We start from the raw sequence: 95849 nt of genomic DNA, 5'->3' as shown, positions 1-95849 counted from the left end.
GTCACGAAGACCAGGTCATGGTTCAGGCGTTCAGCCACGACGTGATCATCCCGCGTGACCCGCAATCCGGTCAGCCAACCGGTCAGCGCGTTCACAAGCCAGTTGTGATCACCAAGGTCTACGACAAGGCTTCGCCTCTGCTGCAAGCCGCTCTGACTTCCGGCGAGCGCATGAGCGAAATCGTTATCCAGTGGTTCCGTACTTCGGCTCAAGGTACCCAAGAGCACTACTACACCACCAAACTGGAAGACGCGATCATCGTCGCCATCAACAACAAAATGCACAACTGCCAGGATCCAGGCAACTCGCACTTCACCCACCTGGAAGAAGTGCAGTTCACCTACCGCAAAATCACCTGGACTCACGAAGTATCCGGTACTTCGGGTTCCGATGACTGGCGTGCTCCAGTCGTTTAATCGCGGCTGATGGTTTTACCGTCTCGGCCGGTTTCGCCGGTCGAGGCACACTCACTACTTAAAGAATTTTTCGCCAATAGCCCGCCAACCGGCTGTTGCGCGTCGCAGCATTGCGCGAGGAACAAGGGATGTTCTCACCGGCCAACCAGCCTCATTTCAACCTGACCGTCGATGGCGTGGAAACCGATTTCCAGGTCTTGTCGTTTACCGGCCGGGAGGCACTCAACACCCCCTTCGAATTCGAGTTGGAACTGGTCAGCGAAAAGGCTGCGATCAACCTCGAAAGCGTGCTGCACAAACTGGCGTTTCTTCAGTTGTCGCCGACCGGCACCGGCATTCACGGGCTGGTCTATAGCATCGCCCAGGGTGAGTCTGGCAAGCGCCTGACGCGCTACAAAATCTCCCTGCGCCCGCAACTGGCGTACCTCGCGCATCGGGTCAATCAGCGCATCTTCCAGCAGATGACCGTGCAGCAGATCATCAGCCAGGTGCTGGAAGAACACGGCATTCTCGCCAGCGATTATCACTTCCAGCTCAGCGCGATCTACCCCGAGCGCATCTACTGCGTGCAGTACGACGAATCGGATCTCGATTTCATCCAGCGCCTGTGCGAGGAAGAAGGTATTCACTACCACTTTCAGCACACCGCCAGCGGCCACAAACTGACCTTCGGCGATGACCAGACCGTGTTCCCGAAACTCGCGCCCGTGGCCTATCAGCAGGACTCCGGACTGGTCGCTGACAAACCGGTGGTCAAGCGTTTCGGCCTGCGTCTGGCCACGCGCACCAGCCGTACCACGCGGCGCGATTACGACTTCGTCAAACCGAAAATCGAGCTGGAAAGCGATGCCAAAAGCAGCGCCCAACCGGATCTGGAAGATTACGACTACCCGGGCCGGTTCGTTGATCGCGAGCGCGGTAAACATCTGGCTAATCGCGCGCTGGAACGCCATCGCAGCGACTATCGTCTTGCCGAAGGCAACAGCGACCAACCAATCCTCGTCACCGGGCATTTCCTCGCCCTGACCGAACACGCCAACCCGACGTGGAACGACCTGTGGCTGCTCACTGAAATCTTCCACGAAGGCAAGCAGCCGCAAGTGCTGGAAGAGTCGGTGACCAGCGACACCACGGACAACAAGGACGATTTCCACCAGGGCTACCGCAACCGCTTCAGCGCGATCCCGTGGGACGTGCCTTACCGTCCGCCGCTCGATCACCCGAAACCGAAAGTCCTCGGCACCCAGAGTGCCGTGGTCTGCGGCCCGGAAGGCGAAGAGATCTACTGCGACCAGTATGGCCGGGTCAAGGTGCAGTTCTTCTGGGATCGCGAAGGCAAGCATGACGACATGACCAGTTGCTGGATGCGCGTCGCGTCGAGCTGGGCCGCCGAAACCTTCGGCTCGATCAACATTCCGCGCGTCGGAATGGAAGTCTTGATCACCTTCCTTGAGGGCGATCCCGACCAGCCGCTGATCACCGGTTGTCTGTACCACGGCGCCAATCTGCCCCCGTACAAACTGCCGGACTTCAAGACCCTGGCCACGGTCAAGAGCAAGGAATACAAGGGCAGCCGCGCCAACGAACTGCGCATCGACGACACCACCAGCGAGATCAGCATCGCGCTGCGCAGTGACCACGGCGCCAGTGCGATCAACCTCGGCTACCTGACGCATCCACGCCCAAGCGGTGGTCAGCCGCGTGGCGAAGGGTTCGAATTGCGCACCGACCGCCACGGCGCAGTGCGTGCCGGGGCCGGTCTGCTGATCACCACCGAGCCACGTCCGAACGAGTCGAAACATCACAAGGATCTGCCGGAAACCGCCGAACGCCTCGCCACCGCGAGCGATCAGCAGGACGGTTTTGCCGTGCAGGCCAAAGAGCTACAAGCGCAGGAAGCAGGCGATCAGGACGACGTGGCCAAAGCGCTGCATGCTCAGCATCAAGGCGTGCTCGGCTCGGGCCCTGCGAACATGACCGCCAACGAATTCCCGGAATTCACCGAACCGCATCTGGTCCTCGCCAGCCCGGCCGGCATTGCGTTAACGACGCCACGCTCCAGCCACATCGCCACCGGCGAACACCTGGCGTTGAGCAGCACCGGCCACACCAGCCTGTCAATCGGCAAACGTCTGCTGGCCAGCGCCAGTCGCGGCATGCGCCTGTTCGTGCAAAGCATGGGCTGGCGTCTGGTGGCGGCGTCCGGCGACATCGATGTGCGTGCGCTGAAGGACAGCATCAACCTGCTGGCCAAACTCAACATCACCGCCAACGCCGACCGCATCACCATCACCGCGAAAACCGAACTGGTGATTCAGGGCGGCGGCAGCGCCACCACCTACAACGCTGGCGGCATCACCCACGCCACCAGCGGCCCGTACACCGCGCACGCGGCGAACTTCGCCTACACCGGCGCGAAAAGTCTCGCCGGAGTGTTCCCGGAACCACCAAAACCCGGCAAGGGCAACCTCGAATTGTTCAACCAATACGCCGGGCGCCAAGGCATCAAGGACGGCGATTACGAAGTCATTGATGCCTTGGGCAAAAGCATCAAAGGCAAGCTCGACGCCAAGGGTTTCGCCAGCGTCTCTGGCGCCGCACCGGGACCAGCGCGGGTGTTGTTCGGCAAGGATCCGGCAGACACCTGGAGCGATGGCAGCTACATCGGCAAGCCGGAATGGCCGTTGAATCCGCCGGGCGCGGAAGACGTGCCGAGTCAGGTGCAAGCAATGGTCGCTCAAGTGTTGCCGAGCAAGAACTGGGACATGCTAGAGAAGGGTAAGGACATGGCACAAACAGGGATGAGTGCGGTGCAGACCGCGCAGGGCGCAATGCAAACGGCGCAGCAGGTCAAAGGCGCTGTGCAGGGCGGAGTGGCTGGATTGCCGAAACTGGCGAGTGCCGCCATGCCGAGTGCGTCGAGCATCCTCGGCGCCGCGAGCAAGGGCGGACAGCTACCGACGCTTCCCGCGCCAACGCTTCCAAAACCTTCCTTGAAAACCCCGGGCCTGTTGGCGGGTGAGATGCTGTCATGACCACTGAAATCGTAAAACGTGAACCTCAGGTTGCCATCGTTCCACTGAACGCCATCGACATCCAGGACGTTGCCAGCAGCGCAGCGACCTTCGATGCCTGGTTGCAATCAGCCACGGATGGCGTGGTCACCCTTGATCGGATCAAGAACGTCGCCGGCGCCTTACCCGTGGTGGGCAACATTATGGCGCTGATCGATGCGTTGGGTGACATCGTTACCCTGTCCGACGCGCAGAAACGCGACCTGCTGGCGTGGGCCAGTCTGGGCATCAATCTGATCGGTGTTTTGCCGTTGCCACCGGCGATGGCAGCTGCGCGCATGACCCTGCGCCCGACTCTGTTTCTCGTACGTCAGGAGATGAAGGCCAGCAGCAAGATGCTGCTCAGTTCATCGGTCATCGAAGTCCTCATCGGACACTTGAACGAATCCATCATCGGTACCCTCGACGATTTCGTTGAACAAGCGAAAGGCAAGCTGCCGGGCATTCTGGCGGACGCTGGCAAGCTGGGCGAGGACGTCATCAACGAGATAGCCAAAGGCCTTGAGACGGTGGCTAATGGCAAGCTTGATGCCAAGGGCGATCTAAACGCGGCCAGCGCACAAGCTAGTGCGGCGATCGATCAATTCAAGAATGATCCCCTTGCATCGTTCGGCAACATCTTCGGCGCTGCGGCCAGCGCCTATAAAGCCGCAGGCAAAGGTCTGGCCAACAGTGCGGCTGATCACCTGCTACCCGATGAAGTGAAAAAACGGGTTGCCACGGAAACCGCAAAACTGCGTGCGATGGGCCCGGAGCTGCGCACCCAGTTGAGCAAGCTGGACGACGAGTCAGTTCAGAACTCCATCGGCTGGTTGCTGTTGATCCTGTCCAGTGCCGTCACCCTTTGGCGCAAGCGCAATGCCCATGGTCAAGGGGCCGGTGTCAAACCGGATCAGACCAGCCAGGCCAAGCGCACGGCCTCGGAAGGTGCGTTGGGAGCGACGGGCCGACAGGCTCCGGCGACTCACGCCCCTAACCCGAAAAGAAACTGTGCCTGCTCCAGCACCCGTCACAGCATTAACTTTGCTCTGGGTTCGGAAAGCCTCAGCCATACCGATTTCAGCTTGCCTGGCCCCTTTCCGATCGAATGGACGCGCACGTACAACTCCCGCCTCGATGCCTACGATCAGAGCGAAGTCGGCGCTCGCTGGATCAACGAATTCACCACGCGTTTTGACTGCGTGGACGATGGGCTGACGTTCTACGGCGCTGACGGCCGCGACCACAGCTACCCACTGCCAAAGGTCGGCTTGTTCCACTACGACGCTATCGAAAACATCACCCTGGTCCGCAACAGCGAAGATCAACTTCTGCTGTGCCGTGGTTTCGAACGCAAAGAAACCTACGTCCGCCATGGCCAGCGCTTCGTGCTGACCAATATTTCTCTGCGCAACGGCGCCGGGATCATGCTGCATTACGAGCATCGCCATGGCGAACAATCGGTGCTCTCCGACCTGATCACCTATCAGGAAAACGACATCAACAAGGTGCACCTGCACCTCGGCACGATGATCGACGACCACGGCCGACTGATAGGCCTTTGGCAAATCGTTGACGGTGCCCCACTGCGACAACTCTGTGCTTACCAGTACGACGCCTATGGCGACCTGATTCGGGCGCAGGATGAGAACGGCGCAGTCTGGTTGTATCAATACCAGCATCACCTGATTACGCGTTATACCGACCGCACCGGTCGCGGCATGAATCTGGAGTGGGACGGCCAAGGCGCCAAGGCCAAAGCCGTGCGCGAATGGGCCGACGACGGCAGCTTCGACACACGTCTGGAGTGGGACGAAAACATTCGTCTGACCTACGTCACCGACGCGCTCGGTAACGAGACCTGGCACTACTACGACATCCTTGGCTACACCTACCGAATTCGCTACGCCGACGAGCGTTCGGAATGGTTCTTCCGCGACGAGGCCAAGAACATCGTGCGCCGCGTCAATGCCGACGGCAGCACCGATCGCTATAGCTACGATGAACGCAGCAACCTGCTCGAGCACATCCGCGCCGATCACACGGTGATGCATTACGCCTACGACGATCAAGACATGCTGATCAAGATCAGTGATGCCGAGGGTGGTCAGTGGCAGCGCGCCTATGACGATCAAGGCAATCTGGTTGAAGCGCTGGATCCGCTGGGCAACAAAACCGAATATGCCTACAACAAATCCGGCCAGCCCACCGCGATCAAGGACGCCAACGGCAACGAAAAGACGTTGGACTACAACGACGCCGGGCAACTGGTCGAATACGTCGATTGCTCGGGCAAAACAAGCGCTTGGGAATACAACGAACTGGGGCAGATGATCTGCTTCACCGACGCGGCCGGGAATGCCACCGAATACGAATACAAGGCCGGCCAACTGGTGCTGATCAAGCACCCGGACAAGACCGAAGAGCGCTTTGATCGTGACGCCGAAGGTCGATTGTTGGCGCATGTCGATGGACTTGATCGTTGCACCACGTGGAGCTACAGCGCGGCTGGCTTGATCGCCGAACGTGTCGATGCCGCCGAGCAGACCCTGCGCTATCGATGGGACCGTCTCGGACGGCTAACGGCCCTGGAAAACGAAAACGAACAGCGTGCGCACTTCCACTACGACCCGGTCGGACGCCTGCTGGAAGAAAGAGGCTTCGACGGCCACACCACGCTCTATCAATACGATGCTCAAACGGGGCGGCTTGCTCAATCGATCAATGGCAAACGCATCATCTCGGTGAGCTTCGACCCGATGGGCCGATTGACCGAGCGTCGCGCCACCCTGGGCGAGCAGTCGCAAAGCGAAACCTTTGCCTATGACGGCAACGGCAACATGGTGCTGGCCGACAACGCCGACAGCCGCCTGCAATGGTTCCACGACCCGGCCGGCAATCTGCTTCGCGAGCACCAACATTACCTCGGACTGGAAAAGCCCACCGTCGCGATCTGGCAGCACGAGTACGACGTGCTCAACCAGCGTGTTGCCACCGTTCGTCCGGACGGCCACCGTGTCAGTTGGCTCACTTACGGCAGCGGCCACCTGCTGGGCATGCGTCTGGATGAGCATGAACTGATCGGCTACGAGCGCGACGACCTGCACCGCGAAATCGCCCGCCACCAAGGCAATCACCTGCTGCAAACTCAAAGCTGGGACCCGGCCGGACGCTTGCAGGAGCAACTGCTGGGACGCAGCGATGACAAAAGCATTCTGCTCAAGCGCGAATACAAATATGACGCTGCCGGCCAACTGACCGACATCAACGACAGTCGTCGCGGCCCGCTCGCCTATCGTTACGATCCCGTCGGCCGACTGCTCAGCGCCGTGACGCGTCAAGGCGTTGAAACGTTCGCCTTCGACCCGGCCGGTAACCTGCTGGATGACAAGACTGCCGAAATCCGTCGTCCACTGGATATGACGCCACCGCGCAGCAAACTGGTCGACAACCTGCTGCGCGAATACGCCGGCACTCACTACGACTACGACGAACGCGGTAATCAGATCCAGCGCTGGCACAACGGCCAACGCAGTGATCTGCGTTGGGATTTGTTTGATCGACTGGTGCATTTCGAAGATCCGCGTCTGAGCGTGGATTTCGCCTACGACGCACTGGGACGCCGCCTGCACAAAAACTCCCGCGCCCACTACAAACAGCGCCCGGAAGCCGGCTCCCTCTGGAACAGAAACGAGCACGCCCGCAAACAGCGTGAACTGGGCTGCGGTTTTACGCTTTACGGATGGGATGGCGACAACCTCGCTTGGGAAAGCAGTCTGGCGCAGGGCGATGGCGAACCGGGTCGCACGGTGCATTACATCTTTGAACCGGGAACCTTTGTTCCAGTGGCTCAAGCTGTGCGCCAGGCGCCGATCAAGCTCATGGGGCAGCCTGATTACAGCGGTGAGTACAGCCTTGATGAGGATCCCCTGTGGAATCACAAAGCCACAGCATTACCGTTTGATGCGTTGGCCTGGTATCAGTGTGATCACCTGGGAACACCGCAGGAACTGACGGATTCACAAGGCAACATGGCCTGGACCGCGCAGTTTAAGGCGTGGGGGCAGGTGACGGAGCAGCGTTCAGAATGGGCTCGGCAGCATGGTGTGACGAATCCGATACGGTTCCAGGGGCAATATCACGATCATGAGACTGGGCTGCACTACAATCGATATAGATACTATGATCCGAGGGTTGGGCGGTTTATTTCGCAGGATCCTATTGGCTTCGCGGGCGGCATTAACGTCTACCAGTATGCGCCAAACGCCAATGGCTGGATTGATCCGCTTGGATTGGTTAAAGGTACAAATGAAAAAGGCCAGGTCACGAGTCGTGGAGGATGGAGAAAGGCATCTGTAAGGGACGCATGGAATAGTGCCCTTCCCGGACCGAACGGAGGCAAAATCTGTCCTGTGTGCGAAACAGAAGTAGAAGTTGCTCCAGGAACAGGTCCGCGAGATTGGGATATGGATCACCATCCCGATCCGTGGAGCAAAAGAGATTTCCCAGACGGCGTAAGTCGAAAAGAGGTTCTCGACAATTACCAGACGGGCGTTATTCTAAAATGCCCATCCTGCAACCGTAGAGAAGGAAATCGAAAATGAGCATTATTGAACATATAGAGAAGCACTTTGGGAAAATTTACCAAGGGTGGGACTTTTCTGAAGGTTCACATTCTTATCAAGTAGTTGAGTGTCGGGATGGTAGTGTGGAAGGTGTTGTCACATTTTGTACGCTAGGCCTTTCACATGTAGGACTTAAGTCTTCGGTGTCTGCACAAGTAATACACCACGAATTGTTATTGTCTATTGATCAGAATGAGATTCCCAAGAATGCAGTCGCAATCGTAAAGCAACTTGCAGATGATGCTATTGGATCCAGTTGCGCCTTGTTGAATAATCAGTTAATACAGAGGGAGGGAGTTGTTTTTGATGATTGCTCGCTCTCTGCTGTATGGATCAAGCCTCCGGTTTTTTTTGGAGATGAATCATTTTCTTATACTGGGCCTGATACGCATGGCCTTACATTCGTTTTTGCGTGGATTGTTCCAGTGTTTGACTCGGAGCTTAAATATATTGAACAAAAAGGTGCGGATGCTTTTGAAGTGTTGCTTGAAGAAACATCGATTGATTTGTTTTCCCTAAGTAGGGATAGCTTGGTCGCTTGAATTTATAGTGCAAGCTTTCTTTGCTCCGTTTTCTGCAACGAGCTTAATTGAGTTTAGTGGGGCGTTGTGGAAAACGGATATCTGAAGGCGGGGTGATGATATGAAAGATGCTATTCGCCTAGGCGATTCCACTTCACATGGTGGTAAGGTTCTAGAAGCTTTCTCCCAAACTAATCTGAATGGAAAGCCAATTTCTGGGCTCGGTCATAAGGTCAGCTGTCCATTGTGCAAGGGCGTTTTTACGATTGCTGAGGGCAGCAGGACCTATACTGTCGATGGCACGCCTATCGCGCTGGACGGGATGAAGACCGCCTGTGGCGCAGCCCTTATCGCTAGTGGCCCGAAAGGTGCTGTGATCAGCTAATTTTCTGAATTTCGTCTACTTTATAACTCCCGTGTTCGGCTTATCCGTTGTTCTGCTGGATAATAAATTGGACCATTAGAACTTTGGATATCCGCTTCTGTCCGTTAGCAAACTTTTGCATAGTGCAGCGTAATCTTGGCCGACCGGATACGCGCAGTGACAGACAGAGCCGCGCCTTCCTACGGCGGCGTATGAATTCAAAGTTCGGAGTGCAGGGTGTTTCAAAGTCTCGGAGGCATATGTGCTTTATCAAGGCGTCGATGAATCAGAGAGACGATTGTAAGCAAATACTCCGCATCTTCTTTGGTCATAGTCCAGTGTATTCGAGCCTCATGGGCCGCAGGGTTTCGAAACATCCCAAATGTGCCCCGAACGAAGTTCGCAAGTAACCGCTCCATGAACTACACATTCAAAGCACTTCCCTGACGCCGGATGCTGTGCTCCCGTTTTTCTCCGGAGCCAGCCCCGCCATGATGCGACCCGACGCCAAAGTCGAAAAAGTGTACCTCTACCCCAAACCCGTGGACTTGCGAAAATCCATCGATGGCCTCGCCGCTCTGGTCGAACTGGACCTCAAGGTCGCGGTGTTTGACCCGGTGCTTTTTGTCTTCCTCAACAAATCCCGCAACCGGGTGAAGATTTTGTATTGGGAGCGCAACGGCTTTTGCCTTTGGCTCAAGCGCCTCGAATCCGAGCGCTTTAAAACATCGCCCGATGTAACCGACGAGGCCATTGTGTTGAGCGTCCAGGAACTGAACTGGCTGCTCGACGGTTTCGACCTCTGGCGCAACCGCCCTCATCAGGTTTTGACGCCGCGCTACGTGGCGTGACCCGGTATAATCCGGGCCATGATTTCTCTGCCCGATGACCTTCCTGATGATCCTGTTTTGCTCAAGCAACTGCTGCTTGAGGCACTCAGTCGCCAAGAGGAATCGGCCCAGGCTTATCAGACCCACATCGTTGACCTGAAAGAACAGATCAAGCTGTTGCGCGACCGTCTGTTCGGGCGTAAGTCCGAGCAAACCATCGAGCCCAACACCCCGCAATTGGCCTTGTTCAACGAGCCCGAAAGCGAACCCATGCCGTTGGTTGGCGACGCTGATGAAGAAGTTGTTGCCGCGACACCGCGCCGAGGCAAACGCAAGCCACTGTCGGCTGATCTGCCGCGTATCGAAGTCATCCACGAACTACCCGAACACGGTGGGGTTTATGGAGTGCTTACTCAGTTTTGAGGTGTGTTTGAGGTAGCGAAACAGCAAGCGCTCAACGGCGCCGGCGAGACGTGCGTAGCGTTTGCGCGAGCAGTGCCAGGCAATTTGGCGGAACAGTCTTTTTTGCCACACGCGCAGCCAGTAAAGGGCCGGGTGGTAGAGGGAAAGTGGTTTCATCCGTGAGGCAACGGCGCTGGCCGTCTCTTCCTTGAAGCTTAAATGGGCGCGCAGTTTAGCCTGTCACCCACGCGAACCCGGAAATTAAGCTTCGCCTAAGGTTGCCTCGCTACCGTTGCGGCTCATGAAATCACTGTTGCCCATGAACCGCGGATGAGTCCTTCAGATATGAAAGCCATTGATTTACCAGCCCAGCCACCGGCGAACTTCAGCCTTGTCTTGGTAAATTACAAAACCCCGGACATCACCAGGATGTGCCTTGAGCTTTTGCGTGAGCACGTCAAAGAGCAACGTATTGCGGTGTGGGTGGTGGACAACGATTCGGCGGATGCAAGCTTGGATTACTTGCGTTCTTTGGACTGGATCAATCTGATCGAACGGCCTTCGCCTTGCAAAGAGGCCGGGCATATTGCGCATGGCAAGGCGCTGGATATGGCGCTGGAAAAAGTCGACAGCGATTATTTGTTTCTGCTGCACACCGATACCTTTGTCTACGACAAGGAAGTGTTTGCCATGATGATGCGCGAATGTACAAAGACGCCGGATATCGCCGCCGTCGGTTGTGTCGAGCAAATCAATCGTGGCGTGGTGAGAGATACCTGGCGTTTAACTTCGCGTTTCTGCAAGCACCATGTTCGACGCGCAAAGAAACACTTCGGCCTGTGTTCAAAAGAACCGAAGCCCTATAAAGAAACTCACCTCAAGAGTTTTTGTACGCTGTGGAATGTCCGCTTGATGAAGTCTCTGGGGCTGCACTTTTGCATGGATGACCGAGTGCCCGGTTATACGCTGCAGGACCGAATAGCAGGCTTGGGCTATGGCATCAAGTTCCTGTCGCCGCGCAAGATTTTCAGCTATCTGGATCACATTCAGGCAGGAACCGTCGCTGCGGCAGGCACCTACGGGAAAGATCACCGGCGCACGAAAATGTATCAGGCGACGCTCAAACGCTTTCAAGGGCAACACGGTAAATCCGGGATGCAAACGCCGGCCTGATTCGAGGGAACAAAAAGGGGCGACTTCAAAGTCGCCCCTTTTTTATGTGAAATTGTATACAACTGCTCCTGCAAGGTGTTCGCCCAGTGTAATGGCCTGGCAATCCATGCACCGGTAAAGAGCCCTGACACTGGGCGAACGGGGAGGATTTTAATGGAAGTTGGCGTATATGTCGCCATGGATGATGATGAAATTTATGTACTGGAAAGTTAAGAACTGTATGTTGCCGATATTTACCGAGAAAGTTTCAACGCATACTTTTATATGATTGCGCTCCTATCTGAACCTGTACAAGAACACTTAGCCTGTAGAGCTAATACTCAACTTTCATGCTGACGGGTCACTTTTAATACATCCGTCGCTCTGCCCGATTGTCAGTTCTTCAGGAAGCTCAGTAACCCGTCATTTCCAGATAGCCTTGCCCACCCTGGTTACCGCTGATGCGCACCGGGCCTTCCCAGTAAGGAATGCGCAAGTTCATCCACGCGTTGGGGTTGAGTGCATCGAGGCGGATGTCGAGATGTTTGTCAGGGATGCTGATCGACCATTTCACCGGCATCAAGCGGCCTGCCACGTCGGCGGTGTCTTGCGCAGTGAGTTTGATCTGTTCGGCTCGCAGGGTTTGCGTCTGACCGTCGGCGGCGATCCAGGTGCCGGTCAGGTAAGGCGCACCGTCCTTCTGACGCATGCGATAGAGCATCAGGTGTTCGCCGTTGTCCAGATGCAGCGAGAACCAGTCCCAACCCGTCTGGTTGGCCGTCAGTGGCTGGCTGCTCCACTCGCGGTCTAGCCACGCCGGGCCGCTGACGGTGTAGGTTTGGCCGTCGATCTGCAAAGTGCCGCTGGCCTGAAAAAATGGCTGGCTATAGTAGTACGAGGCTTGGCCCTGTTCGGACTTTTGGCTGAAGCCCTTGTCACCTTGCAGCACCAACGGACGACTCGAAGTGAGGTGCAGTTGATAGGCGAATGACGTGTCGCGAGCACTCAGTTGCATATCGCTTAGAGGATCCGGCGCCTGACTGGCAAAGCGCCAATCGTCGATCCACGCTTCGAACGGAACCAACTGCACGCCTGCCTGCCCCACACCGCCCCGCGCATAGCGCTCGGCCGCATGATGAACAGAACCGGAAGTCACCGCGGCATGCCCCAGCCAGATGGTTTGGTTGCCCCACCCCGCTTGCTCCGGCACAGGTTTCAACGCACTGCGAAATAACGTCCATTGCACACCGAAATCATTGCCCTGCTGATCCTTGAGATTGGCCGTCACGTACCACCATTCGATGCGAAAGCCATCGTGCGCGCCATGATCGGCCGGAAAGGTGAACGCTCGGCCCGGCACCACCGGCTTAAACGACTGAGCCTGATTGCCCATTCCGGCAAAACCTTTCTGTTCGGGCACGGACTGATCACAACCGCCCAGCAGCAGTGCGACACATAGCACAAACCGCTTAATCCTCATGTGCAAACGTCCTCAGCAGATCCGCCGGTTGCGTGCGGTAAAGCGAATAGAGCGGCCAGGCCGAGGCCAGCAATGTCGCCAGCAACGCCAACCCCATCAGTTGCAGCAGTTGCCAAGGGAAGACCCGCAACGGCAGGCGCCAGCCGAAAGCCTGGACGTTGATCACCGCATCCAGACACCACGCCAGCGCGATACCCAACGGCAACGCCAAGACCAGCGTCAGCACCGCCAGCAGCCATGTTTGGCCGAGGTTGAGCAGCATCAATTGCCGTCGTGTCACGCCTAATGCCCACAGCGGTGCGAGTTGGCCGAGACGGCTTTGGCTCTGGGTCAACAGGCTGATGAACAGCGCAACGCCAGCGACCGCAAGGGTCAGGCTGTTCAACGCCGCCGTCGCCGCAAAGGTGCGTTCGAACACCTGAACCGACCAGCCCTTGAGCTGTGTCTGATCGACGATCCGACTGTCATCGAGTTGGAAGCGCGCCTGCAATGCGCTGAGCAACGGCGCAATATTCTGCGGGTCAATGCGCAGGTTGAAACGGTTCGGCATCAGTTGCGGCCAGTTGCGCAGCAGATGATTGACGTTGACCAGCAGGTGCCCTTTTGGATTGCCGTAATCGGCATAAATACCCACGATGCGCGGTGCCCATGGCCCGTTGGGTGTTGGGATCGTCAGGTGATCGCCGGGGTGGACCTTCAAGCGTCGGGCCATTTGTTCGCTGAGCATCACCGCATCATCCGTCGCCAGATGCGCCCACGGTTCACCGCCAACCGATTCGAGCAACGGCCAGTGCTGACGGTAATAGACGTCGTCGATCACCCCGAACACCTCTGCCGGCCAGCCTTGCAGCGTCACCGACACCTGCCAGTTGGGCAGTATCGCCGTGATCTGTGGCTGCTGTTTAAGCCAGTTGTGCATCTCGCGGGCCTGTGCCGGATCCGCCGGATTGATGTACAACTGCGCACTCAGACGTTGTTCGAGCCAGTCGTTGAAGGTCTGGCGAAAACCGGAGGTCATGCTACCGGCGCCGATGTTGGCGGCCAGCGCCAAAAGCAACGCCATCAGCGCCAGGCTCAGTGCCGGCAGTTGCTGTCGGCAGTCGGCGAGAAACCATTGGCCAAGCACTGAGCGACGGCGCCCGAGCAACTGATTCAATAGCGCACTGAGCAACACCGGCAAGGCCAGCGCGGCGCCGATCAGCAGCCCAACCATCAGCACAAAACCGCTGGCCAGGCTGTCGCCCCAAAGCAATGCCAGCAGCGCGATCACGCCCAACACAAAAGCCAGCCAACCCTGGCGCTGCAACCAGCGCGCATATTGTTGATGCCAGGCTTGCGGATCGGCCACCGCCAACAGCGGCAAACGCGCCGCCCGTATCAGGCTGTTGGTCCCGGCCAGCAAGGCGCCGAGCAGGCTTAAGCCGATCCCGCTGAACCACCACCAAAGGCTCAGTTGCAACTGCCCTGCCACCTGCGCGCCATACAAACCGCGCAGGCTGGCGGCGACATCCGGCAGCAGCACACTGGCCAGCCAGTAACCGCTGATGACGCCAAACACGCCACCGATCAGCGCCAGCACACCGAGTTCGACGATCAGGCAGCCGATCAACATCCGCGCACTGACCCCACAGGCTCGCAAGGTACGCAGCAGGCCACGCCGTTGTTCCAGCGCAAGCCCAATGGCGGCGTGAACGATGAACAAACCAACGACGAACGAGAGAAAGCCCAAGGCATCGAGATTGAGGTGAAAACTCTCGGTCAGTCGCGCCAGATTGTTTTCCTCGCCACGGCTCATGAGTTGCAACTGTCCCTTGAACGTGGCCGGCAACTCGCCGTGAAAATCTTTGGGCAGCAACAAGCGTGACAGTTGCCCGGGTTGTTCGAGCAGGGTTTGCGCAATGCCGATGTCCACCAGCAAGACGCCCGGCGCCATGTCTTTTTGCGCCAGCAAGGGTGGCAATTTCTGGCCCCCCAGGGTTTGCGGCGTGGCGCCTTCTTGCAGGTTCAACGCCTGCAAGGTTTCCGGGGAAATCCAGGTGCTGCCCGGCGGCGTGAGAAACTCGACGACCCGCTCGATCGGCATCGCCTGCCCGGCCACTGCCGAATCCGCCGGCAGCGACACCGGTTCGATCCCCATCAACTGAAGACGTTGGTTGTCGTGATCTTTGAGGCTCAAGCGGCCCTGCAACAACGGCGACACCGGCCAGCCCTGACGGCGCAGATCGATGAACCATTGCTGAGGGAATGTTGCGCCGCTCGGTGTGCTCAGACTGGCTTGCGGCTCGCCGCCAATCAACTGGCTGGCGCGCGCGTAACTGTCGCGCGCCTGACTGTTCAGCGCCTCGACGCCGGTCAGCAGGCTGGTCGCCAGCCACAACCCGGTCAGCACACTGAAAAACTGCACCGGATGCCGCCGCCAGTGACTGAGCAGCGCGCGCAGGGTTAGTTTGAAGACAATCACAGCAGACGCCCGTTGGACAACACCACACGCTGCGCCAACCGTTGCGCCACACGCGTGCTGTGGGTGACCATCAACAACGTCGTCGGCGTGTCGTCAAGCAGTTCGAGCAACAGTCGCAGCACTTCATCACTGGTGGCTTCGTCGAGGCTGCCCGTGGGTTCGTCGGCCAACAGCAATTTCGGCTGCGAGGCCAGCGCTCGGCCCAGTGCAACCCGTTGCTGCTGACCACCGGAAAGTTGCTCGGGATAACGCTTGAGCAAATCGCCCAGCCCCAGGCGTTGCACCAGATGCGCCAGCCAACGCGGTTCATGACGCCCGGCCAAACGCGCCTGAAACGCCAGATTGTCCTCGACGCGCAAACTGCCGATCAGGTTGAACTGCTGGAACACCAGACCGATTTCCGTTCGGCGCCAGTTCGCCAGTTGCGCTTCGTTCATCGCTTCAAGTCGATGCTCACCGCAGCGAATGCTGCCGCTGTCGACCTTGTCGAGGCCGGCCACCAGGTGCAGCAGGGTGCTTTTGCCACTGCCGGACTCGCCCATCAGCGCCAAGCTACTACCAGGTTCCAGCGTCAGGTCGACGCCTTGCAGCACCGGTAATGGGCCTTGGGGGGTGAGGTAACTTTTAAAGACATCCAGAACCTGAAGCATGCCGTCATCCAAAGTTTGCAAGTGGCTCTAGGATAGCGGCCGCGAGTGTTTTTTGTGTGCCGGTACCTGTCAACTCTGACAGTAGCGGAGCAAAAGGCACGGGTATCTAATAAACAGGCCGTCGAACAGAGGCAGTTGAATCCAAAAGGCCACTCCGCCATGAAGACAACAATCATGTATGAAACGCTCACTGCTCCGATCAAATGCACCTCCCAGGTCATCGAGGTCATCACCGTGGGGCGTGAACCCGGAGCCATCGCCCTGCACCCGAAACTGCCGGTTGCGTACGTGTGCAATACCGAAGGCCGCAGCCTGTCGATCATCGACCTGCACTTGCACAGGGTGAGCGCGGTGATACCGCTACCAATCCGGCCCATGGCAATCGTTATCGAAAACAGTGGTGTGACCGCATACATCACCGGCCTCGATCAACCGCTGATACTGGCCATCGATACCCGCCGCCAACGTATCCGTCAGACCATCAGCGCTGCCCAGGGACATTCGTTGGTGCTCAGCGCTGACGGCGCGCGGTTGTTTGTGCACAGCAACAGTCATGTGAACGGGCACATCCATGAAATCGATACGGCGAACGCCAAGGTCGTAGCCTGCGTCGATACCGGGCCGTTCACCAGTGGCGCGGCATTGAGTGCCGACGGTCGGTTGTACTACTGCGACTACATCCATCATGAACTGCGGTTCCTGAACACCCGCAATACCGAGACGCAGAGTGTTTTGACCCTCCCCAACTCCTTTGAGGAAGTGACGCTAAGCCCCGACAATCAGTTGGCCTACGTACCCTATCGCAACGCCGATAGCAGCACGGCGGTCATTGATCTGGGCGTAGGCAAACTGATTGACTTGATCCCGACCGCTCAGTTGCCTCACGGGTTTGTCGTCAGCGCGGACGGCCGCCTCGCCTGCTGCTGCAGTGCCGGCGAACGAACCGTCTCAATCATCGATACCGTATCGCGGCGCAGCATTCACACGTTTACGGCTGGCGAATATCCGCAAAGCCCTGTGTTCAGTCGCGACCGCCAGAAGCTGTATGTCTGTGACTCGTCAGCCGATGCGATCTGGGTGTTTGCCTTGCAAGCCGACTGAGCGTTTGCCTCGAAATCTACTGACCCGCCGCCACACTGGTCGGTGCCTGCGACGGCGTGACAATGCTACCCAGATCAATATGTTTCCACTCAGGCTTGGCCCCCAGACGCGCGTTGAAGCGGTAGTTGAAGGTGAATTCATCCGCCGTTGGCACTGTCAACGGCTTGCCATACACCGCCTCGATCCCCGCCAGGTCGTAACCCATCAACTGCAACAGCGTCGGGAAGATGTTGTAGTGACTGGAGCGATCCTTGTTGGCTGCCAGTTGCGCCGACCAATCCAGCGTCTTCAAATCGCGGCCCTGAATCACCACCAGCGGCACCAGGCCCTCCTCCTCCACCGGATCGCCACCGCAATGCGTATTGAGCCCAGGGTTGCCACGTTCATGAAGATCCTGACCGTGATCCGAGGTATAGATCACCAGCGCATTGTTCAGATTGGCCTGGGCAAACACCCGCGCAAAAAACTCGCCGACGTTCCATAAAACCGTGTTCTTGTAGGCATTGCGATACAGCACCCAGTCATCTGGTTGACCATTGAAGCCATCGCGTTTACCGGTGTCAGCGACTTCGGTGAACTGTCCGCGCGGCAAGGTCGGACGGTAAGCCATGAACGCATCCGGGTATTTGTCGTGCACCGGAAAATGCGCGCCGACCTTGTTGATCAGGATCAGTTCGGGCTTGTCGTCGTTGAGCAAACCGATCAACTTCGCGGCGGCCGCCATGTCGCGATCACGCACGCTGGTCTGGTCGAACTGCACAAACTCGTCGATGTCCTTTTTCTCGGCGTCGGTCATCAGGTTCTGCAAGTGGCCGCCGGTGCGCTGGGCGTCAATGTAGACCGTGCGCATCCCGGCCTTTTTTGCGTACTGCCAGATCGACGGCAGCGTACTGTTGATGCGCATGTAGTCGGCGCGGGTGCCGCCGTAGCGCAAGGTGACGTTGGTGTCGGCGCTGCAATTGGCGATGGACGCGGCGTAACCGTAATTGAAGATGTCGACGCGCGCGTGCGGTTGTTTGAGGTTGCTGTGCACACCGAATGGCGCGTTGATGTCCAGGTAATTGCCGGAGATGCTTTCATCGATGATCAGCACGATGTCATGCCCGACGGTTTGGCCGTTACGCACCAGTGTCACCGGTTCACGCGGACCGACAGTGTTGTGCAGCGCCTCATAGGCGAACAGGTTCAGATAGGCCAACGGCGTGTACATGATCGGCAATCCCCGGGCACCCTCTCCGGCTCGCAGAAACAACACCGCGCTGAGCACGATTACGCCACAGATCGGCGCCGCCACGCGCAATGCGTTGGGCACGACAAGCGAATGCCGCGGTTTGAGACCGATGCCCACCAACAACAGCAAGCCACTGAGCGCACCGTGGATGATCGCGTCGCGATACTGGTAAGCCGCTTCCTGAATGAAACCGCCGGAATACACCAGCGAGACGAAGCTGCTGTAGCTCAGGTAATCGGCCGTAACCCGGGTGTAGACATCAAAAAACACCGCCGAAACAAACATCGTTATCGCGAATAAATGCCGAATGAGCGCCTGACGAATATAAGCCGTTAGATATAACGCTAAAGTAAGCGCCAAAAACATCGCGCCAAAAAGGAGTACAGCAAAACCAACACCGATAGCATTTAACCGCTCAATGTAATATTCGGAATAAAGCAGCAGGTAAATAACTAAAAGCAGTTCTTTAAAATATCGAAACATGGCAATCCCGGTCGTACAAAACGGTACTGGGTCAATAGTTTGTCGGTCAAAATCTGACACTAGCACTCGGCCATCAAACCGCAAGAAAAGACTGACTTTTCTCTGAAGCGTCAAAAAAACGTTGACTCATTCCTGACACACTCCAGAAGCTACAAGCCTTTAATTTTAGGGCTTTCGACCGTTTATCGCTTTCTTCTCAACAGGGAAAAAGCGTCAAGGGCGCGACAACCCCAGCAATAGCAAGCACTTGATGGCCAATAGCCTGAAAAAAGCCGGGTGTTATACACGCGCAACATGTCATTTTGCTGACACGCTTTGCGCACGCTGCGCTATACCCATTTTGACAGTTCAATTCTTAAGTTCTCATTTTGTTTTTGAGAGGTGCGCATTATGGACGTGAGTGTATTTGGCACGGGCTACGTTGGTTTGATTCAAGCCGCCGCACTTGCCGATGTCGGACATCGCGTTTTATGCGTTGATATTGATCCGAACAAGATTAAACAACTGCAACAAGCGGTGCCGCCCATTAGCGAACCGGGGTTGTCGAGCACACTTGAAGAAAATATCAAGGCTGGCCGCCTGCTGTTCAGCACCCAGGCCAGCGACGCCGTCGCGCATGCCGAGTTGATCTTCATCGCCGTCGGCACGCCAGCCGATGAGGACGGCTCCGCGGACCTCACCCACGTGCTCAACGTCGCCCGGCAGATTGCGTCGCACATGGAGGCCGATCGCACCCTGATCATCAAATCCACCGTACCGGTCGGCACAGCGGATGAAGTGCTGGCCGCCGCCAACAGCGAACTGCTGCGTCGTGGCAAAAGCACCTTGACCGTACGCGTGGTCTCAAACCCCGAATTCCTCAAAGAAGGCAGCGCGCTCGCTGACTGCATGCGCCCGGACCGGATAATCATCGGCACCCACGACGAAGAGGCCCGCGAGCAGATGAGCGAACTCTATGCGCCGTTCTGCCGCAACCACGAAAAACTGATGTTCATGGACAACCGCAGCGCCGAGCTGACCAAGTACGCGGCCAATGCGATGCTCGCCACCCGCATCAGCTTCATGAACGAGTTGGCCAACCTCACCGAACTGCTCGGCGCCGACATCGAAGCGGTGCGCAAAGGCATCGGCTCCGATCCGCGCATCGGCTACCACTTTATTTATCCGGGCTGCGGCTTCGGTGGCTCGTGCTTTCCCAAGGATCTGCGTGCCCTGCTGCACACCGCCGAACACAACGGCATGCCGTTGAAACTGCTGCGCAGCGTCACCGACGTTAACGACACTCAGCGGCACATTCTGTTCAGCAAACTCAAAGCGCAATTCCCACAAGGTCTGGCCGGCAAGTCCATTGCCATCTGGGGCCTGGCGTTCAAACCGAACACCGATGACATGCGCGAAGCCCCCAGCCGTTATCTGATGGACGCACTGTGGGCCGAAGGCGCCAGCGTGCAGGCCTACGATCCGGAAGCCATGTCCGAATGCCGGCGCCTTTACGGTTATCGCAACGACCTGCATCTGTGCGCCACCCGCGACGACACACTGGAAGATGCTGACGCCCTGGTGATTTGCACCGAGTGGAAAAACTTCCGCGTGGTCGATTTCGAGCTGCTGGCCAGCAAACTGCGCTCGCGGGTCGTGGTCGACGGCCGCAACCTCTATAACCCGCAACACCTGGCGGCGGCCGGCCTGCACTACAGCGGCATCGGCCTGCGCCATGTCGCCCCTGAAGGTCTGCGGCCATGAAGATTCTGGTCACCGGTGCGGCCGGGTTCATTGGTGCCCATTGCGTGTTGCGGCTGATGCGCGACGGGCATTCGGTGGTCGGCCTGGATAATTTCAACGCTTACTACGACCCGCAACTCAAGCACGACCGCGTGCAATGGGTGCGCGAGCAGGTCGGCGATTTCCAGCTCGCCACGGTTGACCTGGCCGATGCGTTGGCCATCGAAGCGCTGTTTGTCCGCGAACGTCCGCAAGGGGTGGTCCACCTCGCGGCGCAGGCCGGGGTACGTTATTCGCTGGACAATCCGCGGGCGTATCTGGACAGCAACCTCAACGGTTTCCTGAATATTCTGGAGAGCTGCCGCCACCACCCCGTCGAGCACTTGATCTACGCCTCGTCGAGTTCGGTGTACGGCGCCAACCAGCACACGCCTTACTCGGTGAAGGATGGTGTCAATCATCCGCTGTCGCTGTACGCCGCGACCAAGAAAGCCAATGAATTGATGGCCCACAGTTACAGCTACCTGTTCGGCATTCCCTGCACCGGGCTGCGCTTCTTTACCGTGTACGGCCCTTGGGGCCGCCCGGACATGTCGCCGATCCAGTTTGCCCGCGCGATCACCGAAGGCACGCCGCTGAAGCTGTTCAATTACGGCGAACATCAGCGCGACTTCACCTACATCGACGACATCGTCGAAAGCATTGCCCGCCTCACCGACCAACCACCGCTGGCCCGCCCTGAATGGGATCGCGAGCTACCCGACCCGGCCAGCAGCATGGCGCCGTGGCGGCTGTTCAACATTGGCGGGCAACACCCGGTGGAGCTGAAAACCTACCTGGCCCTGATGGAAAAACACCTCGGCCAGAAAGCCATTGTCGAGCTGCTGCCGCTACAACCGGGCGATGTGCTCAACACCTGCGCCGAGGCCAGCGACTTGGCCCAGGCCACCGGATTCCAGCCCAGGATAGAACTGGATGAAGGACTGGGGCGTTTCATCGCCTGGTTTCGCGACTACTACCCCACTGCCTGTCGCCCACGCGCCGCTCGCGGCTGAATTTATGCGGAGGACTCCATGACTGGACATGAAAAAGGTGTGCCGATCCAAGAGATGCGGCGTGACAAGCGCGTCGACCCCGAGCACCGAATGCGCCTCGATGCGGCGATCCACCGCCAAGGCCGCGGGTGGTTCACGGGGCGCGACGGCGGTCGTCCATGGCAACTGTCGCGCACCAATCGGGTGGTCGCCTGTTTCGGCGCGCTGCTGATTCTGCTGCTGATCTCCCCCGTGCTGCTGGGCCTGGCCCTGGCCATCAAGTTCACCAGCCCAGGGCCAATGATGTTCGTGCAGCAACGCACCGGCTATCGCGGCCGCAAGTTCGGCATGTACAAATTTCGCACCATGGTCGCCAACGCCGAAGAGCTGAAAGAGTCGCTGCGCCATCTCAACAAGCACGGAGCCGAAGCCATCGACTTCAAGATCGACAAGGACCCCCGCATCACCGGCATAGGCGGTTTCCTGCGGCGCACCAGCCTTGACGAGTTGCCCAACCTGATCAACGTGGTGACCGGTGACATGCGCCTGGTCGGCCCTCGTCCGACTTCGTTCAACGCCTATCGCTACAAGGACAACCACCTCGCACGTCTGGCGATCTACCCCGGCATGACCGGTCTGTGGCAGATCTCCGGACGCAGCAACATCGACTTCGACCAGCGCGTTGAGTTGGACCTCAGCTATATCGCCGAGCAAAGCCTTTTGCTTGATCTGAAGATCCTGTTGAAAACCCCCTTCAAAGTATTCAGCGGCCACGGAGCAAGCTAATGGACGTTTCAACCAACAAAAGCCTGAGCATCGCCAATCCCAGCGAATCGAACCTGACCTCGACCGTGCTGGATCTGGATCTGCGGATCCTGTTCCTGACCGCCGCCAACCCCGGTGCCGGCACCACCACCAGCGCGCTGGCGCTGGCCAGTCAATTGGCACAAATGAGCAGCGGCCAAGTGCTGCTGGTCGATGCCAGCCAGTCGGCGAGCAACCTCACCCAGCAGTTGAACCTGGGCAAGGAGCGCGGCCTGCGTGACTTGTTGTTCAACCCGGACAACCCGCCACTGTTGCAGGACTGTGTGGTGCAGGTCTCAAGCCTGCCCTTCCATGTGCTGCCCAACGGCCGGCCGATTCGCACCCTGGAACACCTGACCGCCGAGCGCCTGAGCCCGTTGCTGGACCAGTTGGGCAGCCAGTACCGCTTTGTGGTGATCGATGGCGACGCGGTGTACTCCGCCGCCGACACGCTGGTCATCAGTACTCAGGTCGATGGCGTGGTGTTCGTCGTACGCGCCGAAGACACCCGCTGGGAAGTCGCCCAAGCCGCCGTACAACGCCTGACCCAGGCCGGGGCGAAAGTGGTCGGCAGCGTGTTTAACCGGCGCAAGTACTACATGCCCAAATGGCTTTACAAAAACCTCTAAGCCAACGCGAAGGATGACGCCATGAACGCCAGAATGCTTGTCCTGCTGTTGCTGCCGCTTGCAGGTTGCTCCAGCACTTCCGAAGTCCAGACCATGCCGGTGAATATTCTCACCGCCACCCCGGCCAACGCCCAGGCCACCGACATGCCGAAGATCGAGCAGACCCTGCGCCCGCAGGATGTGCTGGACGTGATCTTCCACATCAGCACCAGCGGCTCGGACGCCTACCGCGTGCAGTCAGGTGACCAGATCGGCCTGAACTTCACCGCTGCCAGTCAGCTCAACGGCAATCAACTGGTGCTGCCCGACGGCACCATCGAACTGCCGGGCGCCAACACCTCGGTGAAAATCGCCGGGCTGACCAGTGATGAGGCCCGTCAGGAAATCCAGCGGGCCTATCAGCGCAAACAACTGTTCCAGCCCAACCGCAATCAACTGACGGTGCAGATCATCAGCCCGTTGACTAACGAGCAGAACCTGAAAAGTGCGTTGAACCACCCGGCCACCGGCATGAGCCGCGAGATCACGGTGGGCACTGACGGTTACGCGAGTTTCCCGGAGATCGGCGCCGTGCCGCTGCAAGGCATGACCGTCAATCAACTGGAAACGTTCCTTAACCAGAAATACGCACAACTGCCGGGGCGGATGACCGTGGATGTGCTGCTCAAATCCACCGCCGGCAACGAGATTTACGTGCTGGGTGAAGTCGGCCAACCGGGTTCCTACCCGATCCGTCGGCCGGTGTCGGTGCTTGAAGCGCTGACCCTGGCGCGCGGCACCAACGTCAAGGCGCGCCTGGATTCGGTGGTGATCATGCGCCGCAACGGCAATCAGGTGCAGGCCGTGCATTACGACGTGGAAAAAGCCCTGGCCGGCGACGCCTCGCAGATCGCGTATCTGCAACCGGACGACATGCTTTTCGTACCGAAAACCAAACTGGCCAGCGCCGGCGAACTCGCCCGGCAATTGGCCGACGTGGTGTTGTTCCAGGGCGTCGGGTTCAGCTTCGGCTACCGCGTCGACAATAAAAGCAGCAGCAGTAACTGACTCCCAGGTGAACGATCATGAATCCAAAGGAAAACTACCTGCATGAGTTCTTCAGGATCTTCTTCGCCAACAAGCAACTGGTGAAACGGGTCTTCCTGATCTTTGCAGTCATCGCCCTGCTGCTGCCATTGGTGCTCAAACAGAGCTTTGATATCACCGCACAGGTGATCGTGCAGTCGAAAAAACTCTCCCAGGGTGACGCCACCACATCACTGACGGTCGATAACGCCACGTTCATTCCGCCGTCGCTGGCGGACATGGAAACCGAGAGCAACATCCTCCGTTCGCCGGCGCTGATCCGTCAGACCATCAGCGAACTGCGCGACAAAGGCGAATACACGCCCTCGCCCGGCATGTTCAGCAAACTGGTGAGCGAGCCATTCAAGCGCTACGTCACCTCGCCACTGCGTCAATACGTGATCAACCCGACGCGCAACATGCTCGGGCTGGAAACCGATCCGGTGCGTGACACAGCCCTTGATGCGCTGACCCAACAAGCCATCGACAGCCTGAAAATCGAGACCCTGCCCGGCTCCAACGTGATCTCGATCATCTACAGCTTCCCGGACCCGCACCAAGGCACGACCTTTGTCACGGCCCTGCTGCAAAACTATCTGGTGAGCCGTCAGGCGCTGCAATCGATCGACCTGCCGCAGTCCTTCTACGAATCGAAAAAGCACTTGTATCAAGTGCGGCTCGACGGCCTGGAAGGCAACCGTCAGGCACTGCTGGAAAGTGTCGGTGCGGCGGATCCCAAGGAAGAAATCACCTTCCGCCTGAACGCGATCAACACCGAAGAACAGGCACTGAACCTGTATCGCGATCGCCTGCTGCAAAGCCAGCGCTGGCTCGAATACCTGAAAACCGCGCTGGCCGCCGCCAGCAACAACAAGCTCAACGACTACACCTTCCCCTTCACCTTCACCACGACCGTCGACAATGTGGCGTTCGAGGATCGGGAAATAAAACAACTGGGCGAGCAACTGACCACTCAGGTCAGCCGCTACATGAACGACCTTGCGGTGTTCCAGCCTGGCAGTGAACCCATGCTGCTGACCCGCGAGCAAATCGGGCGCACCCGTCAGCAGTTCCTCAAGGTGGTGAGCAACCGGATTCAGGAGCGCACCAACGATCTTTCGGTGGTCAAGCAGGTGATCGATCAGAAAACCGCACGCATCGCCGAATTCAAGAACCGCATCCGTGACCTGCAGCAAACCCAAAGCAAGCTGCGGCAGATGGACACCGAAATCGACGCCATGCATGCCGCATTCTCGACCTACGCCCAGCGTTTCGCCGAAAGCAGCACCACCGGCGCGCTGAACGACGATCTGTCCAACGCCCGGGTGCTCAGCCCGCCGTTCGAACCGACCGAAGCAGCGTTCCCGAAACCGATGCTGATCATTCCATTCGGACTGTTCACCGGTCTGCTGCTGGCCATTGCCCTGGTCTATGTGCGTGAGTTCTTCGACCATCGCTTCAAACACCCGGCGCAAATCAGCCACGAGCTTGGTCTGCCGGTGTTGCTGGTGATCAACGACGAGAACGTGCTGCAGAGCAATCCGCACAAAAACTGGACGGTGCCGAGCTTCCTGCACTGGGTGCGCAATTGAACACCGTGTCCACCCCGAAGACCGCGCTGCCGATCATTCATTTGCTCAGTAGCGGCGGTTTCTATGGGGCCGAGCGGATGTTGCTGGATCATTGTCTGGCGACGCCGGGGCAGCATCAGGTGCTGTTTCTCGACGCGCCGTCAGAATTGATCGAGCGCTTTCGTGAAGCCGGGGTGGATGGCCGTGGCTGCGGCGGGTTTGGGGAGTTGCTGCGGCACCTGCGTCAGCGTCGCAGCGAAAAGCCGCTGATCAACACGCACAACTTCAAAGGCCTCCTGTTTGGCTGGATGGGCGCGACGCTGTTGCGCCTGCCGCTGGTCATCACCCAACACGGCTTCACGCCGCGCAGTCGCAAGCAGAAGTTCTACACCTGGCTCAGCTTGCAACTGTGCCGCACCGCATCGGTGGATCGGGTGGTCTGCGTGGCAGAAAGCATCGCGGTGCTGCACCGTGAAGCCAGCGTACAGGCCGAGAAGTTGCAGGTGATCCCCAATGGTTTGCCGGCCGCTGCGGCGATGGTTCCCGACGCGGGTCGGCAACGCTGGCTGGCCGGTTACGTTGGCCGTTTGAGCAGCGAGAAAGGCCCGGATATGTTTCTCGACGCCCTGATCCCGCTGTGTCATCAACATCCGCAACTGGACGCGGTGATGCTCGGCGACGGGCCGGAATTCGAGGCGTTACAGGCACGCATCGACAACGCCGGTTTGCAGCAACGGATTCGTTTACCGGGTTATCAGACGGCCATGCAACCGTGGTGGCAGCAGTTCGATGCGCTGGTGATCAGCTCGCGCACCGAAGGCACACCGATGATTTTGCTGGAGGCAATGCAGGCCGGTGTGCCGGTGGTGGCGTTTGGTGTCGGCGGGATTCCCGACGTGCTGGAACATCGGCACAACGGCTTGCTCGCCGCTCCGACCGACAGCGCCGCCCTCGCCCATCAGCTCGAAACGTTGTTGAGCGAGCCCAAACTGGCGCGACAACTGCGCGACAACGCCAAACGCACGCAACAGGATCGCTACGACCTCAAGGCCCTGGCCGAACGCTGGTCGCAGCTCTACATCCGCACGGCACGGGAGGCACGCGCATGATTTTCCCGCTCTCGATCGTCAGTCTGCTCGGTCTGGTCTGCATCGCTTTGCTGGCCAGCCCCTATCCGTATCTGGCGCCGGGAGCGGTGCTGGGCCTGGTGGGTTTCACGGTGTTGTACCGCAAGCCAACCTGGGGCCTGCTCGGTATCGCCGCACTGGTGCCATTCGAAGGTTTCTTCAAGGACAGTTCGCTGTCCGGCAGCAAACTGCTCGGTGCCTCGCTGGCGGTGATTCTGATGCTGCAACTGGCGCTGCATCAGATTCCCTCCGAACGCCTGCGCAGCAATATCTGGCGTTACCTGATCGGGTTCATGGTTCTGTACTTCCTCAGCCTGCTGAACACCGATGACATGGGCATGTCGCTGGGACACCTGCGCGAGCTCAGCGTCGGGCTGATCCTGTTTGTCATCACCCTGTTGATCGGCCGCGAGCTGAACCTCGACCTGTTCGCTCGACTGGTTACCCTTGCCGTCAGCACCACCTGCGCGATGGCGATGTTCTCGACCAAATTCCAGGATCAGGGCCGCGCTGCCGGCCTGCTCGAAGACCCCAACGCCTTCGCGATGCTGATCGCCTTCGCCATCCCGCTGGGGCTGCTGCTGGTGATTCGCGGCCCTAACCTGCTGCATCGGTTGTTCTGGGGCGCGTGCTGCCTGCTGTTGCTCGGCGGCATGACCAAGACCGAATCGCGCTCGGGGCTGGTGGTCGTGGCCTTGAGTCTGTTGATCGGCGGCTGGCATTACCGCGCGCAAATGACACGAATTCGCCCACGGCACCTGGGCTTCGCCATGCTCGGCGCGGCCATCGTGATTCCGCTGGCGATCTATGCGATGCCCGCCGGTTACCTGGCGCGCATTCAATCCTTGAGCGTATTAAGTGCCGGCGCCAAGGGCCATAACGACGAATCCCTCGGCCGCCGTGCTTCCTACATCGTTGTCGGTACGCAGATGATTCGCGAGAACCCGCTGCTGGGCTCCGGCCCCGGCACCTTCGCGCTGCACTACGCGACCACCGGCTACGCCAAGGCGTTTTCGGCCAACCGCAAGATCGGTGACCTCTATCGCCGCGCTCACAACACTTACCTGGAAATCTTCAGCGAACTGGGGATTCCCGCCGGCCTGATGTTCGTCGGCATGCTCGGGCTCGGCTTGTACAACCTGATCCGCGCACGCGCCGTGTGGATGCGGCGACGCGACTGGCAACAGGCGGACCTGATGACCCACCTGAGCGTGAGTTTCCTGTCGCTGACGTTGTTCCTGATGTTCCTCAGTGCGCCCAACCAGAAATACGTGTGGATCATGCTTGCCATGACCTGGGTCCTGCGCCTGAAAGCCGAACAAGAACCGATCACGGAGGCCGTCGCATGAGCCGAATCAGCATCATCATCCCGATGTACAACGAAGCCCGGCATATTGGCCGCACCTTGCTGTCGGCAGAAAAAGCCGCCCACGCCGCCGGCGTCGAGTGCGAACTGATCGTGGTCGACAACGGTTCGAGCGATGACGGCCCGCACATTGCCCGCCAGTTTGGCGCACAAGTGCTGGTGCATCCGGGTTTGCTGATCGGCGCCCTGCGCAATCGCGGTACGGCGGTCGCAACCGGGGATTGGCTGGCCTTCATTGATGCCGACATCGAGATGCCGCAAGACTGGCTGCAGCCGCTGTTCGATCTGCACGCCAGTGGTCAGGCCGATGTATTTGGTCTGGATCTGGACATTCCGGCACAAGCGCCGTGGTACGCCATCGCGTGGCAGCGTCGCACCCAGCGTGTTTTCGCGCAGGCCTCGCACGCCGTGGACTGGCTGCCCAGCTCCAACCTGCTGATGCGCCGTGACTGGTTCGACAAGGTCGGCGGCTTCAATGAAAGCCTGCGTACCGGCGAAGACAAGGAGTTCACCCTGCGCCTGCGTGAAAACGGTGCGTTGCTGCTGTCGATCAACGACAACGAAGCCCTGCACTGGGGTTACGAAATGAACTGGCGCGAGTGGATGGGCAAGGAAATGTGGCGTCAGGGCAGTCATCTGCAACTGCTGCGCACCCACGGTTACAGCCTGCGTCTGCTGCGCTTCCCGATGCTTTCGCTGCTGGTCTGGCTCCTCGACTTTCTGGCGATCTCGGCCCTGCTCGATGGTTTTCCTCATCACGCAGCGGTCATGGTGATATTGACCCTGGTACCGGGGCTGGTGCTGAGCATTCGCCAAAGCATCAAGCATCGCGACCTCTTGCTGACCCTGCAACTGTGGGGCCTGCACTGGGTACGCCTGCACCTGGCCGGCGCCGCGTTCATTCTCAGTCTGTGTCATTGGAATGCCAGGAGGCCTGCCCGTGGCTGAGTTCATTTTCTGGATGTGCCTGTTGCTACCGGTCTACGCGTATGTGGGTTACCCGCTTTTGCTGACGATATTGGCGCCTCTGTTCGCGGCCAGCCGGCATGGCCCAACGCCGCCGCTGAACATCAGCATCGTGATTGCCGCCCACAACGAGGCGCGGCACATCGAGCACAAGTTACGCACGCTGCTGGCCCAGGATTATCAGCCTGCCCGTTTGCAGATCATTCTCGCCAGCGACGGCTCGACGGATGACACCGTGGCTTGTGCACACAACGTCGTCGATCCGCGCATTACCGTGCTCGACCTGCCGCGCCAAGGCAAAGCGGCGACGCTTAACGCCGGCGTGGCCCTGAGCACGGGCGACATTCTGGTGTTCACCGACGCCGACAACCAATGGTCACGCGACACCCTCGGACATTTGCTGGCGCCATTGAGCGACCCCCAAGTCGGCGCCTGTGCCGGGCACATGGTGATCCCGGTCACCGGTGGCGGCTTGAGCGTCGGCGATAGCCTGTATCGACATTACGAAGGCTGGCTGCGCCGGGTGGAAAACCGCACCGGGTGCATGGTGTCCGCCGACGGTGCCCTGCTCGCGCTGCGCCGCGAGTTGTTCCAGAACGTGCCGGCAGAGGTTAACGACGATTTCTTTATCAGCACCTGCGCGCCGGTCGCGCACAAACGCATCGTCTATGTACCGCAAGCGCAGGTCATCGACCAAGGCGTCGATGAAGCCGACAAACAGTTCCGTCGTCGTCAGCGCGTCACCGTCGGCGGGCTGCAAAGCCTCGCTCAGCGCCGCGAACTGCTCAATCCGCTGAAATATGGCCTGTATTCGATCGCGCTGATCAGCCACAAACTGATCCGCCGCCTGGCACCAATCCTTTTGCTGCCATTGTTGCTGAGCAACTTCTGGCTGTGGAGCGAGCACGGTTTCTATCGCCTGAGCCTCATTGCACAACTGTTCGGCTACGCCGTGGCGATAGCCGGATTGATGGATTCGCAACACCGCTTGCCCAAACCCTTCCGCCTCGCCGCCTTTGTGCTGGTCACCCTCGCCGGGATGAGTCTTGGCTTGTGGCAGTTCCTGCGCGGCCAGCGCTATGCCCAGTGGAATCCTGAACAGAACCGCTAAGAGGACCGAAGCCATGGCGATCAAACAATTGATAAAAAGCACCAGTGGCTGGCTCTATCTCAACTCTTCCATGGGCCGAAACCAGTTGCAGGGCGCCGGGGTGATTCTGATGTTGCACCGGGTGCTGTCCAACGACCGCGCCGCCGACCTGCCCCACCGCAATGAGCTGTGCGTCGGGCCCAAGGCCTTCGAGCATTGGCTGGTGTGGCTGCGTCGCCACTTCGATTGCGTGCCGCTGATGGAAATCCTTCAGCCCAATTCGCTGCACACCGAGCGCCCAAGGGTGGCGTTGACCTTCGACGACGGCTGGCGCGACAACGCGGTCAACGCCTTCCCCCTGCTGCAAAAACACCAGGTGCCGGCGAGCATTTTCCTCTCGACCGACTTCATCGGCAGCCGTCAGCGTTTTTGGTGGGAGGCCGTGGGCGAAACCCTGTGGGGCAGCCACGGCGACAAGGCGCGGATGCATTTGATCGAGCGCTTGCATGCCACGGGCCATCCGCTGCCCGTGTTGCTCGATGACATTGATGTCGATCGGCGCAGCCTGGCACTGCTGCATTATCTGCAAGGGCTCAAGACACTGGCACCGCAAGAACTTGAACGCCTGACCGATGAGTGCCCGCAAGAATCGCAACCGCAGGCACTGGACTGGCATCAGGTGCGCGCGATGGAAGCCTCAGGTCTGGTGCGTTTCGGCCCCCACGGCGCCAGTCACGCGATCCTCACCGGCCTTGACGATGTGCGCCTGAGCGAAGAAATCAGCCGCAGCCGCGATGCCTTGCACAACGGCTGCAACCGGCCGCTGCCGGTGTATTGCTACCCCAACGGCGACAACGACGAGCGCGTGCGCAAGCAGGTTGCCGATCACGATTATCCGTTTGCGCTGGGCACCAGCACCGGCCTCTATCGCGGTGAAGGCGATCCGCTGAACCTGCCGCGTTTCGGTGTCAGTCAGCGCACGGCGCGCAATCCGCAACTGCTGTCGTGGCGGATCTTTCGCGGAGCACGACCATGAGCCGAGGCCGCTACCTCAAGCACTTGGCGCTGAGCATGGGCACCAAACTGGCGATGATCGCCCTGCGTTTACTGCGCAACGTGCTGCTGGCGCGGATCCTCGGGCCGAGTGAACGCGGGCTGTTTGCATTGCTCAGCACCTTGCCCGACCTGATCAGCGCGGCCACCAGTGGCGGGCTGAATTCGGCGGTCGGTTATCAGGCCGCTAAACAAAGGCCGATGGGGGTGTTGCTCAGTCAGGTGCTGGTTTTCGGTTGCTTGCTGGCGGCGCTATTAACCCTGCTGGTGGTAGCGCTGGTGCGCGAGTTTGGCAGTGAACTGGATGTGACCACGCAGCTCGGCCTGCTCGCCTGGCTGTTGCTGTTGGCAGTGCCGCTGACGGTTTTGAAAAGCGGCCTGCTGACGTTGCACAACGCGTCCGGCGGCGTGGTCGCATTCAATGCCTTGCGTCTGGTGGAATCGCTGGCACCGCTGCTGCTGTTTCTCGGGCTGTTCTGGATGTGGAAAAGCGCCGCCCTCGAAGCGGCGCTGATCAGTTGGCTGGCCGGGATCAGCCTGGTGGTGCTGGTCGGTTGGGTCTGGCTCAAACGGGCGCAACCGTTGCAATTGCAATGGGATCGCGCCAGCCAGAAAGAACTGCTGCGTTACAGCGCCCGCAGCCATCCCGACCTGCTGTTCCAGCAAGTGATTTTGCGCTCGGATTATTTGTTCATCGGCGCCCTGCTCGGCAGCACGGCGCTGGGTCATTACGCCATGGCCAGCGCCGCCGCCGAACTGCTGCTGATCGTCCCTGAAGCGGTGACCACGCCGTTGATGAAACGTCTGCTGCAACAGGACGAAGGCATGGACAAAGTCACCCCGCTGGCGCTACGCCTGACCGCGACGGTGATGCTCGGCGCATGCCTGACCATGGCGGTAATCGGCAATTGGCTGATCGTCACTCTGTTCGGCATCGCCTACCAACCGGCCTATCCGGCGCTGCTCGCGTTACTGCCGGGGCTGTTGGGTTTGTGCTATGCGAGCATTCTGCGTCTGGACTTGCTGGGCAAAAATCGCCCCGGCACGGTGTCCTTGCTGATGGGGCTGGGGGCCTTGCTCAATCTGGCGCTGAACCTGGTGTTGATTCCGGCCTACGGGATTGTCGGCGCAGCGGCGGCTTCGTCGATTGCCTATCTCGCCGTCACGGTGGCGATGTTGGTGTTGTACTGCCGTCTGAGCGGCGTGCCGTTCTGGCAAACCCTGATCATCCTGCCCAGCGACATCACCCCGATGTGGCTGATGCTGCAACGTCGCAAAGCCGCATGAAAGGCCTGGCCCTGCTGTTCGGTCTCGGCCTCTCGCTAGACGCCTTCGCGGCGTCGATGCGTTGGGGCGAAATCCGCGACGCCAGCCTGTACCTGCAAACCGATCAACCCGATAACGTGACCGTGCGCTGGACCCCGGCGTGGCAAGCGGATGCCAACGAAGAGCATCTGTACTTGCTCGACGGCCAAGGCAAACTGCAAGGTGACAGGTTCATCAAGGCCAGTGAAACCCGTGGTAGCCAGAGCTGGAGTCTGGCGCCCGGCGCAGCCAGCTATCGACTGGAAATCCCCGGCTACAGCTTCCGCAATTACCGGATAGAACACGATGAACACACGGTCGCGCTGTTCGCCCCGGCCAAAGTGCACTTCAGCGTTCAAGCCCAGAACGGCGACATGTTGTATTTCAAAGTCGCGCCCGGTGAGCGCGCAGTGCTGGCCGGTAAATTTCATGGCGGCGTCAGTGCGCTGCAGGCGCAACGGGTGGGTGATGGTCAGGCACTGACGCTGGCCCTGAAACCGTACCGCGCGTATTGGCAGTTCGATCAGGTCGCGCTGCCGGTCAGTGAACGTGAACAAGTCTGGCGCCTGCGCCTGCAAGGCAGCGGCAAAGCCGCGTTCTGGCTCGACGGCACGGCCAATCTGTTTGCGCAGAATCCACAACAGCTCAAACCGCTGCGCGAAGACGTCGGCCAGACCCGCTTGACCCTGCACGACAAAGTGCTCGGGCGCACGCCGGATCTGGGCATCGCCCTGCCCTATGTGATGCCGCCCACCACCAGCTATGCCGCCCTCGATGCGCTGAAACCCACTGCCGCCAGTTACTACAGCTTTGTTGATGTGACGGCGAAAAACCGGCATTTCGAGGACGCGTTCCGTCAGTTCTATCAGGATCGTTTCGGCATCCAGCAGGACATCACCCTGCTCGCCGGAAGCCAGCGTCAGGCTGATCTGCGCGCCGACGTGCAAAGCAACAGCGGCCTTGATGCGTGGCTCGCCAGTACCCGCACGCTCGGCGGCAAAGGCACCCACTACATCGGATTTGCCGACGAACCGAACCTCAACTACTCCAGCTACGCGCAGTATCAGGCGATCTTCGCCAGCATGGCCCGGCAGGTGCGCAGCGACCCGGCGAACGCCAAGGCTGGCGTGCGTATCGCCATGCCGGCCAGTTCGCGGCTGGTCAACGGGCCGTTCGCTGATAACGCGGCAGACAAGCGTGGTATCGATTGGGCGCGGCGTTTGCTGAGCGAATCCGGCGATCAGGTCGACGCCTTGGCGTGGCACGAATGGATGATCCGCGACCTGCTCGCCACTCGCGTCTACCGCGACAGCGTACGCCGCGCCGCCGAACTCGTTGGCCTCGACGACAAAGGCCAGCCACGCAAAGCCTTGCTGCTCGATCAGACCAATATGTCCAGCGGCTCCAGCCTCAGCCCCTACGATCAGGAAACCCATTACGCCGCGCTGTGGTGGGCGTCGGTGGTGATCAACGCTTCTCAGGACGGTTTGCTGAGCATGCTCAACTGGTTCCAGGCCGCCGATGAGCCGCAGTACCCCAAAGGCATGCTGCGCGTCTCGGCCGATGAACAACGCTTTGAACTCAAACCCGTGGGTCTGGCCCAGCAATTCATCGCGCAACATTGGCTGCATAACGTCCTGGCGCTGGACAACGATGGGTTTGAAGTCGACGTGCTGGCGATGTCCAGCGATGAGCAGCGCGGCTTGATGGGCGTCAACAAAGGCACCCGCCTGCAACGTGTAGACCTGAGCGGCACCCCGTGCCCGCTGAACAACGGCGCCTTGCGGTACTTCGGCGCCGACAACCGCAGCCGTGACGCGCCGTTTGCCTGCAAGGACGGACGCGTGCGCTTCGACCTGCCGGGGCAAACCCTGTTTTCCCTCAGTTGGAGAGCGTCATGAACCGTCCTTTGATGTTCCGCCGCGTTGGCCTGGAGCCACGCGATGCATCGTCATCAGGAGTCAAGACCATGAACATTGTGCAAAAACTCAGCGAACACATTAGACAAAAAGGCCTGCGCGCCACCTTCGGCAAGGCATGGAAGCACTACGTGTTCTTTCATCAGGAATTGCTGTGGATGGAGCGTGATCTGGTCAGTCCCGTCCCCCCGCACAACCTAAAACCCTACCCGCCGCTGCGGGTGGTGACAATCACGCCGGACAACACCAGTGCCTTTGCCCGCTACTTTGGCGACCGCGTCGGCACCATGACCGAACTGGCCAGAGAAGGCCACACCGGGCACATGCACCTGGACGATCAGGGCGACGCCGTGGCGTTCATCTGGGGCACCGCGCGGGACTATCTCGACCGGCATTACTACGGCTGTCTGTTCCCGGTGAAACCCGGCGAGTTCTTCGAATTCGGCGGCGAACTGACCCGAGCCTACTGGGGCAGCGAACTGTCGGTGGATCTGCAGTTGGCGCTGTGGAAAGCCATGGCTGCCCAGGGCTGCGACAAGGTCGTGGACGTCTGCGAATTCCACAACATCCCGGCGCTCAAGCTGCACTTGCGCATGGGCTATACCGAGCAACACCGGATCATGAACGTTTACACCCTGTTCGGTCGCTGGCACTTCTACCGCGAAACCCGCTACAGCGGCTCGCGCCTGGAGGCGCTACGCAAACCTTCCCGTCCACCCGTCACAGTAACGGCGGCCTGAGCCCATGGCGACGCGATTCGAATGGCGTACTTCATTGTGCGCCGCCGACTTTCCGGCAACAGCGTATGAAGCGCTGCGCCTGCGCGTGACGGACCACACGCCGTTCAACAACCTTGGCTGGTTGTGTGCGGCCGAGCAGGCCCTTGGCGAGGGTGAGCGCCTGCACATCCTGCTGGGATGGGAGGCGGATCAATTACGTCTGTGCCTACCGCTGGTGGCGAGTCGTGAGCGCTTCGCCGGGTTGCGGTTTCGGGTGTTGCACCACCTGGGTTATCCGTTGGCTGATCGCTTGGCCCTGCTCTCTTTGCTGGGCGGCGAGGACATGCGCAAGGCCCTTGTATTGATTCGCCAACGCCTGCCCCATGCACTGCTTCAGCTCAACGAACTCTCGGAGCCGGTCGGTGAGGAAAGTGCCCTCACCGAATGGATGGCACACAGCTCTACGGGCGAGCGACGGCTCAGTTGTCGGGCGCCTGTGCACCTGATCAGCGAGGCGGATCATCAGGAAGTGTCCGGCGATCCGCGCTACAAACTGCGCCGGGCTCGCAAGCGCATTGCCGCGTGCGGGGCTCAGGTACGGCGGATCATTCCGGACGCGATCAGCATGGGTCCGCTGTTGCAGGTCATCAGCGAAGTCGAAGCGGTCAGTTGGAAAGGCGACGAAGGCGTCGGGATCTTCGCCAGCGAACGCAGTCGTCATCTGATCGAGCGCGCTTTCATTGCCCTCGCCGGCCAAGGCTTGGTGCGGGTGGTAACGCTGGAGTTGAACGGGCGCTGCATCAGCTATCGCCTGGGCTTGCTCGAACAGGGCCGGCTCTACGATTACAACCTCGCCTTCCTGCCGCAATACGCCGATCTGGGCAGCGGCCGGGTGCTGCTGGAGGAATGGATTCGCTGGGGCCTGGACGACCACTGGCGCTGGATCGATGCCTCACGGGTCAGCCTGGAAAACTCCAGCCACCAACTGCACGAACGCATGACCGGGCAACTGGAACACTGGCGCTGGAGTTTCTATTCCTGGCGCCCGAGTGGCCTGGCGCTGGGTCTGGCATTACGCGTCTGGCACCGGCTCAAACCGACACTGCAACAGTGGCGGGCAAAACGTGCGGCCAAACCTGCACCTGTCGTCAAACCTGTCGCGATCACCACGGAGGGCGAACATGCCTCGCCAAGTCATAGTCAACGCTGACGATTTCGGCCTGAGCCCGAACGAAAACGCGGTGATCTTCGCGGCGTTTCAGGCCGGGGTCATCAGTTCCGCCACCGCCATGGCCAACATGCCAGCGTTCGAAGCCGCGTGCACCATGGCTCGGCAGCCCTTGCTTGAGGGCCGGGTCGGGCTGCACTTCAACCTGACTTACGGGCGACCGCTGAGCCGGACGATTGTGGAGCGCCGAACGTTCTGCGACAGCCATGGCGTATTCGACCTCAACCTGCCGCGCCACCGCTTGTGGCTCAGTCGCGAAGACCGTGAGGCGGTGCATGAAGAATTGCAGGCGCAGTGGCAACGCTGCGTCGATCATGGCGTGCATCCCAGTCACATCGACTCGCACCAACATGTGCACAACATTTTGCCGATCGGCGAGATCGTCGCGCGCTTCGCTGCGCATCACGGTGTACCGATTCGGTTGGCGCGCAATCTGGGGCAAAACCTCAATCTGCCCAAACGCGTTTTCAAAGGTTGGCTCAATTGGCGTTTGCAGCGTCTGGCCGGTGCAACGGCGGACTACGTGTGCACCCCCGTGGACTTGCGCAACGGCAGCTCGGCGACCGACGGTGTACTGGAGATCGTCGCCCATCCGACTCAACTCGGGGCCGACTTTGGTGATGCGTATCTCAACCCCGACGAATCCCTGAGCTGCGTGTTAGCGCAGCGGCTGATGGGCGTCCCACGGGTTTCCTACGCCGACCTGAACAAGGACTTTCTACGCGGTGCCACGGCACTCGATTGACTTGCATACGTTGCAGTATTTTCGAAAATGGCACTCTGAAAGGCATGTAAAGGCTTGATCTATAACCACAAAAAACGACATCCACAACACTGGGCTTCGGCCATAGAGGGCATCATGAGCGTTATCGGAAAACTGCGTGAACGCATCAAGCAAAAAGGCCTGAGCCACACCGTCGGCACGTTGTGGAAACGCTACGTGTTCTTCCATTGGGAACTGTTGTGGATGGAACGTGACCTGGTCAGCCCGGTGCCGCCGCACAAGCTGCGCCCCTATGAGGGCCTGCGCAAAGTCGATATCACACCGCACAATGCCGGCGCGTTTGCCAAGCATTTTGGTGACCGCGTGGCGACCATGGCCGAACTCGCCGCCGAAGGGCACACCGGGCACATGTACCTCGACGCTGACGGTCACGCGGTGGCGTTCATCTGGGGCAGCATTCGCGACTATCACGACCGCCACTATTACGGCTGCAACTTCCCGGTCAAACCCGGCGAGTTCTTCGAATTCGGCGGCGAAATGACCCGCGCCTATTTCGGCAGCAGCCTGTCGGTGGACGTGCAAGTAGCGTTGTGGGAAGCCATGGCCGCCCAAGGCTGCGACAAAGTCGTCGACGTCTGCGAAACCCGTAACATCCCGGCAATGAAACTGCACATTCGTATGGGCTATCAAGAACAGGGCCGCGTGACGCACCTCTACTGCTTGTTTGGGCGGTGGCGGTTCTTCCGTGAGACCCGCTACGAGGGCTCACGCCTGGAACTACTGCGCAAACCGGGGCGGCCGGTGGTGAGTGCGGCGGCGCAGACTTGAATCAACCTCAAGAGGTGTGGCGGCTTTGGTGCCGCCTTCGCGAGCAAGCTCGCTCCCACAGGAATCTTTGTTGGACACAGATCAAATGTGGGGGCGAGCTTGCTCGCGAAGGGGCCAGTGGCTGCGACAGCGTCAGTTCTTGCTGGCAACCAGGGTGAAACACAACGGCAACTGCGCCTCTTGATTCAGGTACCGGTCATACAGTTCTTCCCGATTCGAATGCGCATATTCCTTGAAGTGCGCGATGTTCAGCCCTGCCCCGATGGCGCCGCTGAAGATCGCGCCGAGGGTGTGCACGAACCAGTACGACTTCGCCGCCGGTTGCTCGACCTTGCCGACGTAGACGATGGGCTCTTGCTGCACAAACGGCTCGGCGCGGAAGTAGGAGCTGGCGAGGCGGAACGGGTCCTCGGCGTCGGGGTCGACCATTTCCAGAAACGGATGGGTTTCGTAGATCACCAGTTTCCCGCCCGGTTTCAGGGTCTGCGCAACGTGGCGGAAGAATTCGCCGATGTCCGGCATCCAGTTCAGTACGCCGATAGTGATCAGCGCTACGTCGAAGCGGTTTTGCAGCGAGGCCGGCAGGTGATGGATATCGCACTCAATGAAATCGGCGTTGTGCGCTGAACGGTTGTTCAGCTCGCGGGCCTGATCGAGAAACGCGCTCGACTGATCCACACCCACCACATTTCGCGCGCCGAGGGCGAACAGCGAGAGACTTTCGCGACCGTTGTTGCAGCCCAGTTGAATCACGTCTTTGCCGTCAACGCCAACCTGTTCCAGCACGCCGCGCAAGGTGTCGTCGAGGCACGAGAAACCTGCCTGTGCGACGTCAGTCAGCAGCGCCTGCCAGTCAGGGGAGTCCTGATGGTGGCGGGCGGAATCGTTCCACGCCTGACGATTGCTTTCGATAGCGTTCTTATTGTTCGGCACTTCCATGGCGTACTCCGCACGATGCTCTTGATTGAGCGGTCGGAGTCTAGATCAGCCCGGCAATTGTGGTTGTTGCGACTTTGTAAGCCGTCGCCCGCCAACGACTGTGGGATCGGCCTTGCTCGCGAAGGCGTCGGTACATTCAGCATCCTCCTTGCCTGAACCACCGCTTTCGCGAGCAAGCCCGCTCCCACGGAGTTATGCGGTGGGTTGGACGTTATCCAGCGTCTGATTGACCGCCAACTCGCTCAGCATGACGATTTGCGCGATCCCCAGCGCGGTCTTGCGGTGTGAGGTAGCGAGCATCGCGGCGAAGTTGTTGAGCATCTCGGTGACCGAGCCGAGTGTTTCGCTGGCATTGGCCAGCAGCGATTCGGTGTCGTACACCGGGTTGGCGAGGTACATGGGCTCGGGGGTGCGAGTGGACGCCATGATGTGAGCGTTCGGATTGAGGTAGTGATCAAGGGCGCGGTCGGCCGCTTCGTGGATTTTTTTGCTATCGATGGATAGCGTACGGGGATGTTGGATCGGTATTTGTTTCGGGGGATTCGGCGTAGATTTTTTTTGGTGGAGCTCCACTGAAAAGTTGGAGCTGCCCCATTCGGTTTCCGGACGAAGAGGTGGCAGCTGTACGCAGGTTGGAAACCCGGGCAGCGGCGACGCGGTCGACCCGAAGGTCTCCCGCGCACAGCCGCCATAACGGAGTGCACGCGTTCAAAGTGCGCACGGATACGTTATGAAAGGCGTGTACGCGCCACTAATACCCATCGGGGTTTCCAGTCCTGGTCGCTGAATTGGCAGCGACGTGCACAGGCTAGAGACGGGACGTCCGACGGACAACCTGAAAACCTTGTGGGAAGCGTCCGATTTTCAAAACCAACTTTAAACATACCGAATTGAAATACAGATCGTGATAGTGAAATACCTCTGTTTTGAGCCGCCTCGTATCCCTCGACAGCCCTACGAGGGGTTGGTAGCCAAGTTCGGATTCAACCGCTCACGCAAAAACTCGACCAGCGCCTGCACCGGGCGCGAGGCCTGACGATGCTGCGGATACACCGCTGACAACGTCAACGGCTCGGGACGCAGGTCATCCAGTACGGGCACCAGTCGCCCGTCCTTCAGCGCCGCGCCGACAATGAACGTTGGCAGGTAAGTGATCCCCATCCCCTGCACCGCCGCGTCCCTGAGCAACTCGCCGTTGTTCACGCGCATTCGTCCGGTGACGTTGACCAACACCGGCTTGCCTTGCCCGGCATTGAAGCGCCATTGCACCGAGCGGCCGTGCCCGTAAGGCAAGCAGTCATGGCTGTGCAAGTCTTCGGGGTTGAGCGGCGTGCCACGCTCGGCGAGGTATGCGGGGCTGGCGCAGTACACCCGCTCGATGGAGGCGATGCGACGGGCGATCAGGGTCGAGTCTTCCAGCACGCCGATGCGCAGCGCCAAATCGTAACCCTCGCCCAGCAAGTCAACGGGGCGATCACTCAGATCCACTTCCACCGTCACTTCACGATAGCGCTGCAAAAACACCGGCAGCAGGCATCCAAGATGCGCCACGGCAAACGACAGCGGTGCACTGAGGCGAATCGTCCCGCGTGGCTCGGCGGTTTGTCCGGCGATGCTCTGCTCCACTTGTTCGACTTCGCCGAGCAGCCGCAGCGCCGACTCGTAATAGCTCTGGCCCAGCGGCGTGACGTCCAGGCGCCGGGTCGAGCGGTTCAACAAGCGCACGCCCAGGCGCTCTTCCAATTGCATCAACCGACGGCTGACGAACTGCTTGGACAGGCCCAATTGATCGGCCGCTGCGGTGAAGCTGCCGGAGTCCATGACCTGGCAAAAAATACGCATGTCTTCGAACGGGTTCATTGTCACTCTCTGGTGGACAGTTAAACGCTTTATAGCCGCTTTTTCGCTGTTCGGCACCCCACTAATCTGTGCTCACGGTGTTGCTGAGGCCTGAACCCCAGTGCCACAGCAGCCCGCAATCAAGGCACATACCCTAAAAACACTCAAAAGGATTTCCACCATGACCCTCGTCAAGAAAACCCTGACCGCTTCCCTCCTCGCTCTTTCCATCGGCAACGCGTTTGCCGCAGGCAGCCCCGGCGTCGAACACAACACCCAAGCCTTCCTCGAAGCCCTCGCGGCTGGCGGTGGCAAACCGCTTGAGCAACTGAGCCCGAAAGAAGCGCGTGCCGTGCTGACCGGCGCACAGGCTTCGGTGAAGGTTGATCTGTCCGGCGTGGAAGTCAGCGACAAGGCAATCAACGTCGACGGTCAGACCATCAACCTGAAAGTGGTGCGTCCGGCCAACGTCAAAGGCGGGTTGCCGGTGTTCATGTTCTTCCACGGTGGCGGCTGGGTGTTGGGTGACTTCCCGACGCACCAGCGTCTGATTCGTGACTTGGTGGTGGGCTCCGGCGCCGTCGCGGTGTACGTCGATTACACGCCGTCGCCGGAAGCGCAGTACCCGACCGCAATCAACCAGGCGTACGTCGCCACGAAATGGGTGGCTGAGCACGGCAAGGACATCGGCGTCGACGGCAAGCGTCTGGCGGTGGCCGGCAACAGCGTCGGCGGCAACATGGCGGCGGTCGTAGCGTTAATGGCCAAGGAACAGAAAACCCCGGCCCTGCGTTTCCAGTTGCTGATGTGGCCGGTGACCAACGCACAATTCGACGACGGTTCGTACCAGCAGTTTGCCGAGGGCCACTTCCTGACCAAAAACATGATGCAGTGGTTCTGGGACAACTACACCACCCACTCGGCCGAACGTGCACAGATCCACGCCTCGCCCTTGAATGCCAGCGCCGAACAACTCAAGGGTTTGCCCGCTGCATTGGTGCAGACTGCCGAATTCGACGTGTTGCGTGATGAAGGCGAAGGCTATGCGCGGCATCTGGATGCAGCGGGTGTGCCGGTGACCGCCGTGCGTTACAACGGGATGATTCATGACTTCGGGCTGCTCAACCCGCTGAGTCAGATTCCTGAGGTGAAGGCTGCAGTACGTCAGGCAGCGGCTGAACTCAAGACTCATCTGAACTAAGCCCAATCTCTCGCCACAGCGTTTGCCAACGCATTATTGCGGCGGCGACGAGACAAAAATGCCCGCAAATTTGCGGGCATTTTTCAGTTCATCACTTGGCCGTGAACTTGGTATAGCTGTTGATCAAGTTGCGGTAGTTCGGCAGGCGTTCCGAGAGCAAATGTGCCAGGCCTTCCATATCGTTGCGCCAGTCACCTTGCAACTCGCAAGCCACGGCGAACCAGTTCATCAGGTGTGCACCGGCGGCCGACATGCGTGCCCATGCCGCTTGCTGCACGGTGGTGTTGAAGGTGCCGGACGAATCGGTCACGACGAACACTTCAAAGCCTTCAGCAATCGCCGACAGGGTCGGGAATGCCACGCAAACGTCGGTCACCACGCCAGCGATGATCAGTTGCTTGCGCCCGGTGGCCTTGATCGCTTTGACGAAATCTTCGTTGTCCCACGCGTTGATCTGGCCTGGACGCTGAATGAACGGCGCGTCCGGAAACTGCTCACGCAGCTCAGGCACGATCGGGCCGTTGGGGCCGGCATCGAAACTGGTGGTGAGGATGGTCGGCAGTTTGAAGAACTTGGCGATGTCGCCCAGTGCCAGCACGTTGTTCTTGAACTCATTCGGCGAGAAATCCTGCACCAGCGAGATCAGACCGGTCTGGTGATCGACCAACAACACGACGGCATCGTCTTTGTTCAGACGCGAGTAAGGAACGTTGCTCATGTGAAACTCCTCGGTGGATGGTTGTTGCGTGAGACGCCGACCGTCGGGGTCGGCGCTTTGTTGTAAGGATCAGAACGCGAAGCAGGAACAGCCGAACGCGCCCCAGAAACCGGCGAAATCGCTGACCGGCGCATTCGACAGGCGAGCCTTTTCATGGCTGTGCGAGTGCACGGCGCACGCGCCGACGCACTGGTGTACTTGCGCCTGCAATGGCGCGTTCTGGCGCCAGTGGCCCGGGACTTTCGCCACTGGCGACCAGTCCGGCAGCACCGGCACACTGGCCGGGCCGAGGTCCTGGAAGTCGCCTGCGGCGTAAACGATCTTGCCGCCGACCACGGTCAGCACTGACTCGATCCACTTGATGGCTTCTTCTTCGACGTGGAAGAAATCCGCGCTCAGCGCCGCCAGATCCGCCAGTTGCCCGACCTTGATCTGGCCTTTCTTGCCCTGCTCGGACGAGAACCAGGCGCTGCCGTGGGTGAACAGTTCCAGCGCGGTGGTGCGCGGCAAACCTTCCTCGTACAAGGCCAAACCACCGACGGTGCGACCGCTGACCATCCAGTACAGCGACGTCCATGGGTTGTAGCTCGAAACCCGCGTCGCGTCGGTGCCCGCGCCAACCGGCACACCTTCGGCGAGCATGCGTTTGATCGGCGGTGTGGCTTCAGCGGCCTGCTTGCCGTAGCGGTCGACGAAATACTCACCCTGGAACGCCATACGATCCTGAATCGCAATGCCGCCGCCCAGCGCTTTTACGCGTTCGATGTTCTGCGCGGTGATGGTTTCAGCGTGGTCGAAGAACCACGGCAGACCGTTGAACGGAATGTCGCGGTTGACCTTCTCGAACACGTCGAGCATGCGGCTGATCGATTCGTTGTAGGTGGCGTGCAGACGGAACGGCCAGCGCTGCTCGACCAAGTGACGCACCACCGGTTCCAGTTCCTGTTCCATGGTTTGCGGCAGGTCCGGGCGCGGTTCGAGGAAGTCTTCGAAGTCCGCCGCCGAAAACACTAGCATCTCGCCGGCGCCGTTGTGCCGCAGGAAGTCGTCGCCCTGGTGCAACTTGACGCTGGCGGTCCAGTTCTGGAAATCGGTCAGCTCTTCTTTCGGCTTCTGGGTGAACAGGTTGTAGGCAATGCGCACGGTCAGTTGGTCGTCTTTGGCCAACTGCTCGATCACTTGGTAATCGTCCGGGTAGTTCTGGAAACCGCCGCCGGCATCGATCGCGCTGGTCAGGCCGAGGCGATTGAGTTCGCGCATGAACTGGCGGGTCGAGTTGACCTGATATTCCAGTGGCAGCTTCGGCCCCTTGGCCAGGGTCGAGTACAGAATCATCGCGTTGGGTTTTGCCACCAGCATGCCGGTCGGGTTGCCGTTGGCATCCCGAACGATCTCGCCACCCGGCGGGTTTGGCGTGTCGCGGGTGTAACCGGCCACACGCAGCGCGGCGCGGTTGAGCAACGCGCGGTCGTACAAGTGCAGGACGAACACCGGAGTATCGGGCGCGGCCTGGTTGAGCTCTTCAAGGGTCGGCATGCGTTTTTCGGCGAACTGGAATTCGTTCCAGCCGCCGACCACGCGCACCCATTGCGGGGTCGGTGTGCGGTCGGCCTGCTCCTTGAGCATGCGCAGCGCATCGGCCAGCGATGGCACGCCCTCCCAGCGCAGTTCGAGGTTGTAGTTCAAACCACCACGGATCAGGTGCAAGTGCGAGTCATTGAGACCGGGGATAACGCAGCGCCCGTGCATGTCGACCACTTGTGTGGCCGAGCCGCGCAGGGCCATGGCTTGGGTGTCGTTACCGACGACCACGAAGCGACCGTCCTTGATTGCCACGGCGCTGGCCAGCGGTTTGGTTCGGTCTACGGTATGAAATTGGCCATTGAACAGAATCAGATCGGCGTTCATCGCAGTTCCTTCGACAAAAGTGAATGGGGTTCAGCGTGACGGGTGGTCGTCGGGGTCAATGTGTTCATGGGCCTGACTGGCTTCCAGCCACGGCGCGAACAAACGGGTCACGCGGGGCATGAACACGTACACCACTGACACAACGATGGTCAGGGTGATCAGGAACGTGGCCACCACGTAGTTGGAAAGCAGCGGATGCAGCTTGAGCAGCGGCCCCCAGATCAGCGGCACGAGCAAGGTGTGCGGCAGAATCACCAGCAATGTGATGACCGCTTGTTTCCAGCGCGGTGGCGGTGACGCGGCATCGGCCAGTGGGGAGAACCAGAACTCGTTGATTGGTGCGACTTCGGTCTGATCGCCGTCGGCCAGCATCGGTGCGGCTTCATTGATCAGGGCCTGGCGTTGCTCAGAGTCGAGCCAGCGCTGCATCGCCTCGGTCGAGCAAAAACGCAGCACGCAGGTGAACAGATCAAGCCCGCCATGCTTGCTGCGCATCACATCAACCCCTAAATGCCCTTCGCTGCGCCCCGCCACACTGACGATATTGCGCAGCCAGGCCTCATAGGGTTTTTCAAAACCGGACTTGACCCGATGCTTGACGATCAGCGTGACAATCTCATCGCCCCCGGGTGCATTCTGAAATGGGCTATCAGGCATAACGCAGCACTCCGGGCAGGCGAACATTGAGCGCCAGCCGTCCCGGCCCGGCGATAAACACGGTGGCAAACAGGATCAACAGCAACCAGCCAAACTGCCCTTCAGCCACACTCCATTGCGGATGCACGACCAACAGCGCGACTAGCAGCACAAATAGAATAGGCAAGCAGGCCAATCGCGCCAGTAACCCGGCGACGATCAGTAATGGGCAGAGGACTTCGGCGAAGATCGCCAGGACCAACGTGAGATGGGCACCGAGGTGGAACGGGTCTTCGATCAGTTGCAGTTGCGCGGTGAAGTCCAGCAGCTTGGGCAAACCGTGCACCCACAGCAGAAACAGACCGCCGCTGACCCGTAGAAACAGTAAACCGACGTCCTGCGCCCGTTCGTCGCGTTGCAAGGCATTCATGACCCGACCCTTTAAATGTCATTGACCTGAATAATGCCAATGCGCAGCGGGGAGAAATTGGATGGGTGTGCTCTCTTCTTAGATCGAGCAAAAACCAAAAGGAACGAAAGAGACCTGTCGGAGCTTGCTCGCGAAAGTGCTGTGTCATTCAACGATGACGCTGGCTGATCCGACGCTTTCGCGAGCAAGCCTGCACACAAGGGATCAGCGAATAACGCTCAGACGAGCGCGGGGTAGAAGCTCGATAACAAGCGGCCGTATCTGCTGCGCTGATGTTCAAGTCCACCACACGCCAATGGTGGGAGCGGGCTTGCTCGCTCCCACGGGGTTTTGTGTCATTTTCAGGAAAGGTGTGCAACGTCAGGCGGGCGGGATGTCCAGCGATGCCGACATGAACTGACTGATCCTGGATCGCAGCCAGCGCTCGGCCGGGTCGTTGTCATGCACCCCGCTCCAGGCCATCGACAGTTGCGCCGCGTCAATCGGGAACGGCGGGTCTTCAGCGCGTAACGCACAGCCATCCACCAGCGCGCACGCGGCGTAATCGGGCACGGTGGCGATCATTTCGGTGCCGGCGAGCAACGCGCGCAAGCCACTGAATTGCGGCACGCCGAGCACCACGCGACGGCAACGGCCGAGCTTGGCCAGATCCAGGTCGATGTTGCCGCTCAAATCGCCAGAGAACGACACCATCGCATGCGGACGCTCGCAGTATTCGTCCAGCGTCATTGGCCCCGGGCGGTCGTCGCCGCGCAGGACCTTGCAAGGGATGTCGCGCAGCTTCTTGCGCTTGGCGTTGGCCGGCAGGTCGGTGGTGTAGCTGACGCCGACGGAGATTTCGCCGGAGGCCAACAACGCTGGCATCAGCAAGTAGTTGGCACGCCGTACGACCACAACGATCCCCGGCGCCTCTTGTTGGAGGTTACGCAACAGCGGCGGAAACAGACCGAATTCGGCGTCGTCCGACAGGCCGATGCGGAACACGTCGCAACTGCTCGCCGGTTCGAACTCCTTGGCCCGGCTGACCGCACCGGAAATGACGTCCATCGCCGGTTGCAATTCCTTGAGAATGGCCAGGGCGCGGGCGGTCGGCTCCATGGCGCGACCGTTGCGCAGCAACAGCGGATCATCGAACAGATCACGCAAACGACCGAGCGCCGCGCTCACGGCGGGTTGGCCCATGAACAGTTTTTCCGCGACCCGGGTGAGGTTTTTTTCGAACATCAGGGCTTCGAAAATCACCAGCAGGTTCATGTCGACGCGACGCAGATCGTTACGGTTCATGAGCAGGTATTCCTTACTTGGAAGTCTTGTTCAGTCAGGCGCGAGTGCGACTTACTTTACTCGATCAACGGCACTTTGGCGGCGCGTTTGTAAGGGCCGTATTCAACGGGCACCCACTGAAAATGCTTGTCGATGGCGTTGATGTGACCGATACCCGGAAACGGCAGGTGCGCGGCGGCCGTCCAGGTTTTGCTGGCGGCGGCAGCGCTGAACACGGCGTTACGGCTTTTGATCGCCTGCTGAGCGTTGACATCGAAACTGATCGACACCTCGGGGTGCTCGAACTGCACGGCGAGGTTGTGCACCAGATCGCCCATGAACACGATGCTGTTTTTCTGCGAGGTGAAACGGTAAGTGGTGCTGCCTGGCGTGTGCCCGGCTTCAAGTTCGGCCTCGACCACGCCCGGTAGCGGCGACTGGCCGGGGGCGAAGGTTTTGAAACGCCCGGCAGCCACATACGGCGCTGTGGAATCCTGAGCGATTTTGAAAAATGCTTTCGCCCCGGCCGGCGCCTTCGCCAACGCTTGAGGGTCGAGCCAATAGTCGGCTTCCGCCTTGGCCGCGTAGACCGTGGCGTTGGCGAAAATCGGTTTTTGCTGGCCATTGACCAGACCGCAAACATGATCCAGATGCAGATGCGTGAGCAAAACGGTGTCGACCTGCTCCGGTTTGTAGCCAGCGGCTTGCATGTTCGCCGAGAGCTGGCCGGCGGTGGCCCCTATGCACTGCCCGGCGCCAGTGTCGATCAGGATCAACTGCTTGCCAGTGTTGACCAAAAACGCGTTGAACGCCGTTTGCACGCCCGGGGTTTCAATCGATCGGCGAGCGAGCATCGCACGGATCTGTCCCTGACTCATGCCCTGCAGGAGTTTGGGCGACAGGTCGTTGTAGCCGTCGAACAACGCGGTCACTTCATAGTCGCCCATGGCCAAACGAAAGTAGCCAGGCACCTGCGTGCCCACCTGTGGTGCTTGCGCCGCCGCGCTGCCCGCCACCAACGCGAATGCCAAACCGAACGCACCTGATGCACCGTGCAACAAACCTGTCATGTGTACCTCCCTAATTGATTCACCCTCAGCAGCCACAAACGGGCGCTTTATATCGTCGTCATCTTCGCCGATCTGCCACCCGCCGACTTGCAGCGATGTGCTGAGTTCAACGCTTCGCGGCGCAATTAACAACGTTTAACTCGTCAGCCCTGCAGCCCCGCCCAACAATGAAACCCTCAGCGAAACGTTGTTTTTTTGACCTGGGGGAAAGTGCCGAGCATGCGTTCCCCACCGACACGGACATTGGCCATGGTTCACGTACAACACTGCGTCGCCCTCGCCCCTGCCAGCGAACCTCACACACCACGCCTCGGCGGTCTCAGCCCGCAACGCGAACGGCGGGTCAAACAGTTGATTCTCGAGCGACTCGACGACAGCCTGGAAGTCACGGAACTGGCACAGGCGTGTTCGCTGTCGCGCAGTCACTTTTCCCGGGCGTTCAAGTGCAGCACCGGGCTCTCACCGCAAGAATGGATCCGCACCCAACGCATCGCCCGCGCCAAGCTTTTGATCTTGCACACCGACTTGAGCCTGACGCAAATCAGCCTGGAGTGCGGCTTCTGCGATCAGGCGCACTTCTGTCACATCTTCACCCGCAGCGAAGGGATCAATCCGTTCGCTTGGCGCTGTCGTGAGGCGCAAGACAGCAAAATCAAACGATCGCAGCCTGCGCCAGCCGCGAGTGTTTGCATCGCTTTGTAGGGGCTACTCACGCCTGCGCCATGCGCTGCGCCAGACGCGCTACCCGCTCGCCCAAGTGCGCCGCTGTGCACCGGTCTTCAGGCGGTGGCGCCTGGTCGGGCGTCTGTTCGACATTGGATTGCGACATGGCGCCAAGTGAGCTGCCGAGACGATTCAATTGCCCATCAAAGCACCCGGCCGCTGAACGCGCCGGAAGCAGGTCGAGACCGACCCAAATCATCGAATGTTGCGCGGCAAACACCGCCATTTGCAGCAGCGTATTGAGCTTGTCACCACACAGGCTGCCCGAGTTGGTGAACCCGGCGGCGATTTTGTCGCGCCACGGCTTGGCCAGATAGAACGCCGCGCTGGCCTCCATGAATTGCTTGAACCCCGCCGAAGCGCTGCCCATGTAGGTCGGCGCACCGAAGATGATCGCATCGGCGCGATGCAGCTCATCCCAATGTGCATCCACCTCCTCTACCGCAATCAACCGACAGATGCTGCCCGAATGTCGTTCGACGCCTTGCGCTACGGCTTCGGCCATGACCCGCGTGTGCCCATAGCCGCTGTGATAGACAACCACCACGTTGCTCATTGCGCCGTCCTCCGGACGTGTGCATTCCATTGCAGCCAGCAGGCCTGTGCCTGAAGCTGAACTTGCCTCACTGGATTTTTGGGGCTAGACCGGACACAGACGAGTTAATCGTTGTTAATTGTGGCGCGCCTAAAGACGCGGCTTGGAACATGGCAGTCCGTAAAAACGGGGGTTGCGCCGATTCGCGTTCATCGAGGCCGTCCGTCTGCACGTTGCACGCAGGCAAGAACCTGAGGAATATGTCCGGATACTGCGGATTAGAGGGCTTGCGTGCGCTGTTCTCTTCCTCCGCCCTGCTCGTCACAAAGGCTTCGCACAGCACGGGCAGGATCATAAAAAACATTGCAGGAGTGAGCTGTTGAGTCTTTCCCCGAATCAGGCCATCGGTTTCGGCCCTTATCGGATCCATCCCGGACAACGGCTAGTGCTTGAGGGCGACCAGCCGTTGCGCCTGGGGCGACGTGCCATGGACATTCTGCTGATCCTGCTGGCGAACGCCGGCGAAGTGGTGAGCAAGCAGCAGTTGATCGCCGAGGTTTGGCCGAACAGTGTTGTGGAAGACATCAACCTGCGGGTGCACATGGCGGCGCTACGCAAAGCCCTTGGCGACGGTCAGGCCGGCCAGCGCTACATCATCACGGTGGCGCAGCGCGGCTACAGCTTTGTCGCGCCGATCCTGCTGGAGTCCATCGGGCAGCGCCCGCTCGCCGATAGCGGCACCCGGCATAACCTGCCGCTGCGCCGCACGAGGATGATTGGCCGTCAGCCACTGGTCGACAGTTTGGTGGCCCAACTGCCACGTCAGCGCTGCATCACGTTGGTCGGCCCCGGCGGGATCGGCAAAACCACCGTGGCCCTGCGTGTGGCCGAACAGATGATCGGCTACTACCCGGACGGCATCCGGCTGCTGGACCTGGCGCCAATCAACGACCCACAAATGATCTGCTCGCACCTGGCGACCTTGCTCGACCTGTCGCTGCACGATGGCGAACCGCTCAACGGGCTGATCCACGGCTTGAGCAAACGGCAGATGTTGCTGGTGATCGACAATTGCGAACACCTGATCGATGCCGTAGCACTGCTCAGCGAGCACATTTTGCGCGGCGCGCCGCAAGTGCACATTCTGGCCACCAGCCGTGAGAGTCTGCGCGCCGAAGGCGAGTATGTGCAGCGCCTGGAATCCCTGGATTACCCGCCGCCGATTGCGGTGCTCGATCGTGCGCAAGCCTTGAGCTTTTCTGCACTGCAGCTGTTTGCCGAACGAGCCCTTGCGGCTCACGAGAGCTTCGAATTGCAGGATGCCGAGTTGCCTCATGTCATTGAAATCTGCCGACGGCTGGACGGTATTCCACTTGCACTGGAACTGGCGGCGGCGCAAGTCAGCGAACTGGGGCTGAGCGGTTTGCTGAGCCAATTGCAGGGGCGCCTGCCCGCCTCGCCAGCAGGTAATCAGAGCAGCCTGGAACGCCACCATACCCTGCGCGCGACGCTGGACTGGAGCTTCAATCTGCTCACGCCTTGCGAACAGACTTGCTTGCGACGATTGGGCGTCTTTCGTGGCGGTTTCACACTGGAGTCCGCTGCCGCCGTGATTGTCGGTCAGCACATTGAACCCGACGAGGTCTTTGGCTCCGTCACACAACTGGTCGCCAAATCTCTGCTCAACGTCGAGGTCGGTGATGAAGAAGTGTTTTACCGTTTGCTCGACACCACCCGGCGCTACGCCCTGGAAAAACTCGACCACTGCGCGGAGCTTGCCGACACCCGCAAACGCCACGCCGAACGCTGCCTGGCGCTGATGCATCAAGCGCAAAGTGATTGGGAGAGCACCTCGACCGCTTTGTGGATCGAACGCTATGCACGCGGTCTCGAAGACTTGCGTGCTGCGCTGGACTGGAGCCTGAACGGTGCCGGGCCCGATGAAGTGGGGATTTATCTGGCCGCGACCTCGGCACCGTTGTGGCAAGAGTTGTCGCTGCTCAAGGAGTACGGCGGTTACGTGCGTCAGGCGCTGGCCCTGCTCGACAAGGCCGCCGAACCTTGTCCGCGTGTGAAAATCGCTCTGAAACTGGCGCTCGGCAGTGCCTGCTACCACACCTGGGGTGGCACCCCGGAAACCATCGCAGCCTTCGTCGACGCCCGTACGCTGGCGCAAGCACACGACGATATCGCCGGGCAACTGCGGGCAGTGTCCGGACACATGGCGGTCAATCTCAGTTGCGGTCATTACCAGGCAGCGCTGGAGCAGAGCGAGCAGTTCGACCGCATTGGCCTGCATGGCGACCCGCTGCTGTCGCTGAGCATGCACCGGTTGCGGGTGCTGGCCTTGCACTACGCTGGCGACCAGACGCAGGCGCGCATGCATGCCGAGCAGGTGATTGAACGTATGGCACACAGCGGCCACCTCAACCGTTTTACCCACGGTTTTGGCGTGCAGTACGACCAGAGCGTCGCCTCGCTGACAGTGCTCGCCCGTGTGCTGTGGCTGCAAGGCTTCCCGGAACAAGCCTGGCGCACCGCACGGCAGGCGCTGGATATTGCCGTGCAGATCAATCACGGCACCTCGATCTGTTACACCTTGGCGCTGGCCAGTTGTTTGATTGCTCATTACAACGGTGACCGGCAAAACGCCCGTGCGCTGCTGCATCTGTTGCTCGAGCAGGCGCAGAAGCATTCGGTCATGCTGTTCTATACGTGGGCGCGGCACTACGCGCAGGTGATCGACGCGGATAGCGCCACGCCAATGCCGTTGGACAGCAGCGGTCTGGTCAGAGAAGTCATGGTGACCCTGGACAGCGGATTTGTTGATGATGCACTGCTTGAACGCGCGCAAAGCGGCGCAGCGGGTTGGAGTACAGCGGAGATTTTGCGCGCTCGCGCGGATCGGTTGTTGGCTGAAGAATCAGGGTGTTCGGGCGGCAATACCCGCCAGGCAGAAGAAGTATTGCAACAAGCACTCTCGATCGCCCAAACCCAGGGCGCCCTGGCTTGGGAACTTCGCAGCGCCACGTCGCTGGCCCAACTGTGGCAACGGCAAAACCGCTGCCGCGAAGCGCTGGATCTGCTGAACCCGATCTATCAACGCTTCACCGAAGGCTACGCCACGCCGGACTTGCGCAAGGTGCGCTCGCTACTCGACGAGTTGAGCAGTCAACTGCGAGTCTGAAGGCCAACGGCTGCGGCTTAGGCTGCGTGCATGGCGGTGTTCGAAATCACTCGACTCGCCACTGCGTTCCAGTCGTTCGCGAGCATAACGCCGGGTGGTGTTGAGCATGCGATAGCGCAGCCCACCGGTGCCCCGCACCACAACCAGCCACGATTTCTGCGCCAACCGCTCAATCATCAAGGCCAGCATCGAGGGCGGCATTTGTGCGCAACTGATCACACTCAACGCGGCATCAAGGGCAAAAGCCGTTTGGAACACCGACAGTCGGTGCAACACCCGTTGTTCCTGCTTGCTCAGGTGCTGATAACTCCAGTCCAGCGCGGCCGTCAGGGTTTGATGACGGGGCACGGCGGTCCGCCGACCATGACTGAGCATCTGTAGACAGTTGTCGAGTTGGGCCTGCAACCCGACCATCGCCAAAGCATCGATGTGTGCCGCTGCCAGTTCAATCGCCAGCGGCAAACCATCGAGTCGCCGACAGATGTCACGCACAGCGTTGAGATCCTGTTCGCGCAAAGTAAATCCCTGCTGCCGCGCGCGGGCACGACTGACAAACAACTGCACCGCCGAATAACCCATGACTTCTGCAACACTGTTCAGTGCCGTGGATTTGGGAATGGCCAGCGGCGGCAGTTGTTGCACGGTCTCCAGGCTGGCGTGCAAGGCTTCACGACTGGTCGCAAGAATCGACAGCCTTGGCGCAGCGTCCAATAAGCGTTCAACCAACGCCTTGCAAGCGTCTAGCAGGTGCTCACAGTTATCCAGCACCAGCAAGGTGTGGCGGCGAGATAGCGTGTCGAGATCGGTTTCGAGTGTTTGCAGCAGATGATCGAACAGCAACGCGGGCTCGTCGATCACAGACAGATCCACCAGCCACACGCCTTCACGAAAATGCTCCAGCAACAACTCTGCCGCGCGCAACGCGACGGTGGTTTTGCCGACGCCCGCCGGGCCGGTCACGGTCATCAGCCGGCACAGCGGCAATTGCCGCACCATGGCACCCACCAATGAATCGCGACCCGTGACCGGCGTCAGTCGCGCCGGCAAGTTGTGCAGGGGCGCTTGCAGACCTTCGAACACCACTTGCCCGGTGCTGTCACCGTGCACCGGGGCTACGAAGCGATAGCCGCATTGCGGCACATTGACGATGTAGCGGTGCCCCTTCTCACCCTCACCCAATGCTCTGCGCAGTGCCGCGATGTGAACGCGAAGGTTGATTTCCTCAACCACTGACGTCGGCCAGACCCGCGCAATCAACTCTTCCTTTCTGACCACGCGCCCCGCTCGCTCGACCAGCACCTGCAGAATGTCCAGCGCACGCCCGCCCATACGCAGTGGCCGATCCCCTTCCAGGATCAACCGTTGGCGCAAATGAAACGCGTAGGGGCCGAAATACAGCACCGACGCCGGGTTCAAATCGTGGCGGTTGTTCATACCCGCTATCTTGGCAGTCCCGGGTGACGGTACAACCACCACACAGGGCGCATCACGGACATACGAGTGCGCGTGACGGACACAATGGCTCTAGCTGAACTGTTCGCGGTACTGCACAGGCGTCAGACCGAGCTTTTCAGCGAACAACAAGCGCATGTGCCGCACGCTGCCGAAACCGCTCTTGTAGGCCACGGTCTTCAATGGCAGATCACTGGTTTCCAACAGGTTGCGCGCGCAGTCGATGCGCGCACTCTGCAGGAATTCCATGGGAGTCATATTGATGTCACGGGCGAAAATCCGCGCGAAGTGCCGCGTACTCATATTCGCCAAATGGGCCATGCGTTCGACGCTAAAGGCTTCGTCGAGGTGTTCCAGCACGTAATTCTGCACCCGCGTGATCGGGGTTTCCTGGGGCGCCACTGCTGCCATCAATGGGCTGAACTGCGCCTGCCCGCCCTGACGTTTCATCACCACCAGCAACACTTTGGCGACATCCTGAGCCAGCTTCTTGCCGTGATCCTGGGCGACTAACGCCAGCGCAAGGTCGATGCCGGCAGTGACCCCCCCCGAGGAAATCAGGTTGCGATCCTCAATGAAAATCTGATCGGTCGCGACGCTCGCCTTCGGGAATGCCTTGATCAGGCGTTCGGTGTAATTCCAGTGCGTGGTGACGCGATAACCGTCGAGCAATCCGGCATGCCCAAGAATGAACGCGCCGGTGCAGATCGAGCCGTAGCGCTCGGCGCGCGGGACGGCCTCTTTTAGCCAAGCGAGCAATGCGGGAGGCTTTTCGTCGTAAGCGCCGGGACCACCGGGCACCAGCAACAAGTCATAGCGCTGCGGTGCGTCTTCGATAGAGCAGTCGGCCAGCACTTGCACACCGTTGGATGCGCGTAGAGGGCCGCGTTCAGTGCCAAGGGTGGTCAATTGATAATGCAGTTGCGGTTTCAAATACCGGTTGGCAACCGAAAACACCTCCAGCGGCCCGGCCATGTCGAGCAGAAGAAAGTCGGGGAACAACACCATTGCCACGGTTTTCATGGGGAGACTTCACTGAGAGCAAAAATGAAAGGCATGAGGCAGAGTGAGCATTATGGCCAAGTGCAACGAAGTCGTTAAAAAAGAATGCGTGAACTGAACCGCAAAACTGTCAACCTGAGAGGGACAGTATTTCAATTTTCATCTACTTATTGCATCGCAAAGTAAACAGTAACCTTCTCCTCACTCGGACGAATTCACGTCCCGCAAGGAGATTTCATCATGCTGACTCTTCGTAAAGCCTCCGATCGTGGCCTCGCTAATCATGGCTGGTTGAAGTCGTTCCACACCTTTTCTTTCGCCAGCTATCGCAACCCGCGTGAACAGGGTTTTTCCGATCTGCTGGTGATCAACGATGACCGTGTTGCCGCCGGCAAAGGCTTCGGCCAGCACCCACATCGCGACATGGAGATCTTTTCCTACGTGCTCGAAGGCGCGCTGGAACATAAAGACACCCTGGGCACAGGCTCAGTGATTCGCCCCGGCGATGTGCAGCTAATGAGCGCCGGCAGTGGCGTGGCGCACAGCGAGTTCAACCACTCGGCGACCAAGCCTGTGCACTTCCTGCAAATCTGGATCGTGCCGGACGTCGGCGGGGCCAAACCGCGCTATCAACAGGAGCATTTCAGTGCGCAGAAAAAACGCGGTCGCCTGCAACTGATCATCTCGCCGGATGGCCGTGATGGTTCGCTGACCGTGCGCCAGGATGCGCGAGTCTTCGCCGGGCTGTTCGATGGCAAAGAGAGCGCCACGCTGGAATTGCCGGCCAACCGTTACGCCTATGTGCATGTGGCGCGTGGCAGCGTTGAACTGAACGGCCAGCGGTTGCAGGAAGGTGACGGCGTGCGGGTTCGCGAGGAGCAGGTGCTGACCTTGAGCAATGGCGTGGATGCCGAAGTGCTGGTGTTTGACTTGCGGCCGCAGGAGTTGCCGCAGATGCCATAAACGAGTGTTTAACGCCCACAAAAACGGCCTTCTTTTGAAGGCCGTTTTTTAGGGTGGCGTGATCGGTAATGGCAACATCGCGGGGTTAGGTGGAGGGGTAACCTTGCCTGCTTGAACCTCCGATAGAGTCGTTTGAATCGCTACAAAGACATTGGCCTGATTGGCGTAATAAGTCGCAACGACTATGCCGACGATGCCAAGAAAATACACCGCGGTTGAAGCCCAATAATTTGCCTTGATCGTAGAGGCCTGTCGGACCGCCTCTTTTGACTCAAGAGCGATCTGCTGCACATTTGCAGCAATGGCGTTGTAGCGTTCGAGCAGAGCCTTGTCTCGCTCGGTCTGAACCTCCAGAAATCCCTCGATTTTCGCCGACACAGATTGGACCCGAGCATCCATCCTTGCCTCAATGGTCTCGATCCTGGCGTTGAATTCTTCACGGCTGATAGCGTTCATGGCTTGAGTGTCGGGACCTGTGTTCGATGTGTTGATACGTTGATAGTGCTCAAATTCCCTGGCTTTCAATCCGATCCCCTTCCTTGGGTTACCGATACCTTTCCTGGCTCATCTCTCAAAAAGCGAGTGTTGTATCACCGCGAACTGCAACAACCATAGAGCCCCTCCCCAACGTCCACAAGCCAGCGGATTCTGCTCTGGGTGTAGGCTGTTTCGTCAGGCTACGTAGCTTCTCCAAAGCCACTCAGCGCTCACTCATTCTCCCGCGCAAACGCTTCGACAATCTGCTCGATCACGGCCCTTACCCGCGCTGTATGGCGCAAGTCTGCGTGGGTCACCAGCCACACTTCATAGGGTTGTGGGCGATTGCGCGCCGGCCAGAGGTTGACGAGGCCATCACGTTCGCCCATGTAAACAGGGATTTCTCCTACACCCAGGCTCGCCGCAATCGAGCGACGCACCAACAAGCTGGAACTCAGGCTGGCGACGATTCGCCCGCGATGCAACGGCTCGCAGACCAGTGTCATGTCCTTGTTACCCTTTAGATAGGGTTCGTAAACCACCAGGTCATGCCCCTCAAACGCCGTACCTTGCTGAGGGATGCCCTTGGCGTCGACATACGCCTGTGACGCAAACAATCCCACCGGCCAGCGGGCAATCCGCCGAGCGATCAGGTCTGGATTGTCGGGACGGGTGTTGCGCACGGCGATATCCGCCTCGCGCTTGGCCAGGCTGAGGATCTGCGTGGAAGCATCCAGTTGCACGCGCACGTCCGGGTGCAGAACGTGCAGTCGGGCGATGGCCGGGATCAGGAAATCGATGGCCAGCGAATCGGTGGTGCTGACGCGCACGTTGCCGGTCAGGCGATCGTCCAGGCCCTGAATCTGCCGCTCCAGCTCCAGCGCCGAGTGCTCCATTTTTTCGACGCTTTTAAGCGCCGCTTCGCCGACCGCTGTCAACGCGTAACCGTCGGACGTGCGCAAAAACAACGTCGCACTCAGCGACTTTTCCAACGCCGTGACCCGTCTTCCGACAGTCGCCTGATCCACGCCCAGTACCCGCGCCGCGCCGCGTAACGTCGACTCCCTGCATACCGCGAGAAATACCCGCGCATCGTCCCAATTCATCTTGCCTCCTGATGATGCAAATATGCATCAATACGATGCCAACTCGCTGCACCAGCGCAGCAACAATAGCCGATATCCTGAGCGCCATATACCTCTCAGGATCGCTCCCATGCGTACATCATCCTCAGCGTTACCGATCTTCGCCGGACTCTGCGCCAGCCTGGTCAGCATCGGCCTGGCGCGCTTCGCCTACACACCGCTGATTCCCTCGCTGATTCAGGCGCAGTGGTTTTCTGCCAACGACGTGGTCTATCTCGGCGCGGCCAATCTGGTCGGTTACCTGATCGGCGCCCTGCTCGGTCGGCCGATAGCTAGGCAACTTGGCAATAAAAACGCCCTGCGACTGATGATGCTGCTGGTCACCGCCGCGTTTTTTGCCTGTGCGTTTCCGTTGTCGGTGAGCTGGTTCTTTGGCTGGCGTTTGCTGTCAGGGATTACCGGTGGCGCGATCATGGTGTTGGTGGCGGCAACCGTCCTGCCCCATGTGCCGGCGTCCCGTAAAGGGCTGGCCAGTGGTGCAATCTTTCTCGGTATCGGCCTGGGGATTGCCGGCTCTGGGACAATCGTGCCGCCGCTGCTGGGCCTGGGCCTGCAGGCCACCTGGTTGGGACTGGGCGGTTTGTCGTTGTTGCTGACCGCACTGAGCTGGTTTGGCTGGCCCGCCGATTTACCGCATGCGATTGCGACTCACGAGGTTGTGCCGGTTGAGCAAACACCTCCCGCCGTCTATTTGCTGTTCGGCCAATATGCGTTCATGGCCGCAGGTTTGGTGCCGGCCATGGTGTTCCTGGTGGATTACGTGGCTCGCGGGCTCGGTGCCGGGGCGCATATGGGTGCACGGGTGTGGGTCATGTATGGCCTGGGCGCGATTGTCGGGCCGGTGAGTTATGGTTTTCTCGCTGATCGACTTGGCGCGCGGATAGGCATCCGGCTGGTATTGATGGTGCAGGTGATTGCGCTGGGGCTGCTGGCGTTTTCCCACGCCTTCATGGCCCTGGCCGTGCTGGCGGTGATTATCGGTTCATTCCCGCCCGGTATCGTGCCACTGGCCTTGGCCCGTGTGCATGAACTGGTGCCGGATCATCATCGCCAGCAAATCGCCTGGAGCCGCGCCACCGTATCGTTTGCCACGTTTCAGGCGCTGGCCGGGTTTGCCTATTCGGCGTTGTTCAATGCCACGGGGGGCCATCACGCCTGGCTGTTCATGATCGCCGCCGGCGCGATCACGGTGGCGGTTTTGTTGGAGCATGCCCTGAAATGGCTACCCTCTGCGTCTGAACCGCACGTCTGTGAAAATTGAAGGGAATCATTGCCTGCAGGCCGCGCTCCCATCTACAGACCCTCTAGCAACAGGAATCGACATGTCCTTACCCAACGAAATGACTCGAATTGAAATCACTGAACCCGGCGCCCCTGATGTTCTGCAAGCCAAACGCGTACCGTTGCCGGTCGCCGCTGAGGGTGAAGTGCTGATCCGCGTTCACGCCGCCGGCATCAACCGGCCAGACGCCTTGCAACGCGCCGGCAAATACCCGATGAAGCCCGGGATGAACCCGATCCCCGGTCTGGAAGTGGCCGGCGAAGTGGTCGCGCTCGGGGCCGGTGTGAGCCAGTTTGAGCTTGGCGACAGCGTTTGCGCGCTGACCAATGGCGGCGGTTATGCCGAATATTGCGCAGTACCGGCCGGCCAGACCCTGCCAATCCCCGCCGGGATTGATTGGGTGCAGGCCGCCGCGATCCCGGAAACCTTTTTTACCGTGTGGGCTAACCTGTTCGGCCTAGGTGGTGCCAGCAGCGGGCAACGTGCGCTGATTCACGGTGGCACCAGCGGCATCGGCACCACCGCGCTGATGCTGTGTCGTGAGTTCGGCATTGAGGCATTTGCCACGGCCGGTAGCGCCGAGAAATGCGCAGTGATCCGTAAGCTGGGCGGTCAGGCAATCAACTATCGCGAAGAGAATTTCGCTGACGTCATCGCCGAGAAAACCGCTGGTCAAGGTGTGAATATCGTTCTCGACATCATGGGCGCCTCCTACCTCAACGCAAACATCAGCACCCTAGCGATGGATGGACGGGTAGTGATGCTCGGCTTCCTTGGCGGCGCCCGGGCCAATGACATTGATCTGCTGGCAATCCTCGGCAAACGCGCCGTTGTAACGGGTTCTCTGCTGCGCGCACGCACCGCTGCCGAGAAAGCCGCGATCGCCGATCAACTGCGCGAACACGTATGGTCGGTGCTGGCCGAGGGGCGCTGCCTGCCGATGATCGATAAAGTCTATTCACTGACCGAAGCGGCCAAAGCCCATGCCCACATGGAAGCCGGCGACCACATCGGCAAAATCGTGCTGCGCGTGGACTGAGCCGTCGCAGCATTTTGTAATCGTTGCACACGGGCGATGGTCGAAAATATCGTGCGCAGACCGAGACATCTGGTAAAAAGCGTTCTTTGTCTGCGCACTGGTGAACCGTTTAATGTTCCTTTCCTTCATGACGCGTCTGCGACGTCGCCGCTTGGCATTCGCCTGCATGGCCGCGTTGATTATCGGCGTGCCGGCGAGTTGTGCCGTGCTGGAACATACCGAGCGCAAACTGCTGTTTCGCATCGAACCGGGCACGGCGGGTTGGTATCACGGCTTGCCCGGCAGCGTGCAGGAACTCGATCTGCAACCCAAACGTTTCAAGGCCGGGCAAAACATTCATGCCTGGTGGTGGCCTGCAGAACGCAAGAATGCCCCGGCCATCCTCTATCTGCACGGCGTGCGCTGGAACCTCACCGGGCAGTTGTTCCGCATCGAGCAACTGCGCGCAGCGGGCTATTCGGTGCTGGCCATCGATTACCGTGGGTTTGGCAAGAGCAAGGGTGATCTGCCGTCAGAAAGCAGTGTTTATGAGGACGCCCGAGTGGCGTGGGAGCGTTTCAAGCTGTTGCAACCGGATCCGAACAAACGCCTGATCTACGGTCACTCCCTCGGCGGTGCCGTGGCAATCGATCTGGCAGCCGAACTCGGACAGGACGCCGCCCGTGATCACACGCCACTGCCCGTGCGCGGACTGGTGATCGAGTCCACGTTCACCTCACTGGCGGATGTCGCCGCGGCGGTGGCCAACACCTCGCTGCCGGTGCGCTGGCTGCTGTCGCAGAAGTTCGATTCCATCGACAAGATCGCCGAGATTCATATGCCGCTGCTGGTGGTGCATGGTTTGGCCGACGCCTTCGTCCCGCCACGTTTCAGCGAACAACTGTTCAACGCGGCGGAGCAACCCAAACGCTTGCTGTTGGTGCCTGGAGCGACGCACAACAACAGCATGGCGTTGGGCGGGCAGGATTATCGCAAGGCTATTGATGCGTTGATGCAAACCAAACCCGCTCCACGTATGGCCGGCCCCACGACTGTGCGCAGCGCACGGGACACCTAACGATAACCACGCGCCTGTAAATCGAACAGTTGCGCGTAATGCCCGGCCGCGGCGATAAGCGCACCGTGGCCACCCTGTTCCAGAATCTTTCCTTGTTGCAGCACGATGATGTGATCGGCATTGCGCACGCTGGAAAAACGATGGGAAATCAGTAAGGTCATGCGCCCTTCCGTGTGCTGGCTGAAATGCTCAAACACCGCTGCTTCCGCCGCCGGGTCCAGGGCCGAGGTTGGCTCATCGAGGATCAGGATGTCGGCATCACGGCGCATATACGCCCGGGACAACGCAATCTTCTGCCATTGCCCGCCGGACAACTCCTGGCCACCGGCAAACCAGCGCCCCAACTGCGTGGCATAACCACGGTCGAGCCCTTCGATGAATGGCGCCGCCATCCCTTCGGCAGCGGCCTCCTTCCAGCGTTGTTGGTCGTTGAACGCCAGCGTATCGCCGACGCCGATGTTTTCCCCGACGCTGAACTGGTAGCGGATGTAATCCTGGAAAATCACGCCAATGCGACGGCGTAACGCGGTTTCCTGCCAATCCTGCAAATCGCTGCCATCCAGCAGAATGCGTCCTTGATCGGGACGGTAGAGGCGGGTCAATAACTTGATCAGCGTGGTCTTGCCGGAACCGTTTTCCCCCACCAACGCCATGCTGTTGCCCGGCACCAGATGCAGGTCAATGCTTTGCAGTGCCGGGCGGCTGGCACCCGGGTAACAGAAACCGACGTTTTCGAAACGCAGACCATCGCCCGGTTGCGCGCCGACGGTCAGGTGACCGGTATCGGCCAGCACCGGTTCAGCGAGGTATTCATAAAGACTCGTCAGGTACAGGCCGTCTTCGTACAGACCACTGATCGCGCTCAGGCTACTGCTCACAGCGCTCTGCCCTTGCTTGAACAGCACCAGATACATGGTCATCTGGCCCAGACTGATGTCGCCCTGCACGGCATCGATCACCACCCAGGCGTAGGCCACGTAGAACGCCGCGGTGCCAAGCAATCCAAGACCGAAACCCCAGCCATCACGACGCAACGTCAATCGCCGGTCTTCGGCATAGAGTCTGGCGAACGTGTCGCGGTAGCGTTGCAGCAACAGCGGTGCGAAGCCGAACAGTTTGACCTCTTTGATATAGGCCTCGTGGGAAAGAAGCGTCTCGATGTAACTCTGCTGTCGACTCTCCGGCGCGCGACGGGTGAACAGGCGAAACGCATCACCGGAGAAATGCGCCTCGGCGAAGAAGACCGGCAGCGCCCCGACCACCAACAGCACCAGCGCCCACGGCGAAAAGTGCACCAGCAGCACGCCGAAGCTGATCAGCATGATCAGGTTCTGGATCAATCCCAGCGACTTCATGACCAACGCCAGTGGCCGCGTCGAGGCTTCGCGACGCACCCGCACCAGCTTGTCGTAGAACTCGGAGTTCTCGAACTGCACCAGAGAGAGTGTCTGCGCCTTCTCCAGAATCATCGTGTTGACCTTCTGGCCCAACTGCACCCGCAACAGCGACTGCTGCACCGACAGCGCCCGCTGTGTGCCGGACAACAACGCCAATACCCCCGCCTCCATCAGCACATATCGCAACACTGGCCACAGCGGCGCACTGCCGTGCTGCGCGTGCAGCTGCATCGCCGCGACCACGGCATCGACAATGCGCTGGCCCAACCACGCCGCCAGTGCCGGCAGCATCCCGGCAATCAGCGTCGCCAGCACCAGCCCCAGAAACAAACCTCGCGACGTCCCCCAGACCAACCGCAACGCACGCTGCGCTTGGTCAAACAAGGAAGTGACGCGGGAAAATGAAGGCATAGGACGTTGAACTCGGCAGGTGATGACAGTGCGCCATGGTACTCCAGCGCAACGATTGAATTTCATAGTGTGCGAATTCCTCGGCATACTGGCGTGCGCCAAACACCACGAAAAGGACTCAACGTGTTATCTCGCCCCAATGCCCTATGGCTCTATTACCCTCTCTGCTGGCTCGCGGCTCTGACGCTGCTGCTGCACAGCGCTTTTTATGACTGGAATCTGATGACACCGATCGATGTCGGTGGCACCTTCATGGGCGGCATGGGCGGGCAAATGTTTGTCAGCGCCTGGGTTCTGACCACAGTGGTTTTGTTGATAAGCCTGCTAGTGCGCTTGCCTGGATCGATCCATGCCTGCATCGCCGCAGGGCTTTTGCCACTTGGCATGGGCGCCTGGTGGTTAGTCAACTATCCAGACGATGCAGAACAACGGATCTACAGCATCAGCCCCCATGAAATCGGCAGCGCAATGTTGATCGGCGCAGGCTTCATGCTGTTCGGTCTTTTTTTGCGCTCAAGACTCAAGAAAAGCCACAGCAGCGGCCAGCCGTCCCGCTTTGCAATGATCGGCAGGTCTGTGGTGGCGATCCTCATAGCCGTTGTTTTTATCGGCGCGCCGATCAAAATTGCCACGCACCTTGAGCTACCCCATTGCGCGTTCAGCAAGGAGGGTCAGCAATTGACCATATGCCTGGGTGACGACGACGAGCACGTCATCGTCGACTGAGCCGGGGCTTGCCCGGTGTCTTTTCATTTGAAAAACATCGGGAGAAACCCGCTCGATCCCGACGTCAAAACCTCTGCTATGTTTTAACCGCCCATCGTGGAACACGCCGTACAACCGCCACTCGACGCCTGACTGCCGGGAGCAAAGACATGAGAATCAACCCGTACCTGATCTTCAACGGCGACTGCCGAGAAGCCTTCACTTTTTATCAGCAAGCCCTGAGCGGCGAACTGGAGGCGATGACCTCTTTTGGTGAATCCCCCGCTGCGGAGCACGTTGCAAAAGAACATCGGCACCTGATCATCCATACCTGCCTGAAAGTCGGCGATCAGATGATCATGGCTTCGGACACCACGCCCGACCGCCCGACTCAGGGCATGAGTGGCTGTTCAATTTCCCTGAACGTCGACAGCATTGCCGAAGCCGAGCGGATATTTAACGCGCTGGCCAAGGACGGTCGCGTCGACATGCCGCTGGAAGCGACCTTCTGGGCCGCACGATTTGGCATGCTGGTGGATCGCTTTGGCGTGTCGTGGATGGTCAATTGCGATAGCGACAAGTGAGCCTGCGTTTCAGCGCGCATGAAAAAACCCAACCTGTTCGGGTTGGGCTTTTGGCTTAACGCTGTGCCAGTTCATGCCGCACGCATTGTTCATAGTAGGTTTGCTTGATTGCCGCCGGTCTGAGCCGCGAGGAGCTGTTGTAGGTTTGTTCGGTGATGCCCATGGCGGTCATACGCATCCATGGCTGCTGGAACTTGCGGACCTGCAAGCGCTTGCGTGCGCCGTACAGTGAGATTCCGGACAGTTTCGATTGCTGCGCACCGGCTGCGATATCGGCACCCCAGGTACAGGCAAAGCGATGGTTTTTGCTCAATGCCCTTGCCTGAACCCCCGCGGCAAAGACAGCCAGGGAAAGCGTTGCAACGGTGATGACAATCGTCCGCATGTGGCCAACCTAACCTTTTGAAAAAAAGCGAGTTTGCCGATCAAAGTGCAAGCAGGGGGCCAGCAATTTGCCGCTTTTTCCGATTTTTCTACTGTGTTGCTGGACTGATCAGCACAACGGTCGACTCACCGACAGCCCTCATGATGCGTGGCAACACCATGGCTGAAAATAATGGGGATGTGGTGAAGCGAGAGCCAGAACAGGCCCTCGCTGTTTGCCGTCAGAGTCAGCGCTTGAGTTTGCGCTTGTTGCGGTATTGGTCGATGACCACCGCGACCACGATGATCAAGCCTTTGATGATGTCCTGAATATAGGCATCGACCCCGACGAACGTGAACCCACTGGCCATCACCCCAAGAATCAATGCGCCGATGACGGTGCCGGTAATGCGCCCCACCCCGCCCGCCAGGCTGGTTCCGCCAATGACCGCTGCGGCAATGGCATCCAGCTCATAGGACATGCCCATCCCCGCCTGCCCGGTGGCGGCGCGGGCCGAAGCCACCACGCCCGCCAATCCCGCCAGCAACCCGGCGATGCTGTAGACGATAACCAGATGGCGTTTGACGTTAATACCGGACGTACGCGCCGCCTGCATGTTGCCGCCGATGGCGTAGGTGTATTTACCGTACTTGGTGTAGCGCAGCGCGATGTGGAAAATCACCGCCACCACCAGAAAAATGATCACCGGCATCGCGCCGCTACCGATGGCGGTGTAGGAATCCGACAACATGCTGACCGGCTGGCCTTCGGTGTAGAAACGCGCCAGGCCACGGGCCGAGACCATCATGCCCAAGGTGGCAATGAACGGTGGAATCCCGGTGATGGCAATGATGCTGCCGTTGATTGCTCCCGCCAACAGTCCGACGCCAAGCCCGACAATCACGGGAATCCACACCGGCAAGTCGGTCAGCGAAGGGAATACCGCCCGAGAGAAATCCGAGGTCTGCGCCAGGCTGGCCGCAATCATCGCCGATAAGGCCAGCACCGAACCCGATGACAGGTCGATGCCGGTGGTGATAATCACCTGGGTTACGCCAATCGCCAGCAGGCCGATGATCGACACTTGCAGAATCATCAGCACCAAACGCTGGGAGTTCATCAGGAAGCTCTGGTCACGCACGATCCAGCCGAACACTTCGAATACCAGACCGATGCCAATCAGCACCAGGAAGATGCTCAGCTCGGTCGGAAAGCGCCGGCGATTCTTGGCCGGCGCCGCTGCCGGTTTGTTTTCCAGTATCGCGTTCATAACTACTCACCCTTCTATCGCGTCGACGACGCTGGCCGTGCCAGCGCCAGCATTCATTAGTGAACTGCGGACATGCCCGAGGCCAGTTGCATCACTCGCTCCTGAGTCGCTTCGCTGCGGTCGAGGGTGCCCATCAGGTCGCCCTCGTGCATGACCATCACCCGGTCGCTCATGCCGAGCACTTCCGGCAGTTCCGAAGAAATCATGATCACCGCCATGCCTTCGCTGGCGAGATAGGCGATGAGCCGGTAAATCTCAGCCTTGGCGCCGACATCGATACCGCGGGTCGGCTCGTCGAGAATCAGGATGCGCGGGTTGGTCATTAGCCACCGCGCCAACAAGGCTTTCTGCTGATTACCACCGGACAAGGTATCGATGCACTGCTCCAGTGAAGGGGTTTTCACCCGCAGTTTCTTGCACATGTCTTCGCACAACGCCCGCAACGCTTTTTGCTGGATGAATCCGTGGCCGGCGTAATGCGGCAGCACCGCCATTTCCATGTTTTCCAGTACCGAGAGGCACGGGAACAGACCGCTGAGCTTGCGATCCTCGGTCAACAGCGCGAAGCCCTTCTCGATTGCCATGTGGGGGTCGCTGATGCGCACCACCTCGCCATCGAGACGAATCTCGCCACCGTCGCTTGGCGTAATGCCGAAAATCGCTTCGGCAACGTTGGTCCGCCCCGAGCCCATCAGCCCGGCGATGCCGAGGATCTCGCCGGCGTGCAGGTCGAAGGAAACATCCTTGAAGATGCCGTCCAGTTTAAGGTCGCGCACCGACAGCAACAGCTCGCCGATCGGCTTTTCACGCACCGGGAACAACTGGCTCAACTCGCGACCGACCATCATCGAAATCAGACTATCGCTGTCCATGCTGTCGGCCCGTTGCAGGCCTATATAGGCGCCATCGCGGAACACCGCGACTTCATCGGCGATAGCGAACACTTCGTTCATTTTGTGGGTGATGTAGATAATGCCTTTGCCTTGGCTTTTCAGGTCGGCAATGATCGAAAAGAGATGGGCAACTTCCTTGTCGGTGATGGCCGAGGTCGGCTCATCCATGATCAGGATGTCGGAATCATAGGACACCGCTTTGGCGATCTCGACCATCTGCCGTTCGGCGATGCTCAGGTTGCCGACCTGCTCTTGCGGATCGAGGTTGATCCGCAAGCGTTCGAGCAGTTTCGCCGTGCAGCGATGCATTTCCCGGTGATCGACCAAGTGCAAGCCGTTGAGCTGCTCACGGCCGATCCAGATGTTCTCGGCGATGCTCATGTGCGGCATCAGGTTGAGTTCCTGGTGGATCATCGCGATCCCTGCCTGGAGCGCTGACAGTGGCGTTTCGAAGACCACCGGCTTGCCCCTCAGGCGCAGTTCACCGGCGTCCGGCTGATAGATGCCGGCAATGATTTTCATCAGGGTGGATTTGCCAGCGCCGTTTTCACCCATCAGTGCCAACACAGAACCAGGGCGTACCCGAAGCTGCACCTCGGACAAGGCAACCACACCGGGAAACCCCTTGCTGACGTTGACGATCTCCAGCAGGTACGGCTCATCGACAGGTGTTGCAGTTGGCTGGATACCCACTACAGGGGTGATCGAAGCAGTCGCTGAAGCGAACATGATCAGGTACTCCATCAGCAAGGTCGCGGTCGCAACCTTGCGTATTTATTGTTGTTATTGAACGGACGGGCTATTTGAACGTGTCGACGTTTTGCGGGGTGATCAAGCGGTATGGCACCCACACGGCCTGTTCAACCGGCTCGTTTTTGGCCATTTTCACGGCGGTGTCGATCGAACCGTCGGCCTGTCCCTTGGCGTCCTGGAACACCGAGACGGCCAAGGAGCCCTTCTTCACTGCGTTCAAGCCGTCCGGCGTACCGTCGACACCGGCGATCAGCACGCTACCCTTTTTGACGCCTGCCTGTTGCAGGGCCATGGCCGCGCCAATCGCCATCTCATCGTTGTTGGACACGACCGCGTCAAACTTGCGGCCCTGGGTCAGCCAGTCGTTGACCAAGGTCATGCCTTTATCCCGCGACCAGATACCTGTCTGCTCTTGCTCGATCTTGATGTTCGGGTATTTGGCCAGTACTTCTTTGACGCCCTTGGTGCGGTTAGTGGTGGAGTTGTTCGCGAGGTCGCCGAGCAGAATCACGATGTTGCCCTTGCCGCCCATTTTGTCGGCCAGGTACTGCATCTGCATTTCACCGGCCTCCAGATCGTTGGAGGCGACCGTGACGACACCTTTGGGTAGTTTCAGGTCATCGGGGCGGCGGTTGACGTAGACCAGCGGGATGCCGGCCTTGACGGCGGCTTCGGTGATTTTACGGGTGGCGGCGGTATCCACCGGATTGACCACGATGGCATCGACCTTCTGGCTGATGAAGTTTTCGACCTGACTCAATTGCTTGACCACGTCGCTGCGGGCGTCTTCGAATTGCAGTTGTACGCCATCGGGGTAGGACTTGGCTTTCGTGTCCATGGATTCGCGCAGGTAGGTCAGCCAGGTGTCATCGAATTGGGACATGCTGACGCCGATCTTCATATCGGCGAGCGCCGCGCCACTGGCGAACATCAGCGACAAGGCAAGTGAGGCAAAGCGGATCTTGGTCTTCATGAAAAGTCTTTCTCCACATTCTTGTTGGTTTTATGGATGAGGCGTGACGATTTCAGTAAGCAGGCAAGCGGGAAAAGGGTTTAAACAGGTGGCGAGGCAGGTCGCTGAAAACGACTTTATTGGAAAATAATTTCCATATCAACTAATTTTAGAATTTTATTCTGATTTGATTCCATAGCTCTCGAACAGGCTCAATTCCACCACTTGATGCCGCTCGGCGCTCAGTCGCGCAGCGTCCAGCACGCGGGTGGTCGCCAGTGCATCACGGGCGTCCACAGGCAGTGGGCCACCGCTCTGCAACGCGGTTTGTAGCTGTAAATAGAACTGATTCCAGCAACCGCGCTCGGAGGGCACCCGTTCGCGCACCTCGCCCTGTTCGAACCAGCCCCAGCGGCGATGTTCTTCCACACCCCAGCGCTCACCTTCGGATTTCGGCGAGAGCCCGGCGAGTGCCGAGGCTTCTTGCCCGTCCAGACCATCGACGCTGTAACAACCGTGGGTGCCGGTCACCCGAAAGCGCGGGCCGGGGGTGTTTTGCAGGCAACTGCCGCCCAGGTGTGAGGTCACGCCACTGACATGGGTCAGGGCCATAAAGAAGCCGTTATCGAAGACCTGGCCTTTTTCCAGGTAATCCAGTTCGGCGTAGACCCGTGTCACCGGACCAAACAACAGCAACGCCTGATCGACCAGATGGCTGCCCAAGTCGCGAAGAAAACCACCACCACTGCCGTTGTTCACCGCCAGTGGTGAGTAACGTTCGATCCGCGATTGGAAACGGGTGACTTGGCCCAACGCACCGGATTCGATGAGTTTGCGCACGGTCAGGAAGTCCGAGTCCCAGCGACGGTTCTGATAGACGCTGAGCGGTACGCCTTGGCGCTCGGCCATGGTGATCAGGGTTTGCGCTTGCTGCGCATCAGCGGCAAACGGTTTGTCGCTGACCACCGCCACTCCGTGTTCGATGCCATCAAGTACCAACGCCGGACGGCCCTTGAGCGGCGTGGACACCACCAGCACATCGATCCCGGCCTCCACCAGTTGGCCGATGCTGTCGAACGCTGGCACCCCTGGGTGCTCGGCCGCCAGCAACTGTCGGCGTTCCGGTGAACGGGTGACCACACCCACGAACGTCGCCGCCGGCAAACTGCTGATCAGCGGAGCATGGAAAAACCGGCCGCCATGGCCGTAACCGACAAGTCCAATCCGCATGTGTGCATTCCTTCTTATTGTTATGTAACCGCTCACTGGACACACACCGTCCTTGTGGGAGCGGGCTTGCTCGCGAAGACGGCGGACCAGTCAAAATTGATGTTGGCTGATACATCGCTTTCGCGAGCAAGCCCGCTCCCACTGGGGGTTGTGGGGACCGTTAATGGCAGAGTTCGCTTTTGACGCGCTCGAGCATCATCCGGTTGGATTCATCCGGCCGGTCTTCCCAGGCAAATACCGAAACCGTGGCAATGCCGTCGAACTGAATCTCGCGCAAGGTGCCGAAAAACGCGTCCCAATCGACTTCACCCTGACCGATGTCCAGATGCTGGTGCACGGTGGCGACGACACCCGGCGGATTGACGATGTAGCGCAACCCGGAAGACGCCTTGTGGTTGTAAGTGTCGGCGATGATCAGGTGGCTCAACTTCGACCCGGCATACTTGAGCATCGAGGCGATATCGCCTTTGCCATCGTCATAGAAAAAGGTGTGCGGCGCCGCGTAAAGGTAGTTGATCCACTCGCGATCCAGACCGCGAATGATGTCCACCGATTCATTGTTACGCTCGCAAAAATCGTAAGGATGGGCCTGGATATCAAGCTTGATACCTTCGCGTTCGAACGCTGGGATCAGCTCGTCCATGGAACGCATGAACTGGTTCTCGCAGACCAGCGGGTTGTCTGACTGGCCGGTGAACTCGGTGTTGACCAGCTCGCAGTCCATCTCCACGGCAATCTGAATCGCCCGTTTCCAGTTGCGAACGGCGGCAACACGCAGGCCTTCGTCGGCAGCAGCCCAGTGGTACATCGGTAACAAGGAAGAGAGCTTGACCCCGGTGTCGCTCAGGGCCTTGCGAAATGCCTTGATCCGCGCCTTGTCGACGCGCGGGGCTTTGTAGAACGGCAGGAAATCTTCCCGGGGCGAGAGTTCGATGTGTTCGTACCCGAGCTCGGCGACCTTATCGACCATCTTGCCCAGGGACAGGGTGCGGTACATGTAGGGGTCCAGTGCGATGCGCATGTTCTTGTTCTCCTTCATCAATACCTGAGCCGTAACACTCCCCTGTGGGGGCGAGCTGATCTGACAGTCACATAGATGTTGAATGTGCCGCCGTCATCGCGTGCAAGCTCGCTCCCACAGGCGATCATCGTTAGCCGTAGAAATGTGGGCGGTCTGGCAGACCGACTTTGACGATCGCCCCGCTGTTCTGCGCTTCAATGCACGCGTCTGCGGCGACGGCAGCGGCGAAGCCATCCCACGCTGACGGGCCACCCACCTGCCCGGCCCGCACGCTATCGATGAATGCCTGCAACTCAACGTCATACGCAGCGATAAACCGATCCTTCCAGTCCATCAGAATCGCGTTGGACAACTTCGCCCCGCTGCGCAACTGCACCTGGGACGGCTCGGGCAACTTGGCAATGCCGGTCTCCCCTACCACTTCGCACTGGATGTCGTAGCCGTATTGGCAGTTGACGAACACTTCCACGTCGATGCGCGTGCCCTTTGCGGTTTCCAGCAGCACGATCTGCGGGTCTTTCAAATGCGCGAGCGCCTTGCTGCTCTTGCGCGGGAACACCACTTGCACCGACACGTAATCGTCATCGAGCAACCAGCGCAACACGTCCAGTTCATGGATCAGGGTGTCGGTGATCGCCATGTCAGTCTTGTAGTTTTCACCCACGCTCGGGTTGCGATGCGCGCAGTGCAACATCAAGGGCTCACCAATCTGACCGCTGTCGATCACGGCTTTGAGTGCCCGATAACCTTCGTCATAGGGGCGCATGAAACCGACCTGCACCAGGCGTTTACCGTGGGCCACTTCGGCCTCGACGATGTTGCGGCAACCTTCCGCGGTGACCGCCAGCGGCTTCTCGCAGAACACCGGTTTACCCGCCGCAATCGCCGCCAGCACGAACGCTTCATGGCTCGGGCCCCAAGAGGTGACGAGGATTGCTTCGACCTCCGGAGCCTTGATCAACGCATGGCCGTCGGGATAGACCTCAGCGGTCAGCTTCAAGTCGGAAACGACCTTCGCGGCTTGCTGCAAGTTGATGTCGGTTACAGCAACGACCTGGCTATTGAGCAGGGTCTGGCTGCAACGACGGATATGGTCCTGGCCGATCGCCCCGGTACCGATGACGCCGATCCGCAGTGAATGAGAGAGCAATGACATGAAGATTCTCCTGTGAAAATTTGTTGTGGGTATCAGGGGCAATCAGTACTGACGGGCCTTGGCCAGTCGTTCATTCAGGGTCTTGGCCACCGCATCGGTGCGGGCGCTGGTGGAGACTTGCGCCACGCCGACCCGCCACCACGACAGGTATTTGTGAATCATGGTTTTGGGTAGAACCTTGATATCGATCAGCGTTGACACCGTCTGCAAACGCGCATCGGCCAATGCGGTTCGCAGCTCATCGACCGTGCTCACCTTGTAGGTCTTGCAACCATAAGCCGCCGCGCTCATGGCGAAATCCACCGGCACGAAACCGCCGTCGAGCTTGCCGGTTTGCGGGTTGCGGAACCGGAACTCGGTGCCGAAGCTGTCCATGCCGTGTTCCATCTGCAGGTTGTTGATGCAACCGAAGGTCATGTTGTCGAGCAGCACGACGTTGATCTTGCGGCGCTCCTGGATCGAGGTCGCCAGTTCGGAATGCAGCATCATGTAAGAGCCGTCGCCAACCAGCGCGTAGACCTCGCGCTCAGGCCCGGCAAGTTTCACGCCCAGTGCGGCATTGACCTCGTAACCCATGCAGGAATAGCCGTACTCGACGTGATAAGTGTTCACGCCCTTGCTGCGCCAACTGCGCTGCAAGTCACCGGGCAGGCTGCCGGCGGCGGCGACGATCACCGCGTCATCGGCCAGGGTTTCATTGAGTACGCCAAGCACACGACTCTGGGTCAGGCAGGAACCGGTCAGCTCGATGAATTCGCGCAGCACCGCCGGGTCCATGTGGTCGTTGATTTCCGGGATAAAGTCCTGGCTCTGGTATTCGACCTGATAGATACGGTCGACTTCCTCGTCCAGTTGAACCTTGGCCTGTCGCGGTTGATCGCCCCACGCAGAACGGTAATCGCCCAAGGCTTCAGCCAAGGCTTGCAGCCCGACTTTGGCATCCGCCACCAGTTGCACGCCGTCGAGTTTCAAAGCATCGCAGGGACTGATGTTGAGGTTGAGAAATTGCACATCCGGATGCTGAAACAGGGATTTCGAGGCGGTGGTGAAATCGCTGTAGCGGGTGCCGACACCGATGATCAGGTCCGCGTCTTTGGCCAGCAAGTTCGCCGCCAGACAGCCGGTTTCACCGATCCCGCCAACGTTCAGCGGGTGGCTGGACACCACCGCACTCTTGCCGGCCTGGGTTTCGGCGAAGGGAATGTCGAAGCGCTCGGCCAACGCCTGCAAGGCGCCATTGGCACCCGAGTATTTGACCCCACCACCGCAAATGATCAGCGGCTTGCGCTTGCCTTTGAACAGTGCCAGCGCGTCACCGAGCATCGCTTCAGTCGCCGGACGACGCTCGATGCGGTGCACGCGTTTTTGCAGGAAGTAATCGGGATAGTCGTAGGGCTCGGCCTGCACGTCTTGCGGCAAGGCCAGGGTCACTGCGCCGGTTTCGGCGGGGTCGGTGAGCACACGCATGGCGTGGATCGCCGCCGTCATGAGTTGTTCGGGGCGGTTGATGCGGTCCCAGTATTTGCTCACTGCCTTGAACGCATCGTTGGTGCTGATGCTCAGGTCGTGGAACTGCTCGATCTGTTGCAGCACCGGGTCCGGCTGGCGGCAGGCGTACACGTCGCCGGGCAACAGCAGCAAGGGAATACGGTTGGCGGTCGCGGTCGCGGCGGCGGTCAGCATGTTCGCCGCACCGGGGCCTACCGAAGAGGAGCAGGCGTAGATCTTGCGCCGCAGGTGCTGCTTGGCAAAACCGATGGCGGCGTGGGCCATGCCTTGCTCATTACGCCCCTGATGGACGATCAGGTCGCCACTGTCCTGCTCAAGAGCCTGGCCCAGGCCCAGTACGTTGCCGTGGCCGAAAATGGTAAAGATCCCGGCGACGAACTTGCTTTGAACCCCATCGACCTCGATGTACTGGTTATCGAGGAATTTCACCAGGGCCTGGGCCATGGTCAGTCTTGTTGTGGTCATGCTTGCACCTTCCTTTGAAGCTAAATCCGGTATGTGCCTTGGAATGCGATCACTGCGGGATCGCCGCACCGCCGCTCCCACAGAGGATCTTCATTAGCCTTGAGATTTTTGCAGGTGGCTCATGCTCGCGCCGATTGCCTGCTGGATATCCGCCAGACCATGGACGCTGTCGGCAAAAGGTTCGAACGACAGGTAGCCGCTGTAACCACTGCTGAGCAAGGTGTCGATTTGCGCCGCGTTGCCAAGGATGTCGCCCTCGCCCACCAGCACCCGGTGGCCGTCGCGAATGGTCGCCAACGGCGCCTCTGCATCCTCGACACCGGAGATGTGCACCAGTCCGGTCAGCTCGGGAAAGAATTCATGTTCGCCGGCCAAGTAATGGTGAAAGGTGTCGTGCACCAGACGAAACACATCCAGCCCGCCGATGGCCTTGATCGCGTCCACCGCCGTACGCTTGCGACGCAGCGAGCACTCTTCGAAACCCAGCGGTTCAATGAAACCGAGGATGCCGTGTTCGCGCAGGATCGGCGCCAGTTCAGTCAACGCCGTGCGCAAACCTGAAGCACGTGCAGCCTCATTGCGCGGGTCAGCACGGTCGTTGAGCGGACACATGACCAACCCTTGAGCGCCGCAATCACGGGCATAAGCAGCCAGCTTCAAGGCCTGTGCACGGCGCTCGTCATTCCACACATCAAACGGATACAGCGCGTTGATCGACAGCACGGTAATGCCTTTGGCGGTGCACAACTCACGGACGCGCTCGGGGGCGGTACCGTCTTCGATCTCGACGCCTTTAAGGTCGTTGCGAATTTCGATGGCGTCGGCCTTGAGGGCCACCGCCAAGTCGATGAACGCCGGCAGGGACAAGCGTGGGGCGACCATACGGTTCAGGGCGAAACGCAGGGGTTTGCTCATTATTGTTGTTCTCCGCACAGGTGAATTAGTTGGCCGTTGGCATGCTGAATTCCGGGCCCTTGGCGATACTGTCGGGCCAGCGCTGCATCACGCTTTTGTAGCGACTGTAGAAGCGAATGCCTTCTTCGCCGTAAGCATGGTGATCGCCGAACAGCGAGCGTTTCCAGCCGCCGAAAGAATGCCAGGCCATTGGCACTGGAATCGGCACATTGATGCCGACCATGCCGACCTTGATGGTGCGGGCGAAGGCTCGGGCAATGCCACCGTCGCGGGTGAAACAGGACACGCCGTTGCCGAATTCGTGGGCGTTGATCAACGCGACGGCGCTGGCGAAATCCGGCACCCGCACGATGCCCAGCACCGGGCCGAAAATTTCCTGTTGGTAGATGCTCATTTCCGTCGTGACGTTGTCGAACAGCGTCGCGCCGACGAAGAAACCGTTCTCGGCGCCCGGTACCTTGAAGTTTCGGCCGTCGACGATCAGTCGTGCGCCCTGAGTTACGCCTTCGTCGATAAAACCTTCGACTTTGGCCTTGTGCTCGGCGGTGACCAACGGTCCCATGTCGCTGTCGCCCTTCAGGCCGTTGCCGACTTTCAACTGATCGATACGCGGCAGCAGTTTGGCAATCAGTGGGTCGCCGACATCGCCCACCGCCACGGCAATCGAAATCGCCATGCAGCGCTCGCCGGCCGAGCCGTACGCCGCGCCGATCAGGGCATCTGCCGCTTGATCCAAGTCTGCGTCGGGCATGACGATCATGTGATTTTTCGCCCCGCCCAGTGCCTGCACACGCTTGCCCCGGGCGGTGGCTTGCTGGTGGATGTACTCGGCAATCGGCGTCGAGCCGACAAAGGAAATCGCCTCGATGTCCGGGTGTTGCAGCAACGCGTCCACCGCCGTCTTGTCGCCTTGGACCACGTTGAACACGCCGTCCGGCAAACCGGCTTCGCTCAACAGTCGGGCCATCAGCACGCTGGCGGACGGATCACGCTCGGACGGTTTGAGGATGAAGCAGTTACCGGTGATCAGCGCCAGCGGGATCATCCACAGCGGCACCATCACCGGGAAGTTGAATGGCGTGACGCCGGCACACACGCCCAGCGGCTGACGCAGGTTCCAGTTATCGATGCCGCCGCCGATGTTGTCGCTGAAATCTGTTTTCAGCAGGGTCGGCGCTCCACAGGCGTACTCGACGATCTCAATACCCCGGGTGACTTCGCCTTTGGCGTCCGAAAACACTTTGCCGTGTTCGCGGCTGATGATTTCTGCCAGTTCATCGTGATGCTGGTCGAGCAGCTCCTTGAACTTGAACATCACCCGCGAACGGCGCAGGGACGATTGTTCTGACCAGGCCGGGAAGGCTTTCAGGGCCGAGGCAACAGCTTCGTCTATGGTTTTCTGGCTGGCCAGCCCGACGCGCGCCTGGACGCTGCCGGTGGCCGGGTTGAAAACGTTGCTGAAGCGCTCACTGTTGCTGTCTTGCACTTGACCGTGGATGTAATGGCCGATGACCGGGGCGTCGCTCATTGATCGTGTTCTCCATGCAGAAGTTGGAATTCGGGCTTTTCAGTTCACAGATCAAGCAGCCAACTGTGCTGCGGATCGTTATGGAACTGCCAGACGCGTTTCGGGCCGGCCATCACATTCAGGTAATACGACTCGTAGCCGTACGGCACACTCACCGGGTGATAACCCTTGGGCACGACAACAAGGTCGCTGTTTTCCACGGCCATGGCCTGATCGATGCTGCGATCGTCGGTGTAGACCCGCTGGAACACGAAGCCCTGGGGCGGGTTGATCTGGTGGTAATAGGTTTCTTCAAGAAAACTCTGGTGCGGCAAATCGTCGGTGTCGTGCTTGTGCGGCGGGTAGCTGGACGAGTGACCCGACGGCGTACGCACTTCCACCACCAGCAGCGAATGGGCCGGTTCGGTGTCCGGCAGAATGTCGCAGACATAACGGGTGTTGGCGCCTTTACCGCGCACGCTGCGCTTCATGGTGTCGGGTTTGATCAGCCGTGGGCCGAGGCCGCTGCTCGCGGAACCGGGGGCGGCGCATACCGCGATTTGTGCTTCGCTGAGCGCGACCACTTGCGCCTGACTGCCGGGTGGCAAATACGCGGCGAACGGGGATTTGTCTTCGAACACCGACTGACGATCGCCGAGGTTGTCCCAGTCGAACGCGCCCTGCCCCGGCGCTTCGCCCTTGATGCTGACCCGGCCGCTGAGCAGCACCAGGCACAGTTCTTTATCACCGGCAGACACTGGCAGGGTCTCGCCCAGACTCAAGCGGTACGCGGCGAAACCGACGTACTCCAACTCATCTTTACCCAGCTCGACCATGGTCCGGCCACGGGCATTGCTTTTGACCAGCAGGCTCATCATGCAGTCCTCTCGTCGAGCAGCGTGCGCAGGGTGTCGTAGCCTTTTTTGGCGTAGACATAACTCGGCGCCACCGCGGGGTCCTGTTCGGCTTCGACCACCAGCCAGCCGTGGTAATCGGCGGCCAGCAGTACGTCGAGCAAGGCGCCGAAGTTGATATCGCCATCGCCGGGCACCGTGAACGTCCCGTTGATGATGCAGTCCGGGAAACTCCACAGGTTGTTGCGCGCCAGTTGCACCACCGGTTTGCGCACGTCCTTGAAATGCACATGGCAGATGCGTTCGATGTGTTTGCCCAGCACCTTCAGGGGTTCGCCGCCCCCCATGTAGCAATGGCCCGAATCGAACAGCAAACCGACTTCACTGCCGGTCAGCGCCATCAACTTGTCGATGTCGGCCGGGGATTCAACGTAAGCGCCCATGTGATGGTGATAGGCCAGGCGAACGCCTTGGGACAGGGTGAAACGTGCCAGTTCGGTGAGCTTGTCGGCGTATTCCTGCCAGGCGTGTTCGGTGTGAAAACGCGGGCGTTCAACCAGCGGGATGCGTTGGCCTTGAATGGAGTCGGCGACTTCACCGTACACCAGCACCTTGGCGCCGTTTTTCGCCAACAGTTCGACATGGCTGCCGATGGCGTCGATTTCTTCGGCCACCGAACGGCGGGCCAGACGACTGGAATACCAGCCGGACACCAACGCCAGGTCGTAGGGACGCAGTACATCGCCGACACCCTTGGCGTCTTTGGGGAACTTGCCGTTGAGTTCGAAACCTTCGTAGCCGATTTCCTTGCCTTCGCTCAATGCGGTGCTCAGCGGCGTCTCGCCACCGAGGGACGGCAAGTCGTCGTTGCTCCAGGAGATCGGGTTGATGCCAATTCGAATAGCGGGCATGGCTGCACCTTTTATTGTTTTTACCTAACCAGTAAGAGCGACACAAAACCCTGTGGGAGCGAGCTTGCTCGCGATGAGGGCAGCACATTCAACATAGATGTAACTGTCAGACCGCTATCGCGAGCAAGCTCGCTCCCACAGGTTCAGTGTTCACACATTGAAAATGATCAGCTTCGGGCTGTGCGCCAGGCATCGATCAGTTCGACAAACGTGTCCTGCACCTGGCGGATCAGCGCTTCATCGTCGATTTCACCCGCCATCCACGCGCGGCTCGGCTCTTGGAAAATCGTCCGGCCCACGGCGAAACCACGGCAAGTCTGGCTCTGGCTGGCCTGTTGAAACCCTTTGGCCAGGGCTGCTGTCGGCGCATTCAGCCCCAGCAAAACCACGCCTCGGCAATACGGATCACGCGCCTGAATCAGTTCGTCGAGTTGCTTCCACTCCTCAGCGCTCTGCGCTTCGATTTTCCACCAGGCCGGATAAATACCCAGGTTGTAGAGCCGTTTGAGGGCGCGATACAACACGTCTGGATGGGGCGAGGGATGATCAGTGGGTGGGATGATTTCCAGCAGCAGTTCATGACCGCTGACCTGGGATGCCTGATACAAACCCTTGATCTGCGCTTCCTGTTCCAGTCGCAGCAACGGCTCGTCGTCGGGGTGGAATTGCACCAGGCACTTGATGATTTGCTCCTGCGGCCAGGCGATCAGGTTGCTGCCAATGGAGCGACCATGCTCGAAAGCCAATGGACGCGAACCTTGCACTTCCACCGGTCGCGCTACCCACCAGCCACGGCCAGTGGCAGCGTTCAGCGAGTCCTGGCCAAAGCGTTGATCGGCCAGCAACCCGACATCGGCCTCGATACCTTGCTTGTGCAAATCAGCTTCGACCCGCTCCACGGCTTTGATAAAGAGTTGCTTGAGTTCGCCAATCGCGCTCAGGTCGCGACCGCCCTTGTGCGCCAGTTCCACCAATTGCCCGCGATGGTCGAAAGCAAAAATGAACAGTTGCTTCCATTGTTTGCGCGGCACGCTGACCTGATGCAGGCGTTGCAACACCCCATCCTGATCCGGCCGGGTAATCGGCACCGGGCTGTTAAACAGATAGTCGAGTTCGGCGCGGGTCGGCATGGCCGGGGCGCAAGCGTGGCGTGAAACCACGAGACCACCACAGGCATTGGCCAACTGACAGCAGCGCTCGTCGCTCGCATCCTCCAGCCAACCACTGAGCAAGCCCGACATAAAGGCGTCGCCGGCACCCAACACATTGAGCACCTCCACTCGCACGCCTGGATAAATGGCGCCGTCTTCGAGACGAACCGGGATCACGCCATGAATCACCGTGCAACCTTGCGGGCCGAGTTTGACCACCAACGTTGCAGCGCTCAGCCGGCGGACATTGCGTAACGCCGTGAGCAAATTCTCGGAGCCGCCAGCCATCAGAAACTCCTCTTCAGTGCCGACGATCAGGTCAAAACGCGGGAGGATTTTTTGCACGTGCTGACTGACGCTCTGATCGGCGACGAAGCGTGTTTCCCCGTCAGCCTTGCCGGCCAGCCCCCAGAGCACTGGGCGATAGTCGATGTCCAGCACCCGTTTGACGTTGTGTTTCTCGGCATGATCCAGCGCCTGGATGCTCGCCTTGTAGACGCCATCGGTGGAGAAGTGGGTGCCGGTAATCAGCAAGGCTTTGCTGGAAGCGATGAAGGCTTCGCTGATGTCTTCAGCCCGCAACGCCATGTCGGCGCAGTTTTCGCGGTAGAAGACCAATGGAAAGGTTTCGCGATCCTTGAGGCCCAGCAGGACCATGGCGGTCAGGCGCTCCGGATCGACTTTGATGCCACTGACGTCACAACCTTCGCGGGCCAGGGATTCCACCAGGAAGCGGCCCATATGGTCGTCTCCTACCCGGCTCAGCATCGCCGACTTGAGGCCCAATCGAGCCGTACCGAAAGCGATGTTGGCGGACGATCCGCCGAGGTATTTGGCGAAACTTGAAACATCTTCCAACCGCGCGCCGACTTGCTGCGCATAGAGGTCGACGCCAAGGCGCCCCAGGCAAATCAGATCCAACTGACGTCCACTGGCAAAACGAGTCTGGCCCATGCTGGCTCCTGTTATTTTTATCAGCCTGTGCTCAGGACGATGACCGCGCCGAACACTCTTGGTGGATGCAGACTAAAACGACCGGGACCGAACAATCAATAATTATTCCAAATAATTTTTACGTGGAATATTTTTTCTAACAAGCTCCGGTACAAGCGTTCCAGAGACCGTGCATCGTTTCAGCACGCTTCGCACGACTGCAAGCTCAAGATTTTGTTCTTGCCTACCCTGTAGACTGCGCACTGCAAACCTATTGCCAGGGGACGAAGTGAAAAATCGTCCCTATAAGAACAGCCTGAAGGATTCCCTATGTCCCGCACCGATCAGCCGGCTACGACCGAGAGCACGCCCGAGAGCGATCTCACCAGCCCCCCGATCAATGCCGAGCGTCTGCTGCAGCTGATCACCAATGAATACGACAGCCTGCCGCGCCAGCTCAAACGCATCGCCAGTTACATGAGCCAGCAAAGCGACCGGATCATGGTCGACCGCATCAGCGACATTGCCCGCGAGTGCGAAGTGCACCCGTCGGCCATCGTGCGGTTTTCCCAGCGTTTCGGCTTCAGCGGCTTCAGCGAAATGCAGGCGTTGTTCCGCGAGGCGTATACCCACAAAACCACGCCGGTGCAGAACTACCAGCAGCGTATTCGCAGCATGATCGCCAACAAATCGCAGAAAGCCAGCGGCGGCGACCTGGCGCGCGAGTGCATCAACGCAACCCTGTCGGGCATCGAACGACTGGGACTGGAGCTCGATGACCAGGCCTTCGACAAGGCCGTGGACATGGTGGTGAATGCGGACAACATCTACGTGGTCGGCGTGCGCCGTTCGTTCGCGGTAGCCGATTACCTGGTCTACAACCTGCAACACACCAACAAACGAATCCACCTGGTCTCGGGGCTCGGCGGCAGCTACCGCGAGCAAATGCGCAGCGTGCGCGCCAATGACCTGGTGATCGCTATCAGCTTCACGCCATACGGCAAGGAAACTCAGCATTGCCTGCGTATCGCCCAGCATCAACAGGCGAAAACCCTGATCATCACCGACAGCAATCTCTCGCCCTTGGCCAAGCGCGCCAACACCCTGCTGCTGGTCAACGAAGGCAGTTCATTTGCGTTCCGCTCATTGAGTGCGACCCTGTGCCTGTGCCAGGCGCTGTTTATCGCCGTGGCGTATCGACTGGAGTTGAAGGTCGATGATATTCACGAGCAGGTCGGGTTCGAAGACTGATCGAGACGTGGCGTTACGGCTGCGCACGTAACGCCCTCCCTACCCCATCGCTGGCAGCGCCTGCGCACCCACCTGTAAATATTTATTCCATTAATTGCCAATAAAGAATAATTATTCTATAAGCTGATTCTCTGAAAACAAGAATTTAGAGGATCCTGCCATGCGCGAACTCGGAATCGGACTGATAGGCACAGGTTTCATGGGCCGCGCCCATGCCTTGGCCTTTCGCAACGTCAGTGCGGCCTTCGAACTGCCCTTCACACTTCGCCTGGCCGCCCTGGCGGACGCCGATCACGTTCGTGCGCAAGCATGCGCCACTGCCTGGGGCTTTGAGCAGGCCTATGGCGATTGGCAGCCATTAATCGACGATCCCAAAGTAAACCTGATCGCCATCACCACGCCCAACCACCTGCACTACCCGATGGCCATGTCCGCTATTGCCGCAGGCAAGGCTGTGTACTGCGAAAAACCGCTGGCGGTTAACCTTGAACAAGCCAATGCCATGCACCTGGCGGCCAAGGATGCCGGCGTCGTCACCCGTGTCGGCTACAACTACCAGCACAACCCGATCATCGGGCTGGCCCGGGAGTTGATTCAGAGCGGCAAACTGGGCGAGATCATCAGTTTTCAAGGCGAATTCAGCGAAGACTTCATGGCCGATCCCGCGTCCCCCTGGTCATGGCGCTGTGAAGCCGAACATGCCGGTGGCGCATTAGCGGATCTGGGTAGCCACTTGCTGGGCATGGCGCGCTACCTGATGGGGAATGTCGAAGCGGTCTGCGCCGACTCCCAGACCGTGCACCGCCAGCGCCCCACCACCGCCGGTAGTCAGCAACAACGCACAATTGCCGTCGACGATCAGACGCATGCATTGCTGCGCTTCGTCAGCGGCGCGCGTGGAACCTTCAGCAGCAGTTGGCTCAAGCATGGCTACAAGAATCATCTGAGCTTCGAGATCAGTGGCACACACGGGACCCTGACGTTCGACCAGGAGCGCTTGAATGAATTACGCCTGTGCCGTGCAGGCCAGGACGGTTTCCAGCGTTTACTGGCCGGGCCGAACCTGCCCGGTTACGCAGCGTTCAGTCCGGCGCCGGGGCATCAGTTGGGTTACAACGAGTTGAAGACGCTGGAGGTTCATGAGCTGATCATGGCCCTGGCCGGCCAAGGACAAGCCGGCACTGATTTCGAACAAGCCCTGGAAGTCGAGCGACTGGCGACAGCCATTCGAATGGCGGCGCGGGAACAGCGCTGGTTCAATGTCGGCGAGGTCTGATGCGGACAAAGGTGGAAGCAGGACGCATGCCGGGCGCTGGATCGTGCAGAGATTTTGTCATCAGCGCCCTCAGCGCATACAGGCCGGTTTGCAGCGCAGAGATCACGTCAGTCAGGCCGACGAAGCTCCCGGGGTAAGGGATACTGGTTTTCTCGGCGAGCTGAGCGTTCGCAGTGGATGGATTTCTCATGGGTCCGGTCCTTTGTTACAGCACGGCGTTGGCGATACCGAATGAAATGGCCTCTATGAGGTTGAACGGCAAGAATTTCCGCTGAGGGGAGCGGATTTTGAAGAGTGAATACGCGTTCGAAAATCATCTTTTTTACAATTCTCGTGTCGTTTCCCTTTTTTTTATCGCACTCGAAACGTTTCAGCGCAACCGCTTGAGCTGCAACGGGATGCGCCAACCTGTCCAAGGGGCATGGCGCCAGGCCTTGTGGTCTGGGGGTTTATACGTTTCAAAAAAAAATAAAACTTATCGTTAAAACATCATGAAACCTCACTGCAAGCCGAGCGAAAGCGCGTGATCACCCAGTTCCATCGACAAACGCAAGCAGTCTGAATAGATGGCCAAACCGTTCACTGCAAACTCAATTGATGTTCCGACTGCATGGCCAGCGTCCTTGATTTAGGCGTCTCCTACATGCTATTGCTAAAAAACGACTAGCCAATTCGTAGGAAGTTATCAAGCCGTATGCATGGAGTCACACACATCAATCGCCAGTCCGGCCCACTGTATGCATCCCTGATTGCGCACTGTGGGCCTTACGTCAAACACTACTTGAATGTAGCCACAGGGTCCGTTATTCAGCGCTCCACACACTCCGCTTCACACTGCATGCCAACTCGATTGTCTGGCAGCTACGCCTATCGGCGCCATCGTTACGTCCCTCCGCCTGCCCTTCTGATCGATAGTCACTGAACTGGCGCCACCACGTTGTGGTTCGTCACGGTGAGTTCTGCTCGCCTGGCTTTTTCTATCTGAATTCATCACTCACTTGAGTGAAACACAGACCGGTCGGCATCCAGCCTCAAACGGCGTCAACTTCGGGTCACGACAGAATGCTGCCGCACCGCCTCCTACACGAGGTTGACCGGTTGTGAGCGTTCCCACGTTACAAGGAGCATCAGCCAATGATTTTTTTCCAGGGGAAGAGAATACTCAGCGCCATCTTCGATATGGATGGCACCATGTTTGACACTGAGCGCCTGCGCTTCAGAACCCTCAAACAAGCGTCCAAAGAAATTTTTGGCAAGCCGCTCAGCGAGGAAACCTTGATCGGCTCACTGGGCCTGAGCGCGAAGAAGGCCGAAGCGCTCGCGAAGGCGCATAACGGTGAAGATTTCCCCTACGCGCAGATCCGCCAGCGGGCCGATGAGCTAGAACTGGAGTACGTGCGTGATCACGGCGTCCCCATCAAAGCGGGCTTGCTGGAGGTGCTGGAGCGGTTGCGCAAATGCGGCCTGACCATGGCAGTCGCCACCTCAAGCCGCCGAGCCATCGCCGAGGAATACCTGATCAATGCGAACGTGCTCAAGTACTTCGACATTACCGTGTGTGGCGATGAAGTCAGCCAAGGCAAGCCCCATCCCGAGATTTTCTTGCGCGCAGCCAGTGCCCTCAATTGCGCGCCTGGCAGTTGTTTCATGGTCGAAGACTCTGAAAACGGCCTGCTGTCGGCGATCCGTGCCGAAGGTCAACCGATCCTGATCGAAGACATCAAACCACCTGCCACTGAGGTCAAAGCCGGCGCGCTCAAGGCTTATGGCAGCATGCACGAGTTTCTCGCAGACATCAGCGAGTGCATTCCCCACTTGGGCACACCTGAACTGAGCGAGCCTTTCCCCCAGGCGCTGAACCAGTTCCGCGTGGGTATTCATGGTTTCGGTGCGATCGGTGGTGGCTACTTGACGCAAGTGTTCTCCCACTGGGACGGCTACACCCGGCCCTGTGAAATCATTGCCGCGACCCGCTCGCGGATGCTGCGCGAGACGGTCGACGCCTTCGGTCGGTTCAGCGTGCGTTACGGTGCCACGTCCTTCGACCAGACCATCGAAAACCTCAGAATGATCGATATGGACGACGCCGAAGCGGTGATCGACATGTATGACGTCGCTGAAATCGTTGGTCTCAGCCTGCCTGAGCAAGCCATCCGCAAACAAGCTGGGGTGATCGCCAAGGGACTGCTGCGACGCTTTGAACGCCGCGGCCGCGAACTAACCATTTTGATCGTGTTGAACAAAGTGGGTGGCGCCGCCTTCGTTCGCCGACACGTCGAAGCGGAATTGGCGCTGCTGTGCTCTGTGGAAATCTGCCAGCAGATCCTGAACAAGACCCACTTTGCCGAAACCGTTGTCAGCCGAATCGTCTCCAAGATCAGCAAAGATGCCCTGCTGCGACAACTGCGAATCAAGTCGCAAATGTTCCAGAACAGCATGGACGAGGAACCGAGCATGGTACCCAAGCTTGCCACTCCGGTACCTGAATACGAACGGCTGATTGGTCGCTTTCGCCCGTTCGCCCAGTCCAGCAGCGCACTTAACCAGATGCATTTGATCCTGTTCAACAGCGAGCCGGATATGCCTCTGTATGTGGAACGCGGCAGCGATCTGCTGGAGCGACTGCGCCAAGTGAAAACCGTAGATGACATTGCCCAGATCCAGGTCATCAAGAATCGTCTTTGGAACGGTCCTCACGCGATTATTGCCTGGTATGCCAGCCTGCTGGGATATTCGTGGGTGGGCCAAGGCATGGGGGACTCGCGTGTAAGCGCTTTGGCCGAGCGGCTGATCCGCCAGGAGGTTGCTCCCGCCTTGTTGGCAGACAATGCGCAGATGAACGAGGCGGTCGCCGCGTTTGCTCAGACCTTTTTGGAGCGCTGCAAGACTTCCTTCAAGGACCCTTGCGCACGCGTAGGCCGCGACCCCCTGCGCAAATTGCAACGCAACGAGCGCATTCTGAGCAGCATCGATCTAGCCAGAAAACACGGAATCGAAACGCCCGCCCTGGAGTTCGGTGCCGCATTGGCCATTCATTACGCCCTGCGCTCGACCGACAGTAAGGAACAGGAGTGCCTTGGGATAAGGAAGCTTTACGAGGAAAGTGGCAGTGTCGAGAAAGTGCTGACACATACCGGGGACTACAACGGCAGGCCCTATCCAGGGCTGGACCTGCTTAGTGATGCCGGGTTGGTAGAGTCGATTTCGGAACATTTTCATCAGCTTGTGGAACCCGACTCGGCTCACTGGGGATGGCCGTTTGAGGCTGGATCGCAGCCGCACGTGTCGTAACTTCGCAGGAGAGGCCTGTGCGTTTTAACCCTGTCTCTGAGAGCTGCTATAGCTTTTCGGCCTTTGCAACATAGCCATCTGGCCATCGTTGATGCGTGCAGTTCTCGGGGATGGACAAATGGCGCTTGCAAGGCCGTCGCCGGCGCCTCGTCTTCCCTTTGTTCGGTGTGCTCTTGGTAAAGGTAAAACCACCATGAAATGGACCGCCCCCCGCAAGATCCTATCGGCCCCGGTGGCTATCAGACTTGATGAGGATACTTTGTCGGTCCTGGAGGATTACCGTATTGCCAAAAAGGCTTGGCTGGATGCATCAGACGACGCGCCGGATATGAAAGAGCTAGAGCGCGCGTTTCATTACGCAGCGGCCGAGTTCGCAAGTTGGGTTGACGCCGAGATTGATTTTCAACTGGAACTCGCCGGGCGAACGTTACCAGTACCCAGCGATTCGCCAGGCCCGGGATGCATTCATTGCATGGAGCATGAGCAGGATGTGTGAAAACCGAATCCTACTGCCTCAGCATTTCACAGGACGGTGCCACGTCAGCCTGACGAAAACCGCCCGAGCCTCTCTGCGAGCGCGCGCTATTACCGCTGGGTCACTTCTCGGTAATAGCTATCACATAACACTTCCAACAAGTCTTGGTCGGCCTCTGTCTTTATTTTCATGACCGCCGTCTCTACTTCACTTTTGTACTTCAGTTCTGTAGCGACTTCGGGGACATGATTCGCCAGCTTTTCAGGCATATGCGTATGTAACGATATGAATTGGTCCAGCGAGAGAACCCTATCGGGATGTTTCTTTCCACACTCCTTATGGAAAGCGACGGAAACAACGGCAACCAATGGAGCAATGAGTGCGGCCAGAGGAAAACCTTCGCCCCGCTCACCCTGGGTATGCATCCATAAGGATTCGTGACCTAAAGCACACGTTTGGTCGACGACTGCGCACAGCGCTGCCGTAGCACAGCTCGAGCATCTGAGGATGAATATACGTTCATCGAAAACAGGGTTCTATGCGTCTAGTCTGCGGGTTCCGACATAGTGACTACAGGAGTAAACCACCATGTTCTCGCATGAAAGCGTCCCGCTGATCATCATCTTCATCATCATGCTGCTTGGCGTGCTTACCGCCATCCTCCATCCGGTACATGCGCTCATTACCAGAGTTCGGAGGCGCACAGACAGATCATCCACCGAGATCATAAAAGAGGTGGATACGCGCTGAACTGTATTTAAACAAGCCCGGCGAAGGGCCGGGCCCTCACGTCACTTATAGAAGATCGTCCAGCGTACTGCGGCAATAATCAGAAAGCTGAGCAAGCAAGCACAGCACTCAGAAAATTATTTTATGAACCGGTGCATCCACTTTGATCGTTGGCTCGTAGATTCAATACCCTCACTCGGAGGGCATAAGAGCCAAGGAGATACATCATGCATGCCTTTTACAAAAAAATTGCTGCGGCAGCTTGCTTCGCTATCCTCTGCGTAACTGCAACGCTCAGCTTTGCCGCCGACTCTGTGATGGTCGGAGGCGCAGCGATGTACCCAAACAAAACCATCGTAGAAAATGCGGTCAACTCGAAGGACCACACGACTCTCGTAGCAGCAGTCAAGGCTGCAGGGCTGGTTGATACGCTCAACAGCAAAGGCCCCTTCACCGTATTCGCTCCGACAAACGAAGCCTTTGCCAAGCTGCCAGCAGGCACCGTCGATACTCTGGTCAAGCCTGAACACAAAGCTGACCTGACTAAAATCCTGACCTACCACGTTGTGCCCGGCACTCACACATCTGCACAACTGATGGCCGACGCCAAAAAGAACGGCGGCGACGTTGTGTTGAAAACAGTTCAAGGTGAATCGCTAAACCTCAAGCTTCACGACGGCAAGCTTTGGGTGGCAGATGCCAAAGGCGGTAAAGCAAGTATCAGCATCGCGGACGTGATGCAGTCAAACGGCGTGATCCACGTTGTCGACTCTGTCTTGATGCCTTAAACGCTTTTCACTCCCGGCAGACGCACAGTTTGCCGGGTGTTAATACCTGAGCCGTGTAGAAGATATTTCCTTGCGGTCCAGAACACCGGAGGAGTCCTGCATTCAATGGCCCAGCATTAGGTGGTGGCGCAGAACCAAACGATGATTTTCTCGGAAAGGCTTTAAAAGCGGCGATATAAATCGTATCCAGCAGCGGGCCAATACATCGCTGGCGCAACAACCCCAGTCTAACGCCAGTGGCGGGACCGCAGATTTCACCGATTGGCCTTGGCGACAGGGCAGGACGGGAAATCATCGACGCAAATATCGAGAAGATGTTCAACGATCTGAAGTCAAAGAGCGCAAAAAGGCAGCGAGACCGTGCCAGCTACGAAGGTAAATGGTAAGCAGCAAAGGCGCGCAGGGAAAGCAGACCAACCCGGTAGGCTCGTTCGATCGTCTCCAGTCGGGTTGCTTGGTTACCCCAAGCTCGAACACCCCGACTTTAATAGCTAACTCGACCAGAACGGCCACGCCATCGATGGATTTTCGAAAGTCTACGGGCTTGGGATAGAGGTATACCTTTTCGACTTTGGCGTCGGGTCGCACCATGAGGGGCTGGCTCCTGAAAAACCTCGGGGGCAAAGCATCAGCGATCAAGTCCGGGCGGTGAACTTTCCCTGACCTTTAAATTGACCATCCGCATCAGATAGTGGCGCTGAGCTATGAATGATAAAGTTCATGCTCAAAATCAGGGATGGCGCGTCATGATCAAACGAGTTTTTATAGCAGCAACGGTAATGTTCACCAGCCTTGCGGTTATTAGCGCCAATTTGCCAAATGAGCTTTTGGAAGAGTGCCAACGCGTAGAAAACTCGGCCAGAGCAATCATGAAGGCCAGACAAGAAGGCGTGCCCCTCACAACCGTGTTAGAGATGGCCGACACCGCGGGAAAAGAAAGCGAATATGTGGGCAATTTGTACAAAGGATTGATCGGAAAAGCCTACGACTTTCCGCGGCAGCCGAACGTTAAGATGCAACAGGACTTGATCGCTGAATTTCAGAAAACTTATTACTCGCTTTGCATCGATAACGCGCAAAAGACCTCAGGCAAGAGAACCTGAAGCGTTATGCGGATCAATAGACAGAAAAACCCGCCGTAGCGGGTTTATGCAAGTCAGGCTATCAAGCGGGACCATACTGATTTTGCAGGGCATCCAGTCGCGCCTGTTCACTCTCACTCAGACCACCGGCATCAAAAAGCGCCTTGCCATCCGGGCCATCAAGCCGGTAGACCTCAACGGTGAAAATGGCTCCTGCCGGCGCTTCAATCTTGCCCCACTTGCCGAACTTGTTGGGCAAGAGTTGCCAGGTCGCGCCTTCACCAGACTCCAAGCCACCGCTGATTTCATAATTGAACGCGTCGACAAACCATGGAACGGCTCGTTCAGGACTGGCAATGGAGCCCTTGAAGTACGCGCGTGAGATTGGATGCGAAGTGCCGTTCTGCACCGTCAACTCGATAACCGGCTGAGCAATCTTCGAGTACTTGTCAGCCTGCTGCTCCAGAAGTCTGGATCTCGATACGGCGAACTTCGCCAGCTCGCTTTTTGCAATCTCGGCAGAAGCAGCCTTGGACTTCAGCTCCTTGATTTCCAACAACGCCTGCTCTTTTTTCTTCTGCTCGGTCGCTGCGCGAATAGTCGTCGCCATCGCATTCACGTCAGCAGCCGTCTTTCCGTCGAGACTTAAACTATTGTTCTGCTGTACCCCGACCAGCGATGTATTTCCGAGACTCAAATTGCTCAAGGCAATCAGCACCAGGTCTGCCGTAAACTGTTTCTTCTCGTCAGGGGACAGATTTTCAGCAACTTTTTTAGACGACTCCTGCAAGGATCCTTCGGTGGTTGCGTCCAGTTTTGGATCACCACAACCGGCAAGTAATGCCGCGAACAGCCCGATCAAAAACATCCGTTTCATCTTTTTTTCTCCTTCTGATAACAAAGCGAATCCGGGTAAAGAGCGAGATGGTAGGAACCGTCGCTTCTTTAGATGCGGTACTAATATTGCTGAATAAGGTGATGATACCGCTTATACATAGATAGAGCAGATATTGCCCGGGATACACCACCGCGCCTACAGCGCTGCTCGTTGCTGAACGCGCGCCTGCAGTTGCCGCCATGCCCCTATTAGAAGCTGCATGCTTACACCTCTTGAACAGTCATGCTGAAGCTAAAGACGTAGAACGAGATTTTTCTTCCTCAACATCCCGCTGCTCGAGTCTGATTCTGTCGAGACCATCGTCGGAAATGGAGATGCCACGCAAATATCACACGCATGAAAAAGGCCAATGCTGTGAACATTGGCCTAAGTCATTGAATAATATGGTCGGGACGGAGTGATTCGAACACTCGACCCCTAGCACCCCATGCTGGGGACTGTAGCGACCCAAGCAACTGTTTTATAAGGATAATACCCTGTTTTCAGGGTGGCAAAACATCCGTTTTTTTGTGCTTATGCAAACGGTAGAACGCGGCCTCCAGAGGAGGTTTTGCGCAAGAGATCGAGGTGGAAATCGAAGAACCCTCAACCAAATTGGTTTGCTAATTTTGGCATAAAGCCTCGGACATAATCCTTTTCCGCTGGAGTGATTCGATACAGCTTGAACGTCGCACCCCTGCAGAAAAAAAGCTTCGGATCGCCATCGCCTTCCGAAATCATCCCCTGCCAACTCGACTCGATGAATGCTCCAAGACATTTTGGCTGCTCACCTTTATGAAAGAGCTCTGGATTCTCCGTAATAAATCCATTGAAAACTCGGGAGTGCTGCTCACGCAATTTGGCTTGATCATGAAGGATAACAGCTGAACAATCGGGACTAATTACGTCCGTTATGTTAACTGCCACAAACCCCCGAGAAGTACTTGAATGGTCCTGAGCCAATCTTTTCCTTAGCTGCTTGTTCGCCTCCGAAACCCTGGATGCGACTTTGCTTGAAGACTTTATACGCTTTGCTTCAATGTAAATTTTCCGCCCATTAACTTGGGCCACAATATCTGCTATTTGGTTTAAATCAACTTCATGACCCGCATTCAGCAGCCTGGCTGCAATGGACATTTCAAAGAGGTAATCTCGCCCCGGATCGTTCTCCGCGATATGTCGATATGGCTGGCCTTGCGAAATCCGCTTGAGTGTATCGAGATAGCTCTGAGAGTCGACCTGTAGGAGAGCCATACGAACCCTGTTCAACTCGAACAATTCAGCATTCGCATTAACAAAGGCGTCAAAACCTTGTATTACCGCAGAACTATCACCTTTGAGATTTCCGAATAACTCAATAGTGCGCACGTAGCCGTGGTAACGGTCGGCAGGCGTTGATACCCCTAAAGACCGAAGCCACTCCACGGCTTCCTTTCCCTGACTGACTAAATCCTCTCCCTTTTTTACAAATGTAGAGTGGGGAAACGGTTCAAGAGTTAAGACTTCGCTCACCACAGACACCCCTTAAATTTAATAGCTCATACCCGATCCGCTTAAGGCGGCACCACACCCTCGATGATGGCATAAGCAAATCATCCAAGCACCGGCTTGAGGCTAAATTTTCGAATAGCTCACCACCATGTCAAGGTGACTTCGGGAATCACGTAAGCTCATGATACCAAAGGAAAAAACCACCTCAAAAGCATACTGAAATATCGCGATTACACCCTATAAGAATCAACAACTTACAGCTGTATTTTCCTACAGTGGTATACCCTCCACCGGCGTCCTGCCGACCGAACACCAATCCAAAATCCTACAGCTCGTCGCCTCATCCTCGCTCACCGGCTGCCCCTCGATTACTGTATATCCAAACAGTATCAGCAAGGCGCACCCGTGGATCCCCTCTATATAGAAGACACCGACGATTGGCTCGGTAACCCGACTTCGCTCGAAACCTGCCGTCATCAAATCCGGATGTACGAGAACGAATTCGAAGCGCTCACTCTCAAGCTCGATCGGGCACTTGGAAATATTGAGGGCTTGGTTCGTGACAATGACGCGCTCACTCAGGAGAGAAATTCTCTCAGGGCAAAGCTTCAGTACGCCGAGGGGGATTTACTGAGCGAAAAGCGCAGATTTGCGGACGTGGCGCACCAGAGGGACCATCTCTTCCACGAAAATCAGCGCCTTCTCAGGGACGAGCGGGATCGGAAGCGCTGACAGCTTTCACATATGCCTGGCACGCTTGCAGCGCGATCAATCCCCGGTCGCCGGTGTCGGTGATGTCGATAATTCGTTGAGCATGCGCCGGGTCAAGTTTGGCTCGTACGGCTGCATGATCCACGCCGCCGGCACCGGTGGCGGCAGACACTGAACAGCCACCGGCTGAATCCGCATCAATGAGGACTGACAGCCGCAGATCAGAAGTGGCAAGGCGATCACGCAGAAGAGCCTGTTCTTTTTGAGCATTGGTCATTTTCTCGGAGTGGGTTTTGTCGCTAGCCGCTAGCCGCTGCTCGAGCGCCAGCCGCTTGTCCTGCTCGACCTGCTGCGCGGTGGCGGCGGCCTGGGTCAGTTGATTGAGGGTTTCGGTGTGTTGCCGGGCCTGCTCTGCCAACTGCTTCCCGTAGCGCCAGTCCTGAAACTGCCAGGCGCCTCCAAAGCCGGCGAGCACCAGCGCCAGCACGCCGACCAACTTCCACGGAAAGACCATTACGGCACATCCTTGAAGAAGACGTGACCGCCCAGCTTCAGGGTCTGCTTCGCCTTCGCAGCCCAAGCCGGCGCCTTGATACTGGTGGCGTAATAGTGCGTGGCCCCACCAGTAGGATCAGGCACAGTTCCATCGATCACCTTGTCGGCAGCGATCCGACATTGCGCCAGATCGCGGAACGGGATCTGCTTCACGCCGATCAGAAACTGATAGTTCGGGTCGGTCTTGTTCCAGCAACTGAACTGGTAAGGTTTCTGGCAAACCCCGGCGTAGCCCTCCCCCCACCATGAGTTGGTCCTCCCGTCGAACACCCGGTTGCGAACTGTCCAAGCTACGGCGATCTGCCCAGCTGTTCCTTCGCCGCGCGCCTCACCCCATAGGGTGCGCGCGAGGATGTCTCGATCTCTTTCAGTGACAGTCATGCTTTTCTCCAGGCAAAAAGAAGCCCGCTCAATGGCGGGCTATCAGGACTCAGGGGTTGCAGGCCAATCCGGGTTCGCCGGCCAGCCGTCACGCTCAGGCGTTTTGCTCAGCGTAATGAGGTAACGCTTCCACGCCTTCCAGCGATCACGATCGGCATCGCTGATTTCTTCCAGATCAACGCCGGCTTGTAACGGACTAATCGCAGTATTTGCGACCTGCACCAGGCTACTCAGTGAGGCCTTCGCGTCACGAACCATTTCATCAAACGCGACTTTTTGAGTCAGCCATTCCGGAAGCTCGTCCACATAGGTTTCCCCCGGGTCAACTGGCCAGCTTGCTTCGATGCCGCGCCATCCAGTTTCAGTGATTGCATAAGGCATATTCAGCGCTCCATTCCGTAGCCGCAGACATCGACGTAAAGGCTTCCGCCGGCAGCCGCGTTGGCGTAGGTGATGTTTTGAGAGGAATCGCACACAAACTCAAATTGATAGCGTGCTCCGACATCGAAGAGAGCCATTGCAACTGCACCTGCTGTGGGCAACGACAATTGCGAGAGAGCGCCCGTAGCAGTGCACCTTAGAACAGGGGTTTGACTGGTAATAGGCACCACCGGAGACAGCGAGACCACCGTGTAAGCCGTAGCCGTGCCGCCAGCGAGACGCCGAAAAGGAGCGCTCGAAGTGACCGCCGCGTACAACAGCACCCCAGTATTGCTGATCTGAAACGCGTAAAGCGTTCCGCCGGCCCCAGATCGCAGCGCGCACACGAACCTTCGAGAAGGGTCGCCAGTTTTTGACCGCGCCATTCCCGAATACGGGGCGGCTGGCAAGACGGCAGAGAGCTCAACCGCAGGAGTGCCAGAATTGTCGTAAGCATAGAGGTAATAAAATGCGTCTGGCGTTAGCCCCCCTATCCCCGTCAGCGTGATGGGTGACGTAAGTCGCAACACCTTGTTCGAACTTTGGATGAACGCCGCGCCGGGCGGGATGGTGATTGAACTGCTCGAGTTCCAAACCGGAATCATGCCATCGATATAGCCGGGGCCAACACCCAAATTTGCAGCCGTTGCTGCAGATGCGGCAGCATTCGTTTCGGATACGGCAGCTGCGTTTTTTGATGCCAAGGCAGCGCCAGCCGAGGCGCTAGAATTCGTTTCTGAAGTCGCCGCTGCGTTCTTGGAGCTGATCGCCAACGAGGCGGACTGAGCGGCATTGGTTTCCGATGCTGATGCCGCATTTTTCGAACTCAGCGCAGAACCGGCGGAAGCGCTGGCATTGTCTTCTGACGCTGCCGCGGCATTCTTGGAGGTGAGCGCCGCTGCGGCAGAATCAGCCGCCTGTTGAACGCTTTCTTCCAGCCCATCCAACGCGCCGCCTACTTCCAGCGAGGCCTGTCGGAGTGCATCGGCGGTATCTTTCAAATATCCCTGCATCGGTGCCAGAGCATACGTGCCGCCAGAGATAGTCGGGCCTTTGTAAGGAGGCGAGATTGAAAGCGCAGTATCGCTAGCGATATTGGTCACTTCGTACCAGTCACCGTCCGGACCACGGAACGCATCGCCGACCCGAGAATTGGCAATAAATGCAGTGCCGGTGCCGATCACCGCATTGGAATTTTGGACGACAGAAACCGTCCCGGACTTGTACCAGGGCATGGACTACCTCATCTTCTATTTTAAGTTTGGTCAGGCTACTTTCTTTGCGAAAACAGCCGGAAGCCAAAAATTGAAAGGGTTGCTCAGCTGCACTGTTGCGGCTCGCAGCGTGTTGTTTGTGAAGTCCCAGAACAATGAAACCTCCCGGCCTGCGCCATTACCTGCAACCATTTTCATTCCAAACGAATTAACCAACACGAATTCATTGAATGCTGGCAGTCCGTCGAAGATCTTGTAAAAATTCCAATATTGCCCTTGGGGATCCGTGGTTGATCTTTCGTAGGTCCATGTTTGTGCTGCACGGGTAAAAATTGCGGAGGGTGTGCCGGAGTCAAAAATCAGTTTAGACCCTGCATCCCAAAGCCGGAACCCGTACTGCGCCACAGGGGAAGCCATGAATGCCCCGACGAAATACTCACCGTTTGGTGGTACTACCGTAGCCCCGACTAGACCCTGCCCATAGAAATAAAACCCAGTCCATGCACCTGGCGAACCTATCGAGATGAAGTGGTACAACCCAGCAATCCCGTTAGGGTCTGGCTTTATAAAAACGAGTGGTGGCTCTGCACTGGTAATGGTGAAAGGAAACGCCACTGTCGTTGCTCTTCCTGCGTCGGTGTTATTGGTATAACGACCGCTAACAATCACAGAAAGACGGGCAATTTCAGAGTCGATAACTACCGTATTGTTGCCGTTGGTGAATTGAAGTCCGTATGTCATCAAGAAAACCTTATTACCAAAAGCCTCATGGTTCCAGCCGTCGATACATACGTGCCCGCATAACCGCGGACGTAGTTGTAAACTCTGACAGCATCATTGATAACCTCAGTTTCGTATTGAGTTGTAGTGTCTGAGTAGGTACCGACAGGCAAAACGATTGCCACTCCATTTGCCGGAGTAATTCCAGGAACCGAGAACTGTTGATATGTCTGTCCGCCTGAGACGCTAACAAGAGTCGAAAGCACAACTCGCATCGTGAAGGAATTTTCGTCTAACTGGAGCGCTCCATCAGGGCCCCATACTCGCGCGCCGTAACTCATGCGTTCAAATTCCCCCACTGATAGCGTTTCACACCGTTCTCATCGAACACCTTGCCGCCGTTGTTGTTGATCGTCTGGCGGGCACCTCCGCCCAGCGGGCTGTTGAGTTCGAAATTGCCCGCCTTGTCGATCCGCCATCCCTGAACACCGGGGATGTAGTTGTCTGACTGGATAAAGAAACCGATCTTGGCGTTTCCGATCGAGGCGTCGGCGATGAACGCCGAGTTCATAAAAACCTGACCACCTTGCACAGCAAACGGTACCGAGATCGCGCCGCCGGCAATCGTGTTGACGATGGCGAACCGATCAGCAGCCACCAGAAACTGGCTTTGAAAAACACCGTTCACGTTCTCAATGCCCAAGCCGATGCCGGCCGTCACGTACTGACCATTGGCAGTGACCGACATCTTCACCGACCACATCGTTTTCAAGTTGCCGTCCAGATCGGCAAAGGCCTCGGAGGTTTCCTGAATGGTGGATG

Annotated in this window: 86 protein-coding genes and 2 pseudogenes (1 of these 88 cut by a window edge); 43 read left to right on the top strand and 45 right to left on the bottom strand. The window is 58.7% G+C overall.

All coding sequences use genetic code 11. From position 1 onward, the window contains the following. The 5 genes from K5E40_RS03215 to K5E40_RS03195 form a co-directional block, all read left to right on the top strand. On the top strand, positions 1-416 hold a 416-nt coding region (locus K5E40_RS03215; protein WP_221729578.1), incomplete at its 5' end, for an Hcp family type VI secretion system effector. 128 nt (positions 417-544) lie between these two features. Continuing rightward, positions 545-3451 (top strand): type VI secretion system tip protein VgrG, encoded by a 2907-nt coding sequence (locus tag K5E40_RS03210; protein ID WP_221729577.1) that lies wholly within the window; start codon positions 545-547, stop codon positions 3449-3451. Then, positions 3448-8073, top strand: a complete 4626-nt coding sequence (locus tag K5E40_RS03205) for an RHS repeat-associated core domain-containing protein (protein WP_221729576.1) — start codon at positions 3448-3450, stop codon at positions 8071-8073. The genes K5E40_RS03210 and K5E40_RS03205 overlap by 4 nt, the downstream gene beginning before the upstream one ends. Continuing rightward, entirely contained in the window at positions 8070-8636 is a 567-nt protein-coding gene (locus tag K5E40_RS03200) for a suppressor of fused domain protein (protein ID WP_221729575.1), read from the top strand. The genes K5E40_RS03205 and K5E40_RS03200 overlap by 4 nt, the downstream gene beginning before the upstream one ends. Positions 8637-8736: 100 nt before the next feature. After that, entirely contained in the window at positions 8737-9000 is a 264-nt protein-coding gene (locus tag K5E40_RS03195) for a PAAR domain-containing protein (RefSeq protein WP_221729574.1), read from the top strand. 221 nt (positions 9001-9221) lie between these two features. On the opposite strand, the gene K5E40_RS35500 is transcribed toward K5E40_RS03195, so the two are convergent. Beyond that, entirely contained in the window at positions 9222-9398 is a 177-nt protein-coding gene (locus tag K5E40_RS35500) for a TIGR02391 family protein (protein ID WP_221729573.1), read from the bottom strand. Between the two features lie 72 nt (positions 9399-9470). Here K5E40_RS35500 and tnpB point away from each other — a divergent pair, with 72 nt between their 5' ends. Together tnpB and K5E40_RS03180 are read left to right on the top strand one after the other, a co-directional pair. Next, positions 9471-9830, top strand: a complete 360-nt coding sequence (gene tnpB / locus K5E40_RS03185) for an IS66 family insertion sequence element accessory protein TnpB (protein ID WP_260455492.1) — start codon at positions 9471-9473, stop codon at positions 9828-9830. 18 nt (positions 9831-9848) lie between these two features. After that, positions 9849-10199 (top strand): annotated as a pseudogene (locus tag K5E40_RS03180) (transposase); the annotation flags it as partial. Positions 10200-10223: 24 nt separating this feature from the next. Here the strand turns inward: K5E40_RS03180 and K5E40_RS34870 are convergent. After that, positions 10224-10388 (bottom strand): annotated as a pseudogene (locus K5E40_RS34870) (vancomycin resistance protein); the annotation flags it as partial. Between the two features lie 168 nt (positions 10389-10556). Here K5E40_RS34870 and K5E40_RS03175 point away from each other — a divergent pair. Then, on the top strand, positions 10557-11384 hold the full coding sequence (locus tag K5E40_RS03175) for a glycosyltransferase family 2 protein (protein ID WP_221729572.1): 828 nt from the start codon (positions 10557-10559) through the stop codon (positions 11382-11384). Between the two features lie 391 nt (positions 11385-11775). On the opposite strand, the gene K5E40_RS03170 is transcribed toward K5E40_RS03175, so the two are convergent. The 3 genes from K5E40_RS03170 to K5E40_RS03160 are packed head-to-tail and all read right to left on the bottom strand — an operon-like array spanning position 11776 to position 15954. Continuing rightward, the gene (locus K5E40_RS03170; RefSeq protein ID WP_221729571.1) at positions 11776-12843 is read right to left on the bottom strand and encodes a lipocalin-like domain-containing protein; all 1068 of its coding nucleotides are present in this window, start codon (positions 12841-12843) and stop codon (positions 11776-11778) included. Next, a complete protein-coding gene (locus tag K5E40_RS03165; RefSeq protein WP_221729570.1) occupies positions 12833-15304 on the bottom strand; it encodes an FtsX-like permease family protein in 2472 nt (823 codons plus the stop codon). The genes K5E40_RS03170 and K5E40_RS03165 overlap by 11 nt, the downstream gene beginning before the upstream one ends. Then, a complete protein-coding gene (locus tag K5E40_RS03160) occupies positions 15301-15954 on the bottom strand; it encodes an ABC transporter ATP-binding protein (protein ID WP_221729569.1) in 654 nt (217 codons plus the stop codon). Before K5E40_RS03160 ends, K5E40_RS03165 begins: the two co-directional genes overlap by 4 nt. 159 nt (positions 15955-16113) lie before the next feature. Between K5E40_RS03160 and K5E40_RS03155 the strand changes: the two genes are divergently transcribed. Further along, positions 16114-17055, top strand: coding sequence for a YncE family protein (locus K5E40_RS03155; RefSeq protein WP_221729568.1), 942 nt, complete (start codon positions 16114-16116; stop codon positions 17053-17055). 16 nt (positions 17056-17071) lie between these two features. Here K5E40_RS03155 and K5E40_RS03150 read toward each other — a convergent pair whose 3' ends face one another. Further along, on the bottom strand, positions 17072-18769 hold the full coding sequence (locus K5E40_RS03150) for a sulfatase-like hydrolase/transferase (protein ID WP_221729567.1): 1698 nt from the start codon (positions 18767-18769) through the stop codon (positions 17072-17074). A gap of 390 nt (positions 18770-19159) precedes the next feature. Here K5E40_RS03150 and K5E40_RS03145 point away from each other — a divergent pair, with 390 nt between their 5' ends. The 17 genes from K5E40_RS03145 to K5E40_RS03065 all read left to right on the top strand — a co-directional run bounded on the left by K5E40_RS03145 (position 19160) and on the right by K5E40_RS03065 (position 37919). Further along, the gene (locus K5E40_RS03145) at positions 19160-20512 is read left to right on the top strand and encodes a UDP-glucose/GDP-mannose dehydrogenase family protein (RefSeq protein ID WP_221729566.1); all 1353 of its coding nucleotides are present in this window, start codon (positions 19160-19162) and stop codon (positions 20510-20512) included. Then, on the top strand, positions 20509-21546 hold the full coding sequence (locus K5E40_RS03140; protein WP_221729565.1) for an NAD-dependent epimerase: 1038 nt from the start codon (positions 20509-20511) through the stop codon (positions 21544-21546). The genes K5E40_RS03145 and K5E40_RS03140 overlap by 4 nt, the downstream gene beginning before the upstream one ends. Positions 21547-21564: 18 nt before the next feature. Further along, positions 21565-22311 (top strand): sugar transferase, encoded by a 747-nt coding sequence (locus K5E40_RS03135; RefSeq protein ID WP_221729564.1) that lies wholly within the window; start codon positions 21565-21567, stop codon positions 22309-22311. Beyond that, on the top strand, positions 22311-22958 hold the full coding sequence (locus K5E40_RS03130; protein ID WP_221729563.1) for a CpsD/CapB family tyrosine-protein kinase: 648 nt from the start codon (positions 22311-22313) through the stop codon (positions 22956-22958). The genes K5E40_RS03135 and K5E40_RS03130 overlap by 1 nt, the downstream gene beginning before the upstream one ends. 21 nt (positions 22959-22979) lie before the next feature. After that, the gene (locus tag K5E40_RS03125; RefSeq protein WP_221729562.1) at positions 22980-24005 is read left to right on the top strand and encodes a polysaccharide biosynthesis/export family protein; all 1026 of its coding nucleotides are present in this window, start codon (positions 22980-22982) and stop codon (positions 24003-24005) included. A gap of 17 nt (positions 24006-24022) precedes the next feature. Continuing rightward, positions 24023-25615: a Wzz/FepE/Etk N-terminal domain-containing protein gene (locus K5E40_RS03120; RefSeq protein ID WP_221729561.1), complete on the top strand. Its 1593-nt coding sequence runs from the start codon at positions 24023-24025 to the stop codon at positions 25613-25615. After that, positions 25612-26703, top strand: a complete 1092-nt coding sequence (locus K5E40_RS03115) for a glycosyltransferase family 4 protein (RefSeq protein WP_221729560.1) — start codon at positions 25612-25614, stop codon at positions 26701-26703. The genes K5E40_RS03120 and K5E40_RS03115 overlap by 4 nt, the downstream gene beginning before the upstream one ends. Continuing rightward, positions 26700-28070: an O-antigen ligase gene (locus K5E40_RS03110; RefSeq protein WP_221729559.1), complete on the top strand. Its 1371-nt coding sequence runs from the start codon at positions 26700-26702 to the stop codon at positions 28068-28070. The genes K5E40_RS03115 and K5E40_RS03110 overlap by 4 nt, the downstream gene beginning before the upstream one ends. Further along, on the top strand, positions 28067-29035 hold the full coding sequence (locus tag K5E40_RS03105) for a glycosyltransferase (RefSeq protein ID WP_221729558.1): 969 nt from the start codon (positions 28067-28069) through the stop codon (positions 29033-29035). The genes K5E40_RS03110 and K5E40_RS03105 overlap by 4 nt, the downstream gene beginning before the upstream one ends. Beyond that, positions 29028-30164 carry a glycosyltransferase family 2 protein gene (locus K5E40_RS03100; RefSeq protein WP_221729557.1) on the top strand — a complete coding sequence of 379 codons (1137 nt, stop codon included), beginning with the start codon at positions 29028-29030 and terminating at the stop codon, positions 30162-30164. The genes K5E40_RS03105 and K5E40_RS03100 overlap by 8 nt, the downstream gene beginning before the upstream one ends. Before the next feature lie 13 nt (positions 30165-30177). Continuing rightward, positions 30178-31179 (top strand): polysaccharide deacetylase family protein, encoded by a 1002-nt coding sequence (locus tag K5E40_RS03095; RefSeq protein WP_221729556.1) that lies wholly within the window; start codon positions 30178-30180, stop codon positions 31177-31179. Beyond that, positions 31176-32483 (top strand): oligosaccharide flippase family protein, encoded by a 1308-nt coding sequence (locus tag K5E40_RS03090; protein ID WP_221729555.1) that lies wholly within the window; start codon positions 31176-31178, stop codon positions 32481-32483. The genes K5E40_RS03095 and K5E40_RS03090 overlap by 4 nt, the downstream gene beginning before the upstream one ends. After that, positions 32480-34402, top strand: coding sequence for a hypothetical protein (locus tag K5E40_RS03085; RefSeq protein WP_221729554.1), 1923 nt, complete (start codon positions 32480-32482; stop codon positions 34400-34402). Before K5E40_RS03090 ends, K5E40_RS03085 begins: the two co-directional genes overlap by 4 nt. A gap of 68 nt (positions 34403-34470) precedes the next feature. After that, complete coding sequence (locus K5E40_RS03080) at positions 34471-35160, top strand: N-acetyltransferase (protein WP_221729588.1); 690 nt, start codon at positions 34471-34473, stop codon at positions 35158-35160. Positions 35161-35164: 4 nt separating this feature from the next. Further along, positions 35165-36349, top strand: coding sequence for a GNAT family N-acetyltransferase (locus tag K5E40_RS03075; protein ID WP_221729553.1), 1185 nt, complete (start codon positions 35165-35167; stop codon positions 36347-36349). Further along, positions 36321-37112 carry a ChbG/HpnK family deacetylase gene (locus K5E40_RS03070; protein ID WP_221729552.1) on the top strand — a complete coding sequence of 264 codons (792 nt, stop codon included), beginning with the start codon at positions 36321-36323 and terminating at the stop codon, positions 37110-37112. Before K5E40_RS03075 ends, K5E40_RS03070 begins: the two co-directional genes overlap by 29 nt. Positions 37113-37226: 114 nt before the next feature. Next, positions 37227-37919, top strand: coding sequence for an N-acetyltransferase (locus K5E40_RS03065; protein ID WP_221729551.1), 693 nt, complete (start codon positions 37227-37229; stop codon positions 37917-37919). Positions 37920-38051: 132 nt separating this feature from the next. Here the strand turns inward: K5E40_RS03065 and K5E40_RS03060 are convergent, their stop codons facing one another. The 3 genes from K5E40_RS03060 to K5E40_RS03050 form a co-directional block, all read right to left on the bottom strand. Continuing rightward, positions 38052-38858 (bottom strand): class I SAM-dependent methyltransferase, encoded by an 807-nt coding sequence (locus K5E40_RS03060; RefSeq protein WP_221729550.1) that lies wholly within the window; start codon positions 38856-38858, stop codon positions 38052-38054. A 192-nt stretch (positions 38859-39050) separates the two neighbouring features. Next, positions 39051-39431 carry a DUF6124 family protein gene (locus tag K5E40_RS03055; RefSeq protein ID WP_409339121.1) on the bottom strand — a complete coding sequence of 127 codons (381 nt, stop codon included), beginning with the start codon at positions 39429-39431 and terminating at the stop codon, positions 39051-39053. 381 nt (positions 39432-39812) lie between these two features. Then, positions 39813-40718 carry a LysR family transcriptional regulator gene (locus K5E40_RS03050; protein WP_221729549.1) on the bottom strand — a complete coding sequence of 302 codons (906 nt, stop codon included), beginning with the start codon at positions 40716-40718 and terminating at the stop codon, positions 39813-39815. 160 nt (positions 40719-40878) lie between these two features. On the opposite strand from K5E40_RS03050, the gene K5E40_RS03045 reads away from it, so the two are divergent. Beyond that, entirely contained in the window at positions 40879-41898 is a 1020-nt protein-coding gene (locus K5E40_RS03045; protein WP_221729548.1) for an alpha/beta hydrolase, read from the top strand. Positions 41899-41989: 91 nt separating this feature from the next. Here the strand turns inward: K5E40_RS03045 and ycaC are convergent, their stop codons facing one another. The 6 genes from ycaC to K5E40_RS03015 all read right to left on the bottom strand — a co-directional run bounded on the left by ycaC (position 41990) and on the right by K5E40_RS03015 (position 47923). Further along, positions 41990-42616: an isochorismate family cysteine hydrolase YcaC gene (ycaC, locus tag K5E40_RS03040; RefSeq protein ID WP_221729547.1), complete on the bottom strand. Its 627-nt coding sequence runs from the start codon at positions 42614-42616 to the stop codon at positions 41990-41992. Positions 42617-42685: 69 nt separating this feature from the next. Then, positions 42686-44524 (bottom strand): amidohydrolase, encoded by a 1839-nt coding sequence (locus K5E40_RS03035; protein WP_221729546.1) that lies wholly within the window; start codon positions 44522-44524, stop codon positions 42686-42688. A 30-nt stretch (positions 44525-44554) separates the two neighbouring features. Continuing rightward, a complete protein-coding gene (locus tag K5E40_RS03030; protein WP_221729545.1) occupies positions 44555-45181 on the bottom strand; it encodes an antibiotic biosynthesis monooxygenase in 627 nt (208 codons plus the stop codon). Beyond that, complete coding sequence (locus K5E40_RS03025) at positions 45174-45590, bottom strand: DoxX family protein (RefSeq protein WP_221729544.1); 417 nt, start codon at positions 45588-45590, stop codon at positions 45174-45176. Before K5E40_RS03025 ends, K5E40_RS03030 begins: the two co-directional genes overlap by 8 nt. Positions 45591-45950: 360 nt before the next feature. After that, a complete protein-coding gene (locus tag K5E40_RS03020; protein WP_221729543.1) occupies positions 45951-46874 on the bottom strand; it encodes a LysR family transcriptional regulator in 924 nt (307 codons plus the stop codon). 56 nt (positions 46875-46930) lie between these two features. Continuing rightward, complete coding sequence (locus tag K5E40_RS03015; RefSeq protein WP_221729542.1) at positions 46931-47923, bottom strand: MBL fold metallo-hydrolase; 993 nt, start codon at positions 47921-47923, stop codon at positions 46931-46933. A 249-nt stretch (positions 47924-48172) separates the two neighbouring features. Between K5E40_RS03015 and K5E40_RS03010 the strand changes: the two genes are divergently transcribed. Beyond that, positions 48173-48625 (top strand): helix-turn-helix domain-containing protein, encoded by a 453-nt coding sequence (locus K5E40_RS03010; RefSeq protein WP_221729586.1) that lies wholly within the window; start codon positions 48173-48175, stop codon positions 48623-48625. 7 nt (positions 48626-48632) lie between these two features. On the opposite strand, the gene K5E40_RS03005 is transcribed toward K5E40_RS03010, so the two are convergent. Beyond that, positions 48633-49202: a flavodoxin family protein gene (locus tag K5E40_RS03005; protein ID WP_221729541.1), complete on the bottom strand. Its 570-nt coding sequence runs from the start codon at positions 49200-49202 to the stop codon at positions 48633-48635. Between the two features lie 358 nt (positions 49203-49560). Between K5E40_RS03005 and K5E40_RS03000 the strand changes: the two genes are divergently transcribed. Continuing rightward, positions 49561-52368: a winged helix-turn-helix domain-containing protein gene (locus K5E40_RS03000; RefSeq protein ID WP_221729540.1), complete on the top strand. Its 2808-nt coding sequence runs from the start codon at positions 49561-49563 to the stop codon at positions 52366-52368. Here K5E40_RS03000 and K5E40_RS02995 read toward each other — a convergent pair. Both K5E40_RS02995 and K5E40_RS02990 read right to left on the bottom strand, forming a co-directional pair. After that, on the bottom strand, positions 52333-53802 hold the full coding sequence (locus K5E40_RS02995; RefSeq protein WP_221729539.1) for a winged helix-turn-helix domain-containing protein: 1470 nt from the start codon (positions 53800-53802) through the stop codon (positions 52333-52335). The genes K5E40_RS03000 and K5E40_RS02995 overlap by 36 nt on opposite strands. Before the next feature lie 90 nt (positions 53803-53892). After that, the gene (locus tag K5E40_RS02990) at positions 53893-54843 is read right to left on the bottom strand and encodes a GlxA family transcriptional regulator (RefSeq protein WP_221729538.1); all 951 of its coding nucleotides are present in this window, start codon (positions 54841-54843) and stop codon (positions 53893-53895) included. Positions 54844-55062: 219 nt separating this feature from the next. Between K5E40_RS02990 and K5E40_RS02985 the strand changes: the two genes are divergently transcribed. After that, entirely contained in the window at positions 55063-55785 is a 723-nt protein-coding gene (locus K5E40_RS02985; protein ID WP_221729537.1) for a pirin family protein, read from the top strand. 48 nt (positions 55786-55833) lie between these two features. Here K5E40_RS02985 and K5E40_RS02980 read toward each other — a convergent pair whose 3' ends face one another. Together K5E40_RS02980 and K5E40_RS02975 are read right to left on the bottom strand one after the other, a co-directional pair. Further along, a complete protein-coding gene (locus K5E40_RS02980; protein WP_260455491.1) occupies positions 55834-56310 on the bottom strand; it encodes a hypothetical protein in 477 nt (158 codons plus the stop codon). A 182-nt stretch (positions 56311-56492) separates the two neighbouring features. After that, positions 56493-57368, bottom strand: coding sequence for a LysR family transcriptional regulator (locus tag K5E40_RS02975; RefSeq protein ID WP_221729536.1), 876 nt, complete (start codon positions 57366-57368; stop codon positions 56493-56495). 109 nt (positions 57369-57477) lie between these two features. Here K5E40_RS02975 and K5E40_RS02970 point away from each other — a divergent pair, with 109 nt between their 5' ends. The 3 genes from K5E40_RS02970 (at position 57478) to K5E40_RS02960 (ending at position 60785) form a co-directional block, all read left to right on the top strand. Beyond that, positions 57478-58668 carry a YbfB/YjiJ family MFS transporter gene (locus K5E40_RS02970; RefSeq protein WP_221729535.1) on the top strand — a complete coding sequence of 397 codons (1191 nt, stop codon included), beginning with the start codon at positions 57478-57480 and terminating at the stop codon, positions 58666-58668. A gap of 61 nt (positions 58669-58729) precedes the next feature. Then, positions 58730-59728, top strand: coding sequence for an NAD(P)H-quinone oxidoreductase (locus K5E40_RS02965; protein ID WP_221729534.1), 999 nt, complete (start codon positions 58730-58732; stop codon positions 59726-59728). A 112-nt stretch (positions 59729-59840) separates the two neighbouring features. Then, a complete protein-coding gene (locus K5E40_RS02960; RefSeq protein WP_221729533.1) occupies positions 59841-60785 on the top strand; it encodes an alpha/beta hydrolase in 945 nt (314 codons plus the stop codon). Here the strand turns inward: K5E40_RS02960 and K5E40_RS02955 are convergent. After that, positions 60782-62593 (bottom strand): ABC transporter ATP-binding protein, encoded by a 1812-nt coding sequence (locus K5E40_RS02955; protein ID WP_221729532.1) that lies wholly within the window; start codon positions 62591-62593, stop codon positions 60782-60784. The genes K5E40_RS02960 and K5E40_RS02955 overlap by 4 nt on opposite strands. 6 nt (positions 62594-62599) lie before the next feature. Between K5E40_RS02955 and K5E40_RS02950 the strand changes: the two genes are divergently transcribed. Both K5E40_RS02950 and K5E40_RS02945 read left to right on the top strand, forming a co-directional pair. Further along, positions 62600-63319 carry a hypothetical protein gene (locus K5E40_RS02950; protein WP_260455490.1) on the top strand — a complete coding sequence of 240 codons (720 nt, stop codon included), beginning with the start codon at positions 62600-62602 and terminating at the stop codon, positions 63317-63319. Between the two features lie 149 nt (positions 63320-63468). Then, positions 63469-63882, top strand: coding sequence for a VOC family protein (locus K5E40_RS02945; RefSeq protein WP_221729531.1), 414 nt, complete (start codon positions 63469-63471; stop codon positions 63880-63882). 55 nt (positions 63883-63937) lie between these two features. Here K5E40_RS02945 and K5E40_RS02940 read toward each other — a convergent pair whose 3' ends face one another. From K5E40_RS02940 to iolC, 13 genes are all read right to left on the bottom strand, one after another. After that, a complete protein-coding gene (locus tag K5E40_RS02940; RefSeq protein WP_221729530.1) occupies positions 63938-64267 on the bottom strand; it encodes a hypothetical protein in 330 nt (109 codons plus the stop codon). 226 nt (positions 64268-64493) lie between these two features. After that, positions 64494-65516 carry an ABC transporter permease gene (locus K5E40_RS02935; protein WP_221729529.1) on the bottom strand — a complete coding sequence of 341 codons (1023 nt, stop codon included), beginning with the start codon at positions 65514-65516 and terminating at the stop codon, positions 64494-64496. Positions 65517-65572: 56 nt separating this feature from the next. Then, the gene (locus K5E40_RS02930; protein WP_221729528.1) at positions 65573-67138 is read right to left on the bottom strand and encodes a sugar ABC transporter ATP-binding protein; all 1566 of its coding nucleotides are present in this window, start codon (positions 67136-67138) and stop codon (positions 65573-65575) included. A gap of 70 nt (positions 67139-67208) precedes the next feature. Continuing rightward, positions 67209-68135 carry a sugar ABC transporter substrate-binding protein gene (locus K5E40_RS02925; RefSeq protein WP_221729527.1) on the bottom strand — a complete coding sequence of 309 codons (927 nt, stop codon included), beginning with the start codon at positions 68133-68135 and terminating at the stop codon, positions 67209-67211. Positions 68136-68291: 156 nt separating this feature from the next. Further along, positions 68292-69344 carry a Gfo/Idh/MocA family protein gene (locus K5E40_RS02920; protein WP_221729526.1) on the bottom strand — a complete coding sequence of 351 codons (1053 nt, stop codon included), beginning with the start codon at positions 69342-69344 and terminating at the stop codon, positions 68292-68294. A gap of 160 nt (positions 69345-69504) precedes the next feature. Beyond that, on the bottom strand, positions 69505-70365 hold the full coding sequence (locus tag K5E40_RS02915) for a sugar phosphate isomerase/epimerase family protein (protein WP_221729525.1): 861 nt from the start codon (positions 70363-70365) through the stop codon (positions 69505-69507). A gap of 130 nt (positions 70366-70495) precedes the next feature. Further along, complete coding sequence (locus K5E40_RS02910; RefSeq protein WP_221729524.1) at positions 70496-71521, bottom strand: Gfo/Idh/MocA family protein; 1026 nt, start codon at positions 71519-71521, stop codon at positions 70496-70498. A 42-nt stretch (positions 71522-71563) separates the two neighbouring features. Then, on the bottom strand, positions 71564-73495 hold the full coding sequence (gene iolD, locus K5E40_RS02905) for a 3D-(3,5/4)-trihydroxycyclohexane-1,2-dione acylhydrolase (decyclizing) (RefSeq protein ID WP_221729523.1): 1932 nt from the start codon (positions 73493-73495) through the stop codon (positions 71564-71566). Between the two features lie 93 nt (positions 73496-73588). Then, the gene (locus K5E40_RS02900; RefSeq protein WP_221729522.1) at positions 73589-74410 is read right to left on the bottom strand and encodes a TIM barrel protein; all 822 of its coding nucleotides are present in this window, start codon (positions 74408-74410) and stop codon (positions 73589-73591) included. 25 nt (positions 74411-74435) lie between these two features. Further along, positions 74436-75938, bottom strand: a complete 1503-nt coding sequence (locus tag K5E40_RS02895; RefSeq protein WP_221729521.1) for a CoA-acylating methylmalonate-semialdehyde dehydrogenase — start codon at positions 75936-75938, stop codon at positions 74436-74438. A gap of 44 nt (positions 75939-75982) precedes the next feature. Continuing rightward, entirely contained in the window at positions 75983-76792 is an 810-nt protein-coding gene (gene iolB, locus K5E40_RS02890; RefSeq protein WP_221729520.1) for a 5-deoxy-glucuronate isomerase, read from the bottom strand. Next, on the bottom strand, positions 76792-77682 hold the full coding sequence (gene iolE, locus K5E40_RS02885) for a myo-inosose-2 dehydratase (RefSeq protein WP_221729519.1): 891 nt from the start codon (positions 77680-77682) through the stop codon (positions 76792-76794). Before iolE ends, iolB begins: the two co-directional genes overlap by 1 nt. Before the next feature lie 167 nt (positions 77683-77849). Continuing rightward, a complete protein-coding gene (gene iolC / locus K5E40_RS02880; RefSeq protein WP_221729518.1) occupies positions 77850-79787 on the bottom strand; it encodes a bifunctional 5-dehydro-2-deoxygluconokinase/5-dehydro-2-deoxyphosphogluconate aldolase in 1938 nt (645 codons plus the stop codon). Between the two features lie 309 nt (positions 79788-80096). Here iolC and K5E40_RS02875 point away from each other — a divergent pair, with 309 nt between their 5' ends. Both K5E40_RS02875 and K5E40_RS02870 read left to right on the top strand, forming a co-directional pair. Continuing rightward, positions 80097-81017, top strand: a complete 921-nt coding sequence (locus tag K5E40_RS02875) for a MurR/RpiR family transcriptional regulator (protein WP_221729517.1) — start codon at positions 80097-80099, stop codon at positions 81015-81017. Between the two features lie 160 nt (positions 81018-81177). Continuing rightward, positions 81178-82293: a Gfo/Idh/MocA family protein gene (locus K5E40_RS02870; protein ID WP_221729516.1), complete on the top strand. Its 1116-nt coding sequence runs from the start codon at positions 81178-81180 to the stop codon at positions 82291-82293. Here the strand turns inward: K5E40_RS02870 and K5E40_RS02865 are convergent. Further along, positions 82274-82483 carry a hypothetical protein gene (locus tag K5E40_RS02865; protein WP_221729515.1) on the bottom strand — a complete coding sequence of 70 codons (210 nt, stop codon included), beginning with the start codon at positions 82481-82483 and terminating at the stop codon, positions 82274-82276. The genes K5E40_RS02870 and K5E40_RS02865 overlap by 20 nt on opposite strands. Positions 82484-83427: 944 nt before the next feature. On the opposite strand from K5E40_RS02865, the gene mtlD reads away from it, so the two are divergent. Together mtlD and K5E40_RS02855 are read left to right on the top strand one after the other, a co-directional pair. Further along, the gene (gene mtlD, locus K5E40_RS02860) at positions 83428-85584 is read left to right on the top strand and encodes a bifunctional mannitol-1-phosphate dehydrogenase/phosphatase (RefSeq protein WP_221729514.1); all 2157 of its coding nucleotides are present in this window, start codon (positions 83428-83430) and stop codon (positions 85582-85584) included. Positions 85585-85777: 193 nt separating this feature from the next. Then, complete coding sequence (locus K5E40_RS02855; protein WP_221729513.1) at positions 85778-86080, top strand: hypothetical protein; 303 nt, start codon at positions 85778-85780, stop codon at positions 86078-86080. Between the two features lie 89 nt (positions 86081-86169). Here the strand turns inward: K5E40_RS02855 and K5E40_RS02850 are convergent, their stop codons facing one another. Further along, positions 86170-86484 carry a hypothetical protein gene (locus K5E40_RS02850; RefSeq protein WP_221729590.1) on the bottom strand — a complete coding sequence of 105 codons (315 nt, stop codon included), beginning with the start codon at positions 86482-86484 and terminating at the stop codon, positions 86170-86172. A gap of 163 nt (positions 86485-86647) precedes the next feature. Here K5E40_RS02850 and K5E40_RS02845 point away from each other — a divergent pair, with 163 nt between their 5' ends. From K5E40_RS02845 to K5E40_RS02835, 3 genes are all read left to right on the top strand, one after another. Then, complete coding sequence (locus K5E40_RS02845) at positions 86648-86809, top strand: hypothetical protein (protein ID WP_221729512.1); 162 nt, start codon at positions 86648-86650, stop codon at positions 86807-86809. A 206-nt stretch (positions 86810-87015) separates the two neighbouring features. Next, entirely contained in the window at positions 87016-87576 is a 561-nt protein-coding gene (locus tag K5E40_RS02840) for a fasciclin domain-containing protein (protein WP_221729511.1), read from the top strand. Positions 87577-88280: 704 nt separating this feature from the next. Further along, on the top strand, positions 88281-88679 hold the full coding sequence (locus tag K5E40_RS02835; protein WP_221729510.1) for a hypothetical protein: 399 nt from the start codon (positions 88281-88283) through the stop codon (positions 88677-88679). A gap of 61 nt (positions 88680-88740) precedes the next feature. Here the strand turns inward: K5E40_RS02835 and K5E40_RS02830 are convergent, their stop codons facing one another. Further along, the gene (locus tag K5E40_RS02830) at positions 88741-89535 is read right to left on the bottom strand and encodes a DUF6694 family lipoprotein (protein WP_221729509.1); all 795 of its coding nucleotides are present in this window, start codon (positions 89533-89535) and stop codon (positions 88741-88743) included. 606 nt (positions 89536-90141) lie between these two features. After that, on the bottom strand, positions 90142-91047 hold the full coding sequence (locus tag K5E40_RS02825) for a hypothetical protein (protein WP_221729508.1): 906 nt from the start codon (positions 91045-91047) through the stop codon (positions 90142-90144). Between the two features lie 384 nt (positions 91048-91431). Between K5E40_RS02825 and K5E40_RS02820 the strand changes: the two genes are divergently transcribed. Next, a complete protein-coding gene (locus tag K5E40_RS02820; RefSeq protein ID WP_221729507.1) occupies positions 91432-91758 on the top strand; it encodes a hypothetical protein in 327 nt (108 codons plus the stop codon). On the opposite strand, the gene K5E40_RS02815 is transcribed toward K5E40_RS02820, so the two are convergent. The 7 genes in view from K5E40_RS02815 to K5E40_RS02790 are tightly spaced (at most 42 nt apart) and all read right to left on the bottom strand, a layout consistent with a single transcriptional unit that may run on beyond the window. Further along, positions 91730-92251 carry a lysis system i-spanin subunit Rz gene (locus tag K5E40_RS02815; RefSeq protein ID WP_221729506.1) on the bottom strand — a complete coding sequence of 174 codons (522 nt, stop codon included), beginning with the start codon at positions 92249-92251 and terminating at the stop codon, positions 91730-91732. The two genes, K5E40_RS02820 and K5E40_RS02815, sit on opposite strands and share 29 nt — an antisense overlap. Further along, positions 92251-92673, bottom strand: a complete 423-nt coding sequence (locus K5E40_RS02810; RefSeq protein ID WP_221729505.1) for a cell wall hydrolase — start codon at positions 92671-92673, stop codon at positions 92251-92253. The genes K5E40_RS02815 and K5E40_RS02810 overlap by 1 nt, the downstream gene beginning before the upstream one ends. A 42-nt stretch (positions 92674-92715) precedes the next feature. Further along, positions 92716-93054, bottom strand: a complete 339-nt coding sequence (locus K5E40_RS02805; RefSeq protein WP_221729504.1) for a tail fiber assembly protein — start codon at positions 93052-93054, stop codon at positions 92716-92718. A 2-nt stretch (positions 93055-93056) separates the two neighbouring features. After that, a complete protein-coding gene (locus tag K5E40_RS34865; RefSeq protein WP_260455489.1) occupies positions 93057-94328 on the bottom strand; it encodes a hypothetical protein in 1272 nt (423 codons plus the stop codon). A gap of 30 nt (positions 94329-94358) precedes the next feature. Next, the gene (locus K5E40_RS02795) at positions 94359-95048 is read right to left on the bottom strand and encodes a hypothetical protein (protein ID WP_221729503.1); all 690 of its coding nucleotides are present in this window, start codon (positions 95046-95048) and stop codon (positions 94359-94361) included. Continuing rightward, entirely contained in the window at positions 95048-95368 is a 321-nt protein-coding gene (locus tag K5E40_RS34860) for a hypothetical protein (protein ID WP_260455488.1), read from the bottom strand. The genes K5E40_RS02795 and K5E40_RS34860 overlap by 1 nt, the downstream gene beginning before the upstream one ends. Beyond that, on the bottom strand, positions 95365-95849 hold the end of the coding sequence (locus K5E40_RS02790) for a host specificity protein J (protein ID WP_221729502.1). 3082 nt of this gene lie beyond the right edge of the window; only the last 485 of its 3567 coding nucleotides appear in the window; the start codon falls outside the window, past its right edge; its stop codon occupies positions 95365-95367. Before K5E40_RS02790 ends, K5E40_RS34860 begins: the two co-directional genes overlap by 4 nt.

The organism is Pseudomonas baetica (assembly GCF_019733355.1).
Lineage (GTDB): Bacteria > Pseudomonadota > Gammaproteobacteria > Pseudomonadales > Pseudomonadaceae > Aquipseudomonas > Aquipseudomonas baetica_A.
Note: the sequence above shows the minus strand (reverse complement) of the source record. Positions and strands in the feature narration are given on the sequence as shown.

Coding starts and splice junctions, on each gene's coding strand:
- K5E40_RS03210 (WP_221729577.1), top strand. CDS start 545: ATGTTCTCACCGGCCAACCAGCCTCATTTCAACCTGACCGTCGATGGC.
- K5E40_RS03205 (WP_221729576.1), top strand. CDS start 3,448: ATGACCACTGAAATCGTAAAACGTGAACCTCAGGTTGCCATCGTTCCA.
- K5E40_RS03200 (WP_221729575.1), top strand. CDS start 8,070: ATGAGCATTATTGAACATATAGAGAAGCACTTTGGGAAAATTTACCAA.
- K5E40_RS03195 (WP_221729574.1), top strand. CDS start 8,737: ATGAAAGATGCTATTCGCCTAGGCGATTCCACTTCACATGGTGGTAAG.
- K5E40_RS35500 (WP_221729573.1), bottom strand. CDS start 9,398: ATGGAGCGGTTACTTGCGAACTTCGTTCGGGGCACATTTGGGATGTTT.
- tnpB (WP_260455492.1), top strand. CDS start 9,471: ATGATGCGACCCGACGCCAAAGTCGAAAAAGTGTACCTCTACCCCAAA.
- K5E40_RS03175 (WP_221729572.1), top strand. CDS start 10,557: ATGAAAGCCATTGATTTACCAGCCCAGCCACCGGCGAACTTCAGCCTT.
- K5E40_RS03170 (WP_221729571.1), bottom strand. CDS start 12,843: ATGAGGATTAAGCGGTTTGTGCTATGTGTCGCACTGCTGCTGGGCGGT.
- K5E40_RS03160 (WP_221729569.1), bottom strand. CDS start 15,954: ATGCTTCAGGTTCTGGATGTCTTTAAAAGTTACCTCACCCCCCAAGGC.
- K5E40_RS03155 (WP_221729568.1), top strand. CDS start 16,114: ATGAAGACAACAATCATGTATGAAACGCTCACTGCTCCGATCAAATGC.
- K5E40_RS03150 (WP_221729567.1), bottom strand. CDS start 18,769: ATGTTTCGATATTTTAAAGAACTGCTTTTAGTTATTTACCTGCTGCTT.
- K5E40_RS03145 (WP_221729566.1), top strand. CDS start 19,160: ATGGACGTGAGTGTATTTGGCACGGGCTACGTTGGTTTGATTCAAGCC.
- K5E40_RS03140 (WP_221729565.1), top strand. CDS start 20,509: ATGAAGATTCTGGTCACCGGTGCGGCCGGGTTCATTGGTGCCCATTGC.
- K5E40_RS03135 (WP_221729564.1), top strand. CDS start 21,565: ATGACTGGACATGAAAAAGGTGTGCCGATCCAAGAGATGCGGCGTGAC.
- K5E40_RS03130 (WP_221729563.1), top strand. CDS start 22,311: ATGGACGTTTCAACCAACAAAAGCCTGAGCATCGCCAATCCCAGCGAA.
- K5E40_RS03125 (WP_221729562.1), top strand. CDS start 22,980: ATGAACGCCAGAATGCTTGTCCTGCTGTTGCTGCCGCTTGCAGGTTGC.
- K5E40_RS03120 (WP_221729561.1), top strand. CDS start 24,023: ATGAATCCAAAGGAAAACTACCTGCATGAGTTCTTCAGGATCTTCTTC.
- K5E40_RS03110 (WP_221729559.1), top strand. CDS start 26,700: ATGATTTTCCCGCTCTCGATCGTCAGTCTGCTCGGTCTGGTCTGCATC.
- K5E40_RS03105 (WP_221729558.1), top strand. CDS start 28,067: ATGAGCCGAATCAGCATCATCATCCCGATGTACAACGAAGCCCGGCAT.
- K5E40_RS03095 (WP_221729556.1), top strand. CDS start 30,178: ATGGCGATCAAACAATTGATAAAAAGCACCAGTGGCTGGCTCTATCTC.
- K5E40_RS03090 (WP_221729555.1), top strand. CDS start 31,176: ATGAGCCGAGGCCGCTACCTCAAGCACTTGGCGCTGAGCATGGGCACC.
- K5E40_RS03085 (WP_221729554.1), top strand. CDS start 32,480: ATGAAAGGCCTGGCCCTGCTGTTCGGTCTCGGCCTCTCGCTAGACGCC.
- K5E40_RS03080 (WP_221729588.1), top strand. CDS start 34,471: ATGAACATTGTGCAAAAACTCAGCGAACACATTAGACAAAAAGGCCTG.
- K5E40_RS03075 (WP_221729553.1), top strand. CDS start 35,165: ATGGCGACGCGATTCGAATGGCGTACTTCATTGTGCGCCGCCGACTTT.
- K5E40_RS03070 (WP_221729552.1), top strand. CDS start 36,321: ATGCCTCGCCAAGTCATAGTCAACGCTGACGATTTCGGCCTGAGCCCG.
- K5E40_RS03065 (WP_221729551.1), top strand. CDS start 37,227: ATGAGCGTTATCGGAAAACTGCGTGAACGCATCAAGCAAAAAGGCCTG.
- K5E40_RS03060 (WP_221729550.1), bottom strand. CDS start 38,858: ATGGAAGTGCCGAACAATAAGAACGCTATCGAAAGCAATCGTCAGGCG.
- K5E40_RS03050 (WP_221729549.1), bottom strand. CDS start 40,718: ATGAACCCGTTCGAAGACATGCGTATTTTTTGCCAGGTCATGGACTCC.
- K5E40_RS03045 (WP_221729548.1), top strand. CDS start 40,879: ATGACCCTCGTCAAGAAAACCCTGACCGCTTCCCTCCTCGCTCTTTCC.
- ycaC (WP_221729547.1), bottom strand. CDS start 42,616: ATGAGCAACGTTCCTTACTCGCGTCTGAACAAAGACGATGCCGTCGTG.
- K5E40_RS03035 (WP_221729546.1), bottom strand. CDS start 44,524: ATGAACGCCGATCTGATTCTGTTCAATGGCCAATTTCATACCGTAGAC.
- K5E40_RS03030 (WP_221729545.1), bottom strand. CDS start 45,181: ATGCCTGATAGCCCATTTCAGAATGCACCCGGGGGCGATGAGATTGTC.
- K5E40_RS03025 (WP_221729544.1), bottom strand. CDS start 45,590: ATGAATGCCTTGCAACGCGACGAACGGGCGCAGGACGTCGGTTTACTG.
- K5E40_RS03020 (WP_221729543.1), bottom strand. CDS start 46,874: ATGAACCGTAACGATCTGCGTCGCGTCGACATGAACCTGCTGGTGATT.
- K5E40_RS03015 (WP_221729542.1), bottom strand. CDS start 47,923: ATGACAGGTTTGTTGCACGGTGCATCAGGTGCGTTCGGTTTGGCATTC.
- K5E40_RS03010 (WP_221729586.1), top strand. CDS start 48,173: ATGGTTCACGTACAACACTGCGTCGCCCTCGCCCCTGCCAGCGAACCT.
- K5E40_RS03005 (WP_221729541.1), bottom strand. CDS start 49,202: ATGAGCAACGTGGTGGTTGTCTATCACAGCGGCTATGGGCACACGCGG.
- K5E40_RS02995 (WP_221729539.1), bottom strand. CDS start 53,802: ATGAACAACCGCCACGATTTGAACCCGGCGTCGGTGCTGTATTTCGGC.
- K5E40_RS02990 (WP_221729538.1), bottom strand. CDS start 54,843: ATGAAAACCGTGGCAATGGTGTTGTTCCCCGACTTTCTTCTGCTCGAC.
- K5E40_RS02985 (WP_221729537.1), top strand. CDS start 55,063: ATGCTGACTCTTCGTAAAGCCTCCGATCGTGGCCTCGCTAATCATGGC.
- K5E40_RS02975 (WP_221729536.1), bottom strand. CDS start 57,368: ATGAATTGGGACGATGCGCGGGTATTTCTCGCGGTATGCAGGGAGTCG.
- K5E40_RS02970 (WP_221729535.1), top strand. CDS start 57,478: ATGCGTACATCATCCTCAGCGTTACCGATCTTCGCCGGACTCTGCGCC.
- K5E40_RS02965 (WP_221729534.1), top strand. CDS start 58,730: ATGTCCTTACCCAACGAAATGACTCGAATTGAAATCACTGAACCCGGC.
- K5E40_RS02960 (WP_221729533.1), top strand. CDS start 59,841: ATGTTCCTTTCCTTCATGACGCGTCTGCGACGTCGCCGCTTGGCATTC.
- K5E40_RS02955 (WP_221729532.1), bottom strand. CDS start 62,593: ATGCCTTCATTTTCCCGCGTCACTTCCTTGTTTGACCAAGCGCAGCGT.
- K5E40_RS02945 (WP_221729531.1), top strand. CDS start 63,469: ATGAGAATCAACCCGTACCTGATCTTCAACGGCGACTGCCGAGAAGCC.
- K5E40_RS02940 (WP_221729530.1), bottom strand. CDS start 64,267: ATGCGGACGATTGTCATCACCGTTGCAACGCTTTCCCTGGCTGTCTTT.
- K5E40_RS02935 (WP_221729529.1), bottom strand. CDS start 65,516: ATGAACGCGATACTGGAAAACAAACCGGCAGCGGCGCCGGCCAAGAAT.
- K5E40_RS02930 (WP_221729528.1), bottom strand. CDS start 67,138: ATGTTCGCTTCAGCGACTGCTTCGATCACCCCTGTAGTGGGTATCCAG.
- K5E40_RS02925 (WP_221729527.1), bottom strand. CDS start 68,135: ATGAAGACCAAGATCCGCTTTGCCTCACTTGCCTTGTCGCTGATGTTC.
- K5E40_RS02920 (WP_221729526.1), bottom strand. CDS start 69,344: ATGCGGATTGGACTTGTCGGTTACGGCCATGGCGGCCGGTTTTTCCAT.
- K5E40_RS02915 (WP_221729525.1), bottom strand. CDS start 70,365: ATGCGCATCGCACTGGACCCCTACATGTACCGCACCCTGTCCCTGGGC.
- K5E40_RS02910 (WP_221729524.1), bottom strand. CDS start 71,521: ATGTCATTGCTCTCTCATTCACTGCGGATCGGCGTCATCGGTACCGGG.
- iolD (WP_221729523.1), bottom strand. CDS start 73,495: ATGACCACAACAAGACTGACCATGGCCCAGGCCCTGGTGAAATTCCTC.
- K5E40_RS02900 (WP_221729522.1), bottom strand. CDS start 74,410: ATGAGCAAACCCCTGCGTTTCGCCCTGAACCGTATGGTCGCCCCACGC.
- K5E40_RS02895 (WP_221729521.1), bottom strand. CDS start 75,938: ATGAGCGACGCCCCGGTCATCGGCCATTACATCCACGGTCAAGTGCAA.
- iolB (WP_221729520.1), bottom strand. CDS start 76,792: ATGAGCCTGCTGGTCAAAAGCAATGCCCGTGGCCGGACCATGGTCGAG.
- iolE (WP_221729519.1), bottom strand. CDS start 77,682: ATGCCCGCTATTCGAATTGGCATCAACCCGATCTCCTGGAGCAACGAC.
- iolC (WP_221729518.1), bottom strand. CDS start 79,787: ATGGGCCAGACTCGTTTTGCCAGTGGACGTCAGTTGGATCTGATTTGC.
- K5E40_RS02875 (WP_221729517.1), top strand. CDS start 80,097: ATGTCCCGCACCGATCAGCCGGCTACGACCGAGAGCACGCCCGAGAGC.
- K5E40_RS02870 (WP_221729516.1), top strand. CDS start 81,178: ATGCGCGAACTCGGAATCGGACTGATAGGCACAGGTTTCATGGGCCGC.
- K5E40_RS02865 (WP_221729515.1), bottom strand. CDS start 82,483: ATGAGAAATCCATCCACTGCGAACGCTCAGCTCGCCGAGAAAACCAGT.
- mtlD (WP_221729514.1), top strand. CDS start 83,428: ATGATTTTTTTCCAGGGGAAGAGAATACTCAGCGCCATCTTCGATATG.
- K5E40_RS02855 (WP_221729513.1), top strand. CDS start 85,778: ATGAAATGGACCGCCCCCCGCAAGATCCTATCGGCCCCGGTGGCTATC.
- K5E40_RS02850 (WP_221729590.1), bottom strand. CDS start 86,484: ATGCATACCCAGGGTGAGCGGGGCGAAGGTTTTCCTCTGGCCGCACTC.
- K5E40_RS02845 (WP_221729512.1), top strand. CDS start 86,648: ATGTTCTCGCATGAAAGCGTCCCGCTGATCATCATCTTCATCATCATG.
- K5E40_RS02840 (WP_221729511.1), top strand. CDS start 87,016: ATGCATGCCTTTTACAAAAAAATTGCTGCGGCAGCTTGCTTCGCTATC.
- K5E40_RS02835 (WP_221729510.1), top strand. CDS start 88,281: ATGAATGATAAAGTTCATGCTCAAAATCAGGGATGGCGCGTCATGATC.
- K5E40_RS02830 (WP_221729509.1), bottom strand. CDS start 89,535: ATGAAACGGATGTTTTTGATCGGGCTGTTCGCGGCATTACTTGCCGGT.
- K5E40_RS02815 (WP_221729506.1), bottom strand. CDS start 92,251: ATGGTCTTTCCGTGGAAGTTGGTCGGCGTGCTGGCGCTGGTGCTCGCC.
- K5E40_RS02810 (WP_221729505.1), bottom strand. CDS start 92,673: ATGACTGTCACTGAAAGAGATCGAGACATCCTCGCGCGCACCCTATGG.
- K5E40_RS02805 (WP_221729504.1), bottom strand. CDS start 93,054: ATGCCTTATGCAATCACTGAAACTGGATGGCGCGGCATCGAAGCAAGC.
- K5E40_RS34865 (WP_260455489.1), bottom strand. CDS start 94,328: ATGCCCTGGTACAAGTCCGGGACGGTTTCTGTCGTCCAAAATTCCAAT.
- K5E40_RS02795 (WP_221729503.1), bottom strand. CDS start 95,048: ATGACATACGGACTTCAATTCACCAACGGCAACAATACGGTAGTTATC.
- K5E40_RS34860 (WP_260455488.1), bottom strand. CDS start 95,368: ATGAGTTACGGCGCGCGAGTATGGGGCCCTGATGGAGCGCTCCAGTTA.